The organism is Runella limosa DSM 17973, from assembly GCF_000482465.1.
GTDB lineage: Bacteria > Bacteroidota > Bacteroidia > Cytophagales > Spirosomataceae > Runella > Runella limosa.
In genome coordinates, this window is sequence record NZ_KI519424.1 from 214765 (window position 1) to 314561 (window position 99797).

General features: G+C 43.7%; 80 protein-coding genes and 1 CRISPR repeat array. Of the genes, 21 read left to right on the forward strand and 59 right to left on the reverse strand.

Going from position 1 to position 99797, the window contains the following annotated elements:
* The first annotated feature begins 6 nt into the window (after nucleotides 1–6).
* Nucleotides 7–300: direct repeats of the CRISPR family, unit length 30 nt; unit sequence GTTTCAATTCCAAAATGGTACGATTTAAAG.
* Between the two features lie 204 nt (nucleotides 301–504).
* From cas2 to K339_RS0122635, 4 genes are read right to left on the reverse strand one after another with little or no spacing between them, the layout of a single operon-like run.
* Nucleotides 505–768 (reverse strand): CRISPR-associated endonuclease Cas2, encoded by a 264-nt coding sequence (gene cas2 / locus K339_RS0122620; RefSeq protein WP_028525640.1) that lies wholly within the window; start codon nucleotides 766–768, stop codon nucleotides 505–507.
* A 40-nt stretch (nucleotides 769–808) separates the two neighbouring features.
* Complete coding sequence (gene cas1b / locus K339_RS0122625) at nucleotides 809–1813, reverse strand: type I-B CRISPR-associated endonuclease Cas1b (protein ID WP_028525641.1); 1005 nt, start codon at nucleotides 1811–1813, stop codon at nucleotides 809–811.
* A 20-nt stretch (nucleotides 1814–1833) separates the two neighbouring features.
* On the reverse strand, nucleotides 1834–2382 hold the full coding sequence (gene cas4 / locus K339_RS0122630; RefSeq protein ID WP_028525642.1) for a CRISPR-associated protein Cas4: 549 nt from the start codon (nucleotides 2380–2382) through the stop codon (nucleotides 1834–1836).
* Nucleotides 2379–2969, reverse strand: a complete 591-nt coding sequence (locus K339_RS0122635; RefSeq protein WP_028525643.1) for a transposase — start codon at nucleotides 2967–2969, stop codon at nucleotides 2379–2381. Before K339_RS0122635 ends, cas4 begins: the two co-directional genes overlap by 4 nt.
* Nucleotides 2970–3000: 31 nt before the next feature.
* Between K339_RS0122635 and K339_RS0122640 the strand changes: the two genes are divergently transcribed.
* Entirely contained in the window at nucleotides 3001–3189 is a 189-nt protein-coding gene (locus K339_RS0122640; protein ID WP_028525644.1) for a hypothetical protein, read from the forward strand.
* Between the two features lie 192 nt (nucleotides 3190–3381).
* Here K339_RS0122640 and K339_RS0122645 read toward each other — a convergent pair whose 3' ends face one another.
* Genes K339_RS0122645 through K339_RS0122660 form a run of 4 tightly spaced genes read right to left on the reverse strand, consistent with a single transcriptional unit; the run spans nucleotide 3382 to nucleotide 9441 of the window.
* Nucleotides 3382–5667, reverse strand: a complete 2286-nt coding sequence (locus tag K339_RS0122645) for a CRISPR-associated helicase/endonuclease Cas3 (RefSeq protein WP_028525645.1) — start codon at nucleotides 5665–5667, stop codon at nucleotides 3382–3384.
* Nucleotides 5657–6361, reverse strand: a complete 705-nt coding sequence (cas5, locus tag K339_RS0122650) for a CRISPR-associated protein Cas5 (RefSeq protein ID WP_028525646.1) — start codon at nucleotides 6359–6361, stop codon at nucleotides 5657–5659. The genes K339_RS0122645 and cas5 overlap by 11 nt, the downstream gene beginning before the upstream one ends.
* Nucleotides 6358–7431, reverse strand: coding sequence for a type I-B CRISPR-associated protein Cas7/Cst2/DevR (gene cas7i, locus K339_RS0122655; protein WP_028525647.1), 1074 nt, complete (start codon nucleotides 7429–7431; stop codon nucleotides 6358–6360). Before cas7i ends, cas5 begins: the two co-directional genes overlap by 4 nt.
* 12 nt (nucleotides 7432–7443) lie before the next feature.
* The gene (locus K339_RS0122660) at nucleotides 7444–9441 is read right to left on the reverse strand and encodes a hypothetical protein (RefSeq protein ID WP_157607709.1); all 1998 of its coding nucleotides are present in this window, start codon (nucleotides 9439–9441) and stop codon (nucleotides 7444–7446) included.
* A 434-nt stretch (nucleotides 9442–9875) separates the two neighbouring features.
* Here K339_RS0122660 and K339_RS0122665 point away from each other — a divergent pair, with 434 nt between their 5' ends.
* Nucleotides 9876–10250: a hypothetical protein gene (locus K339_RS0122665; RefSeq protein ID WP_028525649.1), complete on the forward strand. Its 375-nt coding sequence runs from the start codon at nucleotides 9876–9878 to the stop codon at nucleotides 10248–10250.
* 164 nt (nucleotides 10251–10414) lie between these two features.
* On the opposite strand, the gene cas6 is transcribed toward K339_RS0122665, so the two are convergent.
* The 6 genes from cas6 to K339_RS0122695 form a co-directional block, all read right to left on the reverse strand.
* A complete protein-coding gene (gene cas6, locus K339_RS0122670) occupies nucleotides 10415–11218 on the reverse strand; it encodes a CRISPR-associated endoribonuclease Cas6 (protein WP_028525650.1) in 804 nt (267 codons plus the stop codon).
* A 258-nt stretch (nucleotides 11219–11476) separates the two neighbouring features.
* Complete coding sequence (locus K339_RS0122675) at nucleotides 11477–11947, reverse strand: hypothetical protein (RefSeq protein WP_028525651.1); 471 nt, start codon at nucleotides 11945–11947, stop codon at nucleotides 11477–11479.
* A gap of 51 nt (nucleotides 11948–11998) precedes the next feature.
* The gene (locus K339_RS0122680; protein ID WP_028525652.1) at nucleotides 11999–13093 is read right to left on the reverse strand and encodes an AEC family transporter; all 1095 of its coding nucleotides are present in this window, start codon (nucleotides 13091–13093) and stop codon (nucleotides 11999–12001) included.
* 74 nt (nucleotides 13094–13167) lie between these two features.
* Nucleotides 13168–14349 (reverse strand): pyridoxal phosphate-dependent aminotransferase, encoded by a 1182-nt coding sequence (locus K339_RS0122685; RefSeq protein ID WP_028525653.1) that lies wholly within the window; start codon nucleotides 14347–14349, stop codon nucleotides 13168–13170.
* Between the two features lie 147 nt (nucleotides 14350–14496).
* Nucleotides 14497–15957, reverse strand: coding sequence for a SusD/RagB family nutrient-binding outer membrane lipoprotein (locus K339_RS0122690; RefSeq protein WP_028525654.1), 1461 nt, complete (start codon nucleotides 15955–15957; stop codon nucleotides 14497–14499).
* 13 nt (nucleotides 15958–15970) lie between these two features.
* The gene (locus K339_RS0122695) at nucleotides 15971–19162 is read right to left on the reverse strand and encodes a SusC/RagA family TonB-linked outer membrane protein (protein WP_028525655.1); all 3192 of its coding nucleotides are present in this window, start codon (nucleotides 19160–19162) and stop codon (nucleotides 15971–15973) included.
* Nucleotides 19163–20028: 866 nt separating this feature from the next.
* Between K339_RS0122695 and K339_RS0122700 the strand changes: the two genes are divergently transcribed.
* Both K339_RS0122700 and K339_RS0122705 read left to right on the forward strand, forming a co-directional pair.
* The gene (locus tag K339_RS0122700; protein WP_028525656.1) at nucleotides 20029–21213 is read left to right on the forward strand and encodes a pyridoxal phosphate-dependent aminotransferase; all 1185 of its coding nucleotides are present in this window, start codon (nucleotides 20029–20031) and stop codon (nucleotides 21211–21213) included.
* A 6-nt stretch (nucleotides 21214–21219) separates the two neighbouring features.
* Nucleotides 21220–22125 carry a Hint domain-containing protein gene (locus K339_RS0122705; RefSeq protein WP_028525657.1) on the forward strand — a complete coding sequence of 302 codons (906 nt, stop codon included), beginning with the start codon at nucleotides 21220–21222 and terminating at the stop codon, nucleotides 22123–22125.
* Between the two features lie 85 nt (nucleotides 22126–22210).
* On the opposite strand, the gene K339_RS0122710 is transcribed toward K339_RS0122705, so the two are convergent.
* Nucleotides 22211–23062 carry a ChbG/HpnK family deacetylase gene (locus K339_RS0122710; RefSeq protein ID WP_028525658.1) on the reverse strand — a complete coding sequence of 284 codons (852 nt, stop codon included), beginning with the start codon at nucleotides 23060–23062 and terminating at the stop codon, nucleotides 22211–22213.
* Nucleotides 23063–23119: 57 nt separating this feature from the next.
* Nucleotides 23120–24112 carry a cyanophycinase gene (locus K339_RS0122715; protein ID WP_037301615.1) on the reverse strand — a complete coding sequence of 331 codons (993 nt, stop codon included), beginning with the start codon at nucleotides 24110–24112 and terminating at the stop codon, nucleotides 23120–23122.
* 117 nt (nucleotides 24113–24229) lie between these two features.
* Here K339_RS0122715 and K339_RS34510 point away from each other — a divergent pair, with 117 nt between their 5' ends.
* Nucleotides 24230–25204 (forward strand): DNA/RNA non-specific endonuclease, encoded by a 975-nt coding sequence (locus K339_RS34510; protein WP_028525660.1) that lies wholly within the window; start codon nucleotides 24230–24232, stop codon nucleotides 25202–25204.
* A gap of 5 nt (nucleotides 25205–25209) precedes the next feature.
* Here the strand turns inward: K339_RS34510 and K339_RS0122725 are convergent, their stop codons facing one another.
* From K339_RS0122725 to K339_RS0122805, 17 genes are all read right to left on the reverse strand, one after another.
* On the reverse strand, nucleotides 25210–25632 hold the full coding sequence (locus K339_RS0122725) for a secondary thiamine-phosphate synthase enzyme YjbQ (RefSeq protein WP_028525661.1): 423 nt from the start codon (nucleotides 25630–25632) through the stop codon (nucleotides 25210–25212).
* A 184-nt stretch (nucleotides 25633–25816) separates the two neighbouring features.
* Nucleotides 25817–26716, reverse strand: coding sequence for a helix-turn-helix domain-containing protein (locus K339_RS0122730; protein WP_028525662.1), 900 nt, complete (start codon nucleotides 26714–26716; stop codon nucleotides 25817–25819).
* Nucleotides 26717–26749: 33 nt separating this feature from the next.
* On the reverse strand, nucleotides 26750–27763 hold the full coding sequence (locus tag K339_RS0122735; protein WP_028525663.1) for an aldo/keto reductase: 1014 nt from the start codon (nucleotides 27761–27763) through the stop codon (nucleotides 26750–26752).
* A 503-nt stretch (nucleotides 27764–28266) separates the two neighbouring features.
* A complete protein-coding gene (locus K339_RS0122740) occupies nucleotides 28267–30162 on the reverse strand; it encodes a CocE/NonD family hydrolase (RefSeq protein ID WP_084332293.1) in 1896 nt (631 codons plus the stop codon).
* A 41-nt stretch (nucleotides 30163–30203) separates the two neighbouring features.
* Nucleotides 30204–31550 (reverse strand): tRNA uridine-5-carboxymethylaminomethyl(34) synthesis GTPase MnmE, encoded by a 1347-nt coding sequence (gene mnmE / locus K339_RS0122745; protein ID WP_028525665.1) that lies wholly within the window; start codon nucleotides 31548–31550, stop codon nucleotides 30204–30206.
* Complete coding sequence (locus K339_RS0122750) at nucleotides 31550–31750, reverse strand: DUF4177 domain-containing protein (protein ID WP_028525666.1); 201 nt, start codon at nucleotides 31748–31750, stop codon at nucleotides 31550–31552. The genes mnmE and K339_RS0122750 overlap by 1 nt, the downstream gene beginning before the upstream one ends.
* 39 nt (nucleotides 31751–31789) lie before the next feature.
* Entirely contained in the window at nucleotides 31790–32503 is a 714-nt protein-coding gene (locus K339_RS0122755; protein WP_028525667.1) for a DUF3575 domain-containing protein, read from the reverse strand.
* A 10-nt stretch (nucleotides 32504–32513) separates the two neighbouring features.
* Nucleotides 32514–33275: an LVIVD repeat-containing protein gene (locus K339_RS0122760; RefSeq protein ID WP_028525668.1), complete on the reverse strand. Its 762-nt coding sequence runs from the start codon at nucleotides 33273–33275 to the stop codon at nucleotides 32514–32516.
* 9 nt (nucleotides 33276–33284) lie between these two features.
* Entirely contained in the window at nucleotides 33285–33830 is a 546-nt protein-coding gene (locus K339_RS0122765; protein WP_028525669.1) for an LVIVD repeat-containing protein, read from the reverse strand.
* A 14-nt stretch (nucleotides 33831–33844) separates the two neighbouring features.
* Entirely contained in the window at nucleotides 33845–35026 is a 1182-nt protein-coding gene (locus K339_RS0122770; RefSeq protein ID WP_028525670.1) for a metallophosphoesterase family protein, read from the reverse strand.
* Between the two features lie 171 nt (nucleotides 35027–35197).
* Nucleotides 35198–37219, reverse strand: a complete 2022-nt coding sequence (locus K339_RS0122775) for an OmpA family protein (RefSeq protein ID WP_037301617.1) — start codon at nucleotides 37217–37219, stop codon at nucleotides 35198–35200.
* 97 nt (nucleotides 37220–37316) lie between these two features.
* Nucleotides 37317–38582, reverse strand: a complete 1266-nt coding sequence (locus tag K339_RS0122780) for a glycoside hydrolase family 140 protein (protein WP_211243833.1) — start codon at nucleotides 38580–38582, stop codon at nucleotides 37317–37319.
* A 167-nt stretch (nucleotides 38583–38749) separates the two neighbouring features.
* Complete coding sequence (mfd, locus tag K339_RS0122785) at nucleotides 38750–42115, reverse strand: transcription-repair coupling factor (RefSeq protein WP_028525673.1); 3366 nt, start codon at nucleotides 42113–42115, stop codon at nucleotides 38750–38752.
* A 115-nt stretch (nucleotides 42116–42230) separates the two neighbouring features.
* The gene (gene trpA, locus K339_RS0122790; protein ID WP_064751006.1) at nucleotides 42231–43010 is read right to left on the reverse strand and encodes a tryptophan synthase subunit alpha; all 780 of its coding nucleotides are present in this window, start codon (nucleotides 43008–43010) and stop codon (nucleotides 42231–42233) included.
* Nucleotides 43007–44206, reverse strand: a complete 1200-nt coding sequence (gene trpB / locus K339_RS0122795) for a tryptophan synthase subunit beta (RefSeq protein ID WP_028525675.1) — start codon at nucleotides 44204–44206, stop codon at nucleotides 43007–43009. The genes trpA and trpB overlap by 4 nt, the downstream gene beginning before the upstream one ends.
* A gap of 207 nt (nucleotides 44207–44413) precedes the next feature.
* Nucleotides 44414–45346 (reverse strand): Rpn family recombination-promoting nuclease/putative transposase, encoded by a 933-nt coding sequence (locus tag K339_RS0122800; RefSeq protein ID WP_028525676.1) that lies wholly within the window; start codon nucleotides 45344–45346, stop codon nucleotides 44414–44416.
* Between the two features lie 39 nt (nucleotides 45347–45385).
* The gene (locus K339_RS0122805) at nucleotides 45386–46108 is read right to left on the reverse strand and encodes a hypothetical protein (protein ID WP_028525677.1); all 723 of its coding nucleotides are present in this window, start codon (nucleotides 46106–46108) and stop codon (nucleotides 45386–45388) included.
* Between the two features lie 153 nt (nucleotides 46109–46261).
* Here K339_RS0122805 and K339_RS0122810 point away from each other — a divergent pair, with 153 nt between their 5' ends.
* A complete protein-coding gene (locus K339_RS0122810) occupies nucleotides 46262–47107 on the forward strand; it encodes an MBL fold metallo-hydrolase (RefSeq protein ID WP_028525678.1) in 846 nt (281 codons plus the stop codon).
* Nucleotides 47108–47120: 13 nt separating this feature from the next.
* Here the strand turns inward: K339_RS0122810 and K339_RS0122815 are convergent, their stop codons facing one another.
* Nucleotides 47121–48377, reverse strand: a complete 1257-nt coding sequence (locus tag K339_RS0122815) for a metallophosphoesterase (RefSeq protein WP_028525679.1) — start codon at nucleotides 48375–48377, stop codon at nucleotides 47121–47123.
* Nucleotides 48378–48533: 156 nt separating this feature from the next.
* Here K339_RS0122815 and K339_RS0122820 point away from each other — a divergent pair, with 156 nt between their 5' ends.
* Nucleotides 48534–48950 carry a molybdenum cofactor biosynthesis protein MoaE gene (locus K339_RS0122820; protein ID WP_028525680.1) on the forward strand — a complete coding sequence of 139 codons (417 nt, stop codon included), beginning with the start codon at nucleotides 48534–48536 and terminating at the stop codon, nucleotides 48948–48950.
* Between the two features lie 109 nt (nucleotides 48951–49059).
* On the opposite strand, the gene K339_RS0122825 is transcribed toward K339_RS0122820, so the two are convergent.
* Together K339_RS0122825 and K339_RS0122830 are read right to left on the reverse strand one after the other, a co-directional pair.
* A complete protein-coding gene (locus K339_RS0122825; RefSeq protein ID WP_028525681.1) occupies nucleotides 49060–49737 on the reverse strand; it encodes an SGNH/GDSL hydrolase family protein in 678 nt (225 codons plus the stop codon).
* 70 nt (nucleotides 49738–49807) lie between these two features.
* A complete protein-coding gene (locus K339_RS0122830; RefSeq protein ID WP_037301619.1) occupies nucleotides 49808–51379 on the reverse strand; it encodes a reverse transcriptase/maturase family protein in 1572 nt (523 codons plus the stop codon).
* Between the two features lie 385 nt (nucleotides 51380–51764).
* Here K339_RS0122830 and K339_RS0122835 point away from each other — a divergent pair, with 385 nt between their 5' ends.
* Nucleotides 51765–52886, forward strand: coding sequence for a WYL domain-containing protein (locus K339_RS0122835; RefSeq protein WP_028525683.1), 1122 nt, complete (start codon nucleotides 51765–51767; stop codon nucleotides 52884–52886).
* A 60-nt stretch (nucleotides 52887–52946) separates the two neighbouring features.
* Here K339_RS0122835 and K339_RS0122840 read toward each other — a convergent pair whose 3' ends face one another.
* The 4 genes from K339_RS0122840 to K339_RS0122855 are packed head-to-tail and all read right to left on the reverse strand — an operon-like array spanning nucleotide 52947 to nucleotide 57876.
* The gene (locus K339_RS0122840) at nucleotides 52947–53153 is read right to left on the reverse strand and encodes a hypothetical protein (RefSeq protein ID WP_028525684.1); all 207 of its coding nucleotides are present in this window, start codon (nucleotides 53151–53153) and stop codon (nucleotides 52947–52949) included.
* A gap of 3 nt (nucleotides 53154–53156) precedes the next feature.
* Complete coding sequence (locus K339_RS0122845) at nucleotides 53157–53645, reverse strand: DUF6932 family protein (RefSeq protein WP_028525685.1); 489 nt, start codon at nucleotides 53643–53645, stop codon at nucleotides 53157–53159.
* A gap of 37 nt (nucleotides 53646–53682) precedes the next feature.
* Nucleotides 53683–57540: an SNF2-related protein gene (locus tag K339_RS0122850; RefSeq protein ID WP_037301620.1), complete on the reverse strand. Its 3858-nt coding sequence runs from the start codon at nucleotides 57538–57540 to the stop codon at nucleotides 53683–53685.
* A 36-nt stretch (nucleotides 57541–57576) separates the two neighbouring features.
* On the reverse strand, nucleotides 57577–57876 hold the full coding sequence (locus tag K339_RS0122855) for a hypothetical protein (RefSeq protein WP_157607710.1): 300 nt from the start codon (nucleotides 57874–57876) through the stop codon (nucleotides 57577–57579).
* 89 nt (nucleotides 57877–57965) lie between these two features.
* Between K339_RS0122855 and K339_RS0122860 the strand changes: the two genes are divergently transcribed.
* Entirely contained in the window at nucleotides 57966–58808 is an 843-nt protein-coding gene (locus K339_RS0122860) for a hypothetical protein (RefSeq protein ID WP_157607711.1), read from the forward strand.
* A 4-nt stretch (nucleotides 58809–58812) separates the two neighbouring features.
* Here the strand turns inward: K339_RS0122860 and eat are convergent, their stop codons facing one another.
* Nucleotides 58813–60126, reverse strand: coding sequence for an ethanolamine permease (eat, locus tag K339_RS0122865; RefSeq protein WP_028525689.1), 1314 nt, complete (start codon nucleotides 60124–60126; stop codon nucleotides 58813–58815).
* Nucleotides 60127–60170: 44 nt separating this feature from the next.
* A complete protein-coding gene (locus K339_RS0122870; RefSeq protein WP_028525690.1) occupies nucleotides 60171–60896 on the reverse strand; it encodes an LOG family protein in 726 nt (241 codons plus the stop codon).
* A gap of 98 nt (nucleotides 60897–60994) precedes the next feature.
* Here K339_RS0122870 and rpiB point away from each other — a divergent pair, with 98 nt between their 5' ends.
* Nucleotides 60995–61429, forward strand: coding sequence for a ribose 5-phosphate isomerase B (gene rpiB / locus K339_RS0122875; protein ID WP_028525691.1), 435 nt, complete (start codon nucleotides 60995–60997; stop codon nucleotides 61427–61429).
* Nucleotides 61430–61505: 76 nt separating this feature from the next.
* On the opposite strand, the gene K339_RS0122880 is transcribed toward rpiB, so the two are convergent.
* Together K339_RS0122880 and K339_RS0122885 are read right to left on the reverse strand one after the other, a co-directional pair.
* A complete protein-coding gene (locus tag K339_RS0122880) occupies nucleotides 61506–62744 on the reverse strand; it encodes a spore maturation protein (RefSeq protein WP_028525692.1) in 1239 nt (412 codons plus the stop codon).
* A gap of 302 nt (nucleotides 62745–63046) precedes the next feature.
* The gene (locus tag K339_RS0122885) at nucleotides 63047–64069 is read right to left on the reverse strand and encodes a hypothetical protein (RefSeq protein WP_028525693.1); all 1023 of its coding nucleotides are present in this window, start codon (nucleotides 64067–64069) and stop codon (nucleotides 63047–63049) included.
* 143 nt (nucleotides 64070–64212) lie between these two features.
* On the opposite strand from K339_RS0122885, the gene K339_RS0122890 reads away from it, so the two are divergent.
* Together K339_RS0122890 and K339_RS34515 are read left to right on the forward strand one after the other, a co-directional pair.
* Nucleotides 64213–64965, forward strand: coding sequence for a DUF4290 domain-containing protein (locus K339_RS0122890; protein WP_028525694.1), 753 nt, complete (start codon nucleotides 64213–64215; stop codon nucleotides 64963–64965).
* Between the two features lie 50 nt (nucleotides 64966–65015).
* Nucleotides 65016–66260 carry a pyridoxal phosphate-dependent aminotransferase gene (locus K339_RS34515; RefSeq protein WP_037301627.1) on the forward strand — a complete coding sequence of 415 codons (1245 nt, stop codon included), beginning with the start codon at nucleotides 65016–65018 and terminating at the stop codon, nucleotides 66258–66260.
* Between the two features lie 72 nt (nucleotides 66261–66332).
* On the opposite strand, the gene K339_RS0122900 is transcribed toward K339_RS34515, so the two are convergent.
* Complete coding sequence (locus K339_RS0122900) at nucleotides 66333–67046, reverse strand: LytR/AlgR family response regulator transcription factor (RefSeq protein WP_028525695.1); 714 nt, start codon at nucleotides 67044–67046, stop codon at nucleotides 66333–66335.
* Nucleotides 67047–67062: 16 nt separating this feature from the next.
* Nucleotides 67063–68160, reverse strand: a complete 1098-nt coding sequence (locus tag K339_RS0122905) for a sensor histidine kinase (protein ID WP_064751007.1) — start codon at nucleotides 68158–68160, stop codon at nucleotides 67063–67065.
* Nucleotides 68161–68503: 343 nt separating this feature from the next.
* On the opposite strand from K339_RS0122905, the gene K339_RS0122910 reads away from it, so the two are divergent.
* Entirely contained in the window at nucleotides 68504–70762 is a 2259-nt protein-coding gene (locus K339_RS0122910) for a S9 family peptidase (RefSeq protein ID WP_028525697.1), read from the forward strand.
* Between the two features lie 78 nt (nucleotides 70763–70840).
* On the opposite strand, the gene K339_RS0122915 is transcribed toward K339_RS0122910, so the two are convergent.
* Together K339_RS0122915 and K339_RS0122920 are read right to left on the reverse strand one after the other, a co-directional pair.
* A complete protein-coding gene (locus tag K339_RS0122915; RefSeq protein ID WP_028525698.1) occupies nucleotides 70841–71971 on the reverse strand; it encodes a MalY/PatB family protein in 1131 nt (376 codons plus the stop codon).
* Nucleotides 71972–71973: 2 nt separating this feature from the next.
* Nucleotides 71974–73182 (reverse strand): ATP-grasp domain-containing protein, encoded by a 1209-nt coding sequence (locus tag K339_RS0122920; RefSeq protein ID WP_028525699.1) that lies wholly within the window; start codon nucleotides 73180–73182, stop codon nucleotides 71974–71976.
* A gap of 87 nt (nucleotides 73183–73269) precedes the next feature.
* On the opposite strand from K339_RS0122920, the gene K339_RS0122925 reads away from it, so the two are divergent.
* Entirely contained in the window at nucleotides 73270–74490 is a 1221-nt protein-coding gene (locus K339_RS0122925; RefSeq protein WP_028525700.1) for an ABC transporter permease, read from the forward strand.
* Nucleotides 74491–74585: 95 nt separating this feature from the next.
* Here K339_RS0122925 and K339_RS0122930 read toward each other — a convergent pair whose 3' ends face one another.
* A complete protein-coding gene (locus K339_RS0122930; RefSeq protein ID WP_028525701.1) occupies nucleotides 74586–75434 on the reverse strand; it encodes a helix-turn-helix domain-containing protein in 849 nt (282 codons plus the stop codon).
* A 151-nt stretch (nucleotides 75435–75585) separates the two neighbouring features.
* Between K339_RS0122930 and K339_RS0122935 the strand changes: the two genes are divergently transcribed.
* Both K339_RS0122935 and K339_RS0122940 read left to right on the forward strand, forming a co-directional pair.
* On the forward strand, nucleotides 75586–76593 hold the full coding sequence (locus K339_RS0122935; RefSeq protein ID WP_028525702.1) for a phytanoyl-CoA dioxygenase family protein: 1008 nt from the start codon (nucleotides 75586–75588) through the stop codon (nucleotides 76591–76593).
* A gap of 371 nt (nucleotides 76594–76964) precedes the next feature.
* Entirely contained in the window at nucleotides 76965–77384 is a 420-nt protein-coding gene (locus K339_RS0122940) for a CopD family protein (protein ID WP_028525703.1), read from the forward strand.
* 217 nt (nucleotides 77385–77601) lie between these two features.
* On the opposite strand, the gene K339_RS34520 is transcribed toward K339_RS0122940, so the two are convergent.
* Nucleotides 77602–80058 carry a TonB-dependent receptor plug domain-containing protein gene (locus K339_RS34520; protein WP_037301631.1) on the reverse strand — a complete coding sequence of 819 codons (2457 nt, stop codon included), beginning with the start codon at nucleotides 80056–80058 and terminating at the stop codon, nucleotides 77602–77604.
* A gap of 129 nt (nucleotides 80059–80187) precedes the next feature.
* Nucleotides 80188–81891 carry a T9SS type A sorting domain-containing protein gene (locus K339_RS34525; RefSeq protein WP_157607712.1) on the reverse strand — a complete coding sequence of 568 codons (1704 nt, stop codon included), beginning with the start codon at nucleotides 81889–81891 and terminating at the stop codon, nucleotides 80188–80190.
* Between the two features lie 113 nt (nucleotides 81892–82004).
* On the opposite strand from K339_RS34525, the gene K339_RS0122955 reads away from it, so the two are divergent.
* Both K339_RS0122955 and K339_RS0122960 read left to right on the forward strand, forming a co-directional pair.
* Nucleotides 82005–82460, forward strand: a complete 456-nt coding sequence (locus K339_RS0122955; protein ID WP_028525704.1) for a hypothetical protein — start codon at nucleotides 82005–82007, stop codon at nucleotides 82458–82460.
* Nucleotides 82460–83329 (forward strand): alpha/beta fold hydrolase, encoded by an 870-nt coding sequence (locus K339_RS0122960; protein ID WP_028525705.1) that lies wholly within the window; start codon nucleotides 82460–82462, stop codon nucleotides 83327–83329. Before K339_RS0122955 ends, K339_RS0122960 begins: the two co-directional genes overlap by 1 nt.
* A 41-nt stretch (nucleotides 83330–83370) precedes the next feature.
* On the opposite strand, the gene K339_RS0122965 is transcribed toward K339_RS0122960, so the two are convergent.
* From K339_RS0122965 to K339_RS0122980, 4 genes are read right to left on the reverse strand one after another with little or no spacing between them, the layout of a single operon-like run.
* Nucleotides 83371–84423 (reverse strand): VOC family protein, encoded by a 1053-nt coding sequence (locus K339_RS0122965; protein ID WP_028525706.1) that lies wholly within the window; start codon nucleotides 84421–84423, stop codon nucleotides 83371–83373.
* Nucleotides 84424–84481: 58 nt separating this feature from the next.
* Nucleotides 84482–86764, reverse strand: a complete 2283-nt coding sequence (locus tag K339_RS0122970) for a GH92 family glycosyl hydrolase (protein WP_028525707.1) — start codon at nucleotides 86762–86764, stop codon at nucleotides 84482–84484.
* 33 nt (nucleotides 86765–86797) lie between these two features.
* Nucleotides 86798–87388: an acyl carrier protein phosphodiesterase gene (locus K339_RS0122975; protein ID WP_028525708.1), complete on the reverse strand. Its 591-nt coding sequence runs from the start codon at nucleotides 87386–87388 to the stop codon at nucleotides 86798–86800.
* A gap of 9 nt (nucleotides 87389–87397) precedes the next feature.
* Nucleotides 87398–87874: a deoxycytidylate deaminase gene (locus tag K339_RS0122980; protein ID WP_028525709.1), complete on the reverse strand. Its 477-nt coding sequence runs from the start codon at nucleotides 87872–87874 to the stop codon at nucleotides 87398–87400.
* 64 nt (nucleotides 87875–87938) lie between these two features.
* Here K339_RS0122980 and K339_RS0122985 point away from each other — a divergent pair, with 64 nt between their 5' ends.
* Entirely contained in the window at nucleotides 87939–89039 is a 1101-nt protein-coding gene (locus tag K339_RS0122985; RefSeq protein WP_157607713.1) for a DUF922 domain-containing protein, read from the forward strand.
* Between the two features lie 3 nt (nucleotides 89040–89042).
* On the opposite strand, the gene K339_RS0122990 is transcribed toward K339_RS0122985, so the two are convergent.
* From K339_RS0122990 to K339_RS34530, 4 genes are all read right to left on the reverse strand, one after another.
* Nucleotides 89043–89816 (reverse strand): alpha/beta hydrolase, encoded by a 774-nt coding sequence (locus tag K339_RS0122990; protein ID WP_028525711.1) that lies wholly within the window; start codon nucleotides 89814–89816, stop codon nucleotides 89043–89045.
* A gap of 78 nt (nucleotides 89817–89894) precedes the next feature.
* Nucleotides 89895–90482, reverse strand: a complete 588-nt coding sequence (locus tag K339_RS0122995) for a Crp/Fnr family transcriptional regulator (RefSeq protein ID WP_028525712.1) — start codon at nucleotides 90480–90482, stop codon at nucleotides 89895–89897.
* Between the two features lie 120 nt (nucleotides 90483–90602).
* Complete coding sequence (locus tag K339_RS0123005; RefSeq protein WP_028525713.1) at nucleotides 90603–92132, reverse strand: SusD/RagB family nutrient-binding outer membrane lipoprotein; 1530 nt, start codon at nucleotides 92130–92132, stop codon at nucleotides 90603–90605.
* Nucleotides 92133–92165: 33 nt separating this feature from the next.
* On the reverse strand, nucleotides 92166–95306 hold the full coding sequence (locus K339_RS34530; RefSeq protein ID WP_157607714.1) for a SusC/RagA family TonB-linked outer membrane protein: 3141 nt from the start codon (nucleotides 95304–95306) through the stop codon (nucleotides 92166–92168).
* Nucleotides 95307–95881: 575 nt separating this feature from the next.
* On the opposite strand from K339_RS34530, the gene K339_RS0123020 reads away from it, so the two are divergent.
* On the forward strand, nucleotides 95882–98263 hold the full coding sequence (locus K339_RS0123020) for a penicillin acylase family protein (RefSeq protein WP_028525714.1): 2382 nt from the start codon (nucleotides 95882–95884) through the stop codon (nucleotides 98261–98263).
* A 45-nt stretch (nucleotides 98264–98308) separates the two neighbouring features.
* Complete coding sequence (gene wecB / locus K339_RS0123025) at nucleotides 98309–99406, forward strand: non-hydrolyzing UDP-N-acetylglucosamine 2-epimerase (RefSeq protein WP_028525715.1); 1098 nt, start codon at nucleotides 98309–98311, stop codon at nucleotides 99404–99406.
* The last annotated feature ends 391 nt before the right edge of the window (nucleotides 99407–99797 follow it).

A 99797-nucleotide genomic window follows, 5' to 3' on the forward strand; every position in this document is an offset into this window, starting at 1 on the left:
CGAAAAGTTTCAATTCCAAAATGGTACGATTTAAAGGGGTACGCCCCTGCGCAAACAGGTCGTTTTGTTGCGTTTCAATTCCAAAATGGTACGATTTAAAGAAGCCACGGCGATTTCTCGCCTACGGCAGTGGCCGCTGTTTCAATTCCAAAATGGTACGATTTAAAGTTTCCGCCGTGACCCAAACCAAAAAATGCCCTTTTGAGTTTCAATTCCAAAATGGTACGATTTAAAGCACATCTGCCGCGCGCGTTACTGTAGTGCTAGTTGGTTTCAATTCCAAAATGGTACGATTTAAAGCCGTTGCAAAAACGGCTATTTTGGCTCAATTTTAAGGTTTTTTGCGGTATTTTTCAACTAAAAAATCGTCGATGGCCAATGACTCGATTTTACTAGGCCATCGACGACTGCTCATTATCAACTACTTACGTCAACGTCAAGGATATTTATAGTCAATATGTCAACGAACTTTTGGGCATTTTTGCGGCTTCGACGACTTTGTACTCAAAGAAAGTTATCAATTGAGCTTCGTTCTACCCCAATAATCTCTTTGTCAAGCCAGCGCTCGTTCCGACTCTTAAATAGGATAACGCTGTCTTGATCCTCATTCATAATCGCCCGCGCGCCCATCAACATTTCTTTCAACTTCGCTTCCGTAATTTCCCCTTCAAACACCGAATTTTGAATCCAATTCAGGTACTTGCGGCAGTGTTTCAACATCTTTGCCACCCGTTTTTCTCCAATATCATACACCAATATTACATACATAGCGCTTTTTCCCTCCCTACTGGGGAGGGACAGGGAGGGGTTACCACATCATTTTAAAAGGTTTATACACTTCCATACCCAGCAGATGCTTTTGTAGTTTGTAGCACTCTAGTTTTACTAAATGCTTATAACTCACGCTTCTACCCAACAAACGATGTTTAAATGTCTCTTTCAATCGCTCTTCAAACGCTTGTACAAATACCTTTTTTGCCCCTTCTTTCAACACGCAGCGGTTAATATCCTGCCGAAAATCGCTGGCTTGTATCTGTTTTTTGTTCAATACGGTGAAAATCGTGCGATCGACCAACATGGGTTTGAATATCTCCGACAAATCCAACGCCAACGAATACCGCCTCGCTCCAGGTTCGTGCAAAAAACTAATGGTAGGGTTGAGTTGGGTGTGGTAAATTTGGTCTAAACATACCGTGTAACACATCATATTCCCAAACGAAATCAAGGCGTTCACCTCGTTTTGAGGCGGTTGCTTACTGCGGCTTCCCATGTCAAAATCGTTGATTATTTCCCCAAATGCCCCGTAATAGGCTTGTCGGATATTGCCTTCGATGCCCATCAACTCCGCAATATTTCCCGCATCGGTGATCGACGGCGAATAACTTTCGATTTGTCCAAGCTGCTTGGCAACGTCTTTGCCACGCCCTTGGTAGTACTTGAGGTTTTTGGACATGTTAAAAGCTGCCCCTTCGACCAACGTCTTGGCTACCACCATTCGTTTTTTGTCGGAGAGATAATGGCGCGTTTGTTCTACCTGCATTTTGCCTGCCAACAAATACTCCTTTGCCATAAACGACCCCGTATAATGTTCGTAATAGTCGAAAAAATGCACCGATACGTGGTTTTTGCCCAAAAAATTGTACATCGCGCTATTGGCATCCAAACTTCCAAAACAATACAGGTTATCCACTCCTTCAATGGGAATGTAGCGCGGCTGTCCTTCGTTACCGTCCTCGTCAACGGGCACAAAACAGAGCGTGTTGTCTTTACGGCTCAAGCGGCCAGGGTTAAAGAGATAATAGCTTTTTTTCATTTTTTGTCTTCCAATGGTTGTTATTCGTCTCCCACCCAGCAAAATTCAAAATAGCTACACGCTTTACATTTTGAAATCGGCAACTTCGGCGGACATTGTTCTTGTTCGAGTACTTCCCTGATTTTTTCGATATTGGCTTCAATTCGTATCACGTCTTCTTCGCCAAGTGTCACCCGCTCGGTTTGGCGTAATTTGGGATATTCGATGACACCATGACTGACTTCCACACCATTTTTTTGCAACAAGTACAAATAAAACTGCACCTGCGCCACGTGCGCCCATTCTTTGGCCGCCGATTTTTTGGTTTCGTGGACAATCCCGCGTTTGGCGTCAAAAAAATCTATTTTGGCGGTTAGGTTAACCTCACCCGAGCCCTCTCCTTTCTGGAGAGGGAGCATTATTTCCAATTCCTCATTTTTATCAGCCCGAAAAGGATAGCTCTCCTCCCCTATCAATTTACCTTCATACACCACCTCCGAGGTGTGTTCCATTCGGATGGCATGGTAGTGTAGCCACATTTTACGGTGGCACAACTGGTAATAGTTTAGCAATGTCGCGTTGATATTCATTGGTCAAAAAATTTGTCTTTGTTCCAGTTGGCAGGATTTGTAGTGATGTAGTTACGAATCCTATCCCAAGATGCTTCGTTCCGAATGATATTGTCCCAAAAACGTTCTTGCCAACCAAAATCCCGCTGTGGAAAGGTTTCACGGATGTGTTTGGTACAGGCCGATTTAAACGACCGAATCACGGTTGGTATCGACCCTGCATCGGGCGAAATCGCCTGATAAAATGCGGGGGTATTGGTCGGTGGTAGAGACGTTGCATGCAACGTCTCTACGTCGTCGTCATCATTGTCACCCCGATTTTGTTCCCGCAACGATTTATCCAATACCAAAATCCCGTGGATATGATTAGGCATTACCACGAAGTCCCCCAACGCAATGTGTGGAAAATGCGCAGGTATGTCGTACCAACACCCCTGCACAATTGCCCCCATGGTCGATAATTTCATTTTTCCATTGACACATTCGCCAAAGAAATGTGCACGGTCTTTGGTACAAATGGTAATAAAATAGGCCCCTTCCGACCCATAATCCCAGCCTTTTAACCGTGCCGATTCGATACGGTATTTGTTGTTGAATAATTCTGCCATAGCCGTCGTCTATTGTTAGGAGATTTATCAAATGGCACGTTTGAAAAACAAAATGTTTCGCCAAACGGCCTATCACCAGTTAGACGGCCAATCAAATAATTTGTCATTTGTAGATACGTTGCATGCAACGTATCTACAGCAATCGACCCAATATTTGGCCAAAAATATCACAGGTTTTGGCCATGATACATTGTTGTTCAAAACCCTGTTTCAAAAATAATTCCGCATTGTTATCCCCGTTCCATGATTATTAATGAATGTAGATACGTTGCATGCAACGTATCTACATTCATACCGTATCTGGCCATTATACGTCGCAGAATGCGCCGATTTTTTATACAACCCAATTGTGTAAAACATGATTAAACCTGTTTTTCGTAGTCGAAAAAATCAATCATAAACAATCTTCGATTTACAGAAACTGTCCATTACTATCAAGTTTTTTTTTATAGCCAAACCCATCTTCATATTCCAAATCATCAGCAATAAGAATATTATACTTCTCACTTTTATCCTTATAAGTTTTTTTCTCTGAAATGACCCTCTGAATATCTTCACTCTCCCAAAAATAGATTTGAACAAACAGTTGATAGGCGTCAATATTTTGACCATTTTCTAGTAGCATAACATATTCACTAAAACAATTCCCACACAATACATCAATCTTTGACTTACTCTTTTCCAATAGGCCTTCAATCCAATTTTCCCAATGTCCAGCAATAAGTCTCTCATTGAAATTGTTTATTATATCATTTCTGTAACCTGAATCAAAATCTTCTCTATCAGTATTATCTGAATATCCGTCTATATAAACAATATTACAAACATCAATTAAATCACCTTCTGTTAACTCTTTACTATCTAGCCTTGATAGCTCTCTGAAAGTATCTTCACAGACTTTTTTATTATATATTTTTTCAATATTACCCATTGAGTTTTCAAAAATATATACCTCTGCACATTGAGGCATTTTCCCAGCTCGATTGACTCTCCCTAATCTTTGAATCAAAGCATCAATTGGGGCGTTTTCAATGAATGCCACTTCATAATCAATATCCAAACTCACTTCTACTGCTTGTGTGGCTATCAACAGTTTAGGTCGTTTCTCTTTATTTGAATTAGTAATCTTTCCTTCATTTACTTTTCTATCTTTCCTATGCAATCCCCCATGAAGTAAAACTGGGCTATATTCTTTAAAATACGTATAAATTTCTTGACAACTAGCTACATTATTTACAATTATTAAAACTAACTTTCCTGATTCAATAGCTTGCTCAATCAATTCATAATTATCTCTTATTTGTCTTTTCGATATACAAATTAGTCTATGCCTTTTCCTTCCCAAAATCTCGGCATCAGAAGCCACGATAGGATTGGGTCTCTTAATAACACTTTTATTTCCTTCAAAACAATTATCTATCAATTTATCAAGAATAAATTCAGGAATTGTAGCCGACATAAACATAATTTTAGCGTCAAAACTCTTTCTCAACCAGTTTACAGTTGCCATCATCATTCCCGTAATAAGTGGATCATAAGTATGAAATTCATCAAAAACAAAAAGAGCATTTTGATAATCGAACAAAGCCATATCCCATCCTTTACCCATAAGCGCATTTTTCAAAATCTGATGAAGGGTTGTTACCTTTATAGGATAGAATAGTTCTTTGGAAAAACTTTTTTTGTTTTTAGCTTTCTCTTCTCGCTCAACGTAGTTTAATGTCTCTTCTTCGGCCTCGTCATAAAAAAAGTCTAAAGATTTTGAATGTAGCGCCGTTACCAAGTTACTATCATCCCCATAAATCTGTTTTAATCTGACTACCATCGCATTGATACTGGCAGTATAGGGTAAAGTATAAAAAATACGGGCATTAGGAGTTTGGTTAGCATAAATCCAGCTCAAAGCGGCCTCTGTTTTTCCCGACCCAGTAGGCGCATGAAGTATCACATCGCCCTTCAATGTTTGTAAATCAGTTTGGAATTTACGAAATGGGAAAAATACCCCATCCTTCGTCGGTTGAAAATCTGCTATTTTCAATAGGCGTGGTGTAGGAATTTCATTTTGAATTTGAGCCGAACCAATATGGTCAGCAGCAATCAAAAGCCCTCGTGTTTTGGCTAACTCCCATCTTTGAGTTTTATCAAACTCGCTACCTTGAGAATTTTTTTTCAAAATTCGTTGCCATCTTTTGGAGATTGGCACTTCTATATCATCCCCTTGTTTTAGTTTTAGTTTTAGCGAATTTTCATCCAACCAATCAATCAAGAACATCTTTGTTAGTATTGCTTTATCCAGTTCAACTAGCTGTTCAAAATGTTCTTTTAACTGTTCTTTTTGTAACCTTTTTTTATCTGTCTCAACTACCCCTGTACTAACACCTCTATGGTGTGTAGCTATCGCAAACAGCTCATCTTCACCCAATTCTAAATAATTCAAGCAATACCAAAGCGAAAATATTTCATGCCTAATTGCGAGCTCATTTTTTCCAAATAAAGAGGCTTGAAACATTTGATGTGCTTTCCCCAAATCATGTAAAACCGCAACTCGTTCAATTTTATCAAGCCATTTCTTTTTCTCATCTTCGGTCAACGATAATGTTTCAACCAACTTACGCCCCGCAAAGAGCACATCATTAGTATGTTCTTTCAAAGTAAGCCCGTTACTTTTTGCTATGTATTTTGAAAAATCAGTTGGCATTACTAAAAGTATGTAAATAAAACCCCTTTACTTGATAATCAGCCCCTTGCTCCCCAGAAACTTCAAAAATTTGACTGATTTTGACTTTTGAAATACTATCTGGAGGAATCGCTAAAAACATCCTTACAGCTGTAGCTAATCTGCCTTGCCCAACGCTATCCCCTTCTTCAAAAGCTTCAGCTAACCGTACTAACTGCCCCCCAACTTTGAGCGAGGCTTCAAAGGGGATCATTGTCCCTGCAATCGTTGTTTCTGAAACTTGAATAGCTTCTATAATTGATACCTCAACTATTTTCATAATATCCTGCGAACGTCCAAGTGAAGGTGTCCCTACGGGATTACGAAAAAAATCTTCCCAGTCTAATCTATTCAACCAAATAGTTAGCCTCGGTATGGCATGAAACTCACGTGTATGTGCATCTGTACCTTTAGCATGACTTTTTACTTTTTTTCCATCATATTCAAGTCTCTGGCGAGTTTCTATATCCTCGTTTGTACTATCGAATTCGTATCTAAAACCAATTTTCAACTCGTGAGATTGCACTAACCTTCCTAAGCAACAACCAACCAAACCTAACAATAAGGAATAAGTTGGCACTGGCAAACAAAGGGCATTACCAGACAAAACGAAAGGTAAGCGAGGGGTAGCAGTCCACCCCTCTAACTTAATTTGAAGCAAATTCTGTATCATCATTTCAAATAAGTTTCATTGAATGTTTTAACTACTCCCACAGGAGAATCTATCACAAAACCCTCTTTCAATTTTTCTTTTATTTCAGTTTCGTTTTGCAAATAACCTGTTCTAATACCAATGAAAATAGGTGTTGCCAACCTGTCTTTGTAATCCTTTTGAATTTCCAAAAGTGTATCAACATTGAGTTGAGGCTTTTCACCAGTACCAACGAAAATATTATTAAAAACAGGATTTGCCGACTGCATACCTGCCAAAATCAATACTTTGGGTGAAACGTCTGAGCCAAAAGCAGCTTGTTTAGCACCACCTCGCAAAAATGCCAAGCCTTTTAATAAGCCAGATGCATTTTTATTTTTGATTTTTACCGCCTCTTTTAACGTATATCTTGGAAAAGTTTTTGAACCATAAGGAATTTGGGCCACATCAAATTTATCGTGATGTTTTTCAACTAATTCCTGCGAAAGTTCTTTACGACTTGCAGTATTGTCATAAACCCCCAAGCGATAGTATTCTAAGTTGAAGAAACCTTCTAAATGAGTCGAATAGAATTGCGTCGAGTAAGGCAGTGGTGTACCTTCTTTTAAGTGAACGAATGCTTCATCAGTATTAATAGTACGCATATTTTTGATTCCTTTCAGAATTGATGATTTAAAAGGCGATGTACGTTGAATACTTTCGTCATCTTTGCCACCGCTCTTCATGTAGCCAAATAAATCATCCTCAGGAAACTCAACAGGGTTTAGCTCAGTAGCTATTTTAGCAGTATTACTTTTTTTCTCTTTTTCTTCGCCACTTTCTTTTGCTTTTTCCTTTTTCGCTTTTTCAGATTCAATGGCACGAAGTTCGCTCGGCAACCATCCGTTTTCCTCATTTGAAGTATTTCTTAACCACCTTCTCCAAGATTGAGCCGACACATAAGGTACCTTCTCAGATTTTCCATTTACTTTTTCAAAAAAAGTTTTGATAGCTACTTCATTCTTGTTCTCGCCAGTTTCAAGACCTGCACCATTCAAAAAAGCGGCGGTAGCATCTATCAACAATGCTCCAGTGATGTTTTTTAATTCTGCCATTTTTACATTTATTTAAGGTATTAATTCGGTTTCTTCCAATACATCTTCAAAGTCTTCATCAATTTCATTAGATTGATATTCGTTCAGCTCGGTTAATTTTAAAAGACTGAATTTGATAGCAAAACGAGCAAAATTTAACCTTCTTTCTCCTGATGGATTGGACATCAACTCATCCAATTCAAAGACTGCTATATTTTCTTGTGGGTACTCATTGTAATATTTTTCTCTTTCTTGAAGAGTATTTCCAAGCCAACTTTTGAATTTCCTATTATCATTCGGAATACTTTTGACTAGCATTCTAAATTTGGCGTTAGAGTACTTTTCAGTATAATATTTTTTGTACGCTTCTGCAAAGTCAGTAAATGGATTTTCTTCTATCCCATTCTCATCTCCAAATGTTATTTGCCTTTGGCTCGGCTGATTAAAGAATATTCTCAGTAGTTCATTTAAGCCTATCCGTATAGAATTCCAGTTTTCGTCATACAAATAGGTTAAAACACTTTTCATGGAAACCGTTTTGGCTTGCCTCAATAATATTTCTACAAATGTTACTTGGGCATAATATTGTTGATTTTTGAGCCAATTGATGGTTTTTTCTTTGTTTTTATCAATCTGCACCAAACCTATCAACCATTCACAAGCATTTTCAACTTGAGTTTTTTGACATTGAATAAGAGTTGGTAATTCATTTCTAAACTCCTTTTTCCAATAATAGAAATGTATAAGTTTATGGAATGAATAAAATGTATTCTTGATAGGAAAAGAATCTGGGTTGTCAATAATCTGCAAATGATGCTCCAAAGACCATTTACCTTCTTGGGTCGCCTTTATTAAAGCTTTGTAAATTTCCACTCGGTAATTATCGTCTTTATAAGCATCTAAACTACTATCAATGAGTTTAGCAAAGTTTTTTTCCTTTTCAACATAAATATTAAGTAAAAAGGCAATGTATTTGGCGTAATCTAAGTTTATTTTTTTTCCTATTAACTCGTAGTATTTTTCTAAAAATTTCGATTCTATAAGATTTTTATCTTTATCAATCGGAATATAAAGCCCCCACCAATCGTTATTAGTTTCAAGCGATTCAAGAAATGAGTTTGTAAGCTTAGGATTATTGAGGATGTAACCAAGCCTTTTTGATGTATAGCCATCTTTTTTGAATGCTAATAATTTTCTGATAAGTCGATTCGGTACTCTGTCAATTTCACAACTTGCACCTGTACCCGAATTAGAAAAACTCCACAGATTTATATCAGTATATTCATCATCATAATCTTCTTTGTCATCTAAAATTGAAAGAGCTTGAAGAATGTAATTTCCTTTTGCATAGTCTTTGTAATTTTCGATTTGTTGAGAAACACTCACACTTTCTGCTCTGCTCTTGATTTCATCTACAAATTTGGCAACCATCAGCTTCGCAAACTCAAAATTGGAGGAGTCCACCAAAAGAACCCCTCCTTTGAAAATCACTGCGGACAATGGCAAAAACTGCATTACTACAACCCAAATTGGATGTATTTGTATCGCTCGCCTAGCTTGTGGTAAAGCTTGAGCATCAGAGCCCAATCCACCAATCAATGGAAACCAGCAACGATTAATAGTTTTATCTTTCCCTATAATTTTATCAGCAGGGTAACCTATTTTTTGGAGCGTTTCGGCATAGTAAGTTTCAAATTTTTTATGGAATCGCATACCTGATAATTCACAGATATTTTCGCCTTCATCTTCAAAGCCATCAATGATACTTTCCATTAAAGTTTTATATATCCGTTCGCCAAACTCTTTATCGTTGTGTAAAGGACCATTCTTTGTAAAAAGCATTGTATAGTTCTTTAATCGTTTATTGAGCTGCATCAACGATTGATGCCCCTTCTTATAAGGATCTTGAAAGAGTTTTTTGAGTTTTTCAACATTCAACTCAGTAATATTGCAACTACCTAATCCCTCTAGCGTATAAAGAGCATTATCAAGAAAGGAATTACCTGTATAGGTTTCAAATATTTTTTTCATCGTCCAAAAATCTAAGTTCATTGCATATTTCACAGAAAATCAATGTGTTACAGTCACATTTACAATGCTTGCAAATGTAGGGTTTATTAATAAGAATGTCATGTTTGGGTCGCTGCATGTCTTTTAGAAATTAAATTATGGAACAAACTTAATAAAATTTCCAATGCTATGTTTATTTAAGTTTATATTTTTTTAGGCGACTTCAAATCAATATTTTTGTATGCCAACGCAAGGCAGATTATTTCCACAGTTGAATGTTAGTTTGTTCAACATTTATTTCAATCGTACCACCCAGGAATTGAAACATGCTTTGTTCTTTTAAGCAAAAACAAATTTCAATCGTACCATTTCAAGGATTTCACGTAGCTACCTCATTTTAAAGGTAGCTACATTTTATCTTCTTGACCCCAAAACTTATCAAACGGTAAACCCTCATGCTCCAAACCCATTATTTCTTTATCGACGAATGTGGCGACCCAGAGTTTTATGGGAAACGAAAAAAATTGTTGGTCGGGACGGAAGGCTTCCAGCCTTTGCTTATTTTGGGTATGGTCGAAACACCAAACCGTTTCAACCGTAAGCACAAGAATAACTCCTCCAAATTTTATCTCGAATTAAGTATCGTAGATTACTTTCTGTGGGCTTTACAGCGTTATTTATTAAAGGGAGAAATCCGCTTCTGGCAAAGCATAGAACCTTTAGCAGGTAAAATTGTCGATTTATACGGAGAAGGCCCAAGAGTATATGACGGTGAGAGTGAGACTCACTTACTGAGGCTCGATAAATTAAAACCGCCTTTAAATTTGTGAGGACACAAAAAAACTGATACATCTCTTCGCCCCCGTACCAGTACTGGCAACCCCCATCAGGAGATGAGTTGTGTAAGCGACCAAACGCATCAGTCAACCGCAAATATACTAGATTTCTCATCGTCAAAACGTATTAGTGTCGAAACTTTTTCATTGATAAAACCTCATTCTACCACCTCCACACACCCACACCCCATCGAACAATACTTCCCAAATCCACCCAAATAGCCTACTTCAATGAGTTCGGGCGGGGCTGTCAGGGCAAACGTAAAATTGTGATAACCAATTACTTTTGTTTGCTCCTTCTCTTTGCCTTCTTTGGCCAGAAATCCTCGTTTTTTTATCCGTTCGGGGTCGCTTAGTAACTCAAACTTGACCAGTCGCTCGGCAATCGTTGCGTCCATTTCCATGGAAGGTTGCACCGAACGCAGTTTATCGACCAAATTCACCGCAAAAAATCGCCCAAAATCGGCGTCCGTTGGGGTCAAGTATTGATCCAAATCGTCCACTTTTTGGGCTACAACCATCGGCGACAGCGTACGAAATGTCATTGAGCTCTGTAACGCAGGCAAGGGGGCTGTCTCCACGCGTTCTACCACAAAATTGGCCCTACATTCCCGATTATAAATGCTCAGTTGCTGCTGTTGAAACAGCCCAACGATAAAATTTTCCGCCGCTTTGTCCACATAAAACGAGATATACAGCGTCAAAACTCCCGAACGCAGCACCATATACGTATCTCCTTTCTTGATGGGTTCGATGCTTGGTATTTGCAAAGCCGAAAAAGTAAAGTGCTTAAACGCCTTACGACTCTCGGGCACTTGGTAGCCTCGTTCGTGCAGAAAACCCGCATACGCAGCGTCGGCATTGGCCAAGCGACCATAAATCCACGCTTGCAGGGGATATTGATAGTTGAACACTAAACGCTGACGGTCTCGAACGGGGGCTAACGTGAGTTTGAATCGCATGAATTATGTCATTTTGAACGCTAATTTATGCCATAAGTTAGTTTAACGAGAACTTTACTTATGTTTTACTAAAAAAATAAAAAAACAACGCCGAGACGAGTGCCTCGGCGTTGTCAGTTCAATCATTGATTATTCAAACCCACCAATAATCTTTAAGTGGTATAGTCCATGGTCGATAGACGATAGTCCAGCGTGTTTACGTTACTCCAGCCCATATTATAGACTGTGAACTAAAGTCTGTCAACTATTGACCAACAACTAATTCGCTTGGAGACGCGCTAGTTTTGTGAACGCTTGCTCCTTGTATTTTCCAGTCAGTGTTAGTGATACAGTGTTTCCAGATTTAGGGGCCGACAATCCAAATTCAGCCCACGTTTTTGTAATCGTTGCGCGGCCTTTGGCGTCGGTTGTCACGTCGGCAATTTTTGTACCCGTACGCGTCGTTAGTGCCAAACTCAACCCCGTAAGAGGAATAGAGTCAATGCCCTTCTTGTAATCCAATATATTGGTTTTGTCCAATTCAAAAATCCGAACGCTAATCGTCGCTTGCGTACTTGTCGCTTTTGACGTCACGGTAGGTTCAGTTGTAAAACCTCCACCATCGCCCACGGCATTGTCAAACACTAGCAATACAGGCGAAACAACTCTGTCCACAAAGGGGTCTTCTACTTTGCAAGATGCTGCTGCCAAGGCCGTAGCCACAAATAAGAATATTTTCAAAGTTTTCATTGGTTCATCAGTTTTGTTGAAACATTCATTGTAACAAGTGTTCGTCGTTTTTTATGCTTTCGACAAACGAACGGTTTTGCGTCCCAAAAAGGTTGGAACAAAACCCACTAGCATCAAAACAATTCCCGAAATGGCAATGGTACTGGTATGGGCAAAAAACGTTCCCGTTGACAAGATTCCTAAAATAAGTAAAGTAGAAAAAGGCAACGAAAAGGCCATGACCAACACCGCTAACTCGGCATTGAACGTGCGGCGTTCTTTGGGAATCTCTAGGGCTTCTTCGCGTGAGTTAAAAGCTGAGATGTGCGCAAATGGCCAAAAACTTGCCGAACTCAACGGGATCACCGTCGCCAACAAAATCATCGTTGGGTCATGAATGCCCAGCAGCGTAATAATAGCGGCGCTAAAAAGCATCGTTAGCCCTGCACGAAATACCAACAACGAAGCAATAAGTCTTTTTTTACGTTGTTTTAGTTGAACAGCTACCCCAATAAAAATCAACACCAACGGCGTCATCATCGCGCTTGTTTTGTCAAATACCTCCTGAACAATCATCGGAAGTGCTTTAAAATTTAAGCCTAAGCTCAACAAAACCGCCGCCGAAATAATGATGATGTTGATTGGCTCTTGAACGAGGTTCATCAAAAGACTTTTGATTTTTTCGCCCATTTTGGTTTCCTCCGATTTGGTGTTTTTGAGGAACATGTTCATGGCGATAACGTACAAGAAAATCAACACAAAAAATTTGTTTCCTACGTCGCCAAGGGCAGCCATCGCGACACTTTTTTCACCCAAAAATTCGGCAATAAACGGAAAGCACGACAAGCCTGGCGCCAACGATGGCAACAACATCACCAACGTACGTCCCATTGAACTGTCTTTTTCGATGCCAAAAAAAGGAAAGGCCAACGGCGCCGTGAAATACATAAAAAAGTTAAACAACAACGTCAACGCAGGAACCACAATCAGCTTTGCATCCACGTCGATTTTCATCAAAGCAATAAAAATCGTGGCAGGAAGCGCCACCGAAAGCACCATTTCCTTGATTCCGTTGGTTTGTTCTTTGTTCTTAAACTTAGAACGTAATATAAGACCTAACCCAATCAAAGCCAGAAGGGTTATGGCTTTTTGTAAAGCTTCACTCATAAGTAAATGTGGAAAAGTAGCAAATCTTGGGCGTAGGTAGGTTTGCTACCTACGCCACTGACTTTGATTTAAAATTAGCTTATCGCCTCAAGGGTACTTACAAACTGCTTGATTTCGTCCATCGTACCCATACTTACGCGGCACCAAGGTTTACCCTGAATTTCGTATCCGCGTACCATAATGCCTTTGGCCATCATTTTTTGGAGCAATTCTTTGGTCGGAATATTGATGGGGAAAATCACGAAGTTGGTGTATGAAGGCACGTATTTGTACCCCAAACGATCCAAGTTTTTGCAAAGATACATCTTCACTTCGTGGTTCAGTTTACGCGTTGTGTCTTGGAACTCCGCATCGTCCATACTTGCCACCGCAGCGGCAATCGACGTTTGGGTGATTCCCATACCACCACGGGTGATTTTCTGAATTTTATCCAACGTGGCAGGGAGCGCCGCTACGTATCCAACGCGCAAACCTGCCATACCCATAATTTTTGAGAAAGTACGGGCGATGATGACATTTTTCTTTTGTGCCAACAACGACACCATACTCTGAGTATCAGCACCTACGGCCAATTCGAGGTAGGCTTCGTCCACGAAAATGGGTACTTTTTCAGAAACACGTGAGCAGAAATCCAACAACTCTTTGCCCGACGTGATGCTACCCATTGGGTTGTTAGGATTACAAATATAGACAAGCTTTGTGTCCTTGTCGATGGCTGCTTCCATTGCTTTCAAGTCGTGCGACCAGTCACCTTTACACGGAACAGCCTTCCAGGTAGCTCCCGTAGCCTCGGCTACTTTCACCAATGACATATAAGTTGGGTCAGCCGAAACTACATTTCCACCTTTTTGGAAAAGTACGATGGCCACTTTCTCCAACAAATCCGACGAGCCAGGGCCCATCATGATGTGGTCAGGAGTAACGCCTTCTTTTTTAGCGATTTTTCCAACAAGGTTTTCTAACTCTTTCCACGAATAACGGCTTCCTGTAGCTACTGCATCTGCCACGGCCTTGCGGGCGCTCATCGGAGGGCCATAAGGGTTTTCGTTGGCATTGATGCGCACAAGAGTTGGGGGCGTTTTTGGCGGGTTTTCCAACACCGTTTCTCTGAGTAAAGGGCTATGAAATATATTACCGTTAGTGTCTATACGTGAAGGTACATTTGCGAAGGCACCTACTGCAGGCGCAGCGGCCATTCCTCCTAAGGTCATCAAACCTGATTTAAGTAAACTGCGGCGGTTGATAATCTGTGTCATGTGTTTGTGAGTTTTTTTGAATTGGCGGTTTAGCTTGTGGCTTTTGTTGGTATTTTGTTATGGTGACTCTAAGTTAACTATTTTATTCACAACTACATAGCAAAATTCAAATTATGTATTTCTGTGAATAAAAATTTAACATTGGGATTATTTTTCAGACCACCAAAGCTTGGTTTTCATGTTATCGGCACCGCCGTTGAGGGCAATCCCCTTGTCCAAACTAGCTTTGTTGAGTGAATATTCGGTACTTGGGTACGGCAAACGGGTTGGCAACACACCATCGTTTTCAAAAACAGCCCGTGGATCTTTGGCAGGTAGCACAGGGAAACCTGTTCTGCGGTATTCGGTCCAAGCCTCTACACCTACTCCGTAAAGTGCTATCCATTTTTGATCAAGTACTTTTTCGCGCGTTACGGCCCCTACTTTGGTAAAATAATCGGCAGGTACTTTCAAACCATATTGGTCAAAAGAAGCCGTAATCCCATTTTCGAAGTATGTTTTAGCATCACCCGTAATATCCCCATCAATGGCTGCTTCGGCCAAAATCAAGTTCAATTCTGAAAGGGTCATAATCACACTTGGCGTTTCGGGGCGGGTGAAGTAATTGCCAATCGTTGAGCTCGACGACAAGTAAGTCGTTGCAATCGCATCGGGCAAGCCGTTGGGGTGTCCTACGTATTTTCCAGCTACTGGATTCGCATAAATCGTGATGCGGGTATCGCCCAAAGCGTTGAGCTTGTCGGCCAAAGTACTGCTGATATTCCAGTCAGTACGGCTACCGCGTACCATCACTTCGTGCCATTCGTTGTTGCTCGGAAGTGTTGCCGTATTTTTGATCAAGGCATTGTCGTCGTTGCTCGTAAAAATGGGGTATTTTGTAGCATCACCCAAAATCTCTCTCATAATCGCCCGTGACTCCGCCGACTTCTTAGCCGCCTGACGATTGGCCAAACGCAAACGCAATGAATTGGCAAACTTCTTCCATTTCAGGATGTTACCTCCGTAAATAATATCTCCTTGAACGCCTGGGCCACCTACCACGAGTTTTTCGTTGGCAATTTTTAGGTCGTTCAACAATCCTTCATAGATTTTGTCTTGTGAATCATACGCAGGGGTGTAGCTAGGCGACTCGGCCGTCCCTTTTAAGGCTTCCGAATACGGAATTGCGCCCCAAAGATCAGTCGTCACCGAAAACAACCACGAACGCATTACCAAAGCCACGCCTTCATAATTGGTGTTTGGCGCTTTGCCCGTTGGTGAGCTATCGACAATAATTCGTTGGAAATTCAACAAGCCATCGTTAAAGAAAGACGCCCAGTTGTTGTTGTAAAATGCGGGTGAAAGTCCGTAGTTGTCACCTTCGTTTGAGTAAATATTTCGGGTAAAATACTGCATCCAAAGCATCATTCCGTCGATATTCAAGCGCTCAAAACGCGTGCTTCCTCCCCAGAATCTATCCACCGATTTTTCCATGGCGTAGGGCAGCAAATACTGCGGACCAATGGCCGTTGGGTTGTTGGGGTCGATGTTCATTTTGTCGAACTCTTTGGTACAAGAAGCCCCCAAAAGAGCCGCCAACGTCAGCGAAAGTAATGTATATTTTTTCATAGAGATAAGTCGTTTAGAATCCGAGAGATACGTTAAAACCAACACTACGAGAGTTTGGCAACTCGCCGTACGCAAACCCTTGGCGGTTTCCACCGAAACGGTCCACTTCTGGGTCGATGTGTGGTGTATTCTTGAACAAAATCGCAAGGTTACGTCCAACTATTGACACCTTGGCCGAGCGAATGAAAGAGCGTTTCAAGATGGCCTCAGGCACTGAATAACCGAAAGACATCTCGCGAAGTTTGACGTAACTTCCGTCATAAATAACGGCTTCATGATAACGACGTGGATTGTTGTAGCCGTATAATTGATTGGCCGCCACAATGATGTCGTTTGGTGCATATACCGACGAGCCATCTGCATTGGTGCTTACCACTTTTACCCCTTTACCGATGATACCTTCTTCCCGACCAATGGCCGTTTCTTCGTACTGGCCTGTCCAACGTGCCGTTCCTGTACCTTCATCGAAGAAATCACCACCAACGCGTACGTCAATCAAAGCAGCCAAAGAGAAGCTCTTGTAAGTGAAGGTGTTAGAAAAACCACCCGTCCAGTCAGGCTGGATATTTCCGAGCAAACGTGGTGTGGTTGAAACCACTGGCAAACCGTCTTTGTAGATAATTTGACCGTCAGGGGCTTTTTCAAAACCAATGCCGTACAAGGAGCCGTAAGGTTGGCCAACGCGTGCTTCCGAGGTCAAACCACGCTGGGTGTGTAGCGTGTAAGTAGTTAAGCCTTCAGCAAGTGCAATTACTTTGTTGCGGTTGCGGGCAAAGTTAAAGCTCACATCCCAAGTAAACCCGTTTACGGCTTTCAAAGGTGTACCTGACAACACAACTTCAAGTCCTTTGTTGACAATTTCTCCCGCGTTTAAGATGCGACTATTGTAACCCGATGCTTTAGAGATTTCTACGCCAAGAATCTGGTTTTTAGACGATTGATTGTAATACGTTACGTCCAAACCTAACTTACCACGAAGGAAACGCAAGTCTAAACCTAACTCAATTCCCGTCGTGATTTCGGGTTTAAGGCTAGAATTAGAGATGGTGGTGTTTTCATAATATTCTGGTGTGCTACCATTCCAAGCACTGGCCGAGCGGAATGTTTGGGCCAATTGATATGGAGAAGCATCGTTCCCAACTTGTGCCCAGCTGGCGCGCACTTTACCAAAAGTCAAAATAGAACTTTGAAGATCCAATAAGTCTGTTACTACTGCACTTGCCGAAACCGATGGATAGAAGTACGAACGTGCATTAGAAGGCAAAGTACTAGACCAGTCGTTGCGCGCCGTAAAATCCAAGAACAAGGCGTTTTTCCAACCTACTTGTGCCGTTCCAAACACACTTTGCATTTCAGTTTTTTCGATGCGGCTCGATACGGTGTTCAAACTTGTTACGGAGTTTGACAAGTTATAAAGGCCATCTACCACCAACTCCCCAACTTGCGTGAAGTTACGTTTGAAATAATTGGTACGCTTGATGGCTCCCGCTTGAGCGCTTACCGAAATGTTGTTGGTTACGTTTCTATTGAACGACAAAATGATGTCGCTGTTGGTTTCTTGGGCGCGTTGTACATCTTCCGAATATTGTCCAGGCGTACGGTTTCCGTTACGAACGCGGTCGAAGTTGATGACGTTGATGCGCGTATCCGACCAATAGTCCGTTCCCGAACGAGCTAACACACTAAACGAAGGTGAGATTTTGTAGTTCAAGGCAATGTTACCTACCAAACGGTCTTTCTCATTAGACGAAGGCAAGTAGTCTTGCGTGTAGAATGGGTTGGTAAAAAACGTGTGCTGCCAGTTTGGTGGATCATTGTCTGGAAGGCGACCAGCCACTTTGCGTTGAATGTGAATTGAATTGTAATCAGCATAGTTTTTCAACATCGACCAGTCGGTGTGGCGGTGCGCCCAAATAAACTGCTGACCTTCTTGGAAAGAACGGTTGTCGGAGCCACTTTTTACGTACTCAGCTGATACTGTTGCGCTTAACTTTGAAGTAAAATTATAATTGGTATTCAACTTAAAGTTATTACGCCAAAAGTCGTTGTTGTACATAATCCCTTTTTGGTCCATCCGCCCCATCGACAAGCGGAAACTTCCTTTGTCGTTTCCTGCCGAAAGGGCTACGTTGTTGGTCGTAGTAGCGCCCGTTTCCCAGTATCCTTCCCAGTTGTTGGGCTGAGGCGTAAGCGGTGCCACATCAGCCCCCGTGTACCAATGACGAACCAAACGGCCATCCAAAGGAGCACCCCAGCTTTCGTCCGTCCCTTCTGTTCCAGTCAGAGGCGCATTAGGGCCGTAGGCAGCGCGGTATTGTTGGATTTCGGTGGGATCAGTAATTGTACCCGACCAACCATCGTTATACCAAGTACGGTATCCGTTTCCTCCACCGTACATGTTTTGAAACTTTGGTTTGACCAATGGGCGCTCAAAAGTTGTATTGTGGTTAAACTCAATACCAATTCCTTTGGTACCTGCACCATTTTTGGTTGTAATCAAAATAACCCCGTTGGCCGCGCGTGAACCGTACAATGCTGCCGCGTTGGGGCCTTTCAGGATACTAATGTCTTTGATGTTGTCGGGGCTAATTTCCGACAAACCACCTCCAAATTGCTTTTCACCGCTGGTCATGCGGCTAGAAGTTGATTGGTCAATGGGGACACCGTCGATAACGACGAGCGGTTGGTTGTTTCCCGAAACCGACGAACTTCCGCGAATTTGAACGGTAGAGCCACTTCCTGGGCCTCCATTGCTCGCCACCCGCACCCCTGCCACGCGCCCCGAAAGGCTATTGACAACGTTGTTGGAGCGAGACTCAGCAATTTGATTTCCTTTGACTTCTTGTACGGTGTAACCAAGGGCTTTTTTCTCTTTTTCGATACCAAAAGCCGTTACTACTACCTCCTGAAGCGCTTTAATATCGGGTTGAAGCTCAATGTTAATGCTTGAACGCCCGCCTACGGGAATTTCCTGAATTGAATAACCAATAAAACTATAGACCAAAACCGCGTTATCGTCAGGAACGCTAATTTTGTAATTTCCTTCTGCATCCGTCACAACCCCAGCTCTCGTACTTTTTACGATTACGTTCACGCCAGGCAAAGCGCCTTCGTCTTTTGAAGTAACCGTCCCTTTGACAAACCTTTGGGCATATCCAACCCACGCGATTGTCATTAATGCTGATAAAAGTAGATATTTTTTCATCTGGTAACAGTTTAGTTTTAGGTATTCGTGTGATTCCTTTCACGCATTGCACCGACTGAACAGTTGCTAATCTATACTGGCCGCATTAGCATAAACTAACCATCCGAACAGTCGGGCAAGCGTGGCCAAGCAAGAGGATTTTTCCTCCTTTATCTTTCGATTGAAAACAGCAAATGGAAAGAAGCTAAACTTCCCGTTCGGATTTCAATCTGATGCCATTTTGGAATTTCAAGTAACTGCGATACTCAGCGAGCAAACGTTCATAACCTCGTTTGCTTCCTTGCAAGAAATATGGTGGTCTGCTCAGAGACCTTTCAATTTTTATTGTTGAAACAACCCCTACAAGTGCGGCTCTGGAGCTATTCAACTAGAAGAAAATTGCACTATTCCTTAGTTTGTTGACTCGAAAGTATATCATCATCTCCAAATTGCCAAATATATTTTAATAAATTTTGCAAAATATTCATTATTTATCATTTTAATGCTATTATTTATTTGTTTTACATAATTTTATTCTATATTTTCAATCATAAACAGGCAGAAAATATGAACATATTCAAATATTTGCCTTGTTTTTATTTTAGATACATTTGGTCATATTTTTGATTTTTTACCATATTTTAGTTTAAATTTTGATGTATATACGCCAAAATATTGATTTTTATCAAATTTTTGATTGTATATTTTTTGAAATATGTATTGACATTAAATTATATTTTTCTAATTTTGCATCATCAAAGACGCAGTCACTGATTCGTACCATTAGTATATATAGTAAGAATAAGTACTTCCGTTTTATCGCCGCCAAGCGAGAGTCCAGTTTTTCTTTTGGGAAACAAAACGAAAACCTTTTTACCGCTATCACTATGTCTTTTATTGTAAATCGTCGGGATTGGTTAAAGTCTGGGCTACTGGCCTCATCAGGACTTGCTTTGGGTTCGGCAACTACGGCTCAAGCGTCAACGGCTTATTCATCACTAGGGATTTTTGATGTATATGCCGAACGCGAACGCGAAATTGTTCAAGAAGCCCTGTTGGCAGCCGCACCGCAAGTACGGGCACGTTTGTCGTCCAATGAAAACCCTTGGGGGCCTGCGCCAACGGCGATTAAGGCCATTGCCGACAACGCACCAAAAGCCTTTTTGTACGCTGGTCCCGTAACGGCCGAACTCAAAAAGACGATTGCAGACATGCACGGCGTAACGCCCGACCAAGTGATGCTCGGGGCAGGTTCTTCGGAATTGTTGATGGCAAGCCTTTTATTGGCCGCCACCAAAGGAAAAGTGATGATGGCCGAAACTTGCTACATCTCTGGACGCGATGCCCGCGAAGACGGCGCAACAATGAAAAACGAAAAAGTGCCTTTGACCAAGGATTATCAATATGATTTGGAAGCGATGGCAACGCGCGTAAATAGCGAAACCAGCATGATTTACGTGTGTAACCCCAACAACCCAACGGGTGTCATGTTGCCTTCGGCTAAATTAAAGTCTTTTTGCGAAGCGGTTTCTCCCAAGGCAACGGTCTTGGTGGACGAAGCCTACATCGACTACGCTCCCAATCCTTCCACGGATAGCATGGTAGAATGTATTCGTAAAGGACAAAATGTGCTCATCTTGCGTACGCTTTCTAAGCTCCACGGTTTTGCGGGCTTGCGAATTGGCTACGCCTTGGGGCAACCTGCTTTGTTGAAAGATTTGCGCAAATTCTGCTCGGGTGGCTTTACCGTTTCTACGACTTCGGCAGCGGCAGCGGTGGCCTCTTTCAAAGACAAAGCATTTCAGGACATGGTTTTAAAAAACACCATCGAATCTAAGAAATTCCTCTGCGACAGTCTTACTTCAATGGGATACAGTTATTTACCTTCATCAGCAAACTTCGTTTTATTTCCCATCAAAATGAAAGGGCCTATGCTCCTTCAAAAAATGATGGCTGAGGGCGTCAGTGTTAAAAGTTGGTTTTTCGACCAACAACACTGGTGCCGCGTAAGCATCGGAACCATGGACGAAATGAAAGCCTTTAAAGATGCTTTTGCAAAATCGGTCAGCTAAAAAGTCATGAGATTTATTCCTTTTGTTTTAGTCGCTGTCAGTTGGGCAACGTTTGCTCAAGAAAGGCAGCCAGGAATGACTTTGGCCGAATTTGACAAAGCAAAAGCAGTAGAGATTCGTAGTGGCTCCCCAAAAAAACATTTTCGGAGCCACGGCCTCTCCTACCGCCAACACGAAACCCCGCTGTCGTTTCAGTTTAGCGATGGGGTAGAAAACAAGGTGTCGTTTTACGACATTTCGGAACGTTCTGACCAAAGCATACTTGGACGACTGGTGGTATATTCGTCGCAAAACCGCCTCGAAACGCTCGTTTTACCCAACGAAACTTCGCCCAAAGCTGTTAAGGAGCATTTTGTAGCCGACTTAAAAGCCAAAAGCCTCACCAACGACGGGCTGGGTATCTGCGTTGCCTTTGCATTAAGCCAAACTCAAACGCGCTCAAGTACTGCTTTAGCACATCCTCAGGAGTTTTGCTTTCCTGCCGAAACCTTTGTCAACCTCGTAGATGGTACCGAAAAGAAAATTTCGGGCATTCAGGCAGGTGACGAAATTACGGGAATACGCGCGAATCGGGTAGAAAAAGTGATTGTCAATGAAGGTGTTTTTTCGCTTACGCGCTTGCTTGTCCGCCCCAATGGCCAAGCGTGGGTAAGTACGCGTAACGAAAGTGGCTTACTTTCTTTGGAAGTGACCCCCAATCATCCTGTGTTGACACTTTTGGGTAAAAAACGCGTGGAAGACCTCCATGCAGGTGATTGGCTTTTTGTGCGGGACGCCGTTACGGGCAGGTACCTTACTGCCGAACTGACCAGCATTGCCCCAGCTTTCCGAACCGTTGACAAGGTGTATCATTTACAAACCGAAGGCGGTACGTATGAAGCCGAAAACATTGTGGTATTGAATAAGCACTAGCATTCCGAACCCTTCTATATACAAGAACTGTCTTAAAAAGAAAGGGTGCTCTCTAGCACCCCCTTTTTAGACAGTTTCTTTTTTGTCATTTTCCTGCCATTGCGTCTTTGATGCTCACTAGCTTGATACCGCGCTCGGCAATGACTTTTTTTACCTCGGCACTCGTAAAAGCGCGCGTCACACCTTCGCGGTCGTAGGCCACATTTTCGTAACCCACGTGCCCGACACCTTTCATATCTCCCGAATCGTAACCCGGGTGCTCGACCAAAAAGTGCGTTCCTGCGGGGAGGTTTTTGAGAATTTCGACCAAGTCTTTTTCCTTTTGTTCGGGCGATTTATCAGCCCCGCCGAACCCACGAACGTACTGAACGTCTTTGGGCATTTGAATCGGCAAATTATATTCTTTCGACAACCGCTCTACCATCGTTTTTACTTCGACAGTAGCATTTGTGCAACCCATGTGCGCCGATAAGTGACTCGCCCACGGCAAGTGTTTTTTGACAAGTTCGATTTGTGCCCGAAACTCTCGTTCTACTTCGGCTACGTTGATGGTTTTTTGGAGTAAATAGGGGCTGTCCTTTAATTTTTTATTTTCCCAAATAAACTGTGGGAAATAGCCGTCGGCGTCCGTTAGCGAAGGAGCTGAGGTCAAGGGACGCCATTTTAGGTTTTCCCACTCGCTCGTAAGGCACAAATGCACGCCGACGTCGTAATTGGGCTGGGTTTTAAGCATTTTCACGGCCTCCATAAACCACGGGGCGGTGGCGAGGATTTCTACCGAGCGGCTGATTCCATCGGTATATACTTTCATGCAGGCGTCGTTGGCCGTGTGGCAAAATCCAATGTCGTCCGAGCGAATAATCAAGCGTATTTCGTTGGAGGTTTGCGCCAATAGGCTTTGGGCTAGGAATAACAATGCAATGAGGGTCTTTTTCATGGGTTTATTTTTTTCTTGCAGATGAGCACTGATTAAATTCACGCAAATGAACGCTGATTATTCGGTAATTGTGCCTTCGTTGGCAGACCAGTAAGTCCACATTTGGCCTTTGGGGAGTTTCCAAGTGTTTAGGTCAAAGCGCCCTTCTCCTGTGAGGGTAGCGGGGATTTTGCAGACTTTCACCGCTTTTCCTCCACGATTCCACGTCAGTTTTTGTCCTGATTCACAGCGCTCTGGCTTCTTTTTGTTGGCCATAATAAAATAAGCTGCTTGACTCCCAAAGACACGCGCGATGCCTTTTTCATCAATGCACACCGAAGTTTTTTCATCGACCCCAATTCCTTTGGCTTTCATATCCCAATCACGCACCATTCTAGCCAAAAAGGCCAAGTGTCGCCCGTGCCGACTGCGGTTGCTGTAGTGGGTATCGGTAATGGTATTTTTTAAGATAGGTATATCAATAAAACCGCCGTTTAAAAGTGTCATTTTGGGATGAAAAGGGTTCGTTAACGCTTCTTCCGAATTGATACCATCGTTGAGAGCAGCAAAACCGACTTCTCCCAAAATGGCACAACCTGCGCTCGTTCCTCCGATGGGGGCTTTTTTAACGTGAATCAAATAATTGATGGCTTCCTCAACGGGAGTATCTTGCCAAAATTTGACATAATTGCCTTGGTCGCCACCTGCGATAAAAAGGAGTTCTGCTTGCTTAATTCGTTGTCCAACAGCGGGATTCATGGCTAATTCACGGTTATTGATAAGCAAAGTTTCAACGGAATTAACCCCGCCCAAACCATAAATAAAATCATTGTAACCCGTTGAGCCACTTGCTCGAATGATAACTACATCTCCGCCTTTGGCACGGTCAATCATCCACTGCAAAGCCTCCTTGACGTCGGTGCTTCCTCCGCCTAAAACAAAGCCCGTTTGGGTCGGGACGGTTACATCGGCCGTGTCGCCCACTATCCCAATGGAAGCGGGCGTAGTTCCCTTCGTTTGGGCAAATAGGGTAGTAATTTTTAAAAACAGAAGTAAACAAATCAAGCGCATTGGGATAGTAAGTTTAGATGAAGTGTACAAATAAAAGAGTTATTCGTTCGTTTTTTGTGTGCCGTGAAAAAAATAAGACCTTTGGGGTCGAATTTATTGTAAAATCTTCTTTTCTGTATGAATCTTTTCCGTTCGTTGGCTGTCCTTGCGCTGGTAGCCGTTGTCGTATCAAGTTGTGCTCCTGGTTATACGCCTGTTACCAATCAAAGTCCTCATTTAGCCCTTGGAAATCCAAGTAATGCCCAAACTAATCCTTCGTCGTACGACAATTATTTATTGAACAAACCCCAATTTGCGCTTTCGTACAACCGTTCCAAAGGCCATGCCAACTGGGTTGCGTGGGAGTTGTCGCCCAAATGGTTGGGAACAATTGACCGCCAAAATGATTTTCGCCCCGACGAAGCTTTGCCGCAAGATTGGCCTAAAATAAAACCCAGCGACTATTCAAGTTCAGGATTTGACCGTGGACATTTGTGCCCTTCGGCCGACCGAACCAACTCTACAAGCAGTAATTCGAGTACGTTTTTGATGACCAACATGATTCCGCAAGCGCCCGACCTCAACCGTGAAGCGTGGGAACATTTGGAACAATTTAGTCGGGAATTGGTCGAGAAAGGCTACAAACTGTACATAACGGCAGGCGCCTATGGCACAGGTGGCGAAGGAAGCAAAGGCACTGCCACTAAACTCGACGACGTGGTCAATGTCCCTGCACGAGTATATAAAATCATTGTGGTATTGCCAGGGAATGCGTCGGTAAATGAAATCAACAGCACGACGCCCGTGATTGCCGTCGATTTCCCGAACAAAAACAGTACGGTCAAGAACACAAGTTGGATTCGCTACATCACAACCGTGAGTGAGTTGGAGAAAAAAACGGGCATGGATTTTTTTAGTAACCTCTCCTCTTCTACCCAAAGTGCGCTCCAAAATGCTCGGTTTGATTACCGTAGTACGTCCATTAATGTTGACACCAAATGCAGCGTTTATAACGGAAATGCCTTGTATATTGGCAAAAGTGGAGGCTGCTATTATCTCACAGCCAGTGGTAAAAAAACGTACGTTGACCGCGACTTATGTGACTGCAAATAAGCGACTTACCCTCCCCAAGCCGTTATCATTATGGTGCGAGCACCTCCGTCGTTGCGGTGTTCGCACAAATAAATTCCTTGCCAAGTTCCCAGCGCCAAACGTCCATTTCTTACGGGAATCAGCACTGAAGCACCTAACATTGAGGCTTTTAAATGCGCAGGCATATCGTCAGAACCTTCGTAATCGTGGCGGTAATCGGGATCATTTTCTGGGACAGTCTTGTTAAAAAACATTTCAAAATCTTGACGAACCGTGGGGTCAGCATTTTCATTGATGGTCAACGAAGCCGACGTGTGTTGGATAAAAACTTGGCACATTCCAACGGAGATTTCGCGTAGTTGGGGAAAAGCCTGCAAGACTTCGGAAGTGATTAGATGAAAGCCGCGTCTGCGGGGTTTTAATTGGAATTGTTGTTGAAATAGTTTCATTTATTGATTTCGTGTCCATCCTAAAACCCCACGCCTTTAGGCTGGGGCTGTAAACGAGAATTTATTCGACGGCTTTAGCCCTGATTTTTAGCATCTTGGCATCAAAGAATCAGAATTAAAGCCCACTACTTGCATTCCCAGCCTGAAGGCGTGGGGTTAAAGGAGGCACTTCATCCCCCCTCCTCTACGCCCGAAAGGCTGTTGGTGTCATTCCTGTGTGTTTTTTGAAAAAATGGTTAAAGTGGGCAGGTTCTTCAAAACCCAATGAGTAACTAATTTCGGACACGTTGCGATGCGTGTGGCGCAACATCGCTTTGGCTTCCCCCATCAGTCGATCGGCGATGTGCTCAGTGGTGGTTTTTCCCGTACTTAGTTTAATGGCCCGATTGAGGTGATTGACATGGACATTCAACTTTTCGGCAAAGTCTTTCGCGGAGCGTAATTGAAATTTTTGGGTAGCGGGTTCGATGGGAAACTGACGTTCTAGCAATTCCATAAAAACGGTAGTAATCCGCGCATTGGCATCGATGTTCCGATACAGTTTTTCGGAGGGCTGGATTTTAAGCGCATTATGAATAATCTCCATAATGTAGTTCCGAATGAGGTCGTTTTTGAAACGATAATCAGACTGTATTTCTACCAACATTTTTTCATAAATCGCCCCAAAACTGCGGAATTGAGTTTCGTCCAACATATAGGCAGGCTTTCCTCCAGGGGCATACATGGGCAACTCTCGCAAACTATTTCGGAGGTGGTCGCTAAAATATTCTCCTCTAAAAATGCAGAAAAAACCCGTACGTTCGTTCCCCAAATGCTCCATGGTATAAGGAACTTCGGGGTTAAAAAACAACAATGTCGCCCCGTTCACTTCCAAGCTTTTATCGGCATAATGATACACAAAATGCCCTTTTATCAGCGAAATCTTGTAAAACTCCCGACGCGCATACTTCAGCGGTGCTTTTTGGGTTGCGGCATGGTCTTCTACCCGAAATACGTTAAAGTGTCCAGGGTCGTTGGGACGTACCTCAGGAGCGTTCGCGTATTTTTGCCGATAAAATTCTTCTAGGGTTTCGACGGTTGACATTGTTGTTTTCTTTAATTATTCATATACAGGCGTTTATCGACGGTCAGTACTTTGCCGCTCAATCATCCACGCGGGGTATTCGGCGGGCAATTTGCTGATTAAATCCAAACGCGCCAACTCTTCGGTCGTTAGGCTTACCTCGGTCGATTTGATGTTGTCGGCCAACTGCTCTGGTTTTTTAGCACCAATGATTACCGTCGAAACCGCAGGTTGATGCAATAACCAAGCAAGCGCAATTTGAGCTACGGTTACTCCTTTTGCGACAGCTATTTCGCGCATCACTTCGATGATGTCATAGGCTTTGTCTTTGTTGATAGGTGGGAAGTCGAAATTAGCGCGTCGAGCATCTTCGGGTGTTTCGTGACGACCATATTTTCCACTTAATAAACCACCCGCCAACGGACTCCAAACCATCAAGCCCACTTTTTGATCTTGGAGCAACGGAACAATTTCGCGTTCCAAATCACGACCCGCAATCGTATAATAAGCTTGCAACGAAATGAATTTTGACCAATGGTTACGCTCCGAAATCCCCAAGGATTTCATAATGTGCCAAGCCGCCAAATTGCTGCAACCGATGTAGCGAACTTTCCCACTCTGAACCAGTGAATCCAACGCCGACAAGGTTTCTTCCAAAGGCGTAATGGGGTCAAAACCGTGAATCTGATATAAGTCGATGTAATCTAGTTGGAGGCGTTTGAGGCTTTCGTCGGCTTGTTGCAGAATGTGCTTGCGGGTCAAACCCGTTTGGTTCGGCCCCGCGCCCATGCGTCCTCGTACTTTGGTCGCAATGACCAAATCATCACGGTGTAAGCCTAGCTCACGAATAGCTTTCCCCGTCATTTCTTCGCTAAGACCTTCGCTATACACGTTGGCCGTATCAATAAAATTAATCCCCGCCTCTACCGAGGCTTTCACCAAGGCATTTACTTCGTCTTGTGGCAACGTTCCAATGGCTGTCCATATTCCTTTTCCTCCAAATGTCATGGTACCTAAACACAATTCTGACACTTTCAGTCCCGTGTTTCCTAACAAGTTGTACTTCATAGCTCGTTTGTTTTTTAACTTTTTGATTGATATTTAACAATGCAAAAGTAGAAGTTGGAGTAGAACCAAGGGTTGTTTGAATCAAACGGATGCTTGTAAAATTCAAACAATTGAGTTGAAGAAGGCAAATAGCACTCTCCTAAGTTTAGAGAATGCTATTGAATTTATTTGAAGTTTTACCCGCAGATGACACAGATTGAAAGTCGCAGATGAACGCGGATTAATGACTATATTAGTTCCTTTTTCAGCGAAAATCTGCGTTTGTATTATTCTGTCAGGTTAAACGGATTAAAAAAAGTAGCCTCAGCGAGGCTAAATCTTAGTAGAAAAAGGGGTAAAGGCAATCCCAAAGCCCCATCGGGGCGGCCGTCGCTCGGTGACATCTTTCACCGAACGTCGACTGCCCCGACAAGGCTTTTTGGGGGGGATTCGATTCATTTTTCTACTAAGATGTAGCTCCTCTGGAGCAATCAATAACCGCTCTATATTTTAATGCGTTCAAATTATTCCACTACTCGAACTCCGACGTACGAGGAGGCATTTCCCGAACAAAATACTTTGTGTACTGCTTTTTGAAAATCGCTCGCTTCGGCTTTATAAATATTCAAAAACTTCTGGGGGTTGCGGTCAACCAACGGAAACCAGCTACTTTGAACCTGAACCATGATTTTATGGCCTTTTTTGAAACGGTGCGCCGCATCTTGCATATCGAACTTGACGTGTTCAGCTTTGCCAGGCTTCATCGGTTCTGGCGTGGTAAAGCTATTTCTAAACTTAGCGCGCATCACCTCACCACGCACCAACAACTGAAAGCCTCCCATGGCTTTGCGGGGATTTTCGGGGCTGTCGTTGGGCGCATCACCAGGATACACATCAATTAATTTTACAATAAAATCGGCATCCGTTCCTGTCGTTGACACAAAAAGGTCAGCAAAAACATTTCCCGAAATCGTTACATCATCGGTTAACACATCAGATTCATATACCAATACATCAGGTCGCTGCGAAGCAAAACGCTGGTCTTCGTACATAAAATCACTCCCTCTTATGACGCGAATCTCAGACGTGTAAGGCACAGGGCGTGCTGGGTCGCTGGTGTACTCGTTGTACGCAGGTTCTTTACCTTTTTGGGCACTTTCGGGAGTTGGGTTAAACGAAAGTTTGCCGTCGGGATGGAAGTACAATTTCTTTTCAACCGAATTTTTGGGCGGCCATTGATCATAGGTACGCCATTGGTTAGCACCCGTTTCAAAGATGTATGCCTCGGGCAATTTAGGATCAGGCGCATCTTTCAAATGGTGATTAAAGAAAGGCAATTCAATGTTTTTTTGATAAAACTCGCTCGTAGCCGAGCCAAAACGAATGTGTCCTAACGACTCGCCTTTTCCGCGCGCCCAGCCCCCGTGAATCCACGGCCCCATCACCAAACGATTCGACGAGGCAGGGCTATTTTTTTCGATACCTTCATAAGCTTTCAACGGCCCGTACAAATCCTCTTGGTCGAACCAGCCCCCAACAACCATCACGGCAGGTTTTACATTTTTGAAATGCGGAACAGGCGTGCGCGACTGCCAAAACTCGTTGTAGGTTTCGTTCTCCATCAACTGATTCCAAATGCGGTTTTCACCTTTAAAAATTCGCTCGTTGACGTTTTTGAGCGGCCCTAATTTCATGTAGAACTCATAGCCATCGGGCGTCCCATAGGCCGAAAACCCTGGACGTGCTTTGGGCGCAGGAACAGGGCGTGGAGCGCCAAAACCTGAGATAAAGGCAAACGTTCCCATCAAAAAGAAAGCGCCGTTGTGGTGGCGATCATCTCCCATAAACCAATCAGTCACAGGAGCTTGAGGCGAGGCCGCTTTGAGGGCAGGATGGGCCTCAATGGTCGTCATGGTTGAATAATACCCAGGCGACGAAATTCCCCACGTACCTACTTTGCCGTTGTTGCCTTCAATATTTTTCACCAACCATTCAATCGCATCATAGGCATCGGAGCTTTCATCGTTGTCGGTCGCGTTTTTCTTATTCGGAATAAACGGACGGTACGCCTCAAAACTGCCTTCCGACATATATTTTCCGCGTACATCTTGGTAAACAAAAATATACCCATCGCGCGCAAAGAGCATCGACGGACCCAACGATGTTTTATACAACGTATCTCCGTAGGGGGCAACGCTATAAGGAGTCCGATTGAGCATAATCGGGTACTTTTTTCCGCTTGCAATGTCTTTGGGGACATAAATCGACGTAAAAAGTTTAACACCGTCTCGCATCGGGACCATGCGTTCCATTTTGGTATAATGCTGACGAATATAGACCGAATCTTCGTTGATTTTGGGGCTTTGTGCCATAGAAAGCTGCACAAAGCCAAGCATTAATAGGGTAAACAAAAACTTCATTTGGGTCATGGATTATAGTGAAGTACAAAATTGACAAATTGTTACTTTCCAATGCAGAACTTGCTGAAAATATTAGCTAATAAATCATCCGTGGCGATTTGACCTGTAATTTCTCCTAAGTGGTGCAATGCCAAACGAATATCTTGCGCCAAAAAGTCTCCCGTAATTCCTATCGCTAGGCCATTCAAAACGTCCGATAGGGCTTGTTGCGTTTTTACCAAGTGTTCATAATGGCGCAAATTGGTTACCACGGTATCATCGGCGGCTTTGGCAGCCACTGCCACTGCGACCAATGCTTTTTTAAGGTCTTCGATGCCTGTACCTGTTTTAGCGGAAATGGGGATTTCAACCTCACCCAACCCTCCGTTGGGAGAGGTTAAATCCGCTTTATTCCTTACCCACAACACCTTTTTCCCTTCCTCTAACCCTTCGGCCAACTGTTCAACTTCGGCATAGGTTTCTGGACTATCAAACAACAGCACCACCACGTCGGCTTGGTTCATGGCTTTTTTAGAACGTTCAATTCCAATTGACTCCACCACATCCATCGTCTCACGAATACCTGCCGTATCAATGATTCGGAATTTGATGCCATCTAGGTAAAGAAGGTCTTCGATAACGTCGCGGGTGGTACCTGCAATCGACGTAACAATGGCTTTTTCTTCGTTCAAAAGCGCGTTGAGCAGCGTCGATTTACCCACATTTGGCGCGCCAATGATGGCCACGGGGATTCCTTCTTTGAGGGCATTCCCAAAATCGAAAGAATCAATCAATGGCGCAATGGTCGTTTGAAGGTTATTTATCAACGCCCGTAAATCGTCCCGATTGGCAAATTCAACGTCTTCTTCGCCAAAATCCAACTCCAGCTCTACCATGCTGGCAAAATGAATCAGGTCTTCACGTAGAAATGCCAATTTTTTTGAAAATCCACCCCGAAGCTGGTTCAAGGCCGTGCGGTGACTAGCAGCCGAATCGGCGGCAATCAAATCGGCTACAGCTTCGGCCTGTACTAAGTCAAACTGCCCGTTCAAAAACGCACGTTGCGTAAACTCCCCTGGGCGCGCCAACCGTGCGCCATTTTGAACAAGGAGCTTCAAAATTTGGCGAATGATGTAGTCTGAGCCGTGGCAAGAGATTTCGACCGTATCTTCTTTGGTAAACGAAGTTGGCGTTTTAAAAACAGCGATTAAAACCTCATCAATAATGTCATTTCCCGAGCGGATTGTTCCAAAGTGAACCGTATGAGAATCAACTTTCGTCAGGTCTTTACCCCGAAAAAGTTTATTAACGACCGAAAACGTCCCTTCTCCCGATACCCGAATCACCCCAATGGCTCCTACCCCTGACGGAGTCGCCAAGGCACAAATAGGTTCTTGCTGAAAAACCATTAGAAAGTTTTTGCACGTTTAAAAATGAAAACTGCTTTAGATGTACCTCCTTGATACGCATTCATATCTAAGGCATTGACTAATTCCCAACCTTCACTTGCCAATTCATTTAATTTATTTTCAATCGCACTAGCACTTATCTCTGCCACCCAAAAACCTTTTGGTTCTAGCTCTAAAACTTTGTATTCGTAGGTTTGCATTTTTATCCTCTTTTATCTGTTAGCAGTATCTCTTTTTTGCTAACGCAAAGGTAATGCTTTCGGGTTTCGTTGTCCTAGAAGAATTCCTAAACTAAATCCACCCGAAATAGACGGAATGGTTTCGTACCTGCCTGGCTGAAGGGTACGCAAATTAAAAATATTTACATTTCGCCACCCGTTATTTATGCTTCCCTCCTCGGCATCGTTGGTGACCAAGAGTTTACGAAACCCGCCCCCAAGGTACAAGTCAATCACCAAACGCCTTGGCACAACCACCTGATAACCAGCCTTTATATGACTAGCCGAAACCCGACGTCGGGTTTTTACAAATCCTTCTTCAAAATAAGCGCACCCTCCCGTCGCGGGGTTACAGCCTCTGCCTAATGCCCGATATTCTTTAATAAAAACTTCTTTTCGGTAATATTCTACGGCCAAATACCAGCTTCCGCGCTCTGAATAAGGGTCAGAAAAATAATAACGGCCTTGGGTTCGGAAACGAAAATTATTTTTACTGGCAAACTCTTTTCCATCTTCCCAAGGACTCAGAGCGGCGTTGCCCCAACCAGCCTCTTGATAGATGCTCCAACGCGTTGCAATTGGTATTTCTACCCCTAACGTGAGCGTATTATCGGGATCAATGAGGGTTGTTGGGACTGTTTTTAAAATTACTTTGGGACGAAGTGTGTCTTGTGCCCAAAGCATCTTGCCCATTAAACTGAACAAAAAGAGCCAATACAAACTGTGGTTTTTCATTCTGTGCGTGTTAGGGTTCAATGGCTAATTTGCTCAATACCTCCAGCTTACCACCATCTTGCAGGCCGTATTGAACCAAGCCGCCGTCGCCCGTCACAATTAAACTTTTGCTCGTTGGTATCACATCGTAAGCTTTAATGTCTCCTATGACGTGTTTTAATTGAGGTTGTTTAGGATCCTTGATGTCAAAAATTTTCATACCCCGATCTCCCTCGCAAACAAACAGCTGTTCGCCACTTACGCCCAAACCATATGGTGATTCCATCGTTTGAGAATTGATTAACCTTGGGCTTTTCAAATCAGTGACGTCAACCACATCCAAGGTACTTGCGGTTGCCATTCGTCGGCAGCCCGAGCCTCCGCGAAGCGTAACGTAGGCATAATTTCCCTGAACAACGACGGGGTCGCAACTTTGAACGTGAAAATAACTCGACAACAACACAGGTGAGTCGGGCTGCTGGTTATCAAAAATGTACATTCCAGCATTGGCACCTATAAAAAGGGCATTTTTGTAGGGAAAAATCGTTTCCAAACCTACTGTTAAAGGGATAGTTTTTGCCGACACAGGATTGGTTGGAGTAGCAATATTATAAACCTGAAGCTTATCAGGCAATACGCAATAAAGCACATCTCCCACAATGGCAAATCGCGCCATCGAGCCGCCCGTACCCGTTTGGCTGTTGGGGTTTACGTCAGCACTTTTGTCGGTTGCACAGCCAAGAGCCAATGCAAAACAGAGCGCACAAAGGGTAGCTAGTGTAAAATTTTTCATAACGATTGCTTAACGAAAACATTTAGGACGATTCATTTTTACTTTTTCCCAACCCACCACAATACCTTTTGACGCTTCTACACACTCAAAATAGGTTTGGTTATAAGGAGGATAAGCAGGCAACGGAAACGCATTTTTAATTCGTTTTTCTACCTTCACTTGCGTAGGATCTGCAATGTTGAGCACCACAAAATCAGGGCCACTGTCGGCATACAAAAAGTTGCCTTTTACCGCCATGTCAACATTCCCCCAAATCTTGATGAACGACATCTTTTTAGGGTTTCGTGGATCAGCGTTGTCTATCAAATGAATCCCTTTTCCTTGTTCGTTGATGAACAAATAATTTCCTCGTACGTAGATTTTGCCAGGTTTTTTCAGCGGCTGCGGCGATTCGGTTGTTACTTGGTTTACCTCATTTTCAGAAGCATAAATCGGGCGATAACCTTCTCCGCTGAACGTAGGTGCACCCGCAGGAGGTTCATTTACATCAACGCCAGATTGACAACCCACCAGCAACCCGATGCCAATGAGTCCAATGTAGCTTAATTTTTCCATACGTTTTCTAGTTTTTAATTGATTGGCAAAAACTCAAACTTACCTTCCTCAACCCGAACTAACTCCCTGTAAACCAACGTATCATTAATATCACGATACTCAATTGAAAGATGTTGTTGGTCGAAAGTTAGCCAGGAAAATCCGTTGAAACCGACGTCAATACGCCGTAAAGTAGTACGTTTTCGTTGATCATAAAAGGCAATCGCCTCTTTGTTATTTTTCGGTTCATCAATTTCTGAAGGCATTCCTCCATTCCCAATGCACCGACCATAAATAGGCAAGTTAGTGAGTTGTTTAGGATGATATACCACCATTCGGTGTTCGTGTCCCCATATCCATATTACAGGACGCACGGCATCGCCCAAAAGTTGGGAAAGCTGCTTGGCGGGCTCAGGAAACGACTTACGAAACGAAGAAAAAGGTGGATGATGACTCAAAAATACCAAGCCACGCTGATCGGCGGAGTTTCCTAATTGCACTTGTTCGCGAAGCCACGAGAGTTGTTCTTTTCGTAAATGACAATCGGGCGGAGAAAGCACTTCTAAAAACGGACGTTCGACCGAGGTGTAGCCCGTATCCAGTCCAATAACACGCCAGTGGTCATTTTCCAAACAAAAAAAGCCAGCTTTCTGAATCCGCACCGAATCCCCTTCTCGAACCCCCATCGTGGGAAGTAAATATTTAAAAAAAGCATCACCGTTGGAATACATTTCGTGGTTTCCCGACAAGGCCAAACTGCCCCATTTGCCGCGCGGCCACGAAGCCTTGGGGCTGGTAAAATTGGCGGCTACTTCGCTGGGCGTACCGACAAAATAAATATCACCCAAATGAATCGAATAATCGGGCGAGTGCGAGGCTACCACCGCCCCAACTGCGTCTGATTCGGGAGTATCAGACGCCCAATCCGAAAGCAGTGCGAGCTGGGTTACGCCCTTTTGATTTTCCATTTGAAAAATACCGTTGTCCTCTCCTTGGGGATAGCTTTGGTAGGGATGGCGTTTACCAAAACGACTTTTAAGGTAATGATAAGCAAAACCAAAGACATTGTACCACAAAAACTCTGTCAATGTTCGGGTAGTATCGGAAGAATTGGAGGGTTGTTGGGCCTGCGACTGTTGGGTTCGGAAGTGATTTTCGGCTTCGGTGTGGCCAATGGCTACATACTCTTTTAATTCACGCTTGGGTGGCTGAGACATGAAGAACTATTACGGTTGAATGAAGTACGAATATCGTGTTTTTAAACGAAAAAAGCGTCAGAGACGCTAAACCGTGTCCGTCCCGACTGGAAGTCGGGACGAGTATAAAAGCAAAAATAGCCGTATTTTATTCGACATTCTACCCTCTGCACTCGACACTCAGGCTCTCCCTCAAACCTTCAGTATTGTAAATTCTACGCGGCGGTTTCTCTTGCGGGTTTCTTCTATTTCGTTACTGGCGACGGGTTTAGTGGAGCCCCAACCTTTAATCTGGATACGCGTCTCGGCAATACCTTTTCCAATTAAATACTTTTTTACCTCTTTCACTCGGTTATCCGACAGCTCCATATTGAGGTTAAAATCGCCTTGGTTGTCGGTATGACCTTCTACCAAAATTTCCATGTTGCTGTACTTATTCATCATTTCGGCGATACGGTCCAAATCGGGTAGTGACTGTGGGACAAGCTCAAATTTACTTTGCTCAAACACCACTGTATTGAGCGTAATCTTCTTTCCTTCTTTGATGGGGACTAATAAAATATTCCGTTTGATGTCGCGGTATCGTTTGTCTTTGGAAAGATCAACGATTTCGTCCAACGGAAAAAAGCCATCTTTCACCGCGCTCAGTCGATACGATTCCTGCACGGGGAGTAAAATTTTGTATTCACCCGTTTCGGGGTCGTACTCAACTTTCGACACGTTAGAATTGTCCTTCATTAAGTTTGTCACCACTTCCGTTGTTACAGGTTTTTTCGTATCAGCATCCAACACACTCCCCGAAATCATGGCTACGGGTTCGGGGCGAATGGCAGAATATACCTTAAAACGAAAAATATCCTCCCCCCCCATGGAATTTTGCATCGAGCTGACGTAAGCATAATCACCCGAAGCAGGGATACTCAAAAAACCGTCCCATTGAGGTGTATTGATGGCTGGGCCAAGGTTTTCGGGCTGCGACCATTTCGTCCAGCTTTCGTCTAATCGGCGCGTGATAAAAATGTCACCTCCTCCGTAGCCTGCATGGCCGTACGAGGTAAAATAAAGCGTTTTGTTATCGGTAGCTATAAAAGGCGCACTTTCTACGTCGGCTGTGTTAATGACGCTTCCCATGTTGAGGGGCTTGCTCCAGGTGCCATCGCTCTTTAAAAATGACACGTACAAATCACGGTCGCCGTTGGTATCTTGTCGCTTAACCGACATGACCAATACATTTCCTTTGGGGGAAAGTGCAAACTCAGTGTTGTTGCGTTTATCAAGGTTGTAAATATCTTCAATTTTACACTCCACAGGCATATTCCAGCCTGATTTAGAACGAGTTGACTTAGACAAACCAAAAGTCATCGTTCCATCGGGGCGATAGACGTTCATCAGGTATAACGTCTTTCCGTCGGGAGAAATACTTACGATGGCATTATTGTCGGCATTGTTAATTGGACTTCCCATATTCTGGGCTTCCCCCCAGAGTTCACCTTGGCGGGTGGAGAACCATACATCTTGATTTTCAGACCCTCCAACATTTTTTTCAAACTTCCCACGCGTAAAAAATATCGTTTTCCCGTCGGGGGAAATCACGGGCGCTACTTCTTGGGCTTTAGAATTAACCCCCATGCCCAAATTTTCCTTGATGATTTCCTTCGGCGCGTCTTTATAAACATTGATTTTAAGCTCAAAAGGTTTAGAAGAGGCGTTTAGGCCGATGGCGTCAATCTGATTGTAACCTTTTACCCGAATCGGATTCAAAACGACTTTAATCGAACTAACTACAAACGTCGTGTCAGGCATATTGAGCGATAACACGCGACCTACATCCGACAAAACAGGCATCCCATTGTCGAGCACCGACACCTCTTTTCCAGCCGCATCGTAAGCAAAAACTTTGGTAATACAACCCTGATTAAAATTTTCAACAATGACGATTTGGCGTGCTTTTTGTGGTGAGTCAAAACCAACTTTAATCCATTCTTCAACGTTTGAATCGGCATTGTAAGGCGACCAAGCACAGGCGGTTTCGCCAAAAGGAGGTATCGAATTGGGATACCCCAACACTTGCACAGCCCTGTATTCTTTACCCGTTGACTCTTTGATATATTCAGAAGAAAAACCCTGTAACTTACTAGCCCACTGCACCTCTTGTGCGCGGCAAAGACCCACAAAACCAAAAAAACAGTACAACCAACAAGTTATCTTGGTCATTACGGCGATGAAGTAAGTTCTATTTTATGTGTTTATTATTCGGTAAAAATAAGCAAAAATCGTTCCAAAAACACCTTCTGGTACAGATTTGGCAGATTTACTTTCGACCTACATTGCCTAGCAACAGTAGCCAATCTTCGTCCAGCGTAGGAGGCGTAAGTTCCCTGATTCCCTGCGGTTTAAAATAGCCACCAATGAACCGTTTGTTGGTCTGAGGGTTAATCCATAAAGCACGAATATTTGTACCATTTATTTTACCAACATTCACTTTTAATGTCCTACTTGTGGGTATATAAATGGCCGCCATGCGGTTGTTAGGCAATACCGATACCACACTATAATCATCATTTCCGTACGTGCCCCGCCCTTCTACCAAAACCTCATCGGTGGTATCGGGTCGAAACAAGTACCACGGCAATCCGCTAAAAATTTTAAAATACAACTCCATATCCTGTGCGCCTCGCAGTTGGATTTTTTGCCGCCAGTCGTCCCCAAAATCAGCTAGAGAACTTCCATAACAGTGCCCACTTCCACCACTTAAAAGCGACCAATACGCCTGCCGACGAATCACTTGGGCATTTCCATCTTTTTCATCCTCATACTGTGATTCACCTAAAATGAATACCTTTCTGGGGTTTTTGTTATGTTCGCTCAATGAGGCTTCATAAACCTGGGGCATTTCCATCGTCCAAGCACCCGTCTTTCCTCGAAAATACGTATATATCATGCTAAAATCCAGCCACGCTTCCTTTCCTGCCACATCTGTACTGGAATGTGAGCTTGCCGCGTGGTAGGTCATCAGGTGATGCGGCGCTTCGGCTTTGATGCCCTCAGCCATTGCCCGCTGCACTATTTCTTCCTGTTGCGGGTCACGGTCGCCGCCCATGACCCAGAGTATATTTGAAAATTTATTAAATCGCTTTCCCAAATAAGCACCATACGAGCGGCATTTGTCGGTGCCGTTCTTTCGCTGCACCTCATCCCAATTCGTTTTACAACACCCCAACCAAGCGGGTGCAAGCGCCACCACAATTTGCAAATGAGACGCATAACGAACAACCTCCTCTACGTATTGAAAATACTTTTCGTTTGGGTTAGAAAAGTCGCCTTTGGACGCAAATGGAAACTGACCGTACGCATTTGCATCGTCGGGTTCGGTTGGGAGCAGTTGGACAAAAACAGCATTGAACTGCTGCGCATTACGGGCCGACAAATACACTTTTGCCTCTTCCATTTTAAGTTTAGAAAGAAGATTCCAGCCCGCATCTGCATTTAGCAAAAAGGGGCGATTGTGTTTGTCGGTAAGATAACGGCCATTTTTACTGACTTTCAACGGAAAAATTCCTTGGCTAACTACGGTCACTGGCGCCTTCTTTTTTCGAGAAGACGATCTTCGTTTTTTCTTTTGGGCAAAGAGCGTAGTTGTCGCAAGAAGCAACAGTAAAATCACACGTAACGTTTGGGGCATAACAAAAGAGTCAAGAAGGTTAGGAAAGGGGCAAAACTAATAAAAAACGAAGAACTACCCACTTACTTCACCGTCAGTTCTTCCAAGACCTTGCGTAGCTCAGGCAAGCTCCTAACGTCGGAGCAAGTAAGAAGCAATTTGTTTTTAAGGTCTTTGAGCGCAAAACGCTTGGGATTGCGTTGGATATGACTGAGGATATGCCCAAATTTTGGAGACTGGAAAAACGAATCGTTGCCAGTTGAAATAATATAGCCTTTGAGCGTATTATTTTTGAGGGTCAACTTATCCATAAAAAGCGCTTCGGCCATCCACCTGATTCTCACCATCTCAATCAACCACGTTACTTCCTCAGGTAAAGGACCGAAGCGGTCTGCAACCTCATCACCAAAAGCGCTCAATTCTTCTTCACTCTTGAGGTTGTCCAGACGAGTATATAACGACAAACGTTCAGAAATATTTTTTACGTAATAATCTGGAATCAAAATCGACAAGTCGGTTTCAATCTGGCAATCGACCTGAATGGCTTGTACCGCCTCGCCCAAATCAAACAAATCCTTGAACGTAGTTTGTTTTAATTCTTGCACGGCTTCGTCCAAAATCTTGTGGTACATCTCATACCCAAGGTCATTGACAAAACCGCTTTGCTCGGCTCCCAATAAATTTCCTGCCCCCCGAATATCAAGGTCACGCATTGACACTTTGAAGCCGTCTCCTAGCTCCGAAAACTCTTCCAACGTTTGAAGTCGTTTGCGGGCATCGGTGGTCAAGTGTGAAATGGGCGGCGTCAACAAATAACAAAATGCTTTTCGGTTGGAACGTCCTACCCTACCCCGCATTTGGTGAAGATCCGACATTCCAAAATAATGGGCAGAATTGATGATGATGGTATTCGCATTTGGTATATCAATACCTGACTCAATGATGTTGGTACTTACTAAAATATCGTATTCACCCTCGATGAAGCGCATCATCACTTTCTCCAGTTTATCCCCTTCCATTTGGCCGTGTGCAACCCCAATACGGGCCTCTGGTACCAAGCGTAAAATCAAGTTGGCAATAGACTCAATGTCGTTGACACGATTGTGGACAAAGAAAACCTGCCCGCCACGGTTAAGCTCATAACTCACAGCATCGCGGATAAATATTTCGCTAAACACCTGTACCTCAGTTGTTACAGGCTGACGGTTTGGTGGCGGCGTCGCAATCACCGACAAGTCGCGGGCGCCCATGAGCGAAAAGTGAAGCGTTCGCGGAATGGGGGTTGCCGTCAGGGTCAGCACGTCGATATTGACCCGCATTTCTTTCAAGCGGTCTTTGACCTTTACCCCAAATTTTTGTTCTTCATCAATAATCAACAAGCCCAAATCTTTGAACTTGATGTCTTTATTGACAATGCGGTGCGTGCCTATCAAAATATCCACTCTTCCCGCTTCTACCTCCTTCAAAATCTCCTTGATTTGTTTTTCCGATTTGAAGCGGTTGATGTACTCAACCCGCGCAGGAAAATCGGCCAAACGTTCGCTGAACGTTTTGTAATGTTGCATGGCCAAAATCGTCGTCGGCACCAACACTGCCACTTGTTTGCTGTCCGTTACGGCCTTAAAAGCCGCCCGAATGGCTACTTCTGTTTTCCCAAAACCCACATCACCGCAGACTAATCGATCCATCGGGTGCGGTTTTTCCATGTCCTCTTTCACATCCGCCGTTGACTTGGCTTGATCGGGCGTATCCTCGTACAAAAACGACGATTCCAGTTCGGCTTGTAAGTACGTATCTTTGGTAAAAGCAAAACCTTGGGCATTTCGGCGTTTGGCATAAAGCCCAATCAACTCCTGCGCAATGTCCTTGAGTTGTCTTTTTACTTTTGTTTTTTTGTTTTCCCACTCTGGCGAGCCCAATTTACTCATGGTCACTACGCCGCCTTCTTTTCCTGTGTATTTCGCGATTTTGTGCAAACTGTGGATGCTGACAAACAAAATGTCATTGTCGCGGTAAATCAGGCGAATCGCTTCTTGGTCTCGCCCTCCCACATCTACCTTTTCCAACCCCGCAAAACGCCCAATGCCATAGTCCACGTGGGTTACAAAATCGCCCGTCTTCAGCGACTTTAACTCCTTTAATGTCAAGGCTTTTGACTTACTAAACTTCTCCTTGACGTGGTATTTGTGAAAGCGTGAAAATATTTGGTGGTCGGTATAACAAATCACCTTGAGTTGGTCGTCGATGTACCCCTCTCGAAGCGAAATATTCATGGGTCGAAACTTGACATACGGGTCAAGCTCATTCACTATTTTCTCCAAACGTTCCAATTGTTTGGCCGATTCCGCCACAATCACGTTGGTATAACCTTGGTGCTGGCGTTCGGACAAATCATCAATCAATCGTTTGAAATCTTTGTTGAAGGAAGGCTGCGGTTTTGCCCCCCATGTTTCTCGAAAAGAAGCATTATTTGTTTCACTTTTTGGGCTAAAAGGCCCATAAAAACGCCTTCCAAACTCAATCGTTTTGAAGGTTTTTATTTGGTTCAAAAACCCACGACGCGTTTCAAAAATCTCGTTCGGATCAGATACCAATTGAATATCACCACTTTTGACGCCAGTCAGGGCGTTTTCAGCCTTTTCAAAACATTCTTCAATCACCTCAAGGGTCAACTCTACGTCTTTAAACCACAAAAGGGCATTGGTTGGAAGAAAACTCAAAAACGATTCACGGGTTTCGAGCGTCAATTTATTTTGAATATCAGGGATAATATTGACGTGTTTAACCGCCTCTACCGACAACTGCGAATCGGGGTTAAACGAACGAATACTTTCTACTTCATCCCCAAACAATTCGATTCGATATGGGTATTCACTGGCGTAAGAAAACACGTCAATAATCCCCCCTCGCACCGAAAACTGACCCGCTTCAAACACAAAATCAGTTATTTCGAAGTCGTAACCCAACAAAAATTCGCGCAAAAACTGCGCATCTAACCGCTCGCCCACTCTTACGGTAAAGGTATTGGTAAGCAACGACCGTTTGTTGATTACTTTTTCAAACAGTGCCTCTGGGTAAGTCACCACCAAAAAATTATCAGGTACAGCCACGTTGAGTTTATTCAAAATCTCAGCGCGCATGAGCACGTTGGCATTCTCAATTTCCTCGTAGTGGTAGGGACGTTTGTACGACGTTGGGTAATACAAAACTTCTTTGCCAAGTAAATTTTGCAAGTCGTTTTGTAGATAAGCAGCCTCTTCGCGGTCGCTGGCTACAAACAGGCCCAATCGAGGCAAGCTTTGATGTACTGCTGCCCCAATGACAGCATCCAAGCTCCCAGCAAGCCCCTTGAGTTGGACGTGCTGCTGGGCGCTTGAAATCTGATTTACAATAACTTGAACGAGGCTGTCGTTGGCGTATAACTGAAGAAAATCGTGGGTTGAAAGCATTATCTTAATTCTAAAAAGCCACAAACGCAGGTTGTTTTTTCAACCAATATTGGCATTATTTATACAACAAAGTTAGGAAGAAATTGATTTAATTTACTTCACAAACCTATGCGCTTCAATTAAGTCTTAGCTCTTTCACAAAATCTTCTACCGCCTTTGAGGCATCGGTTTGTTGTACCCTTCGGATAAATGCCGAGCCAACAATAGCTCCTTGGCCGTAACGATGCGCAAATTCTACCTCTTCACGGGTTGATATATTAAACCCTATTGCCTTGGGATTTTGCAAAGGAAGTGCCTGAATCCGTTCCAAATACTCCTTACTATCTGACAACGTTTTGTTGGCAGCACCCGTTGTAGAACTCGACGACATGACGTACAAAAAGCCACTCCCTTCGGCGTCAATTTCCAGCAAACGCTCCTCACTTGTACGAGGTGTAACCATAAAAATGGGGGCAAGGTGGTATTTTTGGTAAAATTTCTTGAACTTCTTCTGATACTCCGACAAAGTCAGGTCTGGAATCAAAACCCCGTCAATGCCAACTTGGTGACAACGTTCGCAAAAACGCTCTACTCCAAACTGAAAAATAGGATTGAGAGCACCCATCAACACCAATGGATACGAAATTTCGGAACGAACCGAATCAAGTTGCTCCATTAAAACTTCCAATGTCATTCCATTTTCAAGGGCAACTTGGTGGCTATGCTGAATCGTGGGGCCATCCATCAAAGAATCTGAAAACGGAAGTCCTACTTCCACAAAATCAATATTTGCTTTTTGAAGTTCTTTCAACAACACTGCCGTGTCGGTCAATTTCGGAAACCCTGCTGTTATGTAAAGACTTAATAAAGAAGGCTTTGACTGAAATGTAGTTATGAGTCTATTGCTGATTTTCATGAATTGAACACATTTTGGGTAGAACGATAATTGATGTAAGTCTCTAGGTCTTTGTCACCCCTGCCTGATAAGCAAACCACCACCACTTGGGTAGGTGCAAACGAAAGTTGTCGCAAGGCCGCTATGGCATGAGCCGATTCAAGCGCGGGTATAATGCCTTCAATTTTTGAAAGTAACAGGGCAGCATCTAGTGCATCCTTATCGGTTACTGCCACAAATTGTGCTCGTTTTTGGTGGTGTAAATAAGCCAATTGTGGCCCAATGCCTGGATAGTCCAGTCCTGCCGAAACCGAATGCGCCTCCTTTACTTGACCGTCGGGCGTTTGCATAAAGAGGGTCTGAGTACCGTGCAAAATTCCTTGTTTACCCAAAAATGTAGCCGCCGCCGAATAATCCGTTTCGATGCCTTTTCCTGCCGCTTCAGCCGCAATGAGTTGCACCGAAGGTTCGTCTAAAAAGTGGTAAAAACTACCGATAGCATTGCTCCCACCGCCCACGCAGGCAACGACATAATCGGGCAGTTGCTGCCCCGTAATTGCGGGAATTTGCTCACGCAATTCTTTGCTTATAACGGACTGCAAACTGGCAACCATGTCGGGATAAGGATGAGGGCCAAACACCGAGCCAATTACGTAAAAAGTATCTTCTGGTTCATTTATCCAAGCTCTAAATGCCTCATTGACGGCATCTTTCAAGGTTTTGCTTCCCGACGTGGCTGGAATCACCGTGGCTCCTAATAAGCGCATTCGTTCTACGTTTGGGTGTTGGCGTTGCATATCGACTTCTCCCATATAAACGCAACATTCCAAGTTCAACAACGCACACACCGTCGCCGTCGCGACTCCGTGCGAACCCGCCCCTGTTTCGGCAATGATTTTTCTTTTGCCCAGTTGTTTTGCCAATAGCACTTGTCCAAGTGTATTGTTCAATTTGTGTGAACCAGTATGGCAGACATCCTCCCGTTTTAGGAATATTCTTGCACCGATTTCTTCCGATAACCGACGGGCTTCGTACAAAGGTGTAGGTCTTGCCACAAACTGAGAAAGCAGCGTTTCATATTCTTTTTGAAAACGTTCCGAGCGTAATATATGCTGGTAATGTTGTTGAAGTTCCTCGATATTGGGATACAGAACTTCGGGTACGTAGGCACCTCCATAAGGGCCATAAAATCCGTGTTGGTTTACTTGGTATGACATTGATATAAAAAATTGGTTGGCAGAAGAAAAAAAGTGGCGAGGGCAGAAAACAAAAAAGCCACCTGCGAACAGGTGGCTCCTTATTTAAAAGTATATTTTCCCTTTTATAGGAAATGCCATGACTGCTCACACTCTCCAGAATGGATAGTGTGCCACCAGCAAATCGTATATAGGGCTGAAGAATTCATGCCGTAAATGTATGAAATTTTAGTTGAGTTCTAAGCGTAATTTTTGCACTACTTCAACCGCAACATCGGCTAAAGCGGCAATTTTAGCATTATCAAAATCAGTTGAAGTAATTAAGTTTCGAACAAAAGTTAATTTTTGTTCCCTAGCTTTTTTTTCACCTTTCTTTTCGCCTCTTTTCTCACCTCTTTTCTCACCAATTCGGCGTTCCCTGTCCAAAACAAATTCTACAATTCCCATTGTTTTATTTGGTTTATCTAATAATTGTTCCAGCGACGAATCAAATTTAATATCATTTTCTGGATTCCCAAAGCGTACGTATAATTTTAGAAAGCCCATCAATGCTTCAATCTTAGCTCTTCCAAAGTTGTTTGACACCAAACGTTTAAGCACCCCTATTTTCTGCTCTAAAAGCTCACTTTCCGATATTTTACCGCTTTTTAGCGCCGTTAACGCGGTTAGAACCACCATTGCAAACGGGTTGTTGCTCTTTGCAAGTTCTAACTCATTTTGCTCTAAAATTTTATACCTGTTAAAATCATAGCGGAGCGAGGTACCCATAAATTTTTCTTCAAAATACCTGGGTTGAAAGCTTTTGTTACGGTCTGTCAGAATTGCGAAAGCGATAATTGGATGATCATACTTATCGTAAATTCGGTAAAAATATTGAAACATTCTTTTGGCAAACGCCCTATCACTACTTCCTTGCACCTCAACATGCACCAACACCCACTGTTCTTCCCCAGCTTTTGTAAAAACCTTTACAAGTTTATCGACATATTTTGGAGAAAAATCATCTGAATTGACAGGAAAAAGTTGTTCTAGTTCTTTGTCTAAAAACTCAAAAGGTCTGCTAAAATCAAATATTTCGTCTGCTTTTTCAAAGAAAAAACGGAGAAAATCATCAAATACATCTTCTAATATCGCTTTCCATAGACTGTCATCACGTTTCATAATAACCTTCTTTTTAACATTGACAGCTCCATTTTTGCCCTAAAATGCAAATCGTAAACCTCCAGTTACATTGACGACCCCTACATTTTGCTGAATGTCCACCGATTGCGTAACGGGAGGAAAACCTGTGGTTGTTACTTTATTATTTACACCCTTAAATGTTGTGCTTATCAAACTTGCATCGGCATTTACTACAAGCGCCACTCCACTAAAAAGACCAATATGAAACGTAGCTCCTGCACCGTATGCTAAGTCTGAAGCCATTTGGCTAGAAGTTTCTACGTTGATGTTATAATTTTGAAAAGCACCCGTTGTCACAAACATCGGACTATTTACCTTGGCATAACCCACCAATAGACGCCCTTCTAATCCAAGACGGCTACCCCCTAAGCGCAATGTTGGCCCAATCATCGCACTCAATACATCCCATTCTTTTGCTTCCACCACCACAGGATTGACGATGCCGTATTGGTTTGACGCAATTTTCTGAATTCCTTCTTCCCTAGTTTCGTTTTTATTGTAAGAAACCCTGGCCGCTAACCCAAGACGTTTGGTCGGATAATAACTCGCTACAAATTGCGCCCCAATACCGTCTCCCGCAATTTCACCGCGCGTTTCCCCAAAAACTTTGGTAGCAAGTTCCCGAACAGACAAACTTTTTCCAGCCGCAATGTTCAGGGTAAAACGGTCATAATCTTGTGCAAAACCAGTTGATATACAAATAGCAACTAAAAAAAATCCCAAAAAGCCAGAACGTATCATGGGTAGTTAATAAGGTTAATAGATAAAGATGGGAACAAGACGCTAATTACGGTCGAAAGTCTTAAAAAACGAAATTATAAGCGATTAGATTATTTTTCGGCGGTATTTTTCGTCTTTTTTTTGCTTTTGTACAACAAAGAAAATGGTTATAACATGGCCCTAATTCATGCGTTTCAAAAGGACGAAGCACTACTTGCTGATATTAGAAAAAGTCAATCAAATCCTTCAGGTTTTCGGACATGGTGGCTGGGGCAAAGTGGTTTTTTGATTCAATGGCAAGGGAAGCATTTATTGTTTGACCCCTATTTGTCCGATTCATTAAGCATCAAGTACGCCCAAACCGACAAACCCCACGTTCGTATGAGCGAACGTGTCATTGCGCCCGAACTGCTTGAAGGTATCGATATCGTCACGTCATCGCATAACCATACCGACCACCTCGACGCCGAAACGCTTTTACCTCTTTTTAGCCGAAATCCATCCATTCAAATGGTAATTCCTGAAGCAAATCGGGCATTTGTGTGCCAACGGCTAGCCTGTTCTACCGCTTGGCCAAAAGGAATAAACGACGGAGAAAGTCTTGAAACAAAAGGCTTTACACTTCATGGCATCCCTGCCGCCCACAACACTGTTGAGCGTGACGACCAAGGTCGCTGTAAATTCATGGGCTTTGTGGTTGAATTTGGCTCCTATCGGGTATATCATTCGGGCGACACCCTTTGGTTCGATGGATTAGCCGAACTTCTCTCACCTTACCAAGTTGACGTGGCGTATTTACCCATCAACGGCAACAAGCCTGAGCGGCGAGTAGCAGGCAACCTCAATGCCGAAGAAGCAGCCCGCCTTGGGAAGGAGATTGGTGCCAAACTGGTTATTCCTCACCATTACCATCTATTTGAATTTAATACAGCCGAACCAAGTGAATTTGAACACTTTGCTCGGCTGTATCAGACGCCTTATAAAGTTTTACAGTTGGGAGAAGGCATTGAAATTAAATAACCATTTAGGTTGGTTATGCCCTTACTAATTCCATCAAAGTAATTTCGGGTAAAATACCGACTCGACCTGGATACCCAATATACCCAAAGCCACGGTTTACGTACAAGTGCTGGTCTCCTTGGGTATATAAACCTCCCCATTGCTTATACCGATACTGTACTGGACTCCATTGAAAACCGCCTACTTCTACCCCAAATTGCATTCCGTGGGTGTGCCCCGCAAAAGCAACGTCGATGTCCTTAAACTGCGAAGTTACTTGGGCGTTCCAGTGACTTGGGTCGTGCGATAGAAGCAATTTTACAGGAAAATCGTCGGTACGTTGGTGGGCTTTTTCCAAACTTCCGTATTTGGCAAAACCGCCCATTCCCCAGTTTTGAATCCCCAATAAGCCAATTTGCTCATTACCCACTTTAATGGCACGGTGTTCGTCTAGGAGCAAATCCCAGCCCAACAAACGGTGCGCCTCTTTCAAATCATTGAGATTTTTTATTTTGGCCTCTACCGAAGGCCATTGGTAATAATCGCCGTAATCGTGGTTTCCCAATACCGAAAATTGCCCCAATGGTGCTTTTACTTTTTTGAAAATATCAATATAATTTTTTACTTCATCGGCGGTATTATTGACCAAATCTCCCGTAAAGAAAAACAAATCGGGTTTTTCGGCCATTAGCATATCCACCCCGCCTTGAACGGCTGTTTTGTTAAAAAAACTCCCCGAGTGAATGTCCGACAACTGGGCAATTTTTATTCCTTCAAAAGCTTTTGGCAGGTTTTTAACTGGAACCCGAACGCGGCGAATGCGGTAATCGTGCGCTCCCGAAATGATACCATAGGTAAATCCCGCGACCGTTGTACCCGCCACGGCCAAGGCCGATTTCATCAAAAACTCTGAACGAGGAATCGTAGGGGCGTCCACGACGGGTGTGGTAGGTGGCTGTGATTGAAAGAGACTGACCACCCATTTTCCAAAACGTACGACATCGTCGATAAGGAGTAAAAACATGCCAAAAAATTTGGCAAAATAAGGAATCAACAATGCACTCCAGATGAGTTGGCGCGTGGTTCTCGAAAGAGAGTCGGGCGGAATGATGAACTGAGTGACAATCCAAATCACTAAACTTACTACAGGAATTGCCCAATAAATGGTTGAAATGAGTCGGCGGGTTTCTAGTGAACTAGCGCGAGAAAGGGTTTTTACGGCCTGAAAAACGTACAAATCCAACAGAAAAAAAAAGCCTATCGTCAGGAGAATGGCTGGTAATCGGTTCATAAAGCTAGAAGGGGAAATTACAATTTTGACAATGGATGAGTAACAAAAGACGCTTTAAAAAAGTGTTTTTCTTTGCCAGAATTGTGGGAAACGGCAAATAGTTGGGATGAACTGACTATTTTTGAGGCCGAGTAATTTTGTTAAGCTTTTGACACAATGATAGATATTCAACTCACCGACGCCCCCCTTTCGCTTGATACCTGCTATCAATACGTTCTTTCTGAGGATGCGGGGGGACTTGTCACTTTTGTCGGCACGGTTCGTAATCAAACCAAAGGGAAGCGGGTGTTACGGCTAGAGTTTGAGGCTTATGCCCCCATGGCCATCAAAGAAATGCAGAAAATCGCCGAAGAAGCGGTGCGTCGTTGGCCAGTTTTAAAGATTTCGATTCATCATCGCGTAGGCGTGCTTGCCATCGGCGAGGTTCCTGTCATTATTGCCGTTGGCTGTGCCCACCGAAAGGCCGCCTTTGAAGCCTGTCAATTTGCGATTGATACCTTAAAAGAAACCGTACCGATTTGGAAAAAAGAATTTTTTGAAGACGGCGAGGTATGGGTCGCCGCCCACCCTTGATGTACAAAGCAAAGTCAGAGACTTTATGCCTTTGCTCGCCCCGACGAGACGTCGGGGCGAGCAAAGGCAACATGTCGTGGCAAGCTCGTTCGACATTCTACCACTCTCACTACATTCCCTTCAACACTTTCCACATTTCGTCCGCTACGAGCTGATTTCCAGCGTCATTGAGGTGAACACGGTCAGTTGTGAGGATATTTTTTTCGTCGTTGGTGGCGTTATTTTTTAGGTTATAGTCTAAAAACGATTTACGAAGGTCAATCAAAGGCAGCCCTTGCTTTTTGGCTAAATCCCGAATTAGCTGCGAATAACGGTTCAAATCTCCGTCTTGTTGGTTTGAAAAATCGGTGCGCTCGCCAATGACTGCGGGCGTACACATAGCCACCCGAATGTTGGCCGCTTTGAACTTCTTCAACAAAGCTTCGTAGAAACGAACAAATTTATCAGGGTCTGTGCCCGTACCCGATGAGGCTTTGTGCCAAACATCGTTTACCCCTACATATATCACGACAATATTAGGCTGCTTTGCCAATACATCCTCTTCCAAACGCAAGTAAAGGTCATATACTTTATTCCCTCCAATTCCCGCTCCAATGAGCTCATATTTATCCTTTAGTCCTTGTTTTTCAAGCATTTCACCCATTTTAACAATATATCCACCAGGTTTAACGGCAGCTTGGGTAATCGAATCGCCAAAGAAAACAATTCGGAGCGGTTTGTCTTGTTGGAATGCCAACAAGGGAATGGCCACAAGGGCTAATTTGAGGTAGTGAATAAAGGATTTCATTGTCTTGATTTAGATATTACAAGTATGATTTTCTTTAAAAGGGCAATGAGTTTCATTTCTAACAGTTTTGCTATTCTTTACTCTTCAAATGCCTTTGCAAAGCTTGGTTGAATAACTTCTTATGGTTTCTTACTTGTCTCTTTATTGCATCTTCTTTCATAATTCGACTTGCTCTTTTTACATAAGAAAAGTAATTACTACGTAAATCTTTTACTTTCTCTTCGCTTTTTAGCCTAAACTCCCCAACTTGGTTTGTCTCAAAGCTTTTACGGCGCATAAAAATCTTAGTTTTGTTCAAATTTGCTGATTTATAAAGTTTAAACAAGCGTCGTTTAAAAATGATAGGGGTATTGCTACCTTGTTGTTCTGCCATTTTTATAGCCTGTTTTGACTTTCGTTTTACCGTACTAATCATTCTACGGTAGAACTTTGCAAGATTTGCTGACTTTATGAGAGTTTTGTCCCCATAAAATTCAAATCCTAAATAAGTAAAAGGAGCTTCAATTTTACAAACGGTATCAGTTAATTTAATAGCGGTTAGTCTTGGTGTTTGATTCCCAAATCGCCTTTTTGTAAACCAAAATTTTTCAGTTTTATCTTTACTAATTTTTATTAAATGTTTTTCGATCTCTTGCATCACAATCAACTCTACCTGTGCAGCGTACTGAGGATTACAGACAATAACCATATCGTCAGAATAACGCCTGTAAAATCCATTTAACCCTTTCACTACTTGATTAAACATCTCATTATCAAAATCTAAAAGATAAAGATTTGCTAATACAGCACTAATAGGCAAGCCTTGCGGGATACCCATTGGCCGTTTTTCTTTGTCACGAAACGGAAAACGATGGATTCTTAATTCTCGATTTTTAATCTTGTTCCGAAACTCTTCTGCTGACTCAAAAAAGGCATGTATTCCGTATTTATTTCTAATTTTAGCCAATTTTTTTTCATCAAAACCCGCTTTTCGTCCCGTTTTTCTGTCAGAGATACGAAGGTCATCCAAAAGTATGTAGGAGAAACGAGTTACTGCTTTGAAAACATTAAAATGGTCATCGGGTAGTTTATCCTCATTGATTAGATTAGTCCAAACTTTTTTGAGAAGTTGATGATTAAGGCTTGAAAAAAAGCTTTTAATATCAAAGGTTAATACCATACAATCGCCCTCTTTCCCTCTTTTTTTTATTTCCTCAAATACCTCATGAGCAAAATGAATCGTGCTTTTATTTTTTCCAGTTTCTCTATCTGGTATTTTTCGATAAGCAATGATACACTCTGATAATGAAGGGCTTTTCGCTAAAATATTTTCGTATTTATTTTGTAAAACTTCAGCATAATACCCCAAAATAAGCGCATCCATGTGGGTAGCATAATGAAGTGGTCGGCTTTTGATGTGCTTCTTAAATTCGCCGTTCTTATCTTCGTAGGAGTGACATCTTTCCCCAGTATCAGGATGAGCTTTATATCTTCGCTCATCAATGCTCGCATGAATCAAAGGGAAAAAAGCATACTTGGCTACATAGTTTTTGTTCTTGATTTTAGACAAGAGTTCTTTCCGACTTGCGTAAACATCAATTTGTGGAGTAATGTGAAGATAACCTCTATTTTTTAGCCATGAAGGCGCTTGACGTAGATTCATAAAAACCTTGATAGGGGCTCGGTGTAACAGATTTTAATTCAGACATACGCTCAGTAAGAGCAAGACCAGTACCCAAATTCTTGAGTCACACTTATTATTTGAATATTCAAGAGAAAATGTTTAGAACTTTTAACCAAATGAGTATGTTGTTCTTACTATACTTCAGCTTGAAGGATTTAGGTGAGGTTTATACATCACTTAACCATTCTTTAACGGCTTTGTGTATAAATCTTGCTCATTGTAATCCATTACCTGCATAACCTACATATACAGTGAGTTTTTTTAAACTTTTTAGTCTATTCCAGATGTCTGTCATCTTTAGCCCCTAACAAGGTTTAACAAACATACGAAATTTTTGTAGATTTGTTCAAACGTTATTTCATTCATGCCAAGCAACACACCTTCCATCGGGGACATTGTAGCCCTAAATTCCCACCCTTACAGCCCTAACCAAACTAATATATTGATTGGAGGTGAACCGCAATTAATATCACCTTTGCTGATTGTCGTAGAAATTGTGGGGGATACTCAAAATTCGTTCGATGAAAATATTGGGATGCAAATACAGGAGAAAGGCACAAGTTGCCAATGCAAGTGTATCTGGTACTCTACAAAATCACATCAGTTTGACGAAGCATGGCTTTCTTCAAAAGTCTTAAAGATTATAAAAATACAAGAGCCAAAAGATTCAATTGTTAAGTCGATTGAATACGGTACTTTAGTAACACTCAAATCTGCTCAATTAGAGCTTTCTAAACAAAAAAGTTCGTTTTCAATAGAAAGTCAGCGAGAAAAACCAACTATCAACCCTGTTCTTTCTTTTGTTAGCCCAGTAATGCAGGTGATTGGAACAAACAAAAATGACTCAAAAGAACCAAAATTTGATAGTAAAACTGGGAATGCTAGAAGTATATCTGAATTGTTGGTGAAGTGCAAATGGTTCAATAGCTCATCAGACAAAATGTCTGAGAAACTGATACCCGTAGAGGCATTGGTATTAATTCCCAACGTTGATGACAACCTTTTAAAGCAAATTGAAATATTTATTACTTCAAAAACCTGTCTTAAAGTAAAACTTGACACTAAAGAGACAATTTTTAGTCCTCAAAAGCTAAAATATACGCATGGATTCTATTCCGTTGTAGGTTATGACCACTTACAAAATCGAATTACGGATGTTGAGTTATCAAATTTCAATACGGTTGTGGAAATGAAGGACTCAGTTGAAGAACGCTTCCCGAACTTTAAACTTGACGAACAACCTGATAGTCAAATCGAAACTGGTATCAAGAAAGCAATTGAACAAAAAAAGTACATCCGAATCAAATATAAAGACCGAGTTGGCAATGTGACAACAAGAACTGTTGTGCCAAACAATACTATATCTGAGCCTGTTACACATAAAAGCATTTATTTGATTAGCTATTGCCTCCTTAGAAATGCTGAACGGTATTTTAATATCGAAAGCATTGTAAGCCTAGAGATTCTCAACTTAGAGCATCCTTAAATTTCCACCATACAATTTGTTATAGACACAGAAATACGATAGGATGTTTACTGCCAGAACTCATGCAGCGTTTTGAATCACTATTTGATAAGTAGCCAACACGTCATTTAATTCTCTTAGCAGTTCATTTCTCATGACTTCGTATTGAGTACGCATAGAGTCATCTTTACTTTCATCTCGGTGAAAAGCAATCATTTTATTTAACTCTTCGACACTTTCCAAAATATCAGCAGCGCGGGCAGCGCGTTCAGAAATAGTATATGACATAAGTTAAGAGAAGTTAAGTTCCACAAATCCTTTATCAAATTTTTTACCTGCTCTATTTGCTTTGGTTTTACCAAACCAGTTATTCCAGTACGCAAAATCCATGGATGTATGCAAATACTTTGAATGTAATTCAGGATAAACTCTAATCGTGTAGGCATCTACCCCATATACTTCTCTAGCCCCCTGTAAACGAAAACGCTGTTCAATAAGCGTTTGATGTTCGTCATAGGTATCAAAATCAATAAGCGTCACAAAATCAATATCTTTGGGATTAGCTTGATTGCTGACAAAACTCCCATTTATCCAATGTGTAAACTTATTACTTACCGACTCTGTAAAGTCATTTACAAAACGACAATACTGTTCAAAAATAATGCACCTAGTTGATTCTGGTTCAAACGAATCAACAAATGTATTTTTGAATGTCTCAAATGGTAAAACTATCCTTTGAGCAGGCAATAAGTTACCTCGTATATCAAAAGAAAATAACATAATTATTTAATTGTAATAGTACAAAGATAACAAAACGTTAACTAAACAACTGTAAAATATCGTCCTTATCAAGCTTTTTGAGAAAACCAGCATCGGTCGAAATCAAATCATCGGCCAAGGCGCGTTTCCGTTCTTGGAGTTGCATGATTTTTTCTTCGATGGTGTCTTTGCAAATCATCCGATAAGCAAAAACCCTTTTGGTTTGGCCAATGCGGTGAACGCGGTCAATCGCTTGTTGTTCCACGGCTGGGTTCCACCACGGATCTACGATATACACATAATCAGCTTCCGTTAAATTCAACCCAACGCCACCTGCTTTTAGACTCATCAAAAACACCCGACAGGTTTCATCACCCTGAAAACGGTTTACCCGTTCGGCACGGTCATTGGTTTGGCCGTCCAAGTATTCGTAAGGGATTCGGTCGCGTTCAAGCTTAACTTTGATGAGGTCAAGCATTTTTAAGAACTGACTGAAAATGACAATCTTATGGTCTGAAGCATTTTCTTCAATTTCTCTAACAATTTCGTCCAACTTCACCGAATCGTTGCCATAATCTTCATCATCGGATAGCAATGCGGGCGAATCACAAATTTGACGTAGTTTTAGTAATCCTTCCAAAATCAAAAACGACGCCTGTTCTCGGCCAACTTCGTCCATTTTTCCCGCAATTAAATCACGGTATTTGTCCTTAAAGGCATTATAAACTTTGCGTTGACGTTTGTCCATTTCACAAAACAGCACCGTTTCTGTCTTTTCTGGCAAGTCTTTGGCAACCTCTTCTTTGGTACGTTTGAGCATGAATGGATATACCATTCGGCGTAGCTCCGCAGCACGCGTTTTATCTTGGTATTTATCAATTAATACCGCGTATTCGGCTCGGAAGAAATCTTCTGCCCCCAAAAAACCAGGGTTTAGAAAATCAAATTGGGAGTATAAATCAAAGGTATTGTTTTCAACTGGCGTCCCTGTCATCGTCAAGCGGTTTTTGGCGTTAATCAATTTCACCGCCTTCGCAATCATCGAATCGGGGTTTTTAATGGCCTGCGCTTCGTCCAAAATCACGTAATGAAATCGAAAATCCTGCAACAACTCTATGTCCGAACGTACGGAGCCGTAGGTGGACAAAATGATGTCGTATTTGTTAAAAACCCGCGTATTTTTGGTTCTTTGTGGCCCCGTATGGACGTACAAACGCAAATCAGGACAGAATTTAGCGGCTTCGGCTTGCCAGTTAAAAATCAAGGTTTTGGGTACAACCACCAAATGAACCCCTTTCGGAAAACGATTTTTTTGTTCTTGCAAAAACGTCAGCATCTGTACCGTTTTCCCCAACCCCATGTCATCGGCCAAGCAACCTCCCCAGCCAAATTCATCCAAGAAATTGAGCCACTTGTAGCCTTCTTCTTGATAAGGGCGCAACTGAGCTTGCACATTTTTAGGTAATGCAATGTCTTTTATAGCCCTAAAATCAAGCAACTTCTCGCGTTTATCGTCTAGTTCACGTAGCAATTTTGGATTTTCGATATACTCTTTGTAACGTTCCAAAATCGTAAAATGCTGTTTCGACAAGCGGAGCGTGTCTTTCTTATCATCCACTTTTCCAAAACGAAACAACTGGGCGTACTGCGCAACCCACTCATCGGGCAATAAGCCAAAAGAACCGTCTTTTAACTCAACGTAATTTTGTTTCTTTAATATTGCCTTTCGTACTTGGGCCAAGGAGACAACCTGTTCGCCAAACGAAATTTCTATCTGTAAGTCAAACCAGTCGATTCCCGACGAGTTCTTAATTTTGAAGGTCGCCTTGTTGGGGTTGTATCTAAATTTTTTAAGGTTATTGAAGCCAAAAAGTTTGGCACCATGTTGGTTTAAGGCTTCATAAAACTGAAATAACCAGCCATTTTCCAAAACCGAATCGGCAGGCAAATAAAAATACTCGTCTGTTTGGTGGGCAAAATCAGGATGTTGACTTTGCAAAAATTGCACAAACTGTTCTTCCGCATCTCGGTCACGCCGCTGAATTTGCACGGTATTTTTATGGGCGTTCACGCGCGCTTGCCGAAAATCTCGCGGCAACTCTATCGACGCTTCATCGTCGCTGGAATATATAAAAGCGGGGATTATCAGCAAATTATCTTCAACCTCTTTCAAATACACCCGACCTTCCTGCCATTCTAAATCGGCCTGGGTAATGGATTGGCCTTTGTCAAATTCTAACGAAAACTGATCGGCCAAAGGAATCACAAAACCATTAAAAAAGTCATCGTCTCGTACACTTCGTAGGCGAATAGCACCACCCAATTCCAAGAAATGACGGGCTACTTTGGCCGCCGCCGTTGACCGAAAACGGCACAGCAAGTTATCGGGCAGCACTACCAGCCAGTACGTTCCGACATCTTGTAATTGCTGAAAAGAAATTTGTTCGCCCGTTGGAAGCACCACAAATGCCTCCAATAAAGTCTCTTGTCCCGTCCGAGAGAGTTTAAAATGCAAATCAAGCGGTGTTTCCGAAACCTTTACCGCATGACCCGTATTTCCGTAACTGTCATTTTTTTTGTTGACCCGAACCACTTTTTCCACCAACATCGGAAACAACTTCTCCAGCACCTTGCCCGTAATTTCCAATGCTTCGTCGATGGCTTCGCTGGTGTAGTTCAGGTTCCAAGAATTGGTCGAAATTTTATGCCCACGTTGTCGAAGGGTTTCGTGCAAAAACTCTTGTTCCAACAAACGGCTGGTTTTGATAATTTCTAAGTCTTCCGTTTGGGTAGTCGGGCGCTCTTTGTCTCCCCACGTACTGCGGGTGACGTTCGTTACTTTTCCTGATTTAGCATTGAGATTTCCCTTGGCAATTTCCAAGCGCATAAAGGGCAAGGTTTTTACCGAAAATTGCTCAAAAATATACACATAAACCAACTGCTCTTTGCCCGCATTTACGGGAACAAAAGGGCTATTGGGCTTCACAGGCAGGGTATTTTTTAGAATATTGTTCCATTCTACTCCCTCAATGGGCTGAATGCTTTTATCCAACAAAATAATTTCTAACTCCCCTTTTGAATTGAATTTAAAATCAAACTTTCCCTCCAAATCATCTTCCAAGGTGTATCCATAACGCACCAATAAAGCGTTCTTTTCTGGGTTCCAATCCCGCAGCGTTTCGAGGTAATGCGCACCGTATTGTATTTTTAACCAAACCAATGCTCCCATCATGTGTTCGCACAGAGGCGTGCGAAGCTTTTGCTCACAACTGCACGACAGATGGACACGCCCTTTTTCCAAACGCTTCACTGTCACGGCATATCGTCCGTCTTTTTTTACATACACATCCAACGTCTCAGAATCGTTTTCTTTCAAGACCGAAAACACATTCAAATAATGCCTGCGCCCCATCCAGTGCTGTGGAGAACAATGCCGTTGAATATAATGCTCCTCCAGCGACGGCATTTCAAGGGTAATATCCGCCATTGAGTGTATGCCTTTATCCTGAAATTCAATGACTTTTGGCGCTTGTGGGCGTTTACCATTGGTCAGGTCAATAATCACCTTTTGAAGGTCTTGCACCGACGCTTTCGGTTTTTTATTGTCACGCTCAAGGTACTCATCCAATGTCAACGACGCCGCTACGGCGTGCTTGCAAGGATAATGCTCTGAAGGACAATCACAATAACTTTGAACGCCCTCAGCATCGTCGAGGTTGACCAGTTCTAATTCATATTTTTCAAAACTAGACTGACTTTCAACTTCAAATTTAGCCCCATAATAATCTCCGTTGAAGGACGTCATTTTCACCCCTCCATTTCGGTAAATATCATTCCCTCGCTGCCGCACTGCCGTCGATGCTTCTCTTCGTAACGCTGCTAAACTCTCAAAAATAAGTCCTTTATAAAAAGCCATGAATATTGTAATCTCGTCTAAACTGTACTATTTTTTCTACCCACATTCTTCTAAACACGCTTCGGGCAAGTCATAAAGTTGATTTTCAACTTCTTTCATTTTAGGGAAATTGGTCGTATCAGGTAATACCCCGTAACGAAATGTGAGTTCTGCCAATTCATATTCGACGTTTTCTTTGGTTGCCCAGAGCAACGGAAACGCCACCCGAACTTGATACACTGTCCCTTCAATCACCTCATAGGGCGGTTTTTTGTAGAGGGTTGCAATATGAACCCGTACTTTATCTCCTACTTTGAAAGGAGACACTATTTCTGTTTGTGGAAATATCACTTTCATAATTGCGCGAATAACGATAAAACAACCCACCTTTGCAACGAAGTTCCGCACGGAATCGTAATATTGTACAACATCCATCAACGAACCAAATGCTGCGAACTCTATTCTTTGTTTTGTTTTGGGCAACCCTCCTTCCTGCTTCTTACGCACAAATCGACGACTATTACACTCCCCGAAGAAAGAGTAGTCCGATAATTTTCAACCACCCTGATTTGATAAAAGTTGACAACCATTGGTACATGGGCCTCGAAGGAGGAGGAAAATGGATGGGAACCCATCTCAGTAGTTCGTTAACAGGGCTTATTGGGTTCCAAAAATCGGTCATTGATGGATACGCAGCGGCGCAATTTGGCTACTTGCACCACCTCAAATGGGGCATCGAAACGGGTTATATTCGCAATCCTTCGCGCATGGTATTGGCCATCAATAGCGCGCGTCCTTTTGTATATCGGATAGAAGATTTACAACATAGCATTCCTCTCCGCTTCAAGTGGCGGGTATTTCGACTTGGCAGAATCCAAAAAAAATCGGGCATGTACGTTGGGACAGGATTTGTCTGGACACCCACCCGAAATCGTACCCAACTCAATCAATTTGACTTGGCGGGGCTGGCGCGGGTGAGTGGTTCGCGAACCCAATTTGATACCCTAACTGTTGAAAATTTCGCTTACACGACGGGCAAAGCAAAACTCGAATGGGAAGGGAATTTGGAGTTTGTTGGGCGAATTTCTCAGCATTTTGAGATTGTTGCCTACGGCCGAGCTACCCTTGCTCCTGCCTCAGGTATTGAGTCACGTACTGAACTGTTTGTCAATCGTATTTCTCAAAGTACTTCCGTTGCCACATTAAAACCAATGACGTACCAATTTGGCATTACCTTTCGGTATTTATACGGCTTTATGAACACCTACCGAAGCACGTATGAAGAATAAAATGCTAATTATTTCTTTTGCGCGTCCACACAAACATCCCCAACGAAACAATAAGCATCCCTAAAAACAGTAAGCTTAGGTACAGGTTGTAATACACAATGGCGACCAAACAAAGCACCGCAAGCCCCAACGCCAAAAGAGGCACCCACGGATAAAAAGGTGTTCGGTAGGGTCTTTCCAATTGTGGCTCAGTTTGTCTCAAACGAAACAAACTCAATAAACTCGTCAGGTACATCACCATTGCCCCAAGTACTGAAAAAATGATAATTTCATCAGTTTTACCCACAAAAAGAGCCACCAAACCCACAACTCCTCCCGCTAATAATGCCCAGTGAGGGGTTCGAAAACGTTGATTTAAAGCGGCTAATTTGTGGGGCAAATAGCTCTCGCGCGCCAACGCATAAATTTGCCGTGAATAGCTAATCGTATTGCAGTGAAAGGAAGCAAGTAGGCCAAATAACCCTAAACTTGCAAAAAGCTTAGTCCACGCGTTATTTCTCCCCAAAGTAATGGAAAGCGTCTCTGGCAATGGATAATCCATGTCAATCAACGTCCGCCAATCGGTAGCCCCGCCACTCAGCACCATCGTCCCCAAGGCCAGAATAACGAGCGTCAAAATACTCAAAATATACCCTTTGGCAATGGTTCGTTTGGGGTCTTTGACCTCTTCGGCGACCATGGCAACTCCCTCAATGGCAACGTAAAACCAGATAGCAAAAGGCAAGGCTTCGAAAACACCTCCAGCAGTAATGGGGGGATTGTGCGCCACAAAATTTTCGGTTTTATAAAACGGCCAAACTAATCCCATAAACACCAGCAGTTCTACTACCGACAACGCCGTGATAACCAAAGAGAAATTGGCCGAATCGCGCATTCCGAACAGGTTGATTGCGATGAATACAACGTAAGTGCCAACAGCTACGCCCATCACCGACAAATCGGGGTGTAAAAAATGGGCATAACCGCCTAATGCAAACGCGATAGCAGGAGGCCCCATGACAAAATCAACCAAGGTGGCAAACCCCGCTACAAAGCCCATGATGGGGCCAAAAGCTCGAAAGGCATAACTAAATGCCCCGCCTGCTTCGGGAATAGCGGCGGTGAGTTCGGTATAGCTAAAAATAAAAGTTAGGTAAAAAACAGTGACAATGAGCGTTGCCACCAAGAAGCCCAAAGTACCTGCGACGGCCCAGCCGTAATTCCAACCAAAATAAACACCCGATATAACCAGACCAACGGCAATGGCCCAGAGTTGGGGCGTGGTGATGACTTTATGAAGCGTAGGAGTTGGTTGTGAAGGCGGCTCGTAGGTGGGCATAGTAAAAAATGGTTCTGTGGGTAATCCACAGAACCAAAGTAACCCTAAAAGTTAGGTTTGAGCAAGTATTTAGCGTAGAAATCGTCAATGACTTTTACTGCTTCCTCGGCGGTATCTACCACGCTAAACAGTTTTAAGTCTTCGGGATTGATATTACGTTCGGTTTCCAGCATGGTGTCTTTTATCCAATCAATCAGTCCCGACCAATAACTTCTTCCCACCAACACAATCGGGAAACGCCCGATTTTCTTGGTTTGAATCAAGGTCAAGGCTTCAAAAAGTTCGTCCAATGTTCCGAACCCTCCAGGCATTACCACAAAGCCCTGAGCGTACTTGACAAACATCACTTTCCGAACAAAAAAGAAATCAAAATTGATGTTTTTGTCGGCGTCGATGTACAAGTTAGAATGCTGTTCAAACGGCAGAACAATGTTCAATCCTACCGATTTTCCCCCTTGTTCAAAAGCCCCTTTGTTACCCGCTTCCATGATACCAGGGCCACCGCCTGTTATCACACCATATCCGTGGCGTACCAATTTGGCCGCAATTTCTTCCGTCATTCTATAATAAGGATGGTCGGGCTTGGTTCGGGCCGAACCAAAGATTGACACACAAGGACCAATCTTTGCCAACTTATCGAAACCTTCTACAAACTCGGCAAGTACCTTAAATATTACCCAAGAATCGGCTGTTTTTATCTCGTTCCAATTGCGATCTTCAAAAGCTACACGAATCCGATCTTCTTCATTTAATGCTTCAAATTCTGACATACTCATTTTGGTTTTTTAGGGTTGTTCTTAATGAAGACATCCGTACCTTTGCGGTAGGGATTACAATAACGAAAACTTTTCTAAAAATAGTTCTATAAATGGCTAAAAAAATTGCAATTGGAGGCGACCACGCAGGTTTCCCCCTAAAACAACCGTTGGTAGATTGGCTTATTCAACAAGGATATGAAGTAAAAGATTTTGGTACATATAGTGCCGACTCCGCCGACTATGCCGACTTTGCGCACCCTGTCGCACTAGCTGTAGAAAGTGGTGAATTTGAGGCAGGTGTGCTTGTATGTGGCAGCGGGCAAGGCGTGGCTATTACGGCCAACAAACACCAAGGGATTCGTGCGGCGTTGGTATGGGACAAACCTTTGGCAGAACTTGCACGTCAGCACAATGATGCCAACATCATCTGCCTTCCTGCACGTTTTATCAGTCAGGAAGTAGCTTTTGAATGCGTTAATCTCTTTTTAAATACTGCGTTTGAAGGCGGTCGCCACGCAATTCGCGTTGGGAAGATTTCTTGTTAGCTGTGCGTCAGGTTGCTCACAACCTGACTTTTTTTAGAAGTGCGTCGGGGTGTGAGCACCCCGACGCACACGTCATTTATTCATAAAAGAACAAATAGCCCAGTAATATCCCCGCAATTACTCCTACAAAATCGGCTATGAGCCCCGCGACAATCGCATAGCGGGTGTTCTTAATTCCTACTGATCCAAAATAAAGGGCAACGATGTAAAAAGTAGTATCAGTCGAACCTTGGAAAATACATACCAATCGACCAATGAACGAATCTGGACCAAATTGCTTCATGCTATCAATCATCAACGCCCGCGCTCCGCTTCCGCTGAGTGGCCGCATAAGTGCCACGGGAAGTGCTTCCGTAAAATCAGTATTGACACCCATCAATCCCACTACCCATTTGAAACCGTCTATCAAATAGCTCATGGCACCCGCATTTCGGAAAGCGCTGATGGCCACCAACATGCCAATAAGATAAGGCATAATTTTCACCGACGTTTCAAAGCCTACTTTTGCCCCTTCAATGAAGGTATCAAAAATATTGACTTTCCGAACTAACCCTCCTACGAGAAACGAAACGATGATTGACATCAAAATCAGGCTTCCCGTTATTTTTGAAAAGGTTTCAAGCCCTTCTTTCGACAGACCAGATAAATACCAAAGAAGCAGTGCAATGCCAAACGTGATACCACCTAACCACCCGATGACCGTTCGGTTCCATAAGTTGATTCGTTGGTAAGAGCCCACAATTAGAATACTCACCAGCGTCGTTACGTACGTACCAATCAAACACGGGATAAAAATATCCGAAGGATCTTTCGCCCCCAAAATCGCCCGCTGCGCCATAATCGACAACGGAATAATGGTCAGACCCGAGGTGTGCAATACCAAAAACATGATTTGGGCATTGGAAGCCGTGTCTTTGGACGGATTCAGCTCTTGCAAGCTTTGCATGGCCTTGAGACCAAAGGGCGTAGCGGCGTTGTCCAGCCCCAACATATTCGCCGAAAAGTTCATAATCATCTGCCCATTTGCAGGGTGATTTTTAGGAACTTCGGGAAACAGTTTATTAAAAAATGGCCCGATGATACGTGCCATGAAGTTGATGGCTCCCGCTTTTTCGCCAATGTTTAGAATCCCCAAAAAGAAGGTCATCACCCCCGCCAATGGCAACGCAATGTCCATCACGGCCACTTTGGCCGAGTCGAACATCCCCTCCACCATGAGTTTGAAAATTTCGGTGTCGCCCAAAAAGATTAATTTTAGCAACGCCACCACGAACGCCACGACAAAAAATGCCGCCCAAATGTAATTCAATGCCATAGGTATAGGGTTTAGGGACTACGTTTATAAGCAAATGTATTGACTAGACTTTCCAAGTTTTGTTTTCGGCCTAGCTAAAACTTGGAAAGTCTTTTATTGCCTGATTGTTGATTAGACTTACCAAGTTTTGTTTTTGACCTAGCTAAAACTTGGAAAGTCTTTTATTGCCTGATTGTTGATTAGACTTACCAAGTTTTGTTTTCGACCAAGCTGTAACTTGGAAAGTCTTTTATTGCCTGATTGTTGACTAGACTTTCCAAGTTTTGTTTCGGCCTAGCTAAAACTTGGAAAGTCTAGTCAATTTATTTTCCAATTAGTTTTTTGGCAAAACCATAGGTATGAATCAAAGCCAACCACGACTTGCGTTTGATCAAATCATAGTAGTACGAAGTCGTTACTGCCGAACTGAATTGAATCTGTCCAAACTTCTCATTGATGTATTTTTCGGCGTTTCGTTCGGCATTCCAGTACGTTTCTGAGCTCGAATTGGCCTTGGTTCCACTCCCTGTGGTGTCAAACGCCGCGTGACGCGTATAATCTTCGAGGGTCAAATGGCGAAACGTATATCCGCGTTTAAACATATCGTGCGACCATACCGTGGCCGTGTCAACCCCGTTCCAACCTCCCCCATAACACCCAATATCGCCATTGGGAAGTGTTTCTTTGCGGTATTTTTCAAGGTCAATCATGGCACAATATTCGTTCAAACGGCACTCGGGCAGTATGTGCGTGCGGCCATTACGAATTACTTTCAATTGAATATCGCGGCGCGGAGTAGCATGAGCTTCGGCGAGTGCAATGGCTTCTTCGGTCGTTGGCACATATTGCTCAAACATCTTTGAGTTACACTTATTGCCCCAATCAGGCCCAGCAGGGCAGCTCCAGCATTGACCGATTGACCCCACTCCTACCAAGTTTTTAGGGCCTTTCTCAAACTCTTTGAGCATATCACCAATCATATCGCCGTAAAAAAGCATGTCGTTGTGCATCACTACCAAATACTTTTTATCTGATACCTCAAGCGGGTATTGGTACATGATACTCTGGCGAAAACGCGTATCAACTTTGGCCCGCTCATGGTCGCGTACACCCAGTCCTAAAAAATAATGCGGGTATTGCACCACTAATTTGACCGACGGGTCGTTACGGAAATAATCAATGATTTTAAAAATTCCCACGTAGTCGTCGTGGGGTTGGAGTCGCTCGCGGGAAAGGTAAATTTTATCAATGTGCTGGCCACTGTACTGCATCAAAGTTTTAATAGTGACAATGGCTTGGTAAGGCTTGCCGTAAAAGGCTATGCTTACATCTACTTTTTGACTCATTCGGGAGGAGTTAGAGGTGGTTTTTGACCGTTGATGGTTAAAAAATCAAAAATCTAAGTTCCAAAATTACGACGACGGCGTGATTTTGCCAAAGTAACTTGATTTTTCATAACTTTGTATGTGATTTATAAACTTCAATACCCTTGAAAGAATACGGTAGCAACGTCCAAAAATTAGCCGATTATCTCGTTTCCATTCCTGAACGTGATAAACGAACCCTCCAAGCCCACGTCTTGGTAGAATTAATGCGTCAAATCCACCCCAATATGCGTGATGGTCAAGATTATTCTCAAAAACTTTGGGATGATTTGTACATCATGACCAACTTTAAATTGGACATTGACAGTCCTTTTCCTCCTCCATCGCCCGATGCCGTAGGAAAAAAACCGCTCCGAGTTCCTTACACCCAAGAGCATATTCGTTACAAACAATACGGAAAAAACTTGCTTTTGCTCGTTGAAAAAGCGATTGCTTGCACCGACCGAGAAGAAAAGTTTGCATTTATTTCGTATTTGATTCGTCAAATGCGCACTTTTTACAATACTTGGAACAAAGACAACCCCGAAGACAATGTCGTATTTACCCAACTCGATGAAATTTCGCAGGGGCGTCTGAAAGAAGAATTGGCTTACCTTCGCCAAAACGGATTGGTGGACTCGACGCCTCGCGATAAAGGAACGCACGTTGAACGCTATCAACGTAACTTGCAAAACAACCGTGGGAATTATCAAAGCCATAGCCGCGACCGTAACAACAACAATAATAATAACCGTAATAGTAGTGGCGGCAATAACAGCAATAGTAACAGTAGCGGCAACAGCAACAACGGAGGAAATAGAAATAGTAACAATAACAACAATAAGTTTCGGAACAACAAAAACAACCGAAGACGTTGATTTAGAAAGTTCGGAACGGCAAAAACGCCGTTCCACAATTCATTACTGACATGCAAATTCAAAAAAGCAAACGCCTTGAACATCTACGGTACGATATTCGAGGCCCCGTTTACGAAAAAGCGCTAGAACTTGAAAGCCAAGGGTACAAAATTGTTAATTTGAACATTGGAAACCCCGCCCCTTTTGGTTTTGACGCCCCCGATGAAATCATTCACGATATCATCCTCAACATTCGTAACGCCCAAGGGTACGTTGACTCTCGGGGATTGTTTGCCGCCCGCAAGGCAGTAATGCACTACACCCAAACCCAAGGAATCAAAGGAGTCGAAATCAATGACGTTTATATCGGAAACGGCGTAAGCGAGCTTATTGTGATGGCCATGCAGGCATTACTTAATGAAGGTGATGAAATTTTAGTTCCGTCTCCTGATTATCCTCTTTGGACGACTTCGGTTGCCCTGAGTGGTGGAAAACCTGTTCACTATATTTGCGACGAACAAAGCGATTGGAACCCCGATTTGGAAGATTTGGAGAGCAAAATCACGCCACGTACCAAAGGGATTGTGATGATTAATCCCAACAACCCGACGGGTGCTGTCTATGAAAAAGAGGTCATTCAGAAAATAGCCGAAATCGCCGAGCGTCATCAGCTGATTTTGTTTTCTGACGAAATCTACGACAAAATTCTATACGATGGAGCCAAGCATTACCCCGTGGCCACGATGGTTCACGATACGCTTTGTGTCACCTTCGGAGGACTTTCCAAAAACTACCGCGCGGCGGGTTTCCGTGGTGGTTGGTTGATTTTGAGTGGGGCAAAACACCGTGCCAAATCCTACATCGAAGGCTTGACCTTTTTGGCAAGTATGCGTTTATGTGCCAACGTTCCAACGCAATACGCCATTCAAACCGCTTTAGGAGGATACCAAAGTATCCAAGACTTGGTACTTCCGATGGGTCGCCTTCACAAACAAATGAACTTGGTCTATGACCGACTAACTGCCATTCCTGGCGTAAGTTGTGTAAAGCCCAAAGGTTCTTTGTACGTTTTCCCTAAAATCGACCTGCGTAAGTTTGATTTTAAAAACGACGGTGACTTTGTCTTTCAATTACTTTCTGAGCAGAAAGTGCTTGTTGTGGCGGGTACAGGCTTCAATTATATTCACAATGACCACTTCCGAATTGTATTTTTACCGTCAACCGACGAGCTTACAATTGCCATGAATCGGATAGAGCTGATGCTCGATGAACACCGCATACATGCGACCAAGTCGGTAGAAGAATATTTGGTCTAACATAAAAAAGCACAAAAAAGCGGTGGCGGAGCAAAGCTCTACCACCGCTTTTTTATATGGGCAAGCGTTGTTTTATTCCCCAATCGCTTTCATAAATTCCTCAACGTATTGTTCTCCCACTGGAATCACGGCCTCGCCGATGTGGATTTTCAGGTTACGTACCGATTGGATTTTGTCAAGAGAAACAATGTACGACTTGTGTATCCGCATAAACTCATGGGAAGGAAGTTTTTGTTCGATTCCCTTGAGGGTCATTCTGGTAATCACTGGGTGACGCGCCGACGACAAGTAAATCTTCACGTAGTCTTTCAAACCTTCGATGTACAAAATTTCGTCGTAACGTATTTTTACCAAAGCGTAGTTTGCATTTACAAAAAAATGCGTCGCGGTTTGCTCGGTAGGCGTTTGCTGGTGCAGTTTAAACAAATCGTAGGCTTTATTGACCGATTTTAAAAACCGCTCAAAGGCTACTGGTTTCAACAAATAATCTACAACGTCCAACTCAAATCCTTCTAGCGCATACTGTTCATAAGCCGTAATAAAAATCACCATCGGGGTAGTGTTTTGCCCCTGAATAGATTTTAAAAACTGAACACCCGTAATGCCAGGCATTTGAATATCCAAAAAAATCAAGTCGGCTCCCTGTTCGTGCAAAATATCCATGGCCTCAAACGCATTATGACAACTTGCTACTAGCTCCAAAAAAGGCACTTGGCGAATGTTGTCTTCTAAAAGTTCGAGGGCTAGGGGTTCGTCATCAACCGCTATGCAACGTAGCTTAGGCATGTTCATTGTTTGTTAATTACTTCAAAACTATTTCTAAATCTGTCACAAACATAGCCTTATCTTTTGAAATTTGTAAAGTATGGGTTTCTGGATAGAGTAATTCGAGGCGGCGTTTTACGTTGGCCAACCCAATTCCCGAACTATTATCCTTGGCTTCCACAAAATCAGCATTGTAGCGATTTTGTACTTTGAACCGTATTTTATTGTCACCCGACACCAGCATGATTTGAATAAAAGGCTCACGAATAAGCCCCGTACCGTGTTTAAACGCATTTTCTACAAACGGAATCAGGAGCATGGGCTCAAGCGCTAGGTTGTTGTAGGATGTATCAAAAACCATGTCCACCTTCACTTTGTTTCCAAAACGCAATTGTTGCAGCTCCACATAACTTTTCAAATAATTTATTTCTTTGTCCAAAGGGATTTTTGAATCGTCCGAATCGTACAACATGTAACGCAGCAAATCCGACATTTTGACAATCATGGGCTCTAGCAAATCTGATTTTTTTCGGGCCAACGCCGCCAAGCTATTCATCAAATTAAACATAAAATGCGGGCTAATCTGTGAACGCAAAAACGACAATTCCGACTGTAAGCGCACTTTTTCTTGTTCGTTCTGCAAGCGATGTTCGCGTTGATAATCGCCCAATAATCGAAAACATGTACTAATGCCAAACGACGAAATCAACGAATAGAAAGTGGTGTAGCTAAACCAAGTCTGGGGCGGCATTCCCCACATCCAGTACCGAAAAAAATATGTAATCGTAAGGACTAAAATCAGGGCAAGCACAATCACCAAAATATATACGCCAAGCCCTCGCTTTTTGAATAACCTTGGCAGTAAAATTTCGGAGTTGGTGTAGAATAATAAAACTGAGAAGAACTGACTAAAATAAAAAATTGTCTGCCAAATTCGGTCCTTTTCTTCTTGCGACAGTTTAAGTTGAGAACTCGCTAAGGCGTTGGCTTGCTGCTGCGATTGTATCAACAAAAAGGGCAAAAAGATAAAGCAAGCCCAGAAAAATATATGGGTAACCACCACCAAAACTTGCCTCCAGCGGATTTGCTTGGTGCCTGGTGGTACTGGTAACGAAAGAGTCGTAGTAGATGTCATGGTAAGTCAGTAAGAGATTTTAAGCTTATGAGGTTAAGAGAGATATTCTTCAAAATTATGTAATGGTCGTTTTATCTTTTTGAAAATTAGCAAATAAAAGCCACGATTTCAATAGGAAGCGACGTTTCGGGAAAATGATTAGACAAAGTAGGGCATCATGCCACCCATTCAGGTATTTTAGCATCAAAAATATGCCTAATCTTCAAAAAGGGCGCTTATTCCCATCATTTTGATAGGTAATTTCTTGTCAAGTAGCTAAAATAGTACTACTCTCTGGCAATTATGACACCACAAAAAAGGGAAAAGATAGCTAGGTTTGTAAAAACTTAAACCCACTCCAACCATGCAAACTTTTATTAGGCGCGCTTACCAAGGCTTGGTTATGCTTCCCCTTTTAACTGGGCTGTTGTCCCCTCTTTCAGTCTTCAGTCAAGGAACGGCAGAAGACTACAAACGCTCGGAGACGCTTAAAAACAAGCTAAAAGATAAAGTCTATAACGCCCCCGCTCAGGTATTTTGGGCAAAATCGGGCAAAATCGTTTGGTACGCCATTCAAACTCCCCGTGGAAAAGAATTTATTTCGGTCAACCCGCAAACCAAAACGCGTCAGTCTGCCTTTGACCATGAGCAGTTGGCTCAACAATTGGCCACGTTATCAAAAACCGACACCAAACCTTTCAGCTTACCTTTCAATTCCATTGCTTACGTCAAAGACGACCAAGAAATCGAGTTTAGCGCAGAAGGGTTTGTATGGACGTACGGGCTCACTACCAAATCTTTACGTAAAAAAGAGCCCATTCGCAACGACCCACAACGCTACTGGGCAGCCGCACCCAACGACCAACCCGAAAAACCCGTTTACTCTCCCGATAGTTTGTGGACGTCGTACATCAAAAATCATAACTTGTATGTTCGTTCGGAGAAAACAAAAACAGAATCACAACTTACCTTCGATGGCTCCGAAGGCGAATACTATTCAGGTTATGTACAGTGGTCGCCCGATTCTAAAAAACTGGTAGCCAACAAAATACGCCCCAACCAAAAGCACCTTATCTATTTTGTGCGTTCGTCGCCCGAAGACCAGCTCCAACCCAAACTCGAAAGCCGCGAATACCTCAAACCTGGCGATGCGTTGCCGATTCGTCGCCCGCATCTTTTTTTGGTGGAAGAAAAAAAACACATTCCCATCGACGACGCGCTGTTTAATCATCAGTACAACATTTCGAGGATTGATTGGCGCAAAGACAGCCGCGCTTTTAGTTTTGAATACAACCAACGAGGCCACCAAGTGTATCGGGTATTGGAAGTCAATGCTGCCAATGGGGCAATTCGAGCGCTTATTGACGAGCAAAGCCCTACTTTTATTGATTACAGCGGAAAAAAATATCGCTACGATGTGGCCGACGGCAAAGAAATTATTTGGGCTTCTGAGCGTGACGGCTGGAACCACCTTTATTTATACGATGGTGTGACGGGAAAAGTAAAAAAACAAATTACCAAAGGCGAATGGGTGATGCGTAACGTGTTGAATGTCAACGAAGAAAAACGAACTATTACCTTTGCCGCCAGCGGTATGAACCCAAAACAAGACCCGTATTTCACGCATTACTACCGAATCAATTTTGACGGTACAGGGCTTACGCCACTTACTTCCGAAAATGCCAACCACACGGGCGTATTTTCATCTGATAATCAACTGTTTGTTGACACCTATTCGCGGGTGGATATGTCTCCTGTTACCGTACTTCGCTCGGCAGCCGACGGTTCCGTGGTGATGGAGCTGGAAAAAGCGGACATTTCGGAATGGTTGAATGCGGGTTGGAAAGCACCTGAGGTATTTACGGCCAAGGGACGTGACGGAAAAACGGACATTTGGGGAATTATTATCCGACCGACCAATTTTGACCCCAACAAAAAATACCCCATCATCGAAAATATCTACGCGGGGCCGCACAGCTCGTTTACGCCCAAAACATTTATGACCTACAACCGAAGCATGTTTGAATTGGCCGAACTTGGGTTTATTGTGGTTCAATTAGATGGTATGGGAACCTCCAATCGTTCCAAAGCTTTTCACGATGTATGCTGGAAAAACCTCAAAGATGCAGGCTTTCCCGACCGAATTTTGTGGATGCAGGAAGCTGCTCGCAAATACCCTTCGATGGACGTAAGTCGGGTTGGGGTTTATGGGACGTCGGCGGGAGGACAAAGTTCAACGGGAGGATTGTTGTTTTATCCCGATTTTTATAAAGTAGCCGTTTCTTCATGTGGCTGCCACGACAACCGTATGGACAAAATTTGGTGGAACGAACAATGGATGGGCTACCCCATTGGCCCACAATATGAAGAATGTTCTAACGTGGTCAACGCCAGTAAACTACAAGGAAAACTGATGCTTATTTTGGGAGAAGTGGACGATAACGTTGACCCAGCATCGACGATGCAGCTCGTCAATGCTCTCATCAAAGCCAACAAAGATTTTGATTTTCTGATGGTTCCTAATATGGGACACTCGACAGGCGGCGAATACGGTGAGCGCAAACGCAGGGACTTTTTTGTCCGCCACTTATATAAAGTTGAGCCACCTGTTTGGAAAGAATAATAAGTTAGTGTCGAATGTCAAGTGCAGAATGTCGAATAAGGGTACTAAATTCGACATTCTGCACTCGACATTCGACACTTAAAAAATGGTTTTTATTCTCCGAACTACTTCTTCTAAGGTCGCTCGTGGACAGGCAAAATTGAGGCGAATGAAGCCTGCGCCGTCAAATTGTACCCCGTCTGATACACCAACGCCGACAGCTTCCAATTTTTGGGCAAAATCAGCGATACCCGACTCCCGCGTATCAATCCATGCCAAATAAGTCGCTTCTAATGGCACCATTTTCATGCCCTTCAACTGGTTGATTTCAGTCAGTAAAAACTGGTGATTTTGGCGAAGATAGTCCAACAATTCTTCGTGCCAAGCAGCGCCGTCGCGGTAAGCTGCCAAGGCCGCCTCATAGGCATAAGCCGAAAGCATAGGCATGAGTCCCGCTTTGGTTTTAATAAATTTAGCCCGAAGTTCGTCATTAGGAATAATGGCCATAGAACAGCCCAAACCTGCTATGTTGAAAGTCTTACTCGGCGCTAACAGCGTAATCGTTTGCTGTGCTGCTTCGGGGCTGAGGGTGGCAATCGACAGGTGTTTCTTGGTTTCGTCGAGCAATAAATCACAGTGAATTTCGTCCGAACAAATGATGATGTCGTTTTTAAGGCAAATTTCGAGCAGCTTTTCTTGTTCTTCTTTGGTAAAAACCGTCCCTGCGGGATTATGAGGATTACACAGTAAAAACAGTTTTGTTTGAGGCGTAACCGATGCTTCTAACGCCTCGAAATCAATGACCCAACGGTTGTTTTCTAGTTGTAACGGCACTTTTTGTAACGTACGACCTGCCGCATGGGTTTCTAGCATAAAAGGATGGTAAACGGGGGTTGCAGTCATCACCGCCTCGGCGTCGGTTGTAACCGTTCGGATAGACAAACCAATACCTGGCACCAAGCCAGGCAACCACACAATCCAATCTTTTTTTACATCCCAGCCATGGCGGGTTTTTAAACGTTCAATAACGACCTCATAAAGCTCATCGGGGCATTTGGAATACCCAAAAATGCCATGCTCAGTCACTTTTTGTAGCGCCTCCAAAATAGGCGGGGCGGCTTGAAAATCCATGTCTGCTACCCAAACAGGAATCACGGTTGGGTCAGCGTATTTGTCCCACTTGTAACTATTGGTATTTTTTCTGTCAATAACTTGGTCAAAAATGCTCATTATTAATGCGTTGGTTTATCTTGGGCGGGTGCCGAGGCGTGATAATCGTGGCGAATCATCTCGGCATATTTATCCATCAATTCCAGGACTCGGTTCCGATTGGGCGATTGCACAATCAGACCGACATGGTATTCTTCTTTCATTTGCCACACAATTTCGGGATCATTAAACGGCGACATATCGGGCCACTGTTGACGCGCCAAAGAGATAATGATGCCCGAGTACAAGTTCTGAACTTCGGGCAGCTCATAGTCTGCATTGATTGCCTTGGCATGTTCGATACGCGCCCATTCTTTCCACAAATTAATCCCCGACGAATAATCGACCATTTCGGCCAAGTGCGCTCCACCCACCCGCGAGGCCGTTTCAAGGAAATAAAATTCCCCATCTTCGTAACATTTAATCACCTCCGTGTGTGAGGCGCTGTAGTTCATCTGGAATGCTTTCAGCACTTGTTCGTTTACTTTCTTGAGCGCTTTGGCGTCTTTGGTACCAAACTCAACCGTTACCGAACGGAAAATACCGCCCCCGTGTGCCACTTCAAACGGCGTATTGAGGTATTGGCTACTTCGTTCAAAAATCACTTTTTTATCCAACGTCAGCGCATCTACGTGATAAACATCGCCTGGCTTAAATTGCTCAATCAGAAACATGTGCCGTTCTTCCCCAAGGCTGTGAATGGTGTTCCAAGCCTCGTCAAAACTGTACACTTTTTTGATGCCTGCCGCCGAGGCTTCGGCACGGGGTTTGATTACCCACGGCGCTTGGGTAGCCCTCAAGTACTCCGTAATCTCTACGTCGTTGAATAAACCCGTAAAAGCGGGCACTTTAATTCCTGCATCGCGGGCTTGAACGCGCATCGCCAATTTATCCCTAAAAAAACGTGCGGTGGTTTGTCCCATGCCAGGAATCCGAAAATGCTCCCGCAAAATGGCGGCCTTTTCCACATCAAAATCGTCCAAAGCTACCACACGGTCTATTTTTCGCGTGCGCATGATGTACGCCATCCCCTTGATGATATTGTCAAAGTTCGACAGTGTATTGGAGTCATCCTCTAAATAAAAAAATTCATCAATCGACTCGTAAGGCCATTCTTTCCCTTCCGTTCGTCTTGCGGTCAACAAATAAACTGTGTTGCCAGCCTCTTTACAGGCCCGCAAAAAATCACCGCCTTTAAAATAACACGTAATACACAAAAACGTTAAACTCATGGGTAGTTAAGGTTTAATCAGAAAACGTTAGTATTGTAGGAACTTTTCAAACTTACAAACTATCAAACATTCAAACAAACACCACTTGTGAATTTCCCCTTTTTCGTAGCTCGTCGTATTAGAGAGCCTCAGCAAACCACTTTTTCTGCGACGGTGTCTCGCGTCGGAATCGTTACCATTGCCTTGGGTGTAGCAGTCGGAATTGTTGCATTATCGGTTTTATTTGGCTTTAAAGATACTATTTACCAAAAAGTCTTCCTCTTTGGCTCGCACCTTCAAGTAAACAAACTTTCGCTCAATCAATCTTTTGAAAGTGCACCCCTCCCCCTTCATACCAAGCCTTACGACCAATGGCAACAAATCAAAGGGATTCGACATCGGCAGGCAGTAGCGCACAAAGCTGGCATCCTAAAAACGCCCGACGAGCTTCAAGGGGCGGTTATCAAGGGCGTGGGGCGCGATTATGATTGGAAATTACTCGCCGAAAATTTGGTAGAAGGGCGCGTTATTCAGTATTCTGACACCGCATACGCCAACGAAATTATCGTCAGTCGCATCATTTCTCAAAAACTCAATTTAAAACTCAATGATGAGGTCTTGATGTACTTTGTTCAAAATCCACCCCGCGTTCGCAAACTAAAGATTGTCGGTGTGTATGAAACAAACCTCGAAGAATTTGATAATCAACTGGTTTTGGGTGACATCGGGCTGGTGCAGCGCCTCAATGGCTGGGGGCCTGACTCGGTAGGTTCGTACGAATATTTTGTCAAAGATTTCGCCCAACTTGAGCCTACGGCCAAAGAACTTTACGCCCAACTTCCCAGCTACATGCGCCTCGAACGGGTTACCGACAAATACCGTCCGCTGTTTGAATGGTTACAATTGCTCGACCAAAATACGATGGTCTTGCTCGCTTTGGTATTTTTTGTGACTTGTTTCAACATCGCTTCCGTGTTGTTGGTGATGATGATGGAGCGTACGCCCATGGTGGGGCTACTCAAAACCCTCGGTAGTCCCGACAGCCAAATCCGTCGCATTTTCTTTTACGTGGGGCTGCAATTGACGTTGAAAGGCTTGATTATTGGGAATGTCGTTGGTTTGGGGCTTTGTTGGCTTCAAAGCAAGTTCCAAATCATCCCGCTCGACCCCGTCAATTATTTCATGAACACGGTTCCAATAGTTTTTGATTGGCCATCCTACCTGCTGCTCAATATCGGGATTCTGAGCGTCATTACGTTGATTTTACTCATTCCAACCCTCATCATCAGCCGCATTCGTCCAGCTCAATCGTTGGTATTTAAAAAATAGAGGTGTACGAATAAATGCAGGATGTGGTAACATTCTTTTTAAAACACATAGAAAACATTAGAATAAACACATAGTAAACATAGACATCATTAAACCTATTTACTCAAGTACCTTTTCTTAAACGACAAGGGGTTTTCACCCGTTACTTTTTTAAAGGTTCGGTTAAAATAAGACAAGCTATCAAAACCGCATTCAAAGCAGGTTTCCGTCACGTTTTTGTCCATTAAAAGCAGTTTTTGGGCTTGATTGATGCGGTAATGGTTTAAAAATTCGGTAAAGGTCAAACGGGTCATTTTTTTAAAATACCGACAAAACGCAGGGATACTCAGGTGGCACAAACTCGCCACCTCTTCCATCTCAATTTTGTGGTGAAAATGCTCGTCGATAAATCCATAAAGTCGTTTTAGGCGTTCTTGGTCTTTTTTAGTATATTGATTTTCAACGGGTTGGTCGTGTAGCAAAGTAATATCCGAGGCATTGGCCAGTCTTTGCAGTATTTTCAATATTTCCAGAAACTGCTCAAAAGGGGGCAACTCCACCAAGTGTCGCATTTGTTCTCCAATCATTTGCTTGGTATCAGCCCCAAAAGCCAAACCATGTTGCGCTTTTTGAAAAAGATGGGCAATGCTCGACAATTCGGGCGTGGTCTCAAAAGCAGCCCCTAAAAAATCATTTTTGATGTGTAAAACCACTTTTTCGTAGTCGGATTTGATGCCATAATCAAAGTTAAGGTGCGGGATGTTTGATCCAATCAGCACCAAATCGCTGCCAATAAAACGCGAAATGTGTTCTCCAACGTGCCGCATTCCACTTTCTGCCTCAATAAACACCAGCTCCAACTCAGGATGAAAATGCCAATAAAACACGTCGCTAAGGCGCGGGTTGAGAAGTAAACGAAATGAGCTATTTGAATCGGGGACGAAAGCCTCAAAAACAACTTTCATACGAAGCGGTTTGTCTATTTTTAACTTTAATATTGCCTAAAATTACTATTTATATCAATATAATTCAAATTTATGCAACTATTGGTGAAGATTTTAGCGGCTTCACTGCACTACCTTTGTATCATTATTTCTACTCAAAATAGTACATATCATGGAAACGCAAGCACACACAATGACCCCAACCATGGCGCCAGTTAAAATGGCCAATACCAACCACGAGGACATTCCTGGCAACCCTTCCACTGCGACAAGTAGTCATTTGACCCTCAACGACCGTTCCAATGGAGAACCTTTGAGGGTGTTGAGCGAAGAAGATTGGCAGTTTTGGATTCATAACGGTTACATTGTCATCAAAAACGCCGTACCCCGCGAGCAAGCGCTCAAAACCGCCGAGTTTTTGTGGGAGTTTGAAGAAAAAGACCCTAACGACCCCGAAACATGGTACGCCGATGTGGCACGCCGCCCGATGAAGATGAAGGAGTTGATAGGAACGGGGATGGTGGAAGTGTATAACAATCAGCATTTGTGGAACAATCGCCAAATGCAACGGGTCTATGATGCGTTTGTGGATATTTGGGGCACTGAGAAATTGTGGGTGACCATCGACCGCGCCAACTTAAACTTCCCCATTCGTCCAGGTTTTGAATACAAAGGCTTTATTCACTGGGATTACGACCCCGAAACAAAGCCCCAAAACGTGCAAGGTGTACTGGCTTTGGCCGACCAAACCGACGAAAACATGGGTGGGTTTCAGTGCATTCCCGAGCTGTACCGCACCTACGATACGTGGAAATTGACCCAACCCGCCGACCGTAATCGTTTCCAACCTGACGTGACAGGATTTGAAAACGACATTGTAAAAGTAAAAATGGAAGCGGGTGATTTACTGATATTTAACAGTACCCAACCGCACGGCATTCGTCCCAATTTATCAGGGAATAAAGTTCGGATAGCCCAATACATCTCTATGATGCCCGCCGAGGAAGAAAACGATGCCCTACGTAACTGGCGCATCAATTCGTGGAAAAATCGGATTTCGCCTGAAGGCTATGCCTTTCCAGGCGACCCCCGCAATTGGGAGCAAACGAAGTATGCCACGGCTGAACTCAATGACCTAGGCAAGAAGCTTCTAGGGCTCGAAAAATGGGTGAATAGTTAAATGAAATAGGTTGAACGCATTAAAATATAGAGAGGTATTTCATTGCTCCAGCGAGGCTACTTTTTTAATGCGTTTAACCTGATTATTTTGCTGTCAGCTCAGATAGCGCGAGGCTCCGCCTCGTGATAATTATTTTTAGGCTTCCAGCCTTATTTTAAGAATCCAGCACCTGCATATTTTGTATTTATTTTTGAAAACTTCCTGAATCCACAACAGCCAAAACACTTATTTTCAGCACACTACAGCAATTCCTTGGAAGTTAGTGAGAACTTTTCTATTTTGCCAATTCCAACGCAAAAGTTGTCTATAGTTCGGAGGTAGGTGCCAAGCGGGCATACGGCTAAAGCAATAAGTTTAACAAATAAATATATATGAGAGAGCTAATGCTAATACTTCATTTTATTGGCCTGACAATGGGCTTGGGAACAAGTTTTGCTCATGCCTTTTTGGGAATTGCCACCTCAAATATGTCGAATGACGAATCTACAAAATTTCAAATGCACTCTCTTGTGTTGAGCAGAATGGGACATATAGGAATGGCGCTATTAATCATTTCAGGTCTGTATTTAATTACACCATACTGGTCAATATTGCCATCATCTCCCTTATTAATTCTCAAATTAATTTTAGTTTTAATACTCGTCACATTGATTGTCCTTATAAGCTTCTCGACAAAAAGGGCAAAAAAAGGTGACGCGGAAACTGAATTGAAAAAAATGGAACAATTTGGCAAATTGACGCTAATTATTGGTTTAACAATTGTGGCTCTTGCTGTTTATATTTTCCATTAATGGGCAAAGGACTTTCTGTCTGTTCTTAGAGAATAAATGCAATAAAGTATCATGTGATATAAACAGTTAATAAGCCTCAGCCACGATGGACTTTGTAAAGTCTGTCCAGTGACAATTATCAGCCAAATAGACACTTTGAATATATAACCCAGTATGCACTTAACAAAAAAAGCCGCCCTCGATGAATTTCGGGGCGGCTTTTTTGCTTTTTAGCTACCTAATTAACTTTGAACGTACTTTCTTTCACGCCCATTGCCCCCGTAGAATTCATCCCTTCTACCCGAACTTTTACGTCGGTTTGGGCGTCTGAGGCAAAGAAAGAAACCTTGGCTTTGCCTTCTTTGTCCGTCTGTATCATCGGCGACCAATACAACGTAGCCCGAAAGTCTGGTTGAACGTGCTCAGGAATTGCTTTATCGTATTTGGGTGCATAAAATTCCCGCACGGGGCTGTAACCCAGTATTTTCTCCGTAATTACCCCCTCAGCTTTGTCTTGTGTCCAATCATAGTTAGAGCCTCCTCTTTTTGTTAGAATCGCAACTACGCCCCCTCCCCCTTGGCTACCATAAATAGCAGCGTTGGCTCCTTTCAAAATATCAACCGCTTCTACATCGCTTGGTGGAATTGAAATAATGGCATCTTTGCTCACGGCCATGCCATCGAGCAAAAATAAGGGCTCAACCGCTCCGCTAAAGTTGGCCGCTCCTCTGATTTGGATGGAGCGATTCATTCCACTTCCCGTCACTTGAACCCCAGGAACTCGACCCTGAATGACGTCAAAAATCGACATCGCTCCTGCTGTATTCATGTTGTCAAATTTTACGGTATTGCTTGGCTCTCCATACATCGCTCGGCGCGAATCGTCTTTGATGGGATCGGGTCGTTTGGCTTTTACTACCACTTCATTCAACAATTGCTCGCGACTCGCCCGAATTTGGCGCTCAATGCGCAAGTACTCTTCCGTACGCTTGAGGTATTCTGCCAATTCGTTGGGGTCAAATTCGATGGGATTGAAAGGTATTTTTGTAAAAGACACCTTGGCAGGTTGAAATGGATTAAGCATGATGGACAAATTTCGATTTCCGCGCTCTGTCATGGCCTGCACCAGCACCGTTGTTGTGTCGCGCACGTCGAGGTCATAGACCAAAAACTCGCCCGTTTCGGCCGTTTCTCCCATCAACACAGACCGCGTGCTGTCCTTCTGAACGAGCAGGTAGGTCAGTTTCACCTTTCCAGGCTGTTTTTTGTTCATACGCGCAACTTTTCCCGAAAATGAAATGCCTTGTTCTACGTAAAAAGGAGCAGGCGCCAAAGAATCTTTCAGTACTTCACTCCAATTAAAGCGTCGCCAACCTTGCGTCATCAGCAAAATATCCAGTTGCGTCGCCGAATTTGGGTTTGTTTTGTCAAAATAATAACTTGGTTGCTCAATGTTTCCTTTGACATCCGAAGCAAGCAATAAATACGAACGAATCGACAACGCGTGAGGCTCTTTGTCAAGCACCTGTTTGACATCGGTCGCCGCCAATGAAAAGTTGCCCATGACAGGATTGCCCTCGGCGTCTTTTGCCGTAATCTCCAATTCTACTTTTTCTCGTGGTTTGTACGCATTTTTATCGCTTGCGATTTGTAACTCAATCTCCCGATTGCGCTGAATATAAACCAGCCGCTCTGCCGTCGGAAGGTTATTTTCGTCAAAAACCGTGATGTGCGTAATTCCATCGTTCAAATTAGCGCGTGGGATGTTAAATAACACCGTTTTTTTGGCCAAAGTAGCTTTGGCAGCGTAACCCACTGCGCCACGGGTATGAACAAAAATCGACATTTCAGCCGACGGATTCAGCGGTTTGTTGTGGCGCACAATCACCCTGACATTGTCTTTATTGGACAAATTATCGACAGTCACCGTAAACCCTTCTTTTTTCACCTTAGGAATAGGGTATTTCACGTACTGTCCGTTGGGTTTTCGTACTTCAATACGGTACTCTTGGCCAGCTTCGGGCATAAAACTAAAAAATCCCATACCGAGGTGCGAAGTCGAAAACCCTGCCAAGGTATCATTGGTTTGGCTTACTACCGCCCCAGTGATTCCAACGCCTTTCCCTAGCGCATTGACTGCTTTGAAAGCCACCCGCCCTTCTAATCCCTGTACCAAATCTCCGCCTTCGGGCATAAATTGCACGTCAATGTCATCCGCATTGTGGGGCAAAGAAGTAACTGGTTTGTTGGACTTTAGTACGCGTACATCGCGATGGAAGTAAAAATCCTCCGAAAAATTGCGCATCCATTGGGTGTAAGCACGAAGCTGGTATTCTCCCGCTTGCAACGAATCTGCAAGGGCCATTTCGCCATGACCTATTCCCCCGTTTAGGGCTACTTTCTTGAGCAACACCACTTTTGACGTTGTTTTATCCACCAAATCAACGTACAAAACGCGGCTGACCGAATCGGCGGCATGGCTGATTCCGTACACCAAATAGGCTTTAAACCAAATCGTTTCCCCCGTGGAATAATAGGGACGGTCGAGGTGCAAATACGCCTTTTCAGCAGGATAAGTTTGTTGGTACTTTTCAAACTTGGCGACCAATTTGTCTAACCACTTGTCTTCCCAAGGAAGTACATTAGCCCCTAACAACACTGCGCTAAGAGCAACGAGAATAAAACTACGATACATGGCTGTAAACTATTTTAGTTTGGTTTTTAGAAATAACGCAAGTATAACTAACAATTGTGTACTTCACAACAAAAAAAACTAACCGAATAGTAAAATGGCAAAAACGTACCGTCAACAGACCAAAATATGTCACTTAATCAATACCTTTTCAGAAAGCCGCTTTCCATCCACTTCTATCTGGAGCAAATAAGTGCCCGTGGGTAGCTTAGACGCATTTATTTCGCGTTCGTTCACTCCTTTTTTCAACAATACCTCTTCTTTTGAATATACTTTTCCCGCGAGGTCAATCAGCCCAATGGAAGCCACAGCACTCGCCTCACTTTCTACCCGATAGTGAATTTTTTCGTGGGTAGGATTAGGCATTACTGTTATGTCTTTTAATCCATATTTTTCCTCCACCGACGTAATGGTATTCAAATCAAACGAGCACAAAAATACTTCGCGGCCTTTGAGGGTGATTGTTTTTTGCCAATTTTGAAAGCTTACATTGATTATTGTTTCTTGGGTATCCGATGAAACATAGGGGTTTTGGGCGGCAATAAGAATGTTAGAGCCTTTAACAACGCCGCGCCAAATGGCTGATTTTGCCTTCGATAATTCAAGGGCAGGTGTGGGAATAACCAACTGATTTGCCCCCTCAAAAAACTCCTTAAACTGCGACAAACGGTACAAACCACTAATAAAATATTCATAACTAGCGTAGTTATCTTGGCGGCTAGGATCGACGGGTGCCTCCCAAAGCCAAAGCCCTTTCGCCCCCGAAAAGAAAGGAAAAATGGCCGTTGCTTCTGCCACAAACGAAGGCACAAAAGGCACTGTTGGGTTAAACGCATCGTGGTAACGCATCCAAATGTAAGGAATCACGGGTTTGTCGGACCACACCCGATTGGCCTCAATTACAAATAGCAAATAAGCCAAATAATCTTTGCCCAAAGGAGAAGTATTATAGTCGTAATAGTAATAACAAGAAGGTGTGAGCAGGTTGAGTTGGTTGTAAAAAGGCCCTCCAGGCTGCCCCGACGTCGAGTCTTTCATCACGTGCAGTAGCAAATTGGAGTTGGTCGTCCAATCTTTCCAAGTTGTCAAATCCATGGCCAACCAATTGGTAAAGCTCCCCCGAATCAAAGCATCGCTGTAGCTCCCAATTTTGGTCGTTTCTACTGATTTTTTGCGCAAAAAATCAACGGGTGCAGCATATTGCCGCTGCATATCGCGTTTGTATCGTTCCACAAACTGCGCGTCGGTCAAGGAACGGTATGCCTCAGGAATCCTTGGTTGGGTTTTTATCGCCGCTATTTCGCGGTCAGTATCAAAAATCCGTTCGATGTCGAGTCCGACGATACTATAAGCCAATGGCTTTCCGCCCTGTGAATCTTGAAAAGCATCGGCGTGCCCACGAAGCTGGTTTTCCCAAATCGAATTGTACAAATTTTGATTATTTCCCCAAGGACTCCTCACCGCCCTGTCGGCCCACGGTTCGCTACTGGCTTCGGTGGCTACGTGGTACCACGTCACTGCCCGCTGCTCGAAGGGCAAGGTCACACTTTCATTTCCCGAAAAAGTAGCTAAATGGCTAAATCCGCGACTGAGTGGGAGCGATTTTGTATCGCCAAACCGTGGCCCTTCATAGATAATTGTAAACGGCAGCGAAAAGGCAGGAAATTTTTCCCATTCAATAACGTTATTCGTTTTGACGGGTGTCCATTGAAACGACGAAGTACATTCTTGTGCTTTTAGCGCTACCCCTCCCATTCCTCCAAACCCTGCCAGCACACAAGCAATTTTAACAACTAAATGGGTGACTCGAAACGGTATATTATTCTTGTTTTTCAATCGTATAAAGTTTAAAATGATTACCCAACGTCCGTCAACCAATATCCTATATCAACGGATTGTCTTAGAAAAACGCTAAATTTGAGCACAAATTTAACCCGTAATCAAAAGCTATGAAAAAGTGGTCGGTTCTTTGTTTCGTATTCGTGTCAATTTTTCTTGCAAATTGTAAGAAAGTAGAAGTAGGTGACACCCCAACTACGCCCGATGCAACGGTTAGTGTATTAACGACCAATCCTTGGAAAGTTACCAAAATCACTGACCTCAACGGAAACGTCATCGACAAAAACCTATTACCAACCGAAGTTAAAAGCTTTTTTGAAGTATATATTTATTTTAAGGAAGACAAAACGGTGCGTGCCCTCGACCCCGTCGCCCTAACGGTGCAGCAAGGTGGCGCTTGGGATTTGTTGGACAATTCTAAAACGTTGTACATCGACTTAGGTAAAACATTTAAGGGAAATTATCCCATTAATAAACTAGAGCGCGCTCGGATGAGTTTACGTCATACTGCTGTCTATAGTGGCCTCAATTTTGACGTATTTTTAGAACTTGTCCCCGCAATTTAATGCCATCTCACCCGCTTCGGTTTGAAACAGAGCCTCATTTTTTTCTGTCGGCAGAAGGTTGGGGAAACCCAACTCATCCACCCTTAATTTTACTTCATGGTGGTGGGCAAACGCGTCATTCGTGGGGAGATACCGCCCAAAAATTAGCAGACCAAGGTTGGTATGCCATCACTTACGACGCCCGTGGACACGGAGAAAGCGATTGGTCGGTCACAGGAAACTACTTGGTGGACGGCCTAGTCGGTGATTTAAAAGCAATTATTCACCAACTTGGTGCAAAACCCGCCCTCGTTGGCGCTTCTATGGGTGGGCTCACTGCCATGGTGTTGGACGGCGAATCGGACGAATCGCTTGCTTCAGCCATTGTCTTGGTGGATATTGCGCCCAAAGCCGAACAAAAGGGAATTGAGCGCATTTTTGCCTTTATGAGCTCACACCTCGAAAGTGGCTTTGGCAGCTTGGAAGAAGCCGCCGCTGCCGTTTCGGCCTACTTGCCACAGCGCTCAAAAAATTATGCCCCCAGTCGGTTAGAAAAAAATCTCCGTTTTCGAGAAGGGCGGTATTATTGGCATTGGGATCCGCAAATGCTCAAAGTGTGGAAAAATGCTACGCCCGACCAACAAATTGCGTACGAAGAACGTCTTTATCAGGCTGCCCAGCGGCTAAAAGCACCCATGCTTATCGTTCGTGGAGGCATGAGCGACGTAGTGAGCGAGCGGGTGATGGCGGAGTTTTTGGATGCAGTGCCGCACGTTCGGAGCACCACTGTTTCGGGCGCAGGCCACATGGTAGCAGGCGATTCTAACCATGCTTTTACCAATGCCGTTATTGCTTTTTTAGAGGAAACATACCCCTCGCATCGCTCTTAAAACCAAACACCACCGCGTTGTGCGATGGCGTTTGACAAATATTAATCTTTTACTTTGCCCCAACCCAAGGTCGCTACCATCCAGTCGGGTAAATGTGTTTGTTTCTTTCTTTTTTTCAAATTGAGATAAATTCCCAGTTTCTTCACAATCGGCACTTTGTGCGTTTCTACAAACTCAATCAGCGTGCCATCGGGGTCTTCTACGTACGAGAACCGTCCTGCGGCTTCGCCCATGTCAAACGAATCGGCGCTATCGACTGTAAACGGAAAACCATTGGCTTGGCACTGGTTCTTGAGGGCGTCCATGTCAAGGGCATCAAAACAAAGGTGAATGAAGCCTGCATCGCCCCAATCGCGGTCTTCAAAAATTTTGCGCGGCGTCCGATCCAACGCTTGTACCAGTTCGATTTCGATACCACCCAGTAACTTACCAAAAGCGCCTACTTTGCCCAGAGTTTTGCGTAACAACACCCGACGAAAACGTTGCTTTTCGACGCCCAAAAACGCAAAATCCTCGAAAGTGCCCGTTTGGTCATAGACGATTTGGTCGATTTGAAGCGTTCCTGCGTAAAAAGAAATGGCTTTGTCCATGTCACTTACGCCAATCACCGCTCCGCACACACCTCCTGTTAGGTGGCCATTGGGACGAAACCATGAGTCGTTGGGAACAATTTGAAGAATGTTATTTCGGAAATCGCGCAGCCAAAATTGCTTGCGATTTTCGGGAGAAGCACCTAAAGCTGATTTTTTCTCTTTGCTGCTGAGTTGGGTATAAAACGTAGGAACGTCAAGGCATTTAATTTTAATGGAGAAAATCCCTAAATCACCCAACACAGGCTCAAAAGTAGGTTCAACTGGGACGCGATTTTTGTACTGCCAAATTTCGACACCTCCGCCGCCCGCCATGTTCAAGGCCATGATGGCATGGCGACGACGGACTTCACCTGAGGTATAGCACGTCATCAATTTTGCGTCTGCTTCATCATTAAAAATGGGGACATTCAGGCCAAGTGTTTTTCTGTACCACGTAAAGGCATCATTGGCGTTTGGAACACCAATACCCACTTGTTGAATTCCGCTAATTAGTGCATTCATAAAAGTAGAGAAAGAGGGGGTTGGGATATGTAATGATGGCTAATATAACAAGTTTTTTTTAATATGAAGACAACTTATCGACCTCTTTCCCCCATTTGGGGTTCGGAGTTTCGCTCATTTCTAATTCTAAAACGCCGCCATTTTGAATTTGGTCGTGGGTCAAAAACGCTGTTTTCAAAGGTTTTCCATTCAATACCGCCGACCGAATATATCTATTTTTAGGGCTTTGCTTTTTGGCAATAAGTTGAAAAGATTTCCCATTGGCCAACCGTAACGTGGCTTCTTCCACACTCGGACTTCCCAGTACGTAGTAGGGCTTTCCTGGACAAACTGGATAAAATCCAACCATGCTAAAAACCAGCCATGCCGACATTTGCCCACCGTCTTCGTTGCCGCTCAAACCGCCCGCGTCCGTCGAGTACTCCTCTTCTACCAGCTGCCGCACCCATTTTTGGGTTTTCCAAGGTTCGCCGCCGTAGGCATACAAATACACCGTGTGGTTGCCTGGCTCGTTGCCATGCCAATATTTTCCTTGTTCAAACATGGTATCCAATTTTGCGATAAAACGCTCACGTCCACCCACTTGTGCAATTAAACCTTGGACATCGTGCGGAACAAACCACGTATATTGTGCAGGAGAACCTTCCGTAATAAATGGCACCCTTGTGGCAAAAGGGTCAAAATTTTTGCTCCATTGTCCGTTGGCATAACGTCCTCTTGCCCAGCCTGTTGTGGGGTCAATAACGTTTTTATAATTCAATGCTCGGCGGCGAAGTGCCTCATAATCTGCCGTTTTTCCTAATGCCTTTGCCAACGTGCTCAAACAAAAATCATCGTAGGCATACTCAAGCGTGCGCGAGGTTTGTTCGCGCTTGTGAAACGCTTGCCACACGGAGTCTTCGAGTGGAATGTAGTTGTATTTCAAATAGCTCACCAACGCCCTGCGTCCTTTGCCCGCTTCGTAGCTTTTGAGGTCGGCATTGGGCGTAAAGGCATTTTGGTGCAAATAATGATAGCCCTTTTGAACATCAAAACCGCGAATCCCTTTGGCATAAGCATCGGCCATGGCCGACGCCACGTGATCGCCAATCATGGCCGCCGTAAAATGATTCCAACACGGGAATATCGGCATCCATCCGCCTTGTTCGGCTTTGGTCACCAACGACTGCATAAAATGCGACGAACGCTGTGGTTCTAACAACGTATGGAGCGGCATTCCAGCACGAAATGTATCCCAAAGACTGAAGTCACAATAGTAGTCAAATTCCTTGGTTGTGTGAATTTCGCTGTCATCGGCAAAGCCTGGATAGCGCCCATCGACGTCCGAAAAAAGCCGAGGTGTGTGCTTGGTATGGTACAACGCCGTATAAAACAACGTTTTTGTCTGCTCGCTGCCTTTGATGGCCACGCGGCCTAGTTCTTTGTTCCATGCTTCGGCGGCTTGGGCCTTGACTTTGTCCAAGTCCCAATGCGAAAGCTCGTTTGCGAGGTTGGTGCGCGCGCCTGCGGCGTCCGTAAAGGAGGATCCCACCCGAACATTCACCACGGGGTTGGTTGTTACATCTATTTCTACATAAGCCCCCACCGACACCCGATTTCCAGCCCCTTTTACTTTTTGGCTACGGGGTTGAACTTCTCCGCCTTCCCACGTTCCGTAATTTTTAAACGGTTTTTCAAACTGAATGACGTAATATCCGCTAAATCCTGCCGATTGTCCACTGCCTTGGTAAATACGGTGAACTGGGTTATACACCACCAGTTCGTTGCGGTCGGGTACGATTTCGACGTACCCCTCGCCTTCATCGCTGTTGGGTTCAATCAATAAATAAGCAGGTGCTTTGTCCTGAAATGTAAATTTCAACAACCCCGAACGCTTCGTCGCCGATAATTCCGCTTTGATGTGCGCGTCAGTCAACTCAACCGAATAATAAGACGGCGACACCACTTCTTGTTGGTGCGAATACGAAGCAGCACGATCTGCGGGCGCAATTCTGAGTTTGCCCGAAATCGGCATCAGCGTCAGACTCCCATAATCTTGAACGCAGCTTCCGTTGAGCCAATGGGTAGCCCGAAAACCGTTGATTTTGGGGTCATTATAGTAATAGGGAGCAATACACTTGGTTTCGGTCGCGCGGGTCTGTGGAGTCCAGGTTGTCATGCCGTGCGGATGACCAATGGCAGGCGCAATTTGTCCGCGCAGCTCGCTTGCCCCTTCACTGTGTCGGCGGGCGCTTTCGGTGGTAGAGGGAGCCGAGCCAATCAAAGGATTGACGTAGTCCACGGGTGTTTTCTGGGAAAAACAAACAAGGGGCAACAGCCCCATCACTAAAAGAAGTTTCATTCCAAATCGCAAATGGTTCAACTATACCTCTATCTAAATAAGAAAATCTTCACAACTACTCACTAAATCAGGAAAAAACGAGCGAAAATAGCTTTCGTACAGCGATTCTCTTTGGGACAATTCTTCTCCTGCGTTTTCAATACCTTTTAAAAAAGCAAACCGATGCGACATTCCCCGAAACGAACGGTTCATTCCTTCGATAAATTGATAATGGTACAACCAGTCGTATTTGATCATCGAATCGACCAGGGTCCCCGCATCTGCGGGCAAAATAGCCCGATTGGTTTTCAAGGTTTGATAGACCTCTGCCACAAAGTCAGGCAAAGGCTGGGCGTGATAATCTTGAAAATGTTTGGCCAAAAAATAATCAAAGTACATGTCCATGACCACGCCCCGATACTTCCCAAAAGTCGGGGGCAGTGCTTGGCGGCAGGCCAACCCCACGGGATGGGTATCCGTAAAAGAATCAATGTGTCGGTGAAGAAGAATACCCTGTTTGACGGGTGTGGTGTAATGCGCATTCCGAGGGTGATCGAGGCGGCCTCGCACAAAATCGCCCAATAAATTGCCCACAATCAGCGGTTTTTGACCAAATGACAAATAAAAGTGTGCGAGGTAGTTCATGGCGTTTTATTAAGCACTTACGGCCGAATGATGACGTTCGACTTGCACCCCAAACTTCCGCAAAAACTCCACACCTTCGTCAATGCCAATGCCTTTGTAAGCGGCATACGAGTCCAAGAAAATGACACGTTTGATTTTCATGGTATAAATCACCCGCGCACAAGCAATACAAGGCGAAAGCGTCACATACAGGGTCGTACCTTCAAGGTTAGCGCCATTTTTGACGGCGTACAAAATCGCATTTTGCTCGGCATGGAGAGCCAACGAGCAACTTCCTTTCGAGTCGCGTGGGCAACCCGTTTCAGGAAACTCTTCGTCGCAGTTGTGCGTTCCTGACGGTGGGCCGTTGTAGCCAATCGAAATAATCCGTGTATCTTTGGTAAGGACAGCCCCCACTTGCGCTTTAATACAATGCGAGCGCCGTGCTAAATTTTGAGCCAATTCCATAAAAATATCGTCGAATGCGGGACGTTCCTGTGAAGCCATAAAGTTTGAATAGAATACCGTGATTGAACCAGCGAGAATCTGCAAAGTAACAAAAAGAAGAGGTATGAAGCATGTTTTAAAGGCAATTATGCACTGCCTTTTCTTGGGATGGTTGTTTCCAAACGTGATTTTGGCGCAGGTTCAAACCTTGACACTTCAGCCTGAACGCTTGAGTATCAGGCCCAATGGCTATTATATTGCGCAGGTAGTGGATGAGCGCGCCGTCACCACCAACATTGGCAAAATTTGGAGTCGCCCACAGCCCATGACGGCCGTGCTGCAAGGAGGAACGGCCAAGGCCATTGAAGTTTTTTTGAACCGTGCCTTCAATCCTGCCAAAACCGACACCTTGGTGCCGATCATTGTCGTTATCAAAGAACTTCGCATCAGCGAAACCCTTACGCCTGCCAACCGCGTCAACGGTGAAATCAAATTGGGGCTCAACTTCGAGACATATCGAGAAGGAAAACGGGTAGCACTGACTGGCGCAAGCGCAGCAAGTACCTACACGCGCTCGGGCGTAACGCCCGAAGATGTCATCGAGTCTATGTTAAGAAAACTCATTGAAAATCAACTCAAAGGCTTTAACAGTTGGTTTTCCAAAGGCATTAAAACTTCCGACGTATTTGTGCGAGAGGTGAAGCTGATTTTTGAAGATGATTTACCAATCTCCGACGGCGACACGCTGTATTATCATTCTGAACGCCCCTTGGTGTGGAAAGATTTTTTGGGCGCCCCCAGCGTATTAAGCCGATGGGCAGCCCAAATTTTTACCAGTTTTGGTTTTGAAGCCAGGTCTTCCGTCAGCAATCGGGTGTTGGAGCTACGGGTGAAGACCAAAGTTTGGATGGACAAAACGATTTCGTGGGTGAGACAAGACTCAAAAAATGACTACGTGCTTGACCACGAACAACTGCACTTTGACATTACCCGTTTGATTTCGGAGCGCTTCCGACGGCATTTAAAAACGATGGCCATTTCTTCGGAAGATTTCAGCAGCGAAATCCAGTACCAGTACATCGAATATTACCGAAAACACACCGAACTTCAACAACGCTACGACGAGGAGACGGCCCACGGCATCAACAAACCCCAGCAAGCCGAATGGGCAAAAAAAGTGCGGGACGAATTGCGGAGCTACGGCATCAAACCCGCCCGTCCGTGAGCATTACGCTACTTTTTTAATCCAATTTAGCACATAGCCAGCCACCTCTTCCCAGCCTTTTTCACCCGCTATGAAGTGACTTCTTCCCTCAAATTCTTTGAAATCAACAAGGCTGTTTTTGTCTTTGTACGAACCTGCGATACGTTTTGTAAACGAAGAGGCAAAAATCGCATCTTTCGCTCCGCCAATAAACAACAAAGGTTGGTGTGGCTTTTTGAAGTCGATGTTGGCAAATGAACTCAACAGCGTATCACGGGCTATTTTTCTACTTTCGGGAACTGCAATTTGGTCGTACAAACGGTCGCTTTCCTCTTTGGTATAGTTGTTAAAAAAGGCTTTGTGATACCATTCTTTTGTGCCAAGATAAGGCTGATTTCCTTTGAAGAAATTGACAACGGGCAGTACAATTTTAACCGTTGCCCAAGGCGCCAACACGTTTTTTGGAGGTGCGCCGTCGATGCTAACGCCCGCCACGGCTTTGTCCATTTCGATCAATTTTTGAACCACTAACCCAGCCAACGAGTGCCCAACCACGATGGGTTTTTCGGGTAGGGTGTCAATGAGGTTCACGATGTTCATCACAACGTCTTCAAAGCCCGTTTTAGTCAGGTCGGGATGAACCGTTGTGCGCAATTGCGATGGCGCTCCTTCATGCCCTGGATTGGCAGGGGTATAAACTTTGTACCCTTGCGCTTCAAAATAAGTTTTCCATTGTTCCCAGCTTGTGTTGTTTACAAAAAGCCCGTGAATAAGTACGATTGTTTTGGTCGATTTCATGTTCGTAAGTGTTTGATTTTGATGACACAAAGGTCTCACCCAGAACTGACAATAATTTTAACCTGGGTTAAAATCGCATTACTTACGCGCCAATCTTTTTCGGATACGGCTCAACGACGGCCCTTGTATTCCCAAATAAGAAGAAATATGGTACAGCGGCACATGGTTGAAGATGTCGGGGTGCTGCGCTATTAATTCAAGGTAGCGTTGTTCGGGCGATTTAAACAAAAAACCTTCCAGTCGTCCCATGCTGATATTGAACGCCTCTTGGGCCAGCAACCTCCCAAACTTTTCCCAAGTATGTGACTGTTTGTACAAGGTTAACAGGTCAAGGATGTTGATAAAAATCACCGTAGCGTCGGTCAGGGCTTGGGTATGATAGTCGCAGGGGGCTTGGTTGATAAAGCTTTTAAAAGACACCACAAAGCCGTTGGCCGAATACAAAAAAACGTTTTTTTCCTCTCCCGTTGCTTCATCAACAGTAAATGACCGAAACACCCCCGACGTGACAAAACCCAAATCTTTACAGATGGTGCGGTGTCGATTGTAGTACTCTCCTTTTTTGTAGGTTTTTGGCTTCCAATACGACGCAGAAAGCTCAAATTCTTCGGCAGTTAGACCCGCAAACTGCTGGAGTGCCATTTGTAATTTTTCAATGTCTGTCATTTCATTGGGTGATTTAGAAACTATGGCTTATCGTTTAAAATTAGAAGTAGATGGCCACAAAAACAACAACCCGCACGAGAATCGCGCGGGTTGTTGGTACTATTTGGAAACCTTACTTACTTATTGAAGAATCCACATGGTTTTGTTGTAATCGTCGTTACCAGCGTATTGCGACTGAATCGCGCTGTTTACGTTTGCCGTGTTGTAATCAAGCTCCTTTTGTGGGTAAATCCAACGAACTGGAAACTTGTCGGCAGGTACGTTCAAGTTTGACTTAGGATTAAGCGGGAACACTGGGAAACCAGTACGACGGTTTTCGAAAAACGCATCAAATGGCGCGTGGAGCATAAATGTGCTCAAATAACGCTGCGTGATGATTTGTTCCAACTGAACCGCTTCACTTGCCGTCGTTTTCAACTTCACTTTATCAGAAGCCACGTACGCATCAATGTACGCATCGGTCATTTTACGTTTGTGGTGGAATAGCTCGTTGTCAGGCGTAAATCCAGCCGTAAACTTCATGCTTGCCTTGATACCATCGGTGTAATGCGTGCTTGCCGAGCTTGTAATCCAGCCGCGTAGCGCGCCTTCAGCCAGCATAAACTTAGCCATGGCGTAGCTCAATACATATACAGGTTCTGCGTTGGCCAATTCCAAATAGCGGCTATTTACGTTTGAATAATCCTTACCCCCAAAAATGGTTGTCAACTCCGCATACACCATCGAAGGGTCAAAACCTAAATACGAATCCCAGCTATCAATCGCTGCCCCTTTCGAGATTTTAACTGGCGAAGGATCGGCGTAGTAGAACAAGCGATAATCCTCCAACGCTTTGAGTTTATCCACTACCACGGTTGTCATCATGGTATATAAGCGCGTCGTATTGCCCAGTTTGTAGAATGGATAACGTTGCCCAGCCAAGTCCGAATAAGTCACCTGGAAGTTATCAGCGTTGCTTTCAAAGATAGGTTTGGTCGTAACGATGGTGTTAAAACGCTCTTTTACTTTCAAATCGGCCTCGCCCGTTTTGCGGTACAAATGCAACAACACCTGAAGTTCAAAAGTATTGACCAACTTTCTCCATTTGGTAATGTCTCCGCCGTAGATAGGATCACCGTCGAATTTGATACCAGCAGCAAACAATTTATCCGCTTCCTCTAGTTCGTTCAATACCCCTACCATTACTTCTTTCTGGGTCGAATATTTAGGGTTCAATGTCCCTTTTTCGCCCAACAACGCCTCAGCATAAGGAATATCTCCCAACTGCATCGTTAGCCAGAAGAACTTGCTCGCTTTCACAAATTTACCAAGAGCCGTGTAAGAGTTTTTGTAAGCCCCCGCAGGTGACAGTTCAATCATCTTATCGACGTTGTTCAACACCGCAAGGCCGTCAAAACTTGCTCTCCCAAGATAATTGTATTGGGCGTTTTCGGGAAATTCCATACGGATGATGGATTTTCCGTTCATCATAGACGAGATGCTTCCGAGTGAGTTTCTCGTTACATCAAGGATCAGCGTAGTGGCCAACATAGGCGCCGACGCTTTGGTCGCCGCGTTGGGATTGGTATTGATCTCATCAAAGTTTGAGCAACTGCTCATTGACAGACCCGCCACCGCGATTAAAAAGTATTTTTTCAATGTAAATTTCATACCTAATTCTTTTTAATGTGATGCAATTGATTCTTAGAACGTCAACGTGATGTTACCACCCATGTAACGAACTGATGGCGACGTCAACTGCGTATCGTCTGCTTTGTCTGGGTCAGCAAAACGGAACGCTTTTGTCCACATCCACACGTTTTGTCCCGTCAATGAAATGGAACCAGAACGCGCTCCGAGCAACTTAGCTACGTTTGATGGAAGGTTATACCCGATGGATACTTCTCTCAATTTCAAGAAAGTTGCATTGGTAATACCACGCGTACCATCTCCGTACGAGCGAGCATAGTCTTGGTACGACACTTTTGCTTCGTTTGGTGCAAACACGCGGGTATCGTTGGTGATGTTACCAAAACTATCAAACGTGACAGCACCTGATTTTACAACCACACCTTGTCCGTTGAAAGACTTGTTTTTGTTAACCACTTCGTCGTATCTCCATTGGTTGTCCGAATCTGGGTGTGCTCCAGTATCCCACATTTTGTATGAAGTGTAGTTGTTCAATACACCACCTACGCGGCCGTCGAAGTTCACCATTAAGTTAAATTGTTTGTACTTGATGGTATTGGCAAAGCCCCACAAGAACTTAGGATCAGTATAACCACGCAAATAGCTAACATCGCTCAACAATGGCAAGCCGTTGGCACGGTGAATAAGGCTACCCGAAGCTGGATCTGTCAACCAAACACGATCCGTGTAAACATCCATACGTCCACCAGCTACTGTCCACGCATTTTTCGCAGAGTTGGCTGCAATGTCCTTAAAGTAACGGTGGTTATATGAGTAGTTAGCCACCGCATCCCACTGCCAATCTTTGTTTTTCAGGATGGTTGCATCTAAGCTCACTTCCAAACCTCTACGCACGATGGTCTCGTCCCAGTTGATAAGGGTGCTGTTAAAACCAGAAGCCGACGAAATGTTAGCAAATGTCTGACGGTTGTAAGTGTATTTGTTGAAATACGCTACGTCTAATTTCAAACGTTTTTTCAAGAAATACGCTGCCGTTCCGATTTCCCACGTACGGTTAGTTTCAGGAAGGATGTTTTCGGCGTTACGAATCGTGGTTGGATAAGAAGCTGAGTTAAAGGTATTCCAAGCACCGATTGTCGTTCCGTAAGTTTGGTTAGTAGCATAAATACCCAAATCTGACTTAGACAAAGTCCACGAACCGCGCAATTTCCAGAAATCTAACCACGAAGGCATCGTCCCCAACACTTCACTGATTACGAAGCTACCACCCACGGATGGATAGAAGTACGAACGCGAGTTTTGGGGCATGGTAGAGCTCCAGTCATTACGACCTGTTGCATCCAAGAAGAGCATGTTTTTGTACGAAAGCGTTAACTTTGCGTAGGCACTATTCACTTGTTTTGCACTTGCCCCCACACTTACGTTTGGACGCTCAACCGAGTTATTCAATGAATAATAACCAGGAATCAAAATACCACTACGCGTAGCACTGTATAGGTTGTCATTTTTTAACGTGTAAATTGCTGCACCCGCCAAAGCATCAATTCCCAAATCACCCAAATTTTTGTTGTAAGTAATCAAGGCGTCTCCGTTGAAACTATAACCCGTACTTTTATTAATTGCATACAATCCTGGCGTATCCCATCCACGGTTTGAGAGAATGTTTGGTGGATTACGTCTAGTTTCGTCGTTGTTATACAAATCAAAACCTGGACGAACAATCAAGTTAGCGCCTTCAAACAATTTATAGGTAGCCGTAAGGTTGGCATTCAAACGGTTTTCATATACCCCCCATACTTTTTCATTGGCCATGAAATACGGGTTATCGTACCAAGCCTTGTAATGCCAGTTTTGCTGAACGTCAGGAATCAACCAGTAGTTATCTTTGTAATCGGCCAAACGATACTCAGGACCCATCCAAACCAAGATGTTGTACATATATCCTTGATCGCTGTAACCCGCTCCCATAATCTGCGGAGCGTTACGTTTGTTGTAACCCATTTGGCTCGACAACTTGAAGCGATCTCCTACTTTCATTTCACCACTCAACGTAAAGTTGTAGTTGTTCGATTTCAAGTTTGGATATTGTCCTTTGTTGTAAATGTGCGTCAATGACGCGCGGAAACTTCCATTTTCACCCGTTTGTGCCACGCTCACGCTGTTGTTGGTAATCAAACCAGGCACCAAGAAATCGTTGAAGTTGTCTTTACCACTCGACACAAGCTCGCGCATTTCCATTTGCTTGGTAAAGGGATTCCATTGATTGGCCATGATACCAGCATCCAATTTTTGTCCCCATATATAGTCGGTAGGGTCATACACCCCCCCAATACCCGCGCTGTATGAGTGCTGCACTTCAGGGAGCATCAAGAACCCTGCGTTAAACATATTGTTGGTGTTTACTGTCACCGTCAAGCCTTTATTGGTACTACCTTTTTTGGTAGTTACAATGATGGCCCCACTCCCCCCGCGTGAACCGTACAAGGCCGAAGCGGTAGGCCCCTTCAAAACGTCGATACTTTCGATGTCGTCTTGGGCAATGTTATTAAGGGAGATATTATTATAAGGTACACCATCAATTACGAGAAGTGGTGTCTCACCCCGCAAGCTGATGGCAGGCATCTGGTTAAATTCGGTACTGTTTCGTACCCAGAGACCAGCTACTCTACCCGTAAGTGAAGTACCAACGCTTACCCCTTTTACCGTTTGTACCGCAGGCCCTGCCACTTTTTGAACAGCGTAACCCAGCGATTTTTCTTCACGTTTTACCCCAAGCGCCGTTACCACTACCTCGTTCAAGATTTTGGTATCGGTGGTCATTTTAATAGCAAGTGAAGTTTGGGTACCTACCACAATTTCTTGCGAAGCGTATCCAATAAACGAAATTGAAAGAACCGCTTTGTCGCTTTTCACCGAAAGTTTAAACTTTCCAGCGGCGTCCGTAAGCGTACCGTTGGTAGTACCTTTTTCTACCACGTTTACCCCAGGAAGAGGCTCACCATTTTCATCGGTGATGGTTCCAGTAATGTCTTGTGCTGCTTTCTGAGTCCCCACTTTGTGTGAGGGAGGGGTGGCAGCATAGGCCCCCATCATAGTTGAACTGGTTAGAACAGAAAGCGAAAGCATAGAACCCGCTACAAATAACAATGGGTTCTTGTCTTTCAGCAAAATGTGGGAAAGTAATGTTTTTCTCATTTGCTTTTTATTGAGAGTTGGGAAATAAAAAAACAAAAAATACGAATCCACGCGTAAAAACGGTGGCAAAGAAGGGCAGAAACAGTGTTTGGGTGGTTGTTAGTAAAGTTAGTTTGTGAATGATTTATTTTAAAATGATGAGGTTGCTAATATACTATTTCTTTTACATTCATAAGCAAAAGTGGCGCAAAATTAGTTTAGGCATTCTACACACAAAAGCCAAAACCATTATTAAAATATTAACTCTAATGAGTCGAAAAGCTATTTTTTCAAAAAAACCAATGACAATAGTATAGGTAAATTAAACCATAACCCTTTCTTTCTTATCCTCTGGTCTCTATTTTCTATTAAAATAAAAATACACTTACGGTATATTTTTCACTAAAATAAGGCGTAATTGAAGTTATCCAAGAAAAGCATTTTATTTGACGGCTATTCTTAAAATTTTTGCCAATAACTCCCCTAAAATTAATACTGCTCAATGGTAAAAAAAGACTACTTGTAGTATGTTATTTTATTGTTAAATTTCATTTTCAATCTTAACCTTCAACCTACTTCTAACCTTCTCTATCCTAGTGAAACGTTTTATACTTTTCTCGTTTAGCCTCATTTTTGGGCTAATTTTCTCCCTTTCTGCCCAAGAATTATCCGTCAAAGGGTTTAAACAACCCGTCGAAGTCATTCGTGATCGCTGGGGAGTTTCGCACATTTATGCCCAAAATGAGCACGATTTATTTATGGCACAGGGCTACATAGCTGCATCCGACCGTCTTTTTCAGCTTGAGATTTGGCGGCGACAAGCAACGGGTACGGTGGCCGAACTGCTGGGCGAAAAAGAGCTAAAACGAGACATTGGCACTCGTTTGTTTAAGTTTCGGGGTAATCTAACGACCGAGCTAAACCACTACCACCCCCGTAGTGCGCAGATAATCAAGGCATTTGTGGAAGGAATTAACGTCTATGTGGGTGAAATGCGGCGGCATCCCGAAAAACTTTCCTTTGAATTTAAAGTGTTAAATACCCTACCCGATTTTTGGACGCCCGAAATTGTTATCAGTCGGCACCAAGGGCTACTGAGTAATGTCAAAGACGAACTAAACAACGCCCGAATTGTACACCTAGTTGGGGCCGAAAAACTCCGAGAATTACAGTGGTATCATCCCGTGCGAAACCCTCAAGAGCCCGATTTGGGTTTTGATAAGGCCATCAAAGGCGAAGCGCTTTTTCAACCGATTTTGGAACTGTACGAGGCATTTCGGTCACCGCTGAAATTTGCCAAAGAAGACAAACGAACTGGTCAAAACGTTGATTTTGACGCTTGGTACGAAGAAGAAAAGCTCAATGTTGGCTCCAACAACTGGATTATTGATGGAAAACGCTCCCAAAGTGGTTATCCGATGCTCGCCAACGACCCCCACCGAGCGCAATCTGTACCAGGACTTCGGTACTGGATTCACCTCAATGCCCCAGGTTGGAACGTGATTGGGGCAGGCGAGCCGTCACTTCCAGGCGTGTCTATTGGCCATAATGACCACGCAGCTTGGGGGCTCACCATTTTTGAAACTGACAACGAGGATTTGTACGTCTATGAAACCAATCCACAAAACCCCAATCAATATAAATACCAAGGGAAGTGGGAAGCCTTGAAGATAATTCAAGATACCATTAAAGTAGCCAACCAGTCGCCCGTAGTAGTTGCGTTGAAATACACCCGCCACGGCCCCGTTACGTTTGAAGATACCAAAAACCATAAATTATATGCCGTAAGGGCGGGTTGGCGCGAAGAAGGTTGTGCGCCGTATTTGGCGAGTTTACGAATGAACCAAGCCAAAACGTGGGAAGAGTTTCGTACGGCCTGTACATTCAGTCGGATTCCTGGAGAAAACATGATTTATGCCGACCAAAAAGGTAACATTGGTTGGCAAGCCGTTGGGATTTCTCCCATTCGTAAAAATTGGGCAGGACTGGTTCCCGTGGCTGGTGATGGCCGATACGAATGGGCAGGATACCTGCCGATTGTGCAACTTCCCCACAAAATCAATCCCTCGGAAGGCTACGTTGTGACAGCCAACAACAACATGACGCCCGTCGATTTTCCTCACCGCAATGCCGTCGGTTGGACGTGGGCAAACCCCGTGCGGGCACACCGTATTGAAGAAGTACTCAATGCAGGCAAACGAATGAATCTCCAAGATTTTGCGACTTTACAAACCGATTATCTTTCCATATCTGCCCGCACACTCGTACCGCTTCTGCTCAGAAACACAACAAATGGTTCAAAAGAAGCCGAACAAGCCAAACATCTGCTGGCACAGTGGGATTATCAACTTACCCCTACCTCCATCGCCGCCGCTATTTATGCCGAATGGGAAACGCAGCTAAAACTAGCCATGCACACGTTGATGGTTCCCGAAAGCATCCGTACCTACTATAAAACTTTGCCCATGAAGCGAATCGTGGATTGGTTGGTGACGCCAACGTCGTCATTTGGTCAAAACCCCGTGGCAGGCAGGGATGAGTTTTTAAGTAAATCGTTTCAAAAAGCGATTGAAACGCTCCAAAAACGCCTAGGAAACGACATGAATCAGTGGCAATATGGCCAGCCCAAAAACAAACACATTGCCCTCAAACACGCCCTCAGTGATTTGGTCAGCGAAGAACAACGCGCAAAAATCAACCTTGGCCCGCTCCCTCGCGGTGGCTATGGCGAAACGGTGGGCAATACGGGAGGCCAGTTAAATCAGGAACATGGCGCTTCTTTTCGGATATTGGTGGACACCGAAGACTGGGATAAAACCTTGGGAATAAACAACCCAGGCCAATCGGGCAACCCCGACGACCCGCACTATCGAGACTTGTTTGAGCTTTGGGCCAAAGACGGCTTTTTCCCAGTTTATTTTACCAAAGATAAAATCAAAACCATTTCAGACCGTACGTGGACGTTTAAGCCTCAATAGAAATACGTACTTTTACCCCGAAGTCAGACCGAATCTTACTGTACAATGAAAATAGTGAATATTGTGGGGGCACGCCCCAATTTTATGAAGGTGGCACCATTGCACCGCGCTTTTCAAAAAAGAAGTGAAATCGACTCTAAAATTGTCCATACAGGCCAACACTACGACGCCAAAATGTCGGACGTGTTTTTTAATCAACTCGAACTTCCTCAACCCCATTATTTCTTGGGCATTGGCGGTGGCACGCACGCCCAACAAACGGCCAAAATTATGTTGGAGTTTGAAAAAGTAATGGAAGCAGAGCAGCCCGATTTAGTGCTTGTGGTTGGGGACGTTACATCCACCATTGCTTGCGCGCTCGTTGCGAGTAAAATGCACGTTCCAATTGCGCACGTAGAAGCGGGCTTACGCAGCGGCGACCGCCGAATGCCCGAAGAAATCAATCGGATTTTGACGGATAGCATTTCGGACTTGCTTTTTGTGACCGAACAAGCTGGCATCGACAACCTAAAACGCGAGGGTGTTCCCGACGAAAAAGTATTTATGGTAGGAAATTGCATGATTGATTCGTTGGTGCATTACCGCCAAAAAGCCCAACAACTTAGGGTGTTGGCAGATTTTGGGGTTGCGAAGGGCGAATACGTGCTAATGACTATGCACCGCCCCGCCAACGTCGATACAGCCGAAGGACTTTCGAGTATTTTGCAAATTGTAGCCGATACCGTTAAATACAAAAAAGTCATTTTCCCGATTCACCCAAGAACCCGTTCAAACATCCAAAAATTTGGGTTGAATGCGCAGCTTGAAAGCATCGAAGGTATCTTACTCACTGAGCCGCAGGGGTATTTGGAGTTTCTTCATTTGATGGAAAATTCGGCATTGGTCGTTACCGATTCGGGTGGGATTCAAGAGGAAACGACGTATTTGCAAGTACCGTGCCTGACGTTTCGGGACAGTACCGAGCGCCCCGTTACGGTTGAGCTAGGCACCAATCAGTTGCTCGCCGATTTGAACCCAGCAACGGTTCACGAAAAAGTGGTTGAAATTTTGGAAGGGCGCACAAAACAAGGCATCATTCCGCCGCTCTGGGATGGAAATGCAGCGGCAAGGATTGCGGATATTTTGGTACAAAAATTTGCCTAAACTGTCTTAAAGTAGGATAAATTTTAGTGTATTAGTAGTTTATTTTGCTTCGGACAGGGCCGCCTGTGCGGAAGCATAACCTTTGTAGAATAAGAAATCCGTCCATAAAGTTCGAATCCTTTTGCTTCGGACAGGGCCGCCTGTGCGGAAGCATAACAAAGCAATAGGTTATGCTTCCGCGTGGTCGGCCCCATCCGAAGCAAAAATTAAAGAAAATATTCTTCTGCCTACAAATATTACGCCTCTACCGAGGCTACTTCCGATATACTTGCCTACTGGAAACCACTACAAATGTTGCGCCTCTACCGAGGTAACTTCCGATACACTTGTCCACTGGAAACTACTACAAATGTTGCGCCTCTACCGAGGCTACTTCCGATATACTTGCCCA

Excerpts from the sequence above, each read along its gene's own strand:
- cas2 (WP_028525640.1), bottom strand. The coding sequence starts at position 768 with ATGTATGTAATATTGGTGTATGATATTGGAGAAAAACGGGTGGCAAAG.
- cas1b (WP_028525641.1), bottom strand. The coding sequence starts at position 1,813 with ATGAAAAAAAGCTATTATCTCTTTAACCCTGGCCGCTTGAGCCGTAAA.
- cas4 (WP_028525642.1), bottom strand. The coding sequence starts at position 2,382 with ATGAATATCAACGCGACATTGCTAAACTATTACCAGTTGTGCCACCGT.
- K339_RS0122635 (WP_028525643.1), bottom strand. The coding sequence starts at position 2,969 with ATGGCAGAATTATTCAACAACAAATACCGTATCGAATCGGCACGGTTA.
- K339_RS0122640 (WP_028525644.1), top strand. The coding sequence starts at position 3,001 with ATGGCACGTTTGAAAAACAAAATGTTTCGCCAAACGGCCTATCACCAG.
- K339_RS0122645 (WP_028525645.1), bottom strand. The coding sequence starts at position 5,667 with ATGCCAACTGATTTTTCAAAATACATAGCAAAAAGTAACGGGCTTACT.
- cas5 (WP_028525646.1), bottom strand. The coding sequence starts at position 6,361 with ATGATGATACAGAATTTGCTTCAAATTAAGTTAGAGGGGTGGACTGCT.
- cas7i (WP_028525647.1), bottom strand. The coding sequence starts at position 7,431 with ATGGCAGAATTAAAAAACATCACTGGAGCATTGTTGATAGATGCTACC.
- K339_RS0122660 (WP_157607709.1), bottom strand. The coding sequence starts at position 9,441 with ATGAAAAAAATATTTGAAACCTATACAGGTAATTCCTTTCTTGATAAT.
- K339_RS0122665 (WP_028525649.1), top strand. The coding sequence starts at position 9,876 with ATGCTCCAAACCCATTATTTCTTTATCGACGAATGTGGCGACCCAGAG.
- cas6 (WP_028525650.1), bottom strand. The coding sequence starts at position 11,218 with ATGCGATTCAAACTCACGTTAGCCCCCGTTCGAGACCGTCAGCGTTTA.
- K339_RS0122675 (WP_028525651.1), bottom strand. The coding sequence starts at position 11,947 with ATGAAAACTTTGAAAATATTCTTATTTGTGGCTACGGCCTTGGCAGCA.
- K339_RS0122680 (WP_028525652.1), bottom strand. The coding sequence starts at position 13,093 with ATGAGTGAAGCTTTACAAAAAGCCATAACCCTTCTGGCTTTGATTGGG.
- K339_RS0122685 (WP_028525653.1), bottom strand. The coding sequence starts at position 14,349 with ATGACACAGATTATCAACCGCCGCAGTTTACTTAAATCAGGTTTGATG.
- K339_RS0122690 (WP_028525654.1), bottom strand. The coding sequence starts at position 15,957 with ATGAAAAAATATACATTACTTTCGCTGACGTTGGCGGCTCTTTTGGGG.
- K339_RS0122695 (WP_028525655.1), bottom strand. The coding sequence starts at position 19,162 with ATGAAAAAATATCTACTTTTATCAGCATTAATGACAATCGCGTGGGTT.
- K339_RS0122700 (WP_028525656.1), top strand. The coding sequence starts at position 20,029 with ATGTCTTTTATTGTAAATCGTCGGGATTGGTTAAAGTCTGGGCTACTG.
- K339_RS0122705 (WP_028525657.1), top strand. The coding sequence starts at position 21,220 with ATGAGATTTATTCCTTTTGTTTTAGTCGCTGTCAGTTGGGCAACGTTT.
- K339_RS0122710 (WP_028525658.1), bottom strand. The coding sequence starts at position 23,062 with ATGAAAAAGACCCTCATTGCATTGTTATTCCTAGCCCAAAGCCTATTG.
- K339_RS0122715 (WP_037301615.1), bottom strand. The coding sequence starts at position 24,112 with ATGCGCTTGATTTGTTTACTTCTGTTTTTAAAAATTACTACCCTATTT.
- K339_RS34510 (WP_028525660.1), top strand. The coding sequence starts at position 24,230 with ATGAATCTTTTCCGTTCGTTGGCTGTCCTTGCGCTGGTAGCCGTTGTC.
- K339_RS0122725 (WP_028525661.1), bottom strand. The coding sequence starts at position 25,632 with ATGAAACTATTTCAACAACAATTCCAATTAAAACCCCGCAGACGCGGC.
- K339_RS0122730 (WP_028525662.1), bottom strand. The coding sequence starts at position 26,716 with ATGTCAACCGTCGAAACCCTAGAAGAATTTTATCGGCAAAAATACGCG.
- K339_RS0122735 (WP_028525663.1), bottom strand. The coding sequence starts at position 27,763 with ATGAAGTACAACTTGTTAGGAAACACGGGACTGAAAGTGTCAGAATTG.
- K339_RS0122740 (WP_084332293.1), bottom strand. The coding sequence starts at position 30,162 with ATGAAGTTTTTGTTTACCCTATTAATGCTTGGCTTTGTGCAGCTTTCT.
- mnmE (WP_028525665.1), bottom strand. The coding sequence starts at position 31,550 with ATGGTTTTTCAGCAAGAACCTATTTGTGCCTTGGCGACTCCGTCAGGG.
- K339_RS0122750 (WP_028525666.1), bottom strand. The coding sequence starts at position 31,750 with ATGCAAACCTACGAATACAAAGTTTTAGAGCTAGAACCAAAAGGTTTT.
- K339_RS0122755 (WP_028525667.1), bottom strand. The coding sequence starts at position 32,503 with ATGAAAAACCACAGTTTGTATTGGCTCTTTTTGTTCAGTTTAATGGGC.
- K339_RS0122760 (WP_028525668.1), bottom strand. The coding sequence starts at position 33,275 with ATGAAAAATTTTACACTAGCTACCCTTTGTGCGCTCTGTTTTGCATTG.
- K339_RS0122765 (WP_028525669.1), bottom strand. The coding sequence starts at position 33,830 with ATGGAAAAATTAAGCTACATTGGACTCATTGGCATCGGGTTGCTGGTG.
- K339_RS0122770 (WP_028525670.1), bottom strand. The coding sequence starts at position 35,026 with ATGTCTCAGCCACCCAAGCGTGAATTAAAAGAGTATGTAGCCATTGGC.
- K339_RS0122775 (WP_037301617.1), bottom strand. The coding sequence starts at position 37,219 with ATGACCAAGATAACTTGTTGGTTGTACTGTTTTTTTGGTTTTGTGGGT.
- mfd (WP_028525673.1), bottom strand. The coding sequence starts at position 42,115 with ATGCTTTCAACCCACGATTTTCTTCAGTTATACGCCAACGACAGCCTC.
- trpA (WP_064751006.1), bottom strand. The coding sequence starts at position 43,010 with ATGAAAATCAGCAATAGACTCATAACTACATTTCAGTCAAAGCCTTCT.
- trpB (WP_028525675.1), bottom strand. The coding sequence starts at position 44,206 with ATGTCATACCAAGTAAACCAACACGGATTTTATGGCCCTTATGGAGGT.
- K339_RS0122800 (WP_028525676.1), bottom strand. The coding sequence starts at position 45,346 with ATGAAACGTGATGACAGTCTATGGAAAGCGATATTAGAAGATGTATTT.
- K339_RS0122805 (WP_028525677.1), bottom strand. The coding sequence starts at position 46,108 with ATGATACGTTCTGGCTTTTTGGGATTTTTTTTAGTTGCTATTTGTATA.
- K339_RS0122810 (WP_028525678.1), top strand. The coding sequence starts at position 46,262 with ATGGCCCTAATTCATGCGTTTCAAAAGGACGAAGCACTACTTGCTGAT.
- K339_RS0122815 (WP_028525679.1), bottom strand. The coding sequence starts at position 48,377 with ATGAACCGATTACCAGCCATTCTCCTGACGATAGGCTTTTTTTTTCTG.
- K339_RS0122820 (WP_028525680.1), top strand. The coding sequence starts at position 48,534 with ATGATAGATATTCAACTCACCGACGCCCCCCTTTCGCTTGATACCTGC.
- K339_RS0122825 (WP_028525681.1), bottom strand. The coding sequence starts at position 49,737 with ATGAAATCCTTTATTCACTACCTCAAATTAGCCCTTGTGGCCATTCCC.
- K339_RS0122830 (WP_037301619.1), bottom strand. The coding sequence starts at position 51,379 with ATGAATCTACGTCAAGCGCCTTCATGGCTAAAAAATAGAGGTTATCTT.
- K339_RS0122835 (WP_028525683.1), top strand. The coding sequence starts at position 51,765 with ATGCCAAGCAACACACCTTCCATCGGGGACATTGTAGCCCTAAATTCC.
- K339_RS0122840 (WP_028525684.1), bottom strand. The coding sequence starts at position 53,153 with ATGTCATATACTATTTCTGAACGCGCTGCCCGCGCTGCTGATATTTTG.
- K339_RS0122845 (WP_028525685.1), bottom strand. The coding sequence starts at position 53,645 with ATGTTATTTTCTTTTGATATACGAGGTAACTTATTGCCTGCTCAAAGG.
- K339_RS0122850 (WP_037301620.1), bottom strand. The coding sequence starts at position 57,540 with ATGGCTTTTTATAAAGGACTTATTTTTGAGAGTTTAGCAGCGTTACGA.
- K339_RS0122855 (WP_157607710.1), bottom strand. The coding sequence starts at position 57,876 with ATGAAAGTGATATTTCCACAAACAGAAATAGTGTCTCCTTTCAAAGTA.
- K339_RS0122860 (WP_157607711.1), top strand. The coding sequence starts at position 57,966 with ATGCTGCGAACTCTATTCTTTGTTTTGTTTTGGGCAACCCTCCTTCCT.
- eat (WP_028525689.1), bottom strand. The coding sequence starts at position 60,126 with ATGCCCACCTACGAGCCGCCTTCACAACCAACTCCTACGCTTCATAAA.
- K339_RS0122870 (WP_028525690.1), bottom strand. The coding sequence starts at position 60,896 with ATGTCAGAATTTGAAGCATTAAATGAAGAAGATCGGATTCGTGTAGCT.
- rpiB (WP_028525691.1), top strand. The coding sequence starts at position 60,995 with ATGGCTAAAAAAATTGCAATTGGAGGCGACCACGCAGGTTTCCCCCTA.
- K339_RS0122880 (WP_028525692.1), bottom strand. The coding sequence starts at position 62,744 with ATGGCATTGAATTACATTTGGGCGGCATTTTTTGTCGTGGCGTTCGTG.
- K339_RS0122885 (WP_028525693.1), bottom strand. The coding sequence starts at position 64,069 with ATGAGTCAAAAAGTAGATGTAAGCATAGCCTTTTACGGCAAGCCTTAC.
- K339_RS34515 (WP_037301627.1), top strand. The coding sequence starts at position 65,016 with ATGCAAATTCAAAAAAGCAAACGCCTTGAACATCTACGGTACGATATT.
- K339_RS0122900 (WP_028525695.1), bottom strand. The coding sequence starts at position 67,046 with ATGCCTAAGCTACGTTGCATAGCGGTTGATGACGAACCCCTAGCCCTC.
- K339_RS0122905 (WP_064751007.1), bottom strand. The coding sequence starts at position 68,160 with ATGACATCTACTACGACTCTTTCGTTACCAGTACCACCAGGCACCAAG.
- K339_RS0122910 (WP_028525697.1), top strand. The coding sequence starts at position 68,504 with ATGCAAACTTTTATTAGGCGCGCTTACCAAGGCTTGGTTATGCTTCCC.
- K339_RS0122915 (WP_028525698.1), bottom strand. The coding sequence starts at position 71,971 with ATGAGCATTTTTGACCAAGTTATTGACAGAAAAAATACCAATAGTTAC.
- K339_RS0122920 (WP_028525699.1), bottom strand. The coding sequence starts at position 73,182 with ATGAGTTTAACGTTTTTGTGTATTACGTGTTATTTTAAAGGCGGTGAT.
- K339_RS0122930 (WP_028525701.1), bottom strand. The coding sequence starts at position 75,434 with ATGAAAGTTGTTTTTGAGGCTTTCGTCCCCGATTCAAATAGCTCATTT.
- K339_RS0122935 (WP_028525702.1), top strand. The coding sequence starts at position 75,586 with ATGGAAACGCAAGCACACACAATGACCCCAACCATGGCGCCAGTTAAA.
- K339_RS0122940 (WP_028525703.1), top strand. The coding sequence starts at position 76,965 with ATGAGAGAGCTAATGCTAATACTTCATTTTATTGGCCTGACAATGGGC.
- K339_RS34520 (WP_037301631.1), bottom strand. The coding sequence starts at position 80,058 with ATGTATCGTAGTTTTATTCTCGTTGCTCTTAGCGCAGTGTTGTTAGGG.
- K339_RS0122955 (WP_028525704.1), top strand. The coding sequence starts at position 82,005 with ATGAAAAAGTGGTCGGTTCTTTGTTTCGTATTCGTGTCAATTTTTCTT.
- K339_RS0122960 (WP_028525705.1), top strand. The coding sequence starts at position 82,460 with ATGCCATCTCACCCGCTTCGGTTTGAAACAGAGCCTCATTTTTTTCTG.
- K339_RS0122965 (WP_028525706.1), bottom strand. The coding sequence starts at position 84,423 with ATGAATGCACTAATTAGCGGAATTCAACAAGTGGGTATTGGTGTTCCA.
- K339_RS0122970 (WP_028525707.1), bottom strand. The coding sequence starts at position 86,764 with ATGAAACTTCTTTTAGTGATGGGGCTGTTGCCCCTTGTTTGTTTTTCC.
- K339_RS0122975 (WP_028525708.1), bottom strand. The coding sequence starts at position 87,388 with ATGAACTACCTCGCACACTTTTATTTGTCATTTGGTCAAAAACCGCTG.
- K339_RS0122980 (WP_028525709.1), bottom strand. The coding sequence starts at position 87,874 with ATGGCTTCACAGGAACGTCCCGCATTCGACGATATTTTTATGGAATTG.
- K339_RS0122985 (WP_157607713.1), top strand. The coding sequence starts at position 87,939 with ATGAAGCATGTTTTAAAGGCAATTATGCACTGCCTTTTCTTGGGATGG.
- K339_RS0122990 (WP_028525711.1), bottom strand. The coding sequence starts at position 89,816 with ATGAAATCGACCAAAACAATCGTACTTATTCACGGGCTTTTTGTAAAC.
- K339_RS0122995 (WP_028525712.1), bottom strand. The coding sequence starts at position 90,482 with ATGACAGACATTGAAAAATTACAAATGGCACTCCAGCAGTTTGCGGGT.
- K339_RS0123005 (WP_028525713.1), bottom strand. The coding sequence starts at position 92,132 with ATGAAATTTACATTGAAAAAATACTTTTTAATCGCGGTGGCGGGTCTG.
- K339_RS34530 (WP_157607714.1), bottom strand. The coding sequence starts at position 95,306 with ATGAGAAAAACATTACTTTCCCACATTTTGCTGAAAGACAAGAACCCA.
- wecB (WP_028525715.1), top strand. The coding sequence starts at position 98,309 with ATGAAAATAGTGAATATTGTGGGGGCACGCCCCAATTTTATGAAGGTG.